This is a genomic window from Amycolatopsis anabasis (genome assembly GCF_009765355.1).
GTDB classification, from domain to species: Bacteria; Actinomycetota; Actinomycetes; order Mycobacteriales; family Pseudonocardiaceae; genus Amycolatopsis; species Amycolatopsis anabasis.
In genome coordinates, this window is the sequence record NZ_VTHK01000024.1 from 1 (window position 1) to 112419 (window position 112419).

A 112419-nucleotide genomic window follows, 5' to 3' on the forward strand; every position below is an offset into this window, starting at 1 on the left:
GAAATGGAAGTCCGCTCCCTCACCGGAGCCGGAGCCGAAAAAGCCACCACCCACTGACCGAGCCCTGGCTCACACGCGTCCCACGGCCGGACATGCGACGATGAAGGGGTGGTGAACCCCGCAGAACTCCCCACGGCGTCGGTCCGCGACCTGCCGCAGGACGCCGCCCTGACCCTGCTCGACGTCCGCGAGGACGACGAGTGGGCGGCCGGGCACGCGCCCGGCGCGGTGCACATCCCGCTCGGTGAGCTGCCCGCCCGGGTCGACGAACTGGCCGAACTGCCCGACGACCAGCCGATCTACGTGGTGTGCCGCACCGGCGGCCGGTCCGCCCGCGCCGCCGCGTGGCTGAACGCGAGCGGCTGGGACGCGGTCAACGTGGCCGGTGGCATGAAGTCCTGGCTCACCGAGGGGCGGCCCGTCGTCGGTGACCGGCCGGGCGCCGATCCGGAGATCCTCTAGCCGCATGCACCCGGGCCACTACCAGGCGCCGAGGCCGCCCGCGCCGGGACCGCGGGTGGCCGGGCCGCCGCGTGCCCGGCACCGGGTGCGCTGGGTGGCGAGCATTCCACCGGGGGTGAACCCGCCGCGCCGGGCGATCCCGGTCGAGCGCTACCTCGGGCCGCCGTCCTACCCGGTTCCGCCGCGCTGGGGTTTTCCGAACCTGACCTGGCGGTTCCCGACCGCGGTACCGGGCACCGCGTCCGACGAGCCGCGCGCGGTGCAACGCGTGCGGCTGCTCGCCCGCAACGCGGTCGCCGTGCTGTGGGTGCTGACCGCGCTCGCGGTGATCTCCGGGGGCGCGGAGGTCTGGCGGTACGCGCTGCTGGTGCGGAGCCGCACCTCGGCCCTGGACACCGACGTGGTCGGCGTCTCCGACGCGCTGGTGATCACCGCGTCGCTGCTGACCTGCGCGTTCGCGTTGATCGCGACGGCATCCGCGCTGTGGTGGCTGTTCGTCGCCCGGGCGGCGGCCGCCGACGAGGCGGGTCAGGTTCCGGCCCGGTCGAGCCGGCAGGTGCTGGTCGGCGTGCTGGTGCCCGGGCTCAACCTGGTGCTGAGCGGTTCGATCCTCGCCGAGCTGGAACACACGGTGCTGCGCCGCCCCGCCGACCGGCGGCCGCGGCCGTCCCGGCTGGTGCGCTGGTGGTGGGCGGCCTGGGTGGCCAACTGGGTGCTGCTGGTGGTGGCGATCTGGTGGCTGTTCCGCGACGGCACGCAGGCCCTGGCCGACGGCGTGGTGCTGCACGCGCTGACCGACTTCGCCGCGGCCGGGCTGGCCGCCGCGAGCGCGCTGGTGGTGCGGCGGCTGACCGAACTGCTCGCCCCGGTCGACCAGCAGCGGCTGCGGTCCTGGCGGGTCCTCAAGGTCACCGGCGCCCCGGACCCGGCCCTCCGCCCGGCCCGCCCCGCGGGGTCAGCCCGCTGAGCCGACCGGCAGGGTGCGCAGGCCGCGGATGACGAACTCGGGCCGCCGCTCCGGCGCGCCCGCCGCGGACAACCCGGGCAGCCGATCGGCCAGCGCGCCGAGCGCCGCCGCGACCTCGATCCGGGCCAGCGGCGCGCCGACGCAGTAGTGGATCCCGGCGCCGAACCCGAGGTGCTGGTTCGGCGCGCGCCCGATGTCGAGGGTGTCCGGTTCGGCGAACACCGCGGGATCCCGGGCCGCGGCGCCGAGCAGCGCGCCGATCTTCGTGCCCGCCGCGACCCGGTACCCGGCGATGTCCACGTCGGCGGTGGCCGTGCGTTCGAACAACTGCAGCGGCGAGTCGTACCGGATGAGCTCCTCGACGGCCGGTTCCAGCAACGCGCGGTCGCCGACCAGCCGCCGCCACTGCGCGGGCTGGCCGAGCAGCGCGTGCACCCCGTTGCCGAGCACGTTGACCGTCGCCTCGTGCCCGGCCATCAGCAGCAGCACCCCGGTGGCCACCACCTCGTCCGGCCCGAGCCCGGCGTCGGCGAGATCGGCGAGCAACCCCTCGCGCGTGTTCGCGGCCAGTTCCCGCAGGTAACCGGCGAACTCGGCGGCCGCTTGCTCGGCCGCGAGCTGCCCCTCCAGCGGGAGGCCGTACTCGTACATCTTGACGATCGCGTTCGACCAGGGGACCAGCGATGCCCGATCCGCCTCCGGCACCTCCAGCAGTTCCGCGATCACCGCCACCGGCAGCGGCTGCGCCAGGTGCTCGAGCAGATCCGCCGACCCGTCCGCGTCGATCCGCCCGGCCAGCTCGTCCACCAGGTCCCGGGCCAGTTCCGCCACCCGCGGCCGCAACCGCTCGACATGACCCCGCGCGAACGCCCCCGCGATCGACCGCCGCAGCCGGGTGTGCTCCGGAGGTTCGTTCTCCAGCAACGAGTTCCGGTGCAGCAGGTTGAACGAGGTGAACCGCTCGGCCGGGCTCGCGTCGGTCCAGATCCGCCCGAGGTCCCGGTGCCGCAACACCGCCGAAGCCGCCGCGTGCGACACGGCGACCGCCAGCCCCAGCCCCTCGTGCCAGTGCACCTCCCCGGTGGCCCGCAGCCGGGCGAACGCGGGATACGGATCGGCGAGGAACTCCGGATCACCAGGATCGAACACACCGCGAGCCTAGCCGCCCGGGGCACGCGAACACCGGCCGCGAATCCCGCCGCGGTGTTCGGTAGCGTCTGCGGCCGAGTACGACTGAGGAGGCCGACGTGGGCAAGGGTGCGCGGAAGAAGGGTCCCAAGAAGGACAAGGCGCCGAAGGTGCGCGACGTCTTCGTGGCCCAGCCGTTCGAAGGTCTGGCCGCGGAGCCCGAGCTGATCGCCCTGCGCGAGTTCGTGCCGTCCGCGACCGCGCAACTGTCCCTTGTGGACAGTCCGGAGAAGACGGTCACGCTGGGCACCGTGCTGCCGATGGCGGCGGCCGCGTTCGTGCGGACCGACGGGGAGGTGTTCGTCGGCATGCAGGTGCAGACGCGCTCCTCGGACATCAGCCGGGACCTCGGCCGATCGGTGTGCTGGGCGCTCGAGGCCAAACCCGGTGACGTGCTGTCCGCGCCGGACACCACCAGCCCGCCCGCCGAGGGGGAGCGGCTGCAGGACCTCCTGGTCGCCGGCGCCGAACTCGACGTGACCCTGCACGCCGACTTCTCCTGGTGGCTGCCCGAGGACACCGAGGCCAGCGGCGACGTGGCGATGTCCCTGGAACGCGCCAACGCGGCGATCATGCCGACCGAACGCCTCGGGCAGGGCGCCTACTGGGTCGACGCCGGGGAGAAGGCGCATCTGCGCTGGGTCCGCCGCGAACCGGAGAACCTGCTGCTCCAGGCGCTGGCCCGGTTGTCGGCCGCCGGTGAACTCGGGCTCGGCGAGGGGTCCCGCTACGCCGGGTCCTTCCGCGCGCACGGTCTGCTGGTGCCGGTCTGGGACCTCGACCCGGAGGCGCACGCGCGCGAATGGGAGGACCCCGCCAAGGAACTCGGCGCCCGGCTGGAGACCGCCCTCGCCTCGCTCGACTCCGAACCGCTGACCGCCGCCGAACGACGGTCCCGCGACGGCCTGATCGGCCGCCAGCTCACCCTGCGCTGACGCATGATCCTGCACATCTGCGCGGCCGCGGACTGGGCGGCGGTGCCCGCCGGCGGGGAGTACCGGGCGCCCTCGCTGGACGAGGCCGGGTTCATCCACTGCTCCGATCCGGGGACCGCGCACCTGCCCGCGAACGCGCTCTACGCCGGGCGCACCAACCTGGTCCTGCTGTGCGTCGACCCGGACCGCCTCATGGCCCCGCTGCGCTGGGAACCCGGGGTGCCCCCGCACCCCGCCGGGATCTGGTTCCCGCACGTGTACGGCCCGATCGCGCACGCCGCGGTCACCGCCGTGCACGCCTTCCCGCCCGGCCCCGACGGCGCCTTCACGCTCCCGGACGCCATCGCGAATCGGTAACCGCGGGCAACTGACCCCACCCCGAGGCGTCCTCCGAACGAGTTATCGGCGGGGGACAACCTGGGGGGCTGTTGATGCGTTCTGCACAGGGCGGTGCTGTGTCGTCGGGGAAGGGAGGCGTTACGGTGACCACAGTCGTGCCAGTCATTCCGGGGGGAGAGGACTGGATGGTCACTGCACGCCGAGGGAGGGAACAGGCGGTGCCCGGCGAACTCACGGACTTCGGTGAGTTCGTGGAGGCCAGCCTGCCGGGCCTGCTCCGCTACGGGCACGCCCTGACCGGCAACCCGCACGACGCCGCCGACCTGGTCCAGACCGTGCTGGAGAAGATCGGCTCGCGCTGGACCCACGTGCAGCGCAAGACCGGCGACCCGCTCGCCTACATCCGGCGGTCGATGGCGAACGCGCACATCAGCCGCTGGCGGCGGGTGCGCAAGGAGAACCTGGTCGCGGAGATCCCGGAGTCGCAGCCGGTCACGCCGCCGGACCCGTTCGAACACGAGCCGTTGTGGCAGGCGTTACGCGATCTGCCGCCGAGGCAACGAGCCGTGATCGTGCTGCGTTACTACGAAGGATTGTCCGAAGCCGAGATCGCGGAGGCCCTGGGCGTCAGCCAGGGCACCGTCAAGAGCCAGGCGAGCAAGGCCATCGCCTCGCTTCGGGTCAAGATGACCCCGGCTGTCGAGGAAGCCGGAGGGAGGGATGGGCTTGAGTTCCAGTGACGACGAGCTCGATGCCGAGCTGCGCAGGCTGTTCGACGACGAGCGGCTCGGCGTCCTGCCGCGTGCGGGCGCCGGGGACGCCATCGTCGCCGGCGCGCAGCGCCTCCGGCGGCGCCGGGCGATGCTGACCACGGCCGGTGGCGTGGCCACCGCGGTCGTCCTGGTCGCGGGCGGGGTGGTGTTCCACCAGCTGCGCGGCGGGGAGCCCGCGCTGCAACAGGCCGCCGACGCGAGCTCCACCACCGCCTCGGCCCCGTCGATCGCCGCGCCGCCGCCGTCGATCGTCGGCACCAGCCTGCCGCCGAGCGCGGCCAACAGCGGGAGCATCCCCCCGATGAACCCGGCCCCCGGTTCGTCGGGGACGAGCCAGCCGTCCCCGCCGACCTCGTCGCAGCGGGCCAACGGGGTGCCGCCGGTGCTCACCGGCCCGCAGCTCGGCCCGGACGGCTACGGCAAGCTGAAGCTGGCGATGACCGCCGACGAGGTCACCGCGCAGGGCATCACGTTGCGCGGCGACAGCTCCGGGGGCGAATGCCAGTCGTACAGCTTCAGCGGGGGGCCGGTGCCGAGCACCGGGCAGGTCGTCGTTTCGGCCAGCCTCGGCGTCGTCAGCATCATCCCGTCGGTCGCCGCGCACACCCCGGAGCGGATCGGCAAGGGCTCGTCCAAGGCCGATGTGTTTCAGGTCTATCCCGGGGCGAGCGAGGCCTCGGGCGCCGGGCTCACCGCTCCGGCGGGCTCGATCGGCAGCTATTACTTCGGCCTCGACGCGGGCCAGAAGGTCAGTTCCGTCGCGCTGCGGCAAGTCAACCAGGACTGCGTGGGATAACCCCGCAATACGCGAAGAACCCGGGCTGCTCCAGGGGGAGAGCCCGGGTTCTTCGGTCGCGCGAGTATTTACAGCGCGCCACCGGCGACCGGCGGCATCGTCGGGTCGTCCCCGCCGTCGCCGACCGTTTCGCGGTGCAGGAACTGCTCGACGTCGAACATGTTCCCCTTGGCGCGCTTGACCACGTTGAGCAGGGTGGACATCTGGGAAATCTCTTCCACCTGTTCCTTCAGGAACCACTGCATGAACTGCTCGGCCTGGTAGTCGTCCTCGGCGCGGGCGGCCTTGGCGAGCGTCTTGATGTCCGACGCGACCTCCTTCTCCTGCTCGAGCGCGAGCTCGACCAGCTGGGCCGGATCGGAGAAATCGTTGCGCACCTCGCCGGTGCCCGGGATTTCCACGTGGTGATCGGTGTCCATCAGGTACTGGACCAGGGCGAGCGCGTGGTTGCGCTCCTCGATCGACTGCTTGTAGAAGTGCTTCGCCAACTGAGGGAGGTCCTCGTTGTCGAACCACACCGCCAGCGCGATGTACTGCTGCGACGCGTTGAACTCGTTGTGCACCTGCGCCTGCAGCAGCTCGTAGAACTTCGAGCGGGGTTCTGATTTCTTCGTGACCATAAGCTAAAAGATACGCGTAATCGGGTGCATTTTTCTACTTCCGACCTGGTGATCTGTCACCTATTTGTGTAGCATTTCCTTGGCTAGGTAATGCTTATTTCGATGAGGCTTACCTAAGAATCGGAAAGGGATTAGGCAAGCCTTTCTTTGGTTCCCGTTTCTTTGTTAGGCAAGCCTTGCCAATTGGTGTCAGACCGAATCGCGCACGATCGGGCAGGACATGCAGCGCGGCCCGCCCCGGCCGGACCCGAGTTCCGAGCCCGCGATCGGCAGCACCTCGATCCCCGCCTCCTCGAGCCGGGCGTTCGTCTCCACGTTGCGCTCGTAGCCGACGACCACCCCGGGCGCGAGCGCCAGGGTGTTGTTGCCGTCGTCCCACTGCTCGCGTTCGGCGGTGACCGGATCCAGCCCGGTGTCGATCACCCGCAGCCGCTCGATGCCCATCGCCTCGGCCGCCGCGGCGAGGAAGGGCGCGGGCCCGTCCACCCGCACCGAGCCGTCGCCGTCGGGCCGCATCGTGTACGCGACCAGCGAATCCCGGGCCAGCGGGTACATCACCACCGCGTCCGAGCCGACCATGGTGCACACGGTGTCCAGGTGCATGGTGGCGCGGGTCTGCTCGATCGGCACGGCCAGCACGGTGTGCGCGATGTCGTCGGCGAACACCGAACGCGCCAGGGATTCCGCCCCGGCGGCGGTGGTCCGCTCGCCGACGCCGACCGCCAGCACCCCGGGCGCCAGCAGCATCACGTCACCGCCCTCGATCGGCGCCGAATGCGCGCCGTACGCGCGGGCGGCCTGCCGGAACCGCGGGTGGTAGGCGTAGATCAGGTCCAGCAGCGCGGTCTCCCGCCGCCGCGCGGGCATGGTGAGCGAGGAGATCGCCACCCGGTCCGCGATCCAGGCCGAGGAGTCCCGGGTGAACAGCAGGTTCGGCAGCGGATCGACGGCGAAATCGTGCGGGTGGTTCATCTTGCGCACCAGCGAGGCGCCCTCGGCGGCGGGCAGTTCCTCGAACGTCATCCCGGACATCAGCACCTCGGCGAGCCCGCCCGCGGCCACCCCGGACAGGTGGGACCGCAGCGAATCGGCGAGGTCCGTGCCGAGCCGCCGGTCGTCGACCGCCGCGTGCACCCCGGCCGCGTGCGCCCGCGGATCCTCCAGCGCGGTGCGCAGGACGTCGGCGAGCAGCAGCACCTCGACCCCGCGGCCGCGCAGGACCTCGGCGAACGCGTCGTGCTCCTCCTGCGCCCGGCCGACCCACGGGATCGAGTCGAAGAGCAGCTGGTCGTTGTTGCGCGGGGTGAGCCGCTTCAGCTCGGCGCCGGGGCGGTGCAGCAGCACCGCGCGCAGCGGTCCGACCTCGCTGTCCACCCTCGGGGTGGCGGATTCACTGATCACGGTGGTCGAGCGTAATGACTCGGTAAGCCCGTGGGTGCCCCCGAAATGAGTCGGCGTGGCGTTGGATCGGATGAGAACTCCGAACGGGCGGGAACGAACGAAAGGAACGGGCGATGCGCGGTCTGTTGCGCCGGAGGTGGGTGCAAGCGGTACTGGCGGTCGCGGCGGTGGTGGCCGTGGCGGCGCTGGTGCTGTTCGAACCGTGGCGGGCGTTCACCCGCAGCGCGGTCGACGAGGCCCTGCCCGCCGCGGCTCCGGCGGCGCCGAGCAGCAGCGCGAGCGTGGGCACGAGTGCGCCGCCCGCGGCTCCCCGGGAACTGGCGGGCGGGGCGTTCGTCAGCCAGGAACACGAAACCCGGGGCCGGGCGCGGGTGCTCGAACTCGGCGACGGATCGCGGGTGCTGCGGCTGGAGGACTTCGCCACCTCGGACGGTCCGGACGTGCACGTCTGGCTCACCGATCAGGCGGCGGGCGGTGGCTGGGGAACCTACGACGACGGCCGCGCGGTGAAACTCGGCAAGATCAAGGCCACCGACGGCAACCAGAACTACGCGATCCCGCCGGACGCGTCGCTGCCCGGCCTGCGCAGCGTGGTCATCTGGTGCGACCGGTTCAACGTGGCGTTCGGCTCCGCGGCGTTGACGCTGTGACCGGTCACGGCAGCCAGGCGACCCGGCCGCGGAGCAGGGCGTAGCCGACGAAGGCGACGACGTCGAGCAGGGTGTGCGCGACGATCAGCGGCCACAGCCGGGTGGTGCGCTGCCAGACGCGGCCGAACACCAGGCCCATCACCAGGTTCCCGACGAACCCGCCGAGCCCCTGGTACAGGTGGTAGGAACCGCGCAGCACGGCGGCCGCGAACAGCGACGCGTTCTCGCGGAAGCCGAGCTGCCGCAGCCGGGTGATCAGGTAGCCGACGACGAGGACCTCCTCGGCGAAGGCGTTGCCGAACGCGGACAGCGTCAGGCTGATCGGCCGCCACCAGGTGTCGTCCAAAGTGGACGGTTGGACGGCGAGGTTGAACCCGAGTTTCCAGCCGATGAAGTACAGTGCCAGCCCGGGGATGCCGATCAGCGCGGTCAGCCCGAGGCCCCAGCGCAGGTCCCGGCCGGGCCGGGTGCGGTCCAGGCCGATCGCCGCCAGGCGCATCCCGCCGCTGTAGAGCAGGTAGGCGCCGAGCGCGCCCCAGCCGACCAGCTGCACCGCGCCGAGCAGCTGCTTGAGCAGATCGATCAGATCGGCGGCGGCCTGCGGGACGTTGATCGCCACCTGCTGCTGGTTCAGCGGTTCGGGGCGCAGCAGCGAATCGATCAGGGACAGCAGGCTGCGCGCGCCGGACAGGCCGAGCGTGATCGCGAAGACGATGACCAGTTCGATCGTGATCCGGCGGCGCCGCGCCGGATCGCCGAGCATCTCGGGCGTGTCCGGGCGCGGCGGGTTCAGCCAGGTACGCGCGGGGGTGGGCACGTGCGCACGTTACCTTCGCGACCATGCCACGCAGCATCGCCACCAACGACCGGGTCGGCCGGTCCGAGCTCGTCGAGTTCCTCCGGCCCCGCCACCACGCGATCCTGATGGCCACCCGCGCGGACGGCGCCCCGCAGCTGTCCCCGGTGACCAGCGGGGTGGACGCCGAGGGCCGGATCGTGATCGCGACCTACCCCCGGCGCGCGAAGGTGCGCAACCTCCGCCGGGACGGCCGGGCGTCGGTCTGCGTGCTGTCGGACGAGTGGAACGGGCCCTGGGTCCAGGTGGACGGGTCGGCCGAGGTCCTCGACCTGCCCGGTGCCCTGGAGCCCCTGGTCGAGTACTTCCGCGCGATCTCCGGCGAGCACCCGGACTGGGACGAGTACCGCCAGGCCATGCGCGACCAGGGGAAGTGCCTGATCCGGGTGACGATCGAGCGCTGGGGCCCGATCGCCACCGGCGGGTTCCCACCCGAACTCGCCTAGGCGGTTTCGGCGAAGAACGGGCAGCCGACCAGTTTGCGCAGCTCCACGGCGAGCTGCGGCGGGTTCGCCACCGAGCGGGAGAACGCGAGCCGCACGTCGTGGTCGCCGCCGTCGGCCTCGACGCGGAGCCGGAGGCCGCAGCGGTCCAGCCCGAGCGGGCGAATGCGGCCCTCGCGCAGCTGCGGCGGGAGGTGCCGGGCGAGCCGCTCGACCACGTCCGCGTGGTCGGTTTCCAGGTGCCGCAGCCATTCGGCCTCGTAGTCGTGGAACGGGTCCGGGGTCGCCGCGCTGAACATGTGCGGCCGCAGCGAATGCGTGCCCTCGGCATCGGCGAGCACCAGGGAGGCGGGGGTCAGCCGCAGCACGGTCACCCCGTGGCCGACGTCCAGCAGCCGCGGATCGGGGCGGGCCTCGGCGATCGACACCGCCCGCGCCCGCGCGGATACCTCGTTGAGCGGGCGCAGCCAGCCGGTGATCCACAGCAGCCCGCGGATCGGTTCGCGCAACGCGACCGGCGCCTGATCGGTCAGCTCGAACATCACCGCCAGTTCGCCCCGGCCGGTATCCCGCGCCGAAGCGGCCAGCGGGTGCTCGTCCGGGAGCAGCACGCTCACGCTGCCGCTGGGGTGCACGTGGTGCAGCACCGGCACGACGCGTTCGGCCTCCCCGCGTGTGCGTTCGACGGCGGGCATCAACGTCGCGGGACCGCTCCGGGTGGCGATCGTCTTCGCGCGTTCGGCCGGGTTCGGCGCGGGCGGGCGGCGGGTGGATGTCTCGGTCACGGCTCACCTCCTAGTTAGGTGAGCCTAACCTGCCTTCGCGGGGGTTGGGAAGGATCGTCTCGGCGGCGTGGCAGCATCCCGCTCGCCCATGTCGTTTCCCGTGGTTAGCTGGGAGGCATGACGGCCTGGGGACAGCTTCTTCCGTTCGGTGGGGTGGTACTGCTCGGCGCGATGTCGCCCGGGCCGGATTTCGCCGTGGTGCTGCGGCATTCCGCGCTGTCCGGGCGGCAGGCCGGGATGGCCACCGCGCTCGGCATCACCGCCGGGATCTTCGTCTGGTCGGTGGTCGCCGCGTTCGGGCTGGCCGGACTGCTCGCCGCCTCGGCCACCGCGTTCCTGGTGGTGAAACTGGTCGGCGCCGCCTACCTGATCTTCCTCGGCGTCAGGGCGTTGCTGGCCGCCCGCCGGGGCGAGGCGCACGACCTCGCCCCGCTCGCCACCGAAACCGGCGCGTCGCGGGCGTTCCGCGAAGGGTTGCTGTGCAACGTGCTCAACCCCAAATGCGCGGTGTTCTTCGTGGCGCTGCTGCCGCAGTTCCTCCCGGCGGCCCCGACCGCCGGCGACACCGTGCTGATCTCCGCGGTGCCCGTGCTGTGCACCGCGCTGTGGTTCCTGTTCGTCGCGAACGTCGTGGGCGCGATGCGCCGGATCCTCAGCGTGCGCCGGGTCCGCCGGGCGATCGACGCCGCCACCGGCACGCTGCTGGTGGCCCTCGGCGTGCGGCTCGCGTGGGAGACCCGGCCCTGACTCAGCTGCCCGGGCCCCGGCCGGACCAGGTCCACGCGTACCCCGGGTCCTCCGCGGCGTCCGCGGCCTCGCCGAGGTCCAGCGGCGCGAAGGTGTCCACCATGACCGCGGTCTCGTCGAAGAACTCCGCGCCGATCGACGCCTCGGCCGCGCCCGGCTGCGGGCCGTGCGTGAAACCGGAGGGGTGCAGCGAGAGCGAGCCGATGCCGATACCGGAACCCTTGCGCGCCTCGTAGTTCCCGCGCACGTAGAACATCAGCTCGTCCGAGTCGACGTTGGCGTGGTTGTAGGGCACCGGGATGGAGTCCGGGTGGTAGTCGACCTTGCGCGGGCAGAACGAGCAGACCACGAAGTTCGGGCCCTCGAACGTCTGGTGTACCGGCGGCGGCTGGTGCACGCGCCCGGTGATCGGTTCGAAGTCGTCGATGTTGAACGCCCATGGGTACAGGCAGCCGTCCCAGCCGACCACGTCGAACGGGTGGTGGGCGTAGGTGTAGCGGGTCAGCCCGGCGCGGTGGCGCACCAGGACCTCGACGTCCTCGCCCTCGGCGAGCAGCGGTTCGGTCGGCCCGCGCTGGTCGCGTTCGCAGTACGGCGAGTGCTCCAGGAACTGGCCCTTGTCCGACAGGTACCGCTTCGGCGGCCCGATGTGCCCGCGCGCCTCCAGGATGTACAAGCGCATCTCGCCGTTCGGGACCACCCGGTACGTGCACGAGGTCGGGATGACCACGTAGTCGCCGTCGCCGACCTCGAGCGCGCCGTACACCGTCTCGACCATGCCGGTGCCGCCCTGCACGTAGAGCAGCTCGTCCCCGGCCGCGTTGCGGTACAGCGGGCTCGGCGTGGTGGCGACCGCGAACCCGATGGTCACGTCGGCGTTGCCGAACAGCCGCCGCCGGTCGGTCACCGCGTCCGCGTCGGGTGGGAACTTGAGGTCCTGGGTGCGGAAGTGCCGCGGTTTGAGCGGGTGGTTCGGCTGCAGCGGCCCGCGCTCGTCCGGCACGGCGACCGCGTCGACGATCGCCGTCGGGAGGTTGCGGTGGTAGAGCAGCGCGGAGTCCGCGGAGAAGCCCTCGACGCCCATCAGCTCCTCGGCGTAGAGACTGCCCTGCGGCGAGCGGAACTGGGTGTGCCGCTTGTGCGGGATCTCGCCTACCTGGCGGTAGTACGGCATTCGACCCTCCCTGCGATCGCGATTCCGGTGTCCGTTTAGCGGACAAGTTTGTCCTCATGTCGTACGCTACTAGCGTGTCAGTCGTGTCAAGCGCTGTGGAACTCACTCCCCCCGGCCCCCGAGGAATTCCTCCCCTGTTCGCGCGGCTCGTCGACGACTCGGCGCTCTTCCCGCCCGGCGACGCGACGATGCCCGAAGCGCTGCGGGCGCACTTCGAAACCCGGGGCGGTGACCACTCCGGTGTGCTGGGGGTCTTCCTCTGCCAGGCTTCGCGATTGCCGGAGCTGATCACCGAGTTGATCAAGATGAAGCCGAAGGAGCCGCTGCCGCTGTCACTGATCATCGACACCGGCCTCGGCGGGGTCCCGAAGGCCATCTCGATCGTCGAATCGCGCGACGAACTGCTCGCGCTGCGGATGGTGGAGATGCCCGCGCCCTCGGACGTGGACGAGGTGTGGCTGGAACGGGTCTCCGAGTTCGTGCCCGAGGACGTGGTGCGGGTCGTGGAGCCGCGCCGCGGGGTCGGCTGGCTCGACGGTGTGCGCAAGGTGATCGAGCACGGGAGCTGGCCGAAGATCCGCTGCGGCGGGCTGTCCAGCGAGAACTTCCCGAGCGTGGACGAGGTGGCCGATTTCCTGGCCGTGGTGAGCGGGTTCTCCGGGGCTTCCTTCAAGGCGACGAACAGCCTGCACCGCGCGGTCCGGCACACCGATCCGGAGTCCGGCTTCACCCACCACGGTTTCCTGAACCTGCTGGTGGCGGTCGCGCGCTGCCTGTCCGGGCGGGACGTGCGCGAGGCCCTGGAGTCGACCGACGGCGAGGCGCTCGCCCAGGAGGCGCGGGAACTGGGCGAACCGGCCGCGAAGGCGGTCCGGTCGTTGTTCGCGTCCTACGCGGTGGCCACGTTCTCCGAGCCGGTGAAGGATCTTGAGGAGCTGCGCCTCCTGTGACGAGCCGCGAAGGTTCGCTGACCCTGGACCGGGGCCTGGCCCTGTTGCAGGCGGTGGCCGACGCCGGGGGTGAGGCCGCGACGATCTCCGAGCTCGCGGCGAAGATCGGGGCCAGCCGCGCGGCGGTGTACCGGCTGCTGGTGCCGCTGTCCGAACGCGGGCTGGTGTGGCGCGACGGCAGCAAGGTCCGGCTCGGCGTCGGGGTGCTCCGGCTGGCCGGTCAGGTGCTGCCGCAGCTGCGCCAGGCGGCGCATCCGGTGCTGCGCGAGCTGGCGGAGCAGGTCGGGGCGACCGCGCACCTGTCGGTGGCGGAGGGCGATCACGCGCAGGCGGTCGCCGTGGTCGAGCCGTCCTGGACGAACTTCCACGTGGCCTACCGGGTCGGCACCCGGCATCCGCTTTCGCAAGGGGCGGCGGGCAAGGCGATGACCCTGCGCCAGGGCGGCCGGACCTGGGTGTCGACGCGGGGGGAACTGCAGGCGGGCGCGTCCGGGGTCGCCGCGCCGGTGCGCGGGGTGCCGGGACTGCGCGCGAGCGTCGGGGTGGTTTCGCTGGATCCGCTGAACCCGGAGGAGATCGGGCCGCGGGTGGTGGCCGCGGCCACCGCGCTCACCGAGGTGCTGCGCTGAGCAGTGGGCGCACCATGGACAGCAGGAGCGCCAGGTCGATGGCGAACAGCGCGCGTTCGAACAACCCGAGCGACACCTCCACCGGATGCGGTGCGGTGGCGAGGACCCAGCAGAAGCCGGTGAGCACCACGGCGAGCCCGGCGAGGCTGGCGACCGCGAGCACCCGGATCACCGTGCGCCGCGGCTGCCAGGGGCAGCGGGGGTTGGACTTGCGGGTGAGCAGCCACGCCGCGGCGGGCAGCGCGAGGAAGGCGGCGAGCGCCGAGTAGTTGTGCAGGTCGCCGCTCACCGAACGGGCGGCGCCGGGCGGGTCGACCGGGAACAGGGCGCACATCAGCAGGCCCGCCGACCACAGGCCGAGCAGGGCGAGCACCGGCAGCGAACCGCGCCGGGCCTTGGCGATCCCGGCGAGCAGCGCCACCGAACCGAGGGCGAGCGCCAGGCACATCGCGCCGAACAGCGGCGCCGCCGACTCGGCGGGGGCGAGGTGCCCGTAGACGTACTCGCTCAGCGTTTGCGTGATCGGGCTGATCTGGTCCGCGAGGCGCAGGTGCAGATCGGCGGAGATGGCCACGGCGACGACCATTCCGGCGATCGCGAGTCTGCCGTGGGCGGCGGCGGCCGGGCCGGGGCGCACGACGGTCGGCAAGGCGTTCAGCGCGAGCTCCTCTGCGGTTCCCCCGGACAGCGGATGAGGGCAAGGCAACCTCGGCGTCACCGCTGGTTCGCCTTGCCCTCATCTGGACGTCAGCCAGGATTGCCGATTACGCCCCGATAACGCAAACCGCCTTCACCCGGGCTTGACCTGCGGCTGATCGACTAGGCCAGCGCGCCCCAGAGCGCGAACAGGGTGAACCCGGCGAACACGAAACCGGCCACGCGCTGGATGATCTTCGGCCGGATCCGGCTGCGCACCTTCTGGCCGATGATCACCGCGATGCCCGCGACGCCGACCAGCGCGGTGAGGGCGCCGAGGCCGACGGCGAGCGGTTGCCCGTACCGCGCGGTCAGGCCCGCGGTGGCGAGCTGGGACGCGTCGCCCCATTCGGCGGCGAAAAGCACGCCGAACGAGGTCAGCGCCGAGCGCAGGAAAGACACCGGGGCCGGCCCGATCCGGGACGCGTCCTCGCCGCCGTCCGCGTCCGGGGAAAATCCCTCGCGCAGCAACATGAACGCGCCGATGCCGAACATCGCCGCGACCACCAGGGAAACCAGCGTCTCCGGCAACATGGTGAGCACGCTGCCGAACGCGACCGCGATCACGCATTGCACGACGAAGGCCGCGCACACCCCGGCGAAAACCGGCCAGCCGCGAAATCTGGTGGTCAGGACCAGGGTCGCGACCAGCGTCTTGTCCGGCAGTTCGACGGCCAGAATCAGCCCGAACGAGGCCGCGAACGCCCACAGCGCGGAAGACATCGGAATTTCTCCACCCCTTTCACCGCAACGGTAAAGGTGGCTATCGGAAAAGCCAAGGAGATGGGAAATGCGAATCGAGGGTTTTGGCCGAGGAGCGCATCAATTCGTGCGACGGCGTATATTTGTTTTCGGCGCGCCGAATTCCGATTTCCGGCGAGGCCCGCCGCGTGGTGTCAGCGGTCCGAGTTCAGGAACTCCTTGAGCTTCGCGCCGCCGGTGCGGTCCAGCCAGGTGCGGAAGTCCATCAGGTCCGGGTGCAGTTCCCGCAGCGCGGGAATGTCCGGCCGGGGCAACTCGGCCGAGTTCAGCAGTTCGTAACCGCGGGCGAACCGCTCGTTGTGCCGTCGGAGCACCTCGAGCGAGAGCCGGGAGTACTCGACGGTGTGCCCGGTGGCCGCGGAGATCGCCGCGGCGACCTCCGGCGGGGTGATCTCGTCGCCGGCCAGTTCCAGCGTGCGCCCGCGGTAGGCCTCGGGCCGTTCGAAGGCGAGCGCGGCGAAGGCGGCGATGTCGTCCAGGGCGATGTGCGTCTGGCGCACCTCGGGTCCGGCCGCGGTGGTGAGGCCGCCGCGGCTCAGCCCGAACAGCGGGTTCAGGTAGTTCTCCATGAAGGAGGCCGGGCGCAGGACGGTCGCGGAGATCCCGGCCCCGGCGAGGTACTGCTCGACGGCCCATTTCTCCTGCTGGAGCCCGAGCGCCGCGGTGCGGTCGGCGCCCGCGCCCGAGCTGTATACGAGGTGTGTGACTCCGTGCGCCAGGGCTGCGTCCACGACGTTCTTCCCGGCGAGAAACTCGTCCTGACCAGGCGTGAGCGGGCCGGGATGCACGCTGAACACTCCGTATGCGCCTTGTATACAAGGCTCGACCGAGGCGCGGTCTTCCAGGTTTCCGGCCACCACTTCGGCTCCCGCGTCGGTCAGGGCGCGGGCCTTCGCCGACGCGGGATCCCGGGTGAGCGCGCGCACCCGCCAGCCGTCGGCGAGCAGGCGTGCGGCGACCGCGCCGCCCTGCTGTCCGGTGGCGCCGGTGACCACGACGAGCTTGTCCATGTTGGTTACTCCTTATGGTGCTAAACGGAATGGTGGACCCGTTTAGGAACATACGGAACGCTCGCCCCGGTTGTCAAAGGTGTGATCAAGTCGCTCGTGCGGGCCGTTCAGGTCGCTCCGGGGGTGGTCGATACGGATCTTGGGATTCTTGGGACCAAGGTCCCGGCAAGATCAGGACCCCGGGACCTGATGGCCGGCGGCGCGGAGGAGAAGGGTGGACGGCGTGGAGGTCCTGGAGCTAGCGCGGTGGCAATTCGGAATCACCACCGTCTATCACTTCCTGATGGTCCCGCTGACCATCGGGCTTTCGGTGCTGGTGGCGGGGATGCAGACCGCCTGGGTGCGAACCGGCGACCAGCGCTACTACAAGATGACCAAGTTCTGGGGAAAGCTGCTCCTGGTCAACTTCGCGATGGGCGTGGTGACCGGGATCGTGCAGGAGTTCCAGTTCGGGATGAACTGGAACGCGTACTCGCGGTTCGTCGGGGACGTGTTCGGGGCGCCGCTGGCGATGGAGGGCCTGGTCGCGTTCTTCGTCGAGTCCACGTTCCTCGGCCTGTGGATCTTCGGCTGGGACCGGCTGCCGAAGAAGGTGCACCTGGCGTGCGCGTGGGCGTTCTCGCTGGCGACCGTCGCGTCGGCGTACTTCATCCTGGCCGCGAACTCGTGGATGCAGCACCCGGTCGGCGTGGAGCTGGTGGACGGGCGGCCCCGGATGATCTCGATCTGGGCGGTGCTCACGAACAACACCGCGCTGGCCGCGATCCCGCACACGATCGCCGGCGCGTTCTCGGTGGCCGCCGCGTTCCTGGTGGGGATCGCCGCGTGGCACCTGTGGCGCAAGCGGAAGGAAGCCGACGAGCACCGCGCGGTGTGGCGGTCCTCGCTGCGGCTGGGCGCGTGGACCGGGGTGGTGGCGTTCGCGGTACTGGCGATCACCGGTGACATGCAGGGCAAGCTGATGTTCGAGCAGCAGCCGATGAAGATGGCGTCGGCGGAGGCGTTGTGCCACACCGAGAAACCGGCGAGCTTCTCGATCATCGCGATCGGCGACGTGTCCGGGAAGAACTGCGAGGACGTGAAGACGTTCAACGTGCCCGCGCTGCTGTCCTTCTTGGCGCACAACGATTTCTCCACCGAGGTGAAGGGCGTGGAGCAGCTGATCGGCGAGTACCAGGCGAAGTACGGCACGCACTACCCGGACTATCCCGAACTGGGCGAGCTCGCCGGAAAGCCGATCGACTACCAGCCGATCCTGCCGGTGACCTACTGGGGATTCCGGATCATGATCGGGTTCGGCGCGCTGTCGGCGGGCGCCGGAGTGCTCGCGCTGTGGCTCACCCGGCGGGGGCGGATCCCGGACACGAAGTGGTTCCCGCGGATGGCGCTGCTCGGCATCGCGACGCCGTTCATCGCCAACAGCGCGGGCTGGATCTTCACCGAGATGGGGCGGCAGCCGTTCGTGGTCGCGCCGAATCCGTCCGGTGTGGACGGTGTCTGGATGTTCACCGCGCGGGCGGTGTCGAACCTGACGACCGGCGAGGTGTGGACGTCGCTGATCGCGCTGACCACGCTGTACGCGGCGCTCGGGGTGGTGGAGGTGTTCCTGTTGCGCAAGTACGTGCGCGGCGGTGTGGACGCGGTGCTCCCGCCGAAACCCGAGCCGGACGACGACTCCGACCGCGATTCCGGCGACACCCTGGCCTTCGCCTACTAGGAGCGCGACATGACCACCAAGACCAACCCGATCGCCCGCCGCGGCGATGACACCCCCGCCTACCTCACCCCACCCCCCACCGCTCCCGGGGGGCGACCCCTCGGTCAGCGTACCGCCGGGGGAGGCGGAATCCGGGGGGTGCGGGAAATCTGTGGACAGGCGGGGCCGATGTGGACAACTCGCCGGTCTCCGAGCAAGCGGGTCGCCGGGAGTCGGGGGTTTGTGCTATGAGCCTGGAAACCGTCTGGTTCTGCGTCGTCGCGTTGTTCTGGCTGGGTTACCTGTTTCTCGAGGGCTTCGATTTCGGGGTCGGCATGCTGCTGCCGATCCTCGGGCGGGACGACACCGAGCGCCGGGTCCTGGTCAACACGATCGGCCCGGTCTGGGACGGCAACGAGGTGTGGCTGATCGTCGCGGGCGGCGCGATGTTCGCCGCGTTCCCCGGCTGGTACGCCTCGCTGTTCTCCGGCGCGTACCTGCCGTTGCTGCTGGTGCTGCTCGCGCTGATCGGCCGCGGTGTCGCGTTCGAGTACCGCGGCAAGGTCGATTCGGTGCGCTGGCGCCGCACCTGGGACCGGGTGATCGTGATCGGCTCGTGGATCCCGCCGCTCGGCGTCGGGCTGGTCCTGGCGACCACCGTCCTCGGCCTGCCCCTCGACGCCGCGGGCAACCGCGTCGGCGGCCCGTTCGAGGCGGTCCGCTGGGAAACGCTGCTCGGTGCGGTCGCGGTCGCCGGGTTCTCGTTCGTGCACGGCGCCGCGTTCCTCGCGCTCAAGACCGAAGGCGAACTCTCCACGCGCGCCAAGGGCATCGCGGCCCGCGCGCTGCCGGTCGCGTTGTTGCCGCTGTTCGCCCTGCTGGTGCTCGTGCAGTGGCGCGAAGGCGTCGGCTGGACGCTGGTGCCGCTGTTCGCCGCCGTCGTCGCCGCGGTGACCGCCTGGACCCGCCTGGCCCGGGGCCGGGACGGGCAGGCGTTCGCCGCGCTCGGCGTCGTGATCGCCGGAGCCGCGATCACCCTGTTCGGCGCACTCTACCCGGACGTCCTTCCATCCACAGTGGACGCCGCGAATTCGCTCACGGTCGACGGCGTGGCGTCCAGCCCGTACACCCTGAAGGTGATGACCTGGGTCGCGCTGTTCGGCGCCCCGGCCGTGCTGATCTACCAGGGCTGGACCTACTGGGTGTTCCGCAAGCGCATCGGCACGCACCACATCCCGCCGGTGCACGCACCATGATCGGCTTTCCCGGGCGCGCGCCCCTTTCCGCCAAGGTGTCCACAGTGGACCCCGCGCGGCCGGGAAAGGGTCCGCTCGGCGCGCTGCCAAGCCTGTCGGCTTCGGCGCGCCGGGCGCTGGCCCTGGTCGGTGTGCTGGCCTTGCTCAACGCGGCGGCCCTGGTGGCGCAGGCCTTCCTGCTGGCGTCCGTACTGGCCTCGATCGTCGGAGACCACGCTGACGGGGGCCGCGCCGCCCAGCTGATCGCCCTGCTCGGTGTCGTCGCCGGGCGGGCGCTGATCGGCTGGGCGGTGCGGATGGTCGCCGCCCGCGCGGCGGCCGGGGCGAAGGAGGAACTGCGCGCGGCGGCGGTCGACCGGGCGTTGCGGCTCGGCCCGGAGTGGATCGCCGCCCGCGGCACCGGCGAGCTGACCGCGCTGACCACCCGCGGACTCGACGCGCTCGACGCGTACTTCACCGACTACCTGCCCGCCCTGGTCACCGCGGCGGTCGTGCCGCTCGGCGCGGGCGCGGCGATCCTGTTCGCCGACTGGCCGTCCGCGGTGATCATCGCGCTCACCGTCCCGCTGCTGCCGATGTTCGCGATCCTGGTCGGCAAGTACACCGCGGACCGGGTGGCCACCGCGACCGACGCCGTGCACCGCCTGTCCGGCCACCTGCTCGAACTGGTGCGCGCGCTGCCCGTGCTGGCCGCGTTCCGGCGGGCCGAGGCCCAGGCGGAAGCGGTGCGCCGGGTGTCCGACCGGCACCGCCGCGCCACGGTGTCCACGTTGCGCGTCGCGTTCTCCTCGGCGTTCGTGCTGGAACTCGTCGCCACCCTGTCCGTCGCCCTGGTGGCCGTGGTGATCGGCATGCGCCTGGTGTCCGGGGACCTTCCGCTGGCGATCGGGCTCGGCGTGCTCATCCTCGCCCCCGAGTGCTACCAGCCGCTGCGCGCGGTCGGGGCCGCGTTCCACGCGAGCGAGGACGGGGTCGAGGCGGTCCGCCGGGTGGCCGCGGTGCTCGCCGAACCCCTCGCCCCCGAAGGCGCGAAAACGCCCGCCTGCGGCGAGGTCCGGGTCGAGGGCCTGCGGGTCGCGCGGCGCGGCGGGTTCGCGCCCGATGGCGAGTCCTTCGCCGTGCGGCCCGGCGAAACGGTCTGGCTGCGCACCCCGAGCGGCGCCGGGAAATCGACCACCCTGGCCACCCTGCTCGGTTTCGTACGCCCGGCCGCGGGCACGGTCACGATCGGCGGCATCCCGCTCGAGGACGTCGACCTGCCGAACTGGCGCCGCCAGGTCGCCTGGGTCCCGCAGGCGCCCGCGTTCACCGGCGCCGCGGTCCGCACCGAACTGGAACTCGCCCTGGCCGACCGCCCGGAAGGACCCGAGCCCGGCGAAGTCGACGCGGTACTCGCGAGCCTGGACCTCGCCGATCTGGCGGCCGAACGGGTGACGGTGTTGTCGCCAGGGCAACGCCAGCGCGTCGCGATCGCCCGCGCACTGCTGCGGGCGCGGCACGGCGCGTGGCTGCTGCTGCTCGACGAACCCACCGCGCACCTCGACGCCGCGAACGCGGAACGCGTGCTCACGGCCGTGCGGGACGCCGAACGCGCGGGCGCCGCGGTGGTCATCGCCGCCCACGACCGTCCCGCCCTCGACGTTCCCCCGAAAGAGGCAGGTGTTGCCGACCTCGAAACACCGGAAGCACGCGCACTGCCGGGTCGCCGCGGGGCGCGCCTGCGCGGACTGGCCGATCGCCGGTTGCTCGCCGGGGCCGCCCTCGGCGCGTGCGCGCTGCTCGCCGGGATCGCGCTGACCGCGACCTCCGGCTGGCTGATCGCGAAGGCCTCGCAGCAACCGCCGATCCTGACGCTGACCGTCGCCGTGGTCGGAGTGCGCGCGTTCGGACTGGGCCGCGCCGCGCTGCGCTACGCCGAACGGCTGGTCACCCACGATGCCGCGTTCCGCGTCGCCACCCGCCTGCGCGTCGACCTCTGGCGGTCCCTGGTCCGCCTCGGCCCGGCCCGCACCCTCGCGCTGCGCCGGGGCGAAGGCCAGCGCCGCCTGGTCGCCGACACCGACACCGTTCGCGACCTGCTGCCCCGGGTGGTGACCCCGCCGATGATCGCCGCGCTCGCCCTGACCGGCGCGATCGCGGTGCAGGCGCTGATCCTGCCCGCCGCGGGCCTCGCGCTCCTGTTCGCCGTGGTGGTCGGCGTGCTCGCCGCCCCGGCTCTCGCCCTGCGCGTGGAACGCCGGGCGACCGCCGCCCTCGCCGAGGGCCGCCGGGACGTGAGCGCCCGGATCCTCGAGCTTTTCGAATCAGCGGCGGAACTCCTGGCCTTCGGCGGCCACCGCGACCGGCGCGCCGAACTCGCGGCGGCCGACGCCCGCCTGGCCGCCGCGGCCCGGCGGCAGGCCCTCGGCGCGGGCGCGGCCGACGCGCTGATCACGCTGGCCACCGGCCTCGCCGCGGTCGCGAGCACCTGGCTCGCCGCGAACGCCGTCGCCGACGGCCGCCTGGATCCCGTGCTGGCCCCGGTGCTCGCCCTGGTACCGCTCGCGCTCGCCGAGGCCCTCGCCCTGCTGCCCCCGGCCGCCCAGCACTGGGACCCCCTGCGTACCTCCGCCGCCCGCCTCGCCGATCTTTCGGGGGTCGTGAGTGTTCCGGCCGGTTCTAACCGGCCGGAACACTCACGACCCGTCAGCATGCGAGGAGCCGATTTCCGGTGGCCAGGCGCTCCCAAACCGACCCTCACCGGAGTCGACCTGGACATCCCCGAGGGCGCCTGGGTCGCCGTGATCGGGGAGTCCGGGGCCGGGAAGTCGACGCTGCTCGCCGCCCTGCTCGGGTTCCTCCCGCCCGAACGCGGCGAAGCGACCGTGCCCGAACGGGTCGCGTGGTCGCCGCAGGAGCCGCGGCTCGTGTCCACCACGGTCGCCGAGAACCTCCGCCTCGCCGATCCGCGAGCCGGGGACGACCGCCTCGCCGAGGCGCTGCGCCTGGCCTGCCTGCCGGAACTCGCACCGGACGTCGTGCTCGGCAGCGCGGGCGCGGGCCTGTCCGGCGGGCAGGCGCAGCGGCTGGCCCTGGCCCGGGCGCTGGTCGCCGCACCGCACGCGGACCTCGTGCTGCTCGACGAACCGACCGCGCACCTGGACGAGAGCACGGCACGGGAACTCCGGGCGAACCTGCGCGTCGCGCTCGCCGGGCGCACGGTCGTGCGGGTCACGCACAGCCCGGAAGAGGCCGCGGACGCCGATCTGGTGCTCCAGGTCGGGGACGGGCGGGTCCGCGCGCACCAGCGGGACGGGGTCCTACGCTGAATGCTGCTCATGGAACCGACCCTTGCCGCGCGGGCGCTGTCCGCCGCCACCGAGATCACCACCGCCGCGCTGTCCGGAGACGACCCGGGCGCGGTGCTGGGTTTCGTCGTGCAACGCGCCGCCGAACTCGCCGAGGCCGACCTGGGCCTGGTGATGGTGCGCGCCGACGACGGCCACGTGTCCGTGGAGGCCGCGCACGGGGACCCGGACAGCGGGTTGCTCGGGCTGGTGCTGCCCGCCGATTCGGCCGCCGGACGGGTCGCGCGCGGCGGGGAGACCGTGGTGACCGCCGACGTCACCACCGACCCGCGCACCGCGCCGTACGTACCGGACGAACTGCGCCGCTACGGCCCGTTCGCCGCCGCGCCCTTCGGTTCGGGCGGGCGGGTCCTCGGCGCGCTCACCGTGTACCGGGAGCAGGCCCGGGAGCCGTTCGCCGACGTGTCCGTCGACGTGCTCACCGCGTTCGCCGCGCAGGCCGGGGTGGTGCTCGCGCTCGCCGAAGGCGCCAACGCCCGGCACCGGGTCACCCTGTACCAGGAGCGCGAACGCATCGCCCGCGAACTGCACGACGTCATCGTGCAGCGGTTGTACGCCGCCGGAATGCAGCTCGAGCGGGTGCGCAAGCGGATGCGGAAACGGTTCGCGCAGGCCGACGGCGCCCGGCTCGGCGAGGCGATCGACCAGCTCGACCAGACCATCGAGGAGATCCGGGGAACCGTGCGCGCCCTGCGTTCCCCGGAACCGGAAAGCGAACCCGCGCCCGCCACCGATCTCGCCGAATCCGCCCGCGGCGAGGTCCGCATCGCCGGCGAACTCCTCGGCTACCCGCCCACCCTGGAACTTTCCGGCGAATTCGCCGACATCCCCGCCGAACGCGCCGACCACATCCGCGCCGCCCTCCGGGAAGCACTGTCCAATGTGGTCAGACACTCGGGAGCCAGCGAAACCCGGGTCACCCTGTCCCGCGACGCCGAAGGGGTGCACCTGCGCGTGCGCGACAACGGATCCGGTGTGCCGCAAGGGGTTGCCACCCGGGGCCTGCGCCACCTCGCCGAACGCGCCGAATCCGCGGGCGGCGAGTTCGCGGTGAACTCCTCGCCCAGCATGGGCACCATGGTCGCCTTCGACCTGCCGCTCTAGTCGCCGCGCTGCCCGCCGCGGCGGGCGACCCAGGCGGCGGCCTGGGTGCGGCGTTGCATGCCCAGCTTCGCCAGCACCGAGGTCACGTAGTTCTTCACGGTCTTCTCCGCCAGGAAGAGGCGCTCGGCGATTTCCCGGTTCGACAGCCCCTGCCCGATCAGATCGAGCACGCTGCGTTCCCGCTCGGTCAGCGCGCCCAGCTCGTCCTCCGGCGGATTGCGCAGCTTGTCCAGCACGCGCGCGGTGGTCACCGGATCCAGCAACGACCGGCCCGCCGCCACCTCGCGCACCGCGTTCACCACGTCCTGCCCGCGCACCTGCTTCAGCAGATACCCCGAGGCCCCCGCCATGATCGCGCCGACCATCGCCTCCTCGTCGTCGAAGGCGGTCAGCACCAGGCACTGCGGCGGCTCGGGTTTCGCCCGCAACTCGCGGCAGAGGTGCACCCCGTCCCCGTCGCCGAGCCGCACGTCCACCACCGCGACATCCGGCTCGACGTGCATCGCCACCGCCAGCGCCTCGTCCACGCTGCTCGCCTCGGCGACCACCTCGATATCCGGCTCGTCGGACAGCAACTCCCGCAGCCCGCGCCGCACCACCTCGTGATCGTCGACAAGCAGCACCTGGATCGGCATACCCCGAGATTACGGGGCCGGTCGCGGATCCGGCGCCGGGAAGCGGAGTTCGTTGCGGTCGATCTTCGCGTTCGCCGCGGCGAGCAGGTCGACGCCCAGCGCGTCGGCGAGTTGCAGCAGGTAGAGGGTGACGTCGGCGATCTCGTCCCGCACGTTGGCCGCCAGCTCGGGATCGTCCTGCCAGGCCGCCGACTCTTCCGGGGTCAGCCACTGGAAGAGCGCGGTCAGCTCGCCGACCTCCCCGGCCAGCGCCATCACCAGGTTCTTCGGCGTGTGGAACGGCTCCCACTCGCGCGCGGCGGCGAACTGGCGTAAGCGTTGCGTCAACTCGTCGAGTGTCATGATCTTGCAGTATGACCGTGACCGAGCCGGAAAGGTTACCCGGCGGTCGGTGCGGTATCACTAACCCTATGTCGCCGATACCGGAGTTCCAGCAACGACAGATCGAACGGTGGTGTGCTAAGCGCGTGCCGCCGGACCTGGCCGACGAGATCCGGATCGAATGCAAACGACGAGGTAGTGCGGTGACGATCCTCGAACGCCGGGCGCCGTGGTCGTCGGAGCTGGGCACCGAGTGGACCGAGCAGCGCGTGGCCCAGTTGCGGTACGACTCCGACGGCGGCGAATGGTCGGTGTACTGGGCGGACCGCAACGGGCGGTGGCTGCCGCATCCGGACGTGCCGCAGGCGAAAACCCCGGTGGCGCTGCTCGCCGAAATCGACCGCAACCCGGACGGAGTGTTCTGGGGCTGACCGGGCACCATAAGGTGGCATGAGCCCCGTCAGCCGCGGACGCAAGAGCAAGAAGAAGCCCAAGGGCGCGACCCCGCGGACCAAGTCCGTGTACGGCGAGGTGTTGCGCGACTTCGTGCCGCTGGTGTCCGAAACCGATCCGCTGCAGGTCGAGCTGCACACCTCGGATCTGGTCGGCAGCTGGTGGCTGCCCGGGGTCTCCGACGAGCCGGAACGCAGCGTCGGCCTCGATCTCATCCGGTACGCGGCGGGCAAGGCGACGCCCGCCGCGCTCGCGCTGCTGCGGGCGCTGGCGGTGCTCGGGGCGACCGAGGCGCAACGCGAGCAGGCCCGCGCGGGCGCCGAGCGGCTGGCCGCCCGCGGCCTGGCCGAACCGGTGTGGGCCGGGGCGCTCGAGGACGTCACGTTCACCGAAGCCTGGCACCTGGCCGACGTCTACGAGGAAGAAGCCACCCTGCTGCTCGTGTTCGCCCACGCCGGGCGGCCCCACGGGCTGATCGTCGACCTCGACCTCCCCAACGGCCCGGTCAGCCTCCTGTACCTGACCGACAACCCGGACGCGGCCCTCGACTCGATGCGCGACGAGGCGGAGGAGAGCGACGGAATCCAGGTGCTGGAACGGATTCCCGCGCCGCGCGCCCGGCGGTTCGTGGAAAGCGGCCTCGCCCTGGCCGAAGTGCTGCCGCCACCCGACCGGGACGGCGATTTCGCGGCGACCCGAGCGCTCGCGCTCGCCCGCTGCCGCATCCTGCCCCCGCCCGAACCGGCGCCGGAACCGCGCGAGTACACCGAAGCCGAACGCACCGCGCTCGTCGACGAGTTCTTCGCGGCCGGGGAGATCGGCGACGGCGAGACCGCGCGTTCGTGCGCGCGCCTGATCGTCCGCTACGGCTGCGACGAGGACCTCGGGCGCCCGCTGCGGATGTCGCCGGACAAGGCCATGGTCATGCTCCACGACTGGCTGGCCGAAGAACTGCCGCTCGACGCGCCGGAGCTGCCCGCCATGCGCGAGGCCCTGCCCGCCTGGACGCGCTGGGCGGCCCGCCGCTCGGACCTGCCCGAAGCCGCCGTCGAAGAGCTGGTCGAGGAAATCGGCGAACTCGTGCAGGACTACCCGGAGGACCTGATCGAGGCGCGGAACTTCCCGCTGGATTCCTATCTGGACGGTGACGAGTCGGGGGAGACGATCGAGCGGCGGCGGTTCGCCGTGCCGTTCGAAGCGGTGACCCTGGCCGGCGACGACGTCGACCCGGCCGACCCCGCGGACCGGCGCCGGGCCGTCATCGCCGAGCATCCCGAGTTCGGCGACGAACCGGACGAGCGCGCACGGCTGTTCCTCACCGTCAAGGAAGTCCTGGTCAACCAGCTCTGGACGGACGACCCGCCGGAGGCCTGGGACGCTGCCCAGCGCCTGCTCGACACGGGCAAGGACCGCGACGAGGTCCTGCACGAGCTGGCCCTCGTGCTCGCCGGGCATCTGGCCGGGAAAGACCACGACCTGGACGCCTACAAGACTGAGCTGCGCCAGCTGGGATAGCCACTCAGCGTATCGGTTTAGGCCGAAAAGAGTACGCAGGTGGCCGACGTTCCGAGACGGTCCGCTGCGGCAGTATTGACCGGGTGAGCCCGGACCTTCGCGCCTACCTGCGGTCGCTGGACGCGGCGACCCTGGCCGAGCTGCTGGCCGAGCAGGCCGAACGGGATCCGCGCCTGCGCCGCGAACTGGAACTGCGCGCGCTCGCCGACGCGGACGAGTACGCGCCGCCGGAGATCATCCCGCTCGATGAGACGGCCAAGGCGGCCCCGATTCTGGACACCCTGCGTCGCCTCCTCGACGCGGGGAGCCCGGCCGACCTCACCCCGCTCGCGCGGCGCACGGTCGACCGGATCGCCGCGGCGGCCGGGCCGCACGCCGACCCCGCGGTCGCCGCCGAGCTGCGGCGGGCCGTCGCGCTCTACGCGCGGGCCTGCGCCACGCACCCGCCGGACCCCGGGGAACTCGCGGACTGGTTCCTGCGCACCCGGTTCGAGCCCGGATGGCCGGAGATCGAGCTTGCCGACTTCGCGCAGGCCCTGGGCGACAAGGGAATCCGGAAGATCCGGTCCACAGTGGACGAAATGCTCGCGGACGGCGCGGAGGCCGCGCAGGCCCTGGCCGAAGAGGTCGCCGAGGTGACCGGGGACGTCGACGCGCTGCTGTCGCTCCTGGCCGCGAAACCGCCGGGCCTGGAGACCAGTCTGAAGATCGTGCGCGCGCTGCGGGCCGCCGGACGGCACACCGAGGCGATCGCGCACGCGGCGCAGGTGCTCGCGCACGAGAAAGGGCACGAACGGGACGCGGCGCTGGCGCTGCTGCGCGAACGGGCCGAACGGGATCCGGCCGCCGCCGACGAACTGGTGCGGGTCCTGCTCACCGAGAACCAGCCGGACGAGGCGTGGCGGATCGCCGAGCACTGCTCGCTGGACCTGCGCCTGGAACTCGCCGGGTACCGCGAGGCCGACCACCCCGTCGACGTCATCCCGGTGTACCGCATGCACGTCGAACGGCTGATCACGCAGAAGGACGCCTCGGGCTACCGGCAGGCCGCGCTGCACCTGCGCAAGCTGCGCACCCTGCACAAACGCGCGGACAAGGCGGAGGAGTTCAGCAGTTACCTGGCCGAGCTGATGGAAACGCACAAGCGCAAGACCCGGTTGCTCGCCGAGGTCCGCAACGCCCGCATCGCCCTGCCGAAAGCCGTCAACTGACGCCACGGCAGTATTTCCGCACCCGCCCGACGAACGCGAGGAGTGCGCATGCCCGGTTATGCCGTCGTCGACCTGGAGACCACCGGGCTCGACCCCGGCAGGCACCACCGGATCGTCGAGGTGGCCGTCGTGCACGTGTCGCCGGGCGGCGAGATCACCGGGAGCTGGGAGACGCTGGTCAACCCGGCGCGCGATCTGGGGCCGCAGCGGATCCACCGCGTGACGGCGGCCCAGACGCTGCGCGCGCCCACCTTCGGCGACATCGCCGGGCGGCTCGCCGGACTGCTCGCCGGGCGCGTGGTGGTCGCGCACAACCTGCGGTTCGACGGGCGGTTCCTGGCCGCCGAGTTCGCGCGCCACAACCACCCGGTGCCGCTCGGCCCGGACCACGGCCTGTGCACGATGCTGCTGGCCCGCGACTACCTGCCCGGCGCCGGGCGCAGCCTCGCCGACTGCTGCGCCGCGTTCGGGATCACGATCGAGGACGCGCACCGGGCCAGCGCCGACGCCCTCGCGGCGGCCCGGCTGCTCGCCGGATACCTGCGCCTGGACCCGGACGGTGAGCGCTGGACCGAATCCCTGAGCGCGGCCGGGGAACTGCCGTGGCCGTCGATCCCGTTCTCCGAAACCGGCTGGCTTCCGCGCGAACACGCCGCCGCGCGGGAGGAACACTTCCTCACCCGGCTCGTCGATTCGCTGCCTAGCGGGTGCGCGAGCGATCCGTGCCTGGCCTACCTCGCGCTGCTCGACCAGGCCCTGCTGGACCGGCACATCTCGGTGGCCGAAGCGGACGCGCTGGTGGCGTCCGCGACCGAACTCGGCATCGACCGCGCGGCCGCGCTCGAACTGCACACCACGTACCTGCACGAACTGGTCGCGGCCATCGATGGCGAGATCACCGCGACCGAACGCGCCGATCTGCACCAGGTCGCGGATTTGCTCGGGCTGGATTCCGGGCGGGTCGACGAGGCCCTGCGCGCGGACCGGCCGCGCCGGGCACTCGCCGTGCCGCGCTTCACCCTGGCCCCCGGCGACCGGGTCGCGTTCACCGGCGAGACCCGGCGCCCGCGGCCGGAATGGGAACGCGCGGCGGCCGAGGCGGGCCTGGTGGCGCATCCGGCCGTCACGAAGAAGGTCAAACTGCTGGTCGCCGCGGATCCCGACACCGTGTCCGGCAAGGCTCGCAAGGCCCGGGATTATGGCATTCCGGTGATCGCGGAAGACGCGTTCGCCGGGCTGCTGAACTCGGTCGGGCGACTCGCCGGGACTGATCGCGAGTCGGTGGAGCGACGGTGAAAGCATGTGCGCCATGAGCCAGGTCAGTCATGGGTCCAACAGTCAATTGTCCAGTGAGGACACGGAATTCTTCGATATTGGCGCGTTCGGCGAAGACGTCCTCGCCGACCTCGCCGACCTCGGTGACGAGCCCGATCCGCTGCAGGTCGAGTTGCTCGTGTCCGAGGTCATCGGCCGCTGGTGGGAGGCCGACGACGACCTCACCGCCGAGCTGATCGAGTTCGCCGCCGGCGACGAGGGCGCGGCGGCCACCGCGCTGCTCGCGGCGCTGCGCGAACTCGCCATCACTTCGGACCAGCGCGCGGCGGCCGCCGAGGCGCTCGCCGAGCGGGAGGAGCCGGAATGGGCGGCCTCGCTGGGCGAGGTCGCCGTCGGCGAGTGCTGGCGCACCACCGATGTCTACGGCGACGAATCGTCGCTGCTGATCGTGTTCGGTGCGGGCGAAGGTGTGCACGGCGTGCTCGCGCTGATCGACTTCAACGAGTTCGGCGGCTGGGCCAAGGACGTCGTGGTCGTCGAATCGCCGGAGGATGTGCTCGCCGAGCTGCGCGACCAGGACGCCGAGCTGGAAGTGGTGTCGCCCGGCGACGCGGGGCAGTTGCTGGAGAACGCGCTCGTCGGCACCGACCAGTTCGCCGACCCGGACGTCACCGAGGAGTTCGTCCGGTTCCGCGCGCTGGCGCTGGCGCGTGCGCGGGCGTTGCCGGACGGCGAGCCGCTGCCCGAGCCGGAGGTGCTGTCCCCGGCCGAGCGCGACGAGATCGTGGCGACCTTCCTGGGTGAGGCCGAGCTCGAGGACACCCCGGGCGCGCGGGCCTGCGCCCGCCTGCTGGTGGACTTCGGCTGCGAGCACGACCCGCGGCGGCCCCTGCGGGTCGGGCCGCAGAAGCTCGCGGTGTTCCTGGATTCCCTGCTGGAAAGCGAAGTCGAGGTCGACGAGGACGCGCAGGAAGCGCTGCCCTCGGTGCTGCTCGCCTGGGCGCGGTGGGCGGGGACGCGGGACGGCCTGCCCGAACCGGCGGTGACCGCGCTGCTCGAGGTCCTCGAGGAATGTCTCGAGGAGTTCACCACCGACGAGACGGTGATCGACGCGTACCTGGACGGCACCGAGGAGTTCGCCGACCCGGTCGAGCTGACCGAGCTGCTGGACCGCCGGATGTTCGCGGTCCCGTCGGTGCACACGGTCATCGGCGACGAGGAACTGGAACTGGAGCCGGCCGATCCGGAGCAGCGCAGGCTCCTGGTGATCGGTGATTTCCCCGAGTACCACGACGCGCTCGCCGACGACGACTTCGACGACGACGCCCGGACGCAGCTCGCGGTCCGGACGGCGTTGGTCGACCAGCTCTGGGACGACGAACCGCCCGAGGTGTGGCAGGCGGTCGGGCGGTTGCAGGAGAAGGGTTTGGAACGCGACGAGATCCTGGACGAACTGGGCCGGGTGCTCGAAGAGCGGTTACAACCCGCGACCGGCGACAGTCTGGAGTTCGATCTCGACGACTACTGCCGGTCGCTGAACGATCTCGGCTGAACCCCATCGGCGGTCCCGGCTCGCCTCCGGTCCCGGGAAAATGAGTACGGCAAGCGAAACCGTTTTCGGGGACCGGAGGCTTGTCATGACCGACTACGGCGTCGATGTTTCCCATCACAACGACGTGCAGGACTGGAATGCCGTACACGGCAATAACATCAGCTTTGTCTTACTGAAAGTCACCGAATCCGTGGACTTCGTCGACGCGAAGTCGGCAGCCTACGCGGACGGGGCACGCGGTGCGGGGATCGCGGCGGGCGGATACCACTTCGCCCGCCCGGTTGACGTCGCCGCGCAGGTCGCGCATTTCGCGGACAGACTCAAGGAGCGCGGGCTGCTCGCCACCGGGAGCGTGTGGCCCGCGCTCGACATGGAGGCCAACGGGTTCGCCGATCCGAACGCTTTCGTGAAGGACTTCATCGGCCAGTTCCGGCAGCGCACCGGTGTGCAGGGAATGCTGGTGTACGCGAATCTGAACTGGTGGAAGAACATTCTGAAGCCTGACGGCTGGGCGGACGACAATGTGTTGCTCTGGATCGCGCGCTACAACGGCGATCCCGGAAATCCGGGGTGGTCGCATCCGAAACTCGCGCTGCATCAGCACAGCAGTCAGGGTTCGGTGCCGGGTATCGCGGGCGCGGTGGACCGCAATGCCACGGTCGGTTCGTATGGTGCCGGCGTCTTCCGGATTCCGTGAGCGCCTTACTGAAGCGAGCCGTCGGTGACGTCCGCGTCCTTCCTGCCGCGGTCACCCAGCGCATCGTCGAATTCGAGGATGAACGCGCCGAATGCCATCGTCAGCAGGACCGCAATGCCGAGTAGGGCGCCGACCCAAGTCAGGATGATGGAGAACATTGACGTGCCTCCTCCCTGGTCGAGGTGCGTTTCTTCACTCCAGGGTCACCTTTGACGTGCCGGTTTCGGTATCGGCCAACCGGTTAGTGCTGGCGGAGCCGGGATCGGCCGGTTGGCCGAACCGGAACGCTCCGGTGGTCGCGCTGCGCTACTTCGCGCGGAAACCCGCCGCCTGCGGGAAAATCCCGGCGACTCTCCGTAACCAGGGCAGCACCACCCCGCGGAAGCCACCACCCCCGCAGAAACACCCACCCAAAGTCAAGAGCACCGCCCACCGTCAAGAGCACCGCCGCTCTCGCTCGTGAACGCCGCCCACAGCGGAGCACCGCTCGCAACCAAGAGCAGCGATCCCAGCCAAGAGCACTACCCACAATCGAGAGCAGCGCTCACAACCGAGAGCAATGCCTGACCTGAGACCGGCGCCCACGATCGAGAGCGGTGTCCACGTCCGAGAGCGGCGCCCACGACCGAGGGCAGCGCCCACGTGCGAGAGCGGTGCCTGCGACCGAGGGCAGCGCCCACGTGCGAGAGCGGTGCCCGCGATCGAGAGCAGCGCACATGGCTGAGAGCAGTGCCGTGGCCGAGAGTGGCGTTCACGGCCGACGCTGGCGCCCGTGACTAAGAGCAGCACTTGCGGACGAGAGCGGTGCTCGCAATCGAGAGCAATGATCACGGCTGAGCGCCGTGCCCGTGGCTGAGAGCAGTGTTCACGATGGAGACTGGTGTCCGCGATTGAGAGCAGTGCCTGTGGATGAGAGCGGCGCTCACGACGGAGATCAGTGCTCTCGCTTGTGACTAGTGCTCCGCAATGAGACACCCGCCCTGCGGCCACTGGGTAGTCTGCGGCAACTGGGTCAAGGGGCGAGGCTGGTGATCGTGGCGATGAGCTGCGGCCCGTTGAGGAGTACCGGATCGTTGTGGTCGGCTCCGGGTACCTCGACCGTGTGCGCCCCAGACCCCGCCGCCGCGGCTGCGGCCACCGCGCGGCTTTGATCGGGTGGGACCACTGAATCGGAAGCGCCGTACACAACCGAGAGCGGTGCTCTTATTCGTGACACGTGCTCCGAAACGAGATAGCTGTCCTGCAAGAGCCATCGCACCGGGAGGAAGGGGAAGTGGTGGCGGGCGATGGCGGCGAGGCTGGTGAACGGGGAGCGCAGTACGACCCCGGCGGGCGGGCGCTCGGCGGCGAGCGCGGCGGCGACGGCCGCGCCGAGGCTCTCGCCGAAGTACAGCAGGGGAAGGTCCGTTTCCCGGCGCAGGAAGTCCTGGGCGGCGCGCGCGTCGGCCGCGAGTCCGTCCTCGCTCGGTGAGCCGGGATTCCCGCCGTAGCCGCGGTAGTCGAGCAGCAGCACGGACAGCCCGCGCGCGGTCAGCGCCGCGGCCAGCGGCACGCGCAGTGACCGATCACCCGCGTTGCCCGGGGTCACCAGCACCGCGGCCTTCGTTTCCGTTGCCGCGGTGGGAAAGAACCACGCGCCCAGCGTCAGCCCGTCTTCGGTGTGCAGGGCGACGTCCCGCCCGCCGGTCAGGAAGCGCGCGGCGGCGGGCACCGGCCCGCGTGCGGGCAGGTAGAGCAGCCTGCGTTGGAGCGCGAACACCACGGCGCCGATGGTGACCGTCCCCGTCGTCGCGGGCAAGACCGGGATCCCCGCTACGGCTCGCCGGAATCGGTGTACTTCTTGGCGCGCAACAGGATTCGTGCCGATTGGGACACCGGGATTCCGGATTCGGGTGCTTGCCGCACGACGATCCAATTCCGGTCGTCGAGCAGCGGGCGGCCCTGCCCGGTCGCGTCCTCCTCGCTCAGGTACCGGAAACCCGCTGTCCGCAAGGTATCCTGCGCCTGCTGGTGGTTCATTCCCACCACGTTCGGCATCGTGGCGATTCCCGCCGGTTCCGGGGAAACAGTGGCTTCGGCGGCGGGCTCGGGCGGTGGGGCGTAGGGCCTTCCGGTGATCGACGGGGTCGCCGAACCCCCGCCGCAACCGGCCACCAGCACCGTCGAGACCAGAATGCCTGCTGTTCGGCGCATCGCGATCCTTGTCGCAGAAGGACGGCTGACGGCCTGTTAGTCGCGCCCCGCCGGAAACCGTTAGGGCGCACCGAGTCACAACTTGGAATCAGAGCTTGCGCAGGCGAACCCGGTTGATCGAGTGGTCGGAATCCTTGCGCAGCACCAGGGTCGCGCGCGGGCGGGTGGGCCGGATGTTCTCCACCAGGTTGGGTTCGTTGATGGTGCGCCACAGGTGCCGCGCCTCGGCGCGGGCTTCGTCGTCGGGCAGGCCCGCGAAGTGGTGGAAGTGCGAGGCCGGATCGGCGAACGCGGTGTGCCGCAGCTTGAGGAAGCGCTCGATGTACCAGTGCTCGATGTCCTCGGTGTGCGCGTCCACGTAGATCGAGAAGTCGAACAGGTCGGACACGGTGAGCCGGGGGCCGGGCTGCAGCACGTTCAGGCCCTCGATGATGAGGATGTCCGGGCGGCGCACGACCTGCGCCTCGCCGGGCAGGATGTCGTAGGCCAGGTGCGAGTACACTGGCGCGCTGACCTCGTCGGCGCCGGATTTCACGTCGGCGACGAACCGCAGCAGCGCGCGGCGGTCGTAGCTCTCCGGGAAACCCTTGCGGTGCATGATGCCCCGCCGCACCAGTTCGGCCCGCGGGTAGAGGAAGCCGTCCGTGGTGACCAGGTCGACGCGCGGGTGGTCGGGCCAGCGGGCGAGCAGCGTCCGCAGCAGGCGCGCGGTGGTCGACTTGCCGACCGCGACACTGCCCGCGATGCCGATCACGAAGGGCACCTTCGTTCCCCGGCAATCCTCGCCGAGGAAGGTCGTGGTGGCCTCGTACAGCCGCTGGCGCGCCGCGACCTGCAGGTTGATCAGCCGGGACAGCGGCAGATAGACGTCGGCGACCTCGGCGAGATCGACCTGTTCGCCGAGCCCGCGCAGGCGCAGCAGTTCCTCGGCGGTCAACGGCAGCGGGGTGGCGCGGCGGAGTTCTCTCCACTGCTCTCGATGCAGCTCGACGTAGGGGCTGAGTTCACGGACCCGCGACATTCGCACACTCCTTGCCCGTCGATGGGCCGGCGCCGACAACTGCGTAACGCGGTTCCAACGGTAGGGCTTACCGGCCGTGAACGGGCTGTGACTTAGTACACCTCGTTCGATCCGGATCACTCCGGTACCCGCGCACGCGTCCCTGACCTGCGTCTCAGCGGGTCCCGGCGAGCGCGTGGCAGCACTCACAAGCGGTCCTCGCGAATAAAAATTCGGTCACTATGCGCCATTGACTGACGGTTCGGTCGCCACGGAACAAGTGCGGAACGAGGGGCACTGGGGGCGCGTTGCCGGAACTTGGGACGGGCGCGCTGACCTGCGTGGGAACACTCGGCGAGGGGCGCGCGTTAGCACTCATGTAAGCCGAGTGCTAATTCGCTCGGTGTGGGATTACGCAGGGAGGGATGCCCCATGGCTATCGCTGTCCGGGGTTCCACATGGGACCCGTTCACTTCGCTGGTCCGTCAGCTGGACTCCGATTTCGACACGATCGTGCGGCGCGCCTTCGGGGGTGCGCAGCGTTCGAGCGCCGGGTTCGTGCCCGCCGCGAACGTGGTGAAGGACGGCACCGACGTGGTCGTCACGCTGGAGCTGCCCGGGATCGACGCGGAGAACCTCGACGTCGAGGTGGCCGACGGCCGGTTGCGCATCAGCGGCCGACGGGAGGAGGAGAGCCGCGGCGAGGACGGCGGCGTGCTGATCCGCGAGATCCGCGCCGGCGAGTTCCGCCGCGAGTTCGCGCTGCCCGAGCACGTGACCGGTGACTCGGTGGAGGCCGAGTACACCGACGGCCTGCTCCGGGTCCGGGTGCGGGACGTGACCAAGCCGGCGCCCAAGCCGCGCAAGATCGAGGTCCGCACCACGCCGAAGGCCCTCGACGCCTGAGCGGTCGGATCCGCGATAGCAAGGGACCTTTGCTCCGGTTTGACTGGAGTAAAGGTCCCTCGCTCCTGTTGAACCGGAGTAAAGGTCCCTTGCTGCCGCCGTGGCGGGGTCAGCGGGTGCCGAAGACTTCGTCCCAGGCGGCGGCGACCTGGCGGGCGCAGGTTTCCGGGGCGACACCGCCGATTCCGGTGCCCAGGCCGGGCATCGCGATGGTGTCCACCGCGCGCCGCACGTCGAGGCCTTCTTCGAGTTTGCCCTCGCGCCATTGCAGGAACACCGCCCGCGCCGCGAGGTAGGGGTGCACGGTGTCGGCGGGCAGGTGTTCGCCGGGTTCGCGCATGGTCGGCGCGCTGATCAGCCAGGCGGGTTCGAGTTCACCGGTGGGCACCACGACCGCCTCGCCGATCGGCAGCTCGCCGCCGTGGTAGGCGAGGATGGCGCTGCGAACGTTCTGTTCGACCTCGGGGAATGCCCGCGCGTATTCGGCGTCGACGCCGCCGCGCATCCAGCCGTAGGAATTCGCCGGGCTGACCACCGCCTGGGCGACCACGTCGAGCACGGATCCGCGGTGCACGCGGACAGGACCGTCGACCGCGTCCAGCACGGTGTGCCAGGCGCGGGCCAGCGGTTCGTCGAGGGCGCACAGCACCAGTTCCGGGGTACGAGCTGAAACTTGTTCGTCAACGCCCTTCCGGCCAGCGTGGGTGCCTGATTCGGCGGTCACATCTACAGCATTGCAAAAAATGCCACTCGTCGTAACCACGTTGCCTACCGGCTGTCCGAGTGAAAGTCCCCGCCCGCGCTTGCTTTCCCCGGCTGCGTAGCCTGGCCACGTGTCACGGATCGCCTACTTCGGGCCCCAGGGAACATTCACCGAGCAGGCCGCGCGCACGCTCGCCCCGGACGACGAGCTGGTTCCCGTCGAGACCACCCCGTCCGCGCTCGCCGCGGTGCGCGCGGGCGAGGCCGACGCGGCGTGCGTCCCGGTGGAGAACTCCGTGGAAGGCCCGGTGACCGCGACGCTGGACAGCCTCGCCGAGGACGAGCCGCTGGTCGCGGTGGCCGAGGCGCTGCTGCCGGTGCACTTCAGCGTGCTCGCCCGGGCCGAGGCCGGCGAGATCCGCACGGTGGCCAGCCATCCGCACGCGCTCGCCCAGGTCCGCCGGTGGGTCGAGGCGAATCTCCCGGGCGCGCGGCCGGTCGCCACCTCGTCGACCGCGGCCGCGGCGGTGGCGGTCCAGAACGGCGAGTTCGACGCCGCGGTGACCGCGCCGGTCGCCGTCGAGCACTACCCGCTGCGGGTGGTGGCCACCGGGGTCGCCGATGTCGCCGACGCCCGCACCCGGTTCCTGCTGGTCCGCCGCCCGGGCGCGCTGCCGGAGCCCACCGGCGCCGACCGCACGTCCATCGTGGCCGCCGCGCCGAACCGGATCGGCGCGCTGTCCGAACTGCTCACCGAGCTCGCGTTCCGGGGGATCAACCTCACCCGGCTGGACGCCCGGCCGATCAAGGAGAACTTCGGCCACTACCTGTTCTTCATCGACTTCGAGGGCCATGTCGCCGAACCGCGGATCGGGGACGCGCTCGCCGCGCTCCGCCGCCGGTGCAGCAATGTGCGCTTTCTCGGTTCGCATCCGCGTGCCGACGGCGTGCGGGCGACGATCGAGCCGAACGCGGGCAATCACGATTTCACCGACGCCGTCGACTGGGTCGCGGCCGTGCGCAAGGGGGAGCTGGCATGAAGCTGTACCTGATCCGGCATGCGGAGAGCACCGCCAACGTGCGCAAGGCGCTGGACACCGCGCTGCCCGGTCCGCCGCTCACCGACCTCGGGCAGCAGCAGGCCGCGGCGCTCGCGAACGACCTCTCCGGCGAACCGATCGTCGCCGTGTACGCCTCCCACGCGACCCGCGCCCGGCAGACCGCTGCGCCCCTCGCCGCGGCGCTCGCGACCGAGGTGCAGCTGGTCGAGGGTGTGCACGAGGTCGGCGTGGGCGATCTGGAAGGGCGTACCGACCGCGAGTCGATGATGGCCTACGTGAACGTGGTGCACCCGTGGACGCGGGGTGATCTGAGCGGGTCGATGCCGGGCGGCGAATCCGGCCTGCAGGTGCGCGACCGGTTCGTCACCGCGGTCGCCGAACTGCGGGCCAAGCACGAACCCGCCGATCCGGACGGGGTGGTGGCGCTGGTCAGCCACGGTGGCGTGATCCGGCTCGGCGCGGAATGGCTGGCCGACAACGTGCGCCCGGAGGTCGCGGACGAGGGCCTGATCCCGAACACCGGCATCGTCGTGCTGGAGACCACCCCGGACGGCTGGCACTGCGTGAGCTGGGTCGGCACACCCCTGTAGCCGAGTTGTCCACATCGGCTCCGCCCATCCACAGATTTCGTTCGCACCCCCTTCCACCGGGGACCCGGCGATACGATTGCCGTGGGGTCGCCCCCCTGGGAGCGGTGGGGGGTGGGGTTTGGCGGGGGAGTTCGAATTTCTTCAGCCGCGGAGGGGGGCGGTGGGCCAGGTCTCCAGGCGGTAGGCGCTGTCCCAGAAGAGCCATTCGTACTCGCTGGCCCGGGTGAACGCGGTCAGCATCCGCTCGCGGGTCGCCTCGTCGGCCGTCGCGGCGGCCCGGTCCACCGCCGCCCGGCAGGTGGCGACCGATTCGGCGAACTCCTCGTCCGCGTAGGTGTCGATCCACATCCGGTACGGGTTGCCCACCCCGTCCGCCTGCCGCCGCAGGATGTCGGTGCCCACGTGCTGGTACACCCAGAAACACGGCAGCAGCGCGGCGATCAGTTCCGGATAGCCCGCCGACTGCGCGGTCGCCAGCAGGAACGACGTGTAGCCGAGGCAGGTCGGCGAGGTCTCGATCGCGTCCAGGTCGGCTTCGCTCAGCCCGAACCGTTCGAAGTAGCCCTGGTGCAGCCCGCGTTCGACGACCACCGATTCCCGGGCCGCCCCGGCGAAGAAGGCGAGGTCCTCCGGCTCCGGCGCCCGCGCGGCGGCCACGGCCAGCGCGCGACCGAAACCGATCAGGTACCGCGCGTCCTGGGCGAGGTAGAACTGGAACCGCTCCCGCGACAGCGAGCCGTCCGCCAGTTCCGTGTTGAACGGGTGCTCGAGCACGGCCTGTTGTAATTTCACCGTGTGCTGCCACGCTTGGTCACAAAATCCCGTCATCAGGTGTTCTCCCTGCTCGGTGGGGTAACCCGACCGAAGGTACCGACGCAACCCGGGCTGCGGCCCACACGTCCACCGGGTAGTTAGTCACCCAGCACAGGGAGGCGAACGATCAATGGTCCGAACGAGGATTCCCCAGCTGGGGCTCGCGGTCACCGGCGCGGCGCTCGCGGTCGCGTTGACCGGATGCGGCAACGGGGGCACCCCCAACGCCCAGCCGTCCACGAGCTCGGCCCCGACGACATCGGCGAGCGAGACGCCGAGCTCTTCCAGCCCGCCCGCGTCCTCCACGCCGGGCCCGAGCCAGCAGCCGCCACCGGCGCAACCGGACAACGGGCTGTGCAAATCCGCGAACCTCCAGCTGTCCCTCGGCCAGGGCGACGGCGCGGCGGGCACCGTGTACCGGCCGCTGAAGTTCACCAACACCGGCGACCAGCCGTGCACCATCCAGGGCTTCCCCGGGGTGTCCTATGTGGCCGGTGACGACGGCCACCAGGTCGGCCCGGCGGCGTTCCGCGACGGCCAGAAGGGCGGCCCGGTGCTGCTCAAGAAGGGCGAAACGGCCTTCGCCGACGTCGGGTTCGTGACCGTCCAGAACTACGAGCCGGGCGTCTGCAAACCCCAGCCGGTCCGCGGCCTGCGCGTCTACCCGCCGCAGGAGACCGAGTCGAAGTTCGTCGAGTACAACGGCACCGGCTGCGCCGGCGACCAGATCCCCGGCAACCAGCTGACGGTGAAGTCGATCGTGAAGGGCGGCGGCGACTGAAACCTAGACGTGGCCGCACATCTCGGTCGCCCGCGTCAGGTGCCAGCGCCCGGCCGGATCCGCGAAGTTGAGGCTGACCACCATCCGGCTCACGCCGTCCAGGTGATTGGCCAGTTCGCGATAGGTCCCGCTGATCTCCGCGGCCGCCGCCGACAGCTCCCGCGCGGCGGCGATCCGGCGTAGCAGGCCCGGGCTGAGCCCGAGTTCGACGTCCGGCCGCGGTCCCGGGAGTTCCCCGGCCGCCCGCGCGAGCGCCGCGCAGGCCGCCCGCGCGTCCTCGGCCGGGCCGGTCGCTGACCCGGACGACGCCCACAGCAGACCGAAGACCGCGCTGCCCAGCGCGAACCCGGCGACCGCCGCGAGCACCAGCGGCCGCCGGGCCGGATGGGCCACTTCCGGCGGTTCCGCGGGGGAATCGTCGTTCGGCACGGTCGGACCTCCCTTGGTGCCGGGTGAGAATGCGTTATTCCAGCACCAAACGACGGCCGAATCAGCACGGCGATCAAATCGTTGCCGGGCTTCAGCCCGCGTTCTCCACTTCGCGCAGGTCACGGGCGGGCGCGGAATCCGGTTCCAGCGCGGCGCCGCGGAGGGCGCACCACGCGAACACCGCGAGTCCCAGCTGCAGCACGCCGGACACCCCGAACGTGCCGCGCGCACTGCCCAGCACATCGGTGAGCACGCCGCCGAGCAGGGCACCGAGCGGGATCGCGCCCCAGACGGCCGTCCGCCACACCCCCAGCACCCGGCCGAGCAGCGCCTCCGGCACCAGTGCGTGCCGGGCCGTGGCCAGCACCACGTTCCCCGCGACCACCCCGGCCGCGAACAGCCCGAACAGTGCCGCCGAGACCACCGGCTGGGTGCACACGCCCATCGCGGCGAAACCGATCCCGGCGGTCGCGATCCCGGCGGCGAGCACCGCGCGACGGCCGCAGGCGCCGATCAGCCGGGGTGCCACGGCCGCGCCCGCGAGCCCGCCGATGCCGCCGACCAGGGCGAACATGCCGAACGCCGCCTCGCTCAGGCGCAGGTCCTCCAGTGCGTACAGCACCAGCTGGGCCTGGGCGAGTTCGCTGGTCAGGCTGACCAGCGCGGCGACCGTGACCAGCCGGACCAGCACCGGATTGCGCCGCAGCCACCCGAAACCGTCGGCCAGTTCGGCGCGCAGGGTTCCGCGTGCGACGCCGTCCGCGGGCCCGGGCCGGGGGCGGTAGTTCCCGGTGAGCCCGACCAGCAGGGCCGCCGCGATCGCGAAACCGGCCGAGTTCAGCAGGAACGGGAAGACCGCGAAGACGGCGAAGGTCGCGCTGCCGACCGGCCCGCCGAGAAACGTCTGGCCGATGATCTCGCACGCCTGCAGCTTGCTGTTCGCGCCCGCCAGGCGATCCCGGGACACCACGCTCGGGATGAGCACGTTCGCCGCGCTGTCGGCGACCGTCTCCGCGGTGCCGATGAGCAGCGCGGCCAGGTAGACCAGCCAGATCGACACCGAACCGAGCGCCATCGCGAGCGCGAGCCCGCCGACCACCAGCGCCCGCGCGAGGTTCGCCACGATCACCGCCCGGCGGCGGTCGACCCGGTCCAGCAGGGCGCCGGCGACCACGGCGAACAGCAGCCACGGCACGAACTGGGTGGCGGACAGCCCGGCGATGAGCACCGGATCCCGGGTCAGGGTCGCGGCCAGCAGCGGGAAGGCGACCTTGCCGATCCCGTCGCCGAGGTTGGACATCGCGCTCGACGACAGCAGCCAGGCCAACCGGCCGTCCCCGCCGGGACTCATGGCTCCACTGTCTCACTCATAGTGCTTCCCCAGACACTCATGGCGATTGTCCCATGACAACACGTTCCCGGTCGCGAAATCGAGTAGCTCAACGTGTTCGTTACGTAGCATGACGTCAGAGGTAGACCGTTCCGGCAAATGGCGCCATTGCGCCGGGCAATGCCCCGAAACGCGGTCAGGGCAACCGAGCACGGAGGGGTGGAGGGTTGGGGCGGGCGGGCGGAGAAACCAACTCAGCCCCAGCCGAGTTCGTGCAGGCGGTCGTCGTCGATGCCGAAGTGGTGGGCCACCTCGTGGATCACGGTAATGAGAACCTCCTCCACCACCTCGTCCTCGGTGTCGCACATCGCCAGGATCGGCTCCCGGTAGATCGAGATCCGGTCCGGCAGCACCCCGCCGTAGTCCGAGGTCCGCTCGGTCAGCGCGATCCCGTGGTACAGCCCGAGGATGTCCGGGGCCTCGTCGTTGTACTCCTCCACGAGCACCACGACGTTGTCCATCGCCGCGGCGAACTTCGGCGGCACCTCGTCCAGCGCGTCGGCCACGAGCTCCTCGAACCGGGCCGCCGTCATCTCCACCGCCATCGGCTCACCCGCCGCCGGTGCTGCTCGGCGGCGGGGAGGGCGGCTCCGTGCCCGGCGGCGGGGTGGACTTCTTGATGCTGCCGGTCACCGGGGACAGCCCGGACCCGTCCGGCAGCTTCGCGCCGACCTTGCAGTTCACCTGGGTCGATCCGGCGTCCCAGCTCTCCTGCTCCCGCACGTCCCAGGTCAGGATCAGCTTCTGCGCGGAGAAGTCGTCTCCGCCGGTGTACTCCTGGACCGCCTTGAAACATTCGGTGTCCAGCCAGGCCTTCTGGTCGTCCTGCTTCGGATAACCGTTGGTGAACTTCGTCTTCAGGTCCAGCTCGCCGACGATCTCGTAGGCGTGCGGCTGGGTGCAGTCCACCGGATCGCCGACCGTCTTGCCGACCAGTGCCAGGCAGGTGCCGGGCTCCCAGATGTTGGCCTGCTTCTGGTCCTTCGCCGGTCCGGTCAGCGGTTGCAGCCCGCCGCCCGGCCCGGCCCACTGCAGCACGCAGCGCAGCTCGCGGGCCCCGTCGTTCCACTCCTCGTCGGCGGGACGCAGCGCGCTGACCGTCAGCTTGCCGTACGGGTCGAGCGGTTTGCCCAGGTACGTCTTCGCGCCGTCGGAGCACCGGGCCTGCGCGATCTCCCGCCACTTCGCCACGTCCGGGGACGGCGCCCCGGGCGGGAACTGGTCGGCGATGTCGACCACCCCGGTCACCTCGAACAGGTGCTTCTCCGCGCACGGCACGGTGCGGATATCGCTCGCGTCCGGCTGGGTCCAGGTCAGGCAGCTGCCCGGCGGGGAGTGGAACGCGGCCTGCGCCTGTTCGGACATCTCCGCCCGGCCGCCGCCCGCGCCGCCCTTGGCGTCGTTGCCCCAGGAGAACGTGACGCTCAGCGAGAGCGCGAGGATCGCGCCGACGAACACACCCACCATCACCAGGCGGGTGCGCAGCGTGTTCTTCGCGGACCGGAACCGATCGAGGTCGACAGGCATCGACACCATGATGCCTGCGCCGCCCCACCTGAACACCCCGTGGGTGGATAGTGTGAAGTATGGGGCCGGTGGCTCAGGTTCGTGGTTGCCAGTGGTTACGGAGCGCGCGATGACGGAAGACAACACCTCGGGGGAGCAGCAGCCTCCGGAGCAGCCCAGGCGCGGATCGATGCGTTTTCAGGACGCCGAGACGACCACGCCTCGCGAACCCACGCTCGCCGAACAGCGGGCGCGGCGCAAGGCCGAGGCCGAGGAACGCGACCGCGAGATCGCCGAGCAGCAGGCGCGGGCCGAGGCCGAGCGCAAGGCGTCCACCAAGCGCAAGGTGATGATCGGCAGTGGTGTCACCGTGGGCCTGGTCGGCCTGGTGGCCTCCTGGTACCTGGTGGGCATGCCCGAGGAGGTCCGGGCGGTCTGCACCGACGACAAGGGCACCGTGGCCCCGGACGAGAACTGCGACGAAGACTACTTGCGCAGTCACGGTGCCACCTACAACCCCACCACCGGGCTCTGGGTTCTCCCGCTCTTCATGGGCGGCGGCCAGTACCACTACAACTACGGCGGCACCGGCACGATCGGCAGCCGGGTTTCCGGCGGCACCTACGAGCGCCCGTCGAACGCCAACATCACCACCAACTCCGGCAAGACCGTGCAGCGCGGCGGCTTCGGCATCAGCGGCAAGAGCAGCACCGGCACCGGGAAGAGCGGAGGTTCCTAGGTGCATCGGGAAACCAGCACCCCCAGGCGGGACTGGCAGCGGATCGTCGAGGAGCAGGGGCTGGTGTTCGGCACCCCGGCCCGCTACGGCTCCGGCCAGGACCGGCCCTACTGGGACGAATCGGTGCACTACGTGCTGCCGATGGACGAGGTGCTCTCCGTAGAGGCGGACGTCGAGCTGCTGCATTCGATGTGCCTGGAAGCCGTCGACAACGTCGTGCTGACCGAGCGGTACGCCGCGTTCGGCATCCCGGAATGGGTGTGGCCGCACATCGCCGAGTCCTGGCGGCGGCGCGATCCGCACGTCTACGGGCGCTTCGACCTGCGCTACGACGGCAAGAGCCCGGCGAAGCTGCTGGAGTACAACGCCGACACCCCGACCTCGCTGCTCGAGGCGGCGGTGCTGCAGTGGCACTGGAAGACCGAGGTGTTCCCGGACGACGACCAGTGGAACTCCATCCACGAGAAGCTGGTCGAGCGCTGGGCCGAGGTCGGCGACCTGCTCCCGTCGAAGGAGCTGCACTTCAGCTGGTCCACCGCCGACCCGACCGGCGAGGACCACATCACCACGTCCTACCTGCAGGAGACCGCGGCCGAGGGGGGCCTGGACACGGTCGGCCTGGCGATCGAGGAGATCGGCTGGGATCCGCTGCTCAAGCGGTTCGTCGACCTCGAAGAGGCCCCGATGAACACGGTGGTGAAGCTGTACCCGTGGGAATGGGTGGTCGACGAGGAGTTCGGCCGGTACGCGGTCGAATCCCTGCCCAAGACGCTGTGGGTCGAGCCACTGTGGAAGATGCTGCTGTCCAACAAGGCGCTGCTGGCGATCCTGTGGGAGAACTACCCCGGCCACCCGAACCTGCTCCCCGCGTTCCTGGACGATCCGGGCCTGCTCACCGAATACGTCCGCAAGCCGAAGCTGGGGCGTGAGGGCGCGAACGTGCAGATCGTCGCGCCCGGCTACGAGACCCAGACCGGCGGCGTCTACGGCGCGGAAGGCTTCATCTACCAGGCGTTCGACCCGCTGCCCGAGTTCGACGGCTTCCGCCCCGCGCTGGGCGCCTGGGTCGTCGGCGACAACGCCGCCGGGCTCGGCATCCGGGAAACCGCCGGGCTGGTCACCGACGACGGCGCCGCGTTCGTCCCCCACCGCATCCCCGAGTCGTGATAGAAGGCGCGCAACCGGCAGAATTCGGGCGCGATCACACTCGACCTCTGGGAGCACTCCAATGACGACGACCCTCGCGTTGTCCGACACCTTCGGTTCCGACCTCGTCAAGGGGATCGGCGCGATCCTGCTCTACGGCGTCATCGGGCTGCTGCTGATGCTGCTCGGCTTCTACGCGATCGACTGGACCACCCCGGGCAAACTGTCCGATCTGGTCCGCCGGGGCCTGCCGAACGCGGTGATCGTGACCGCCTCCGGGCTGCTGTCGATGGCGTTCATCGTGGTCGTGGCGATCTTCAACTCGGCGAGCGACCTCACCGAGGGCCTGATCACCTCGCTGGTCTACGGCCTCCTCGGGATCGTGGTGCAGGTGCTGGCGGTGCGGCTGCTGGAGTGGGCGACCCGGATCGATGTGGGCTCCACCATCGAGAGCGAGAAGTTCGCTCCGGCCAGCGTCGTCGTCGCCGCGGCGCACCTCGCCCTCGGTCTGGTGGTCGCGGTCGGCATCTCCTGACCACTAGCCTTCAAGGTGTGCGCCTGCTCAGGACACCGGAGGACCGGTTCGCAGACCTGCCCGAGTTCGATTTCGACCAGCGCTACGCGGAAATCGACGATCCGCACGGCGGTGTGATCAGAATCGGCTACCTCGAGGCGGGCCCGGCGGACGGAAGACCGGTCCTGCTGCTGCACGGCGAGCCCACCTGGTCCTACCTCTACCGCGGCCTGCTGGCCCCGCTCGCCGCGGCCGGGCTGCGCGCCATCGCGCCGGACCTGGTCGGGTTCGGGCGCTCCGACAAACCCGCCGAGATCGCCGACCACACCTACGCGCGGCACGTGGAGTGGATGCGCTCGCTCGCGTTCGACGTGCTGGACCTGCGCGAGGTCACCCTGGTCGGCCAGGACTGGGGCGGGCTGATCGGACTGCGGCTGGTCGCCGAGCACCCGGACCGGTTCGCCCGGGTCGTGGCCGCCAACACCGGCCTGCCGACCGGCGACCAGGAAATGCCGAAGGTGTGGTGGGCCTTCCACGACACCGTGGAGAGCGTGCAGGTCATGGACATCGGCCGGTTCGTCCAGTCCGGCTGCCGGACCGAACTCGCGCCGGGGGTGCGGGCGGCCTACGACGCGCCGTTCCCGAACGAGATGTACAAGGCGGGCCCGCGGGCCATGCCGGGACTGGTGCCGACCAGCCCGGACGATCCGGCCACCCCGGCCAACCGGGCCGCGTGGCAGGCCCTGGGCAAGCTGGACATCCCGTTCCTCTGCGCGTTCTCCGACGGCGACCCGATCACCGGACCGATGGAACCGGTGCTGCGCGGCGCCATGCCCGGTGCGGCGGCGCTGACCCATCCGACCATCGCGAACGCGGGTCACTTCCTGCAGGAGGACGCGGGAGCCGAGCTCGCCCGGGTCGTCGCCGAGTTCGCTTCCCGGTAACTCCGAAACTGGTTCGAGGGCGGAACCGGGCGGCGACTACGCTCTGGGATCGTGATTGACCCCAGGACTCTGCGCGAAGACCCGGATGCCGTGCGCGCCTCGCAGCGCACCCGCGGCGAAGACGAGGGTGCGGTCGACAAGCTGCTCGCCCTCGACGCCCGGCGCAGGTCCGCGATTTCCACCGCCGACACCCTGCGCGCCGAGCAGAAGCAGCTCGGCAAGCAGATCGGCAAGGCTTCCGGCGACGAGCGCGAGGCCCTGCTCGCCCGTGGCAAGGAGCTGGCCGCGCAGGTCAAGGCGGCCGAGGCCGATCAGGCGCAGGCCGAGGAGGAGTTCACCGAACTGCACCGGCGGCTGCCGAACCTGGTCCACCCGGACGTCCCGCCCGGCGGGGAGGACGACTTCGCCGTGCTCAAGCACGTCGGCACGCCCCGCGAGTTCGACTTCACCCCCCGCGACCACCTCGAGCTGCTCGAGGGGCTCGGCGGGGTGGACATGGAACGCGGCGCGAAGGTGTCCGGCTCGCGATTCTACTTCCTCACCGGCGTGGGCGCGCAGCTGCAGCTCGCGCTGCTGAACATGGCCGCCGCGCAGGCCGCCGAGAACGGTTTCACGCTGATGATCACGCCGTCGCTGGTGCGGCCGGAGATCATGCAGGGCACCGGCTTCCTCGGCGCGCACTCGTCCGAGGTGTACCGCCTGGCCGACGACGACCTGTACCTGGTCGGCACCTCGGAGGTGCCGCTCGCCGGGTACCACGCCGACGAGATCCTCGACCTGAGCGGCGGCCCGAAGCGGTACGCGGGCTGGTCGTCGTGCTACCGGCGCGAGGCCGGGTCGTACGGCAAGGACACCCGCGGGATCATCCGCGTGCACCAGTTCGACAAGGTCGAGATGTTCACCTTCTGCCGCCCGGAGGAGGCCGAGGCCGAGCACGCCCGGCTGCTGGACTGGGAAGAGCAGATGCTGGCCAAGATCGACGTGCCGTACCGGGTGATCGACACCGCGGGCGGCGATCTGGGCACCTCCGCCGCGCGCAAGTTCGACTCGGAGGCGTGGGTCCCCACCCAGCAGGCCTACCGCGAACTCACCTCGACCTCGAACTGCACCACGTTCCAGGCCCGCCGCTTGGGCGTGCGGTACCGGGACGAGAACGGCAAACCGCAGATCGCGGCCACGCTGAACGGCACCCTCGCGACCACCCGCTGGATCGTGGCGATCGTGGAGAACCACCAGCTCGAAGACGGTTCGGTGCGGGTGCCCGAGGCGCTACGCCCCTATCTCGGTGGGCGCGAGGTCCTCGCCCGCGTCGAATAGGCGTTGCGCGGCGGCGCCGGTGACCCCGGCCAGGCGCAGAGCGGCCCACATGGTCACCTGGTTCGCGGTGATCACCGGGATGCCCAGCCGCGCCTCGAGCGGGCCGATCAGATCGTAGGTCGGCACGTTCGTGCAGCTCACGAACAGCGCGTCGGCGCCGGTGAGGTCCATTTCCGCGGCCGCGGCCACGACCTGCGCGTAGGTGGTCTTCCAGATCCCGCCCAACAGGCCCAGGCCCAGGCTCGAGCAGGTGCGGATGCCGTGCTCGGCGAGGAACCGCACCAGGCGATCGGTCACCTCGTCCACGTACGGGGTGATCACCGCGAGCCGCCGGACGCCGAGCGCGTCGCAGGCCCGCACCAGCGCGCCGGAGGTGGTCACCGCGGCGGGCGCGCCGGCGTCCAGCATGCCCGCGACCAGCGCGGCCTCCCCCGAGGAGCCGTCCACGAAACTGCCCGAGGTGCAGGCGTAGGCCACCACGCTGGGCTCGGGCACGAGCACGTCCCGGGTCGCGCGGCGCACGCCGTGCGGGTTGCCCAGGGCCGCGGCCAGCCGCACGGTGACCGGGTCCGGCAGGTAGGGCAGCCGGGTGGTGTGCAGCGTGACGTGGTGCGGGATCCAGCGCCAGAGTTCGCGGTCCAGCGCGAAGTCGAACGGCGCGACCACGCCGATGCCGGTCTGGTCGCCGGTGTCCGCCTGGAACAAGTTGTTGATCATCGCGCCGCTCCTCGCTGCCCGGTGGGCACCACCGGGTACCGGACACGCTAAGTTCGCAGGCGCTGAACTGCGAAGATGTGCCCGCAAGGCTTCACCGGCTCCTAACGCGACTTAACGCGCCGGAGAAGAACGGGCCGGGACGCGGGTGATTTCGGTAATCCGGCGGCAACAACGTGCCGGGGAGGGGAGAATCGGGCGGTGACCCGAGGCAAGTACCTAGTGGCCGTGGTGCTGGCCGCGGCGAGCCTGCTCGGCGGCTGCGCCAGCACGGTGGCCGGAAGCGCGCAGCCGATCCCGGGGCAGGGGCCGGTCAAACCACCGGTCGATCCGAACGACCCGTGCGGGCTGCTCACTCCGGAACAGGCGGCCCACCTCGATCTCAAGGAACAGGGCGAACCCCAGAAGGCGAACCCGAAGCAGCGGGTCCCGCCCGGCTGCCGCTGGCGGGCGAAGGACGAGGACGCCAAACCGTACGCCGGGGTGAGCCTCGTCTACAGCGTCGACCAGTCGCTCGAGGAGTACGAGGGCGGCAACGGGGCCGCGCCGATCGAGGAGGTGGAGATCGGCGGCCTCAAGTGGGCGCGCTATCCCGCGTTCCTCGGCGACGACTACTGCGACCTCGGAGTGAAGCTGTCGGACGTCTCGTTCGTCATGATCTCCAGCGAGAACGACGAGGACAAGGCGAAGGCCTGCGACGAGGCGAAGGCGGCCGCGCCGTTCGTGTCCTCCCACCTGCCCGGCGGGGCCCCGGCGCCGCGGATCACGCCCAAACCCACCCCGCCGCCGAGCCCGCTCGCCGGGGTCGAACCGTGCGCGCTGATGAAGCCGGACCAGCTCACCCAGCTCAAGTACCGGACCAACGGCGAGGCGACCGGGCAGGGCCGCAAGGGCGGCTCCGCCACCCCGCCGGGGTGCCAGTGGGAGGCGGCCGAAGGCAACGAGTTCCAGATGCTGTACGTCTCGGTCGCGACCGACAAATCGGCCGAGGACGTGGCCTACGGCGACACCCCGGACGAGCAGGTCCAGGCCGGGAACCGCAACTGGGGACTGTTCGCCGACGCCAACGGCATCAAGGGCAGCTGCATGGCGATCGCCGGCTTCGGCGAAGAGTCCTCGGTCAAGATCACCAACGGCAACATCAAGGACCCCGCCAAGGGCTGCGACGTGCTCCGGCAGGCGATCCCGATGGTCAACGGCAACCTGCCGCAGGGCTGAGCCCCGGTCAGACCGCGTCGGCCACGTGCTTCGCGATCTCCAGGGCGCTGGTCGCGGCCGGGGAGGGCGCGTTGAGCACGTGCACCTGGTTCGGCGCGGTCTCGATGAGGAAGTCGTCGACCAGCGAGCCGTCCGGGAGCAGCGCCTGCGCCCGCACGCCCGAGCCGTGGCGCACGATGTCCTCGGGCCGCACGGCCGGGACCAGCCGGGCCAGGCTCGCCGCGAACCGGCGCTTGGAGAACGAGCGCCGGACCTCGTCCAGGCCGGTCGGGAAGGCGTACTTGCGGGCGAGCCGCCACGCGCCGGAGAACCGCGCGACCTCGGCCAGATCGGCCGGGGAGACATCGGCCCACCGGTAGCCCTCGCGGCGCAGCGCGAGCACCGCGTTCGGTCCCGCGTGCACGCTGCCGTCGAGCATGCGGGTCAGGTGGACGCCGAGGAACGGCAGCGTCGGATCGGGCACCGGGTAGATCAGCCCGCGCACCAGGCCCCGCCGCTCGGGGCGCAGTTCGTAGTACTCGCCGCGGAACGGCACGATCCGGGCCCGCGGCGTCAGCCCGGCCAGCCGCGCGACCCGGTCGGAATGCAGCCCGGCGCAGTTGACCAGCGCGTCGAACCGGAGCACCTCGCTCCCGGTGGCGATTTCCACGCCACCGGCCGACCCGGCGCGAATGCCGAGCGCGGGCGTGTTGAGCCGCAGCTCGGCGCCCTTTGCTTCGAGCAGGCCGACCAGTGCCGCGCAGACCCCCGGGAAGTCGATGATCCCGGTGGACTCGACCCGCAGCGCCCGCACGCAGGCGACCTCGGGCTCGTACTCGAGCGCCTCTTCCCGGCTGATCAGCTTCGCCGGAACCCCGTTGGCCTCGGCCCGCTCGGCGAGCACGTTCAGCGCGGGCAGCTCGCTCTCGTCGGTGGCCACGACCAGCTTGCCGCAGACCTCGACCCCCACCCCGTGCTCCCGGGCGAAGTCCACAATGGACCGGTTACCGGCGACCGACATGCGGGCCTTGAACGAACCGGGCTTGTAGTACAGCCCGGCGTGCACCACGTTGGAGTTGTGCCCGGTCTGGTGGGCGGCCCAGTGGTCTTCCTTCTCCAGCACGGTGACCGCCGCGCCGCGCCTGGTCAGCTCCCAGGCCACCGCGAGCCCCACGATTCCGCCGCCGATCACCACAACTCTGCGCACGGACGATGAGCGTAGCCGCCCCACCACTGTGACTCCCGACGCGGCCGATCTCACCTCGCGAGTCCCCCGTTCCCGTCGCGCGAGTCCCCGTTCCGGCCCGCTCGCGCGAGTCACCCGCCCAGCAAGGTGTCGTGGATGTGGTCGTCCAGGTCAGCCAGGAAAGCTTCGGCGCGCCACGGTCGAAGTTCGCCGCGCACCTGCCGCAAGCGCTGAACCGGAACCCGGCCACCGGTGCGCGCCGCGATGTCGACCACCTCATGCAGCACTTCGGCACTCGCGTCCGGATCGCCAAGGCGCAGCCGAGCCAACGCGAGATCAGCGCTGACGATCGCGCGTTGGATGGCATCGCGCGGTTGCCGCAAAGTCGCGGCCGATCGCTCGAGGTGGCGGTGTGCCCGGTCGGCGTCTCCGAGGTGGAGTGCGCACACGCCTTCGAAACCGTGGAGCGGACCTGCGTTGAAGCCACGGGACGGGCTGCGCCGTTCGGCGGCTCGCCAGGCTTGGTCCAAACCGGACGAAGCCGATTCGGCTCGTCCTTCCCGCGCGCGGATCTCGGCGTGAACAGCGAAGGCGCGGGCCCGGACCGCGTAACTTCCGCAGCGGTTGGCGTCGCGGATGGCGGCCTCCGCGATAGTGCCCGAGGTGCTGAGGTCGCCGGTGGCATGCAGAGTGACCATCGCGCGGCTCGTACCGATTTCGGCCCGGCGCTGCGGGTCGCTCGATCTTCCGGCGATTTCCGTCGCTTCCGCGTAGAGGGACGCCGAAGTCGAGTCGTCCCGCGTTTCGAAAGCGAGGCGCGCACCCAAGGCGAGTGCGTCCGCGGCGATCGGCCGCAGCTCGGGCCATGACTGGTAACCGCCTTGCCTTCGGCAGCTCGACAGGACCGGCGCGAGTTGGAGCTGCAGTTGGACGACCGGCACGGCTCCGACTCGCGCGTTGATCCGCGTGACCGATTCGGCGACCTGGTCGATCGTCATTTCCCCGCCTTCCTCGGGGGCTTCCGCTGCCTTCCTGACGAGGTTGGCGAGATCGCGCACACGTTGAGCTGGTGTCCCGAAGCAACGAAGTGCGGTGAGCAGGGTGTCGAAGTCCGAACCCCGGTTGAGTTCGAGCGAACCCGTTTTCGTGCGGGCGTAGAGGTGTGCGAGAAGCAGCTGGTAGCGGTCGCCGGGAGCGGTTCGGTCCGCCGTGCTTTCCCAGCGCGCGACCGTGCGCTGAATGCTCGCCAGTTGGCGCTGCTCGAACGTCGGCACTGAAAGGCAGCGCGCGGTCTCCCGCAGTGCCCTCGCGAGGTCGGTCCAGGACCAGCCCCGGGATTCCCGCAGTTGTCTCAGCAGGACCGCGCCAGCGGCCCGGTCGATAGCCGTCACGGTAATCAGTAAATCACCCAGCGTGCCCTAGAGAGGAACGACGAGATGCGGTTTGCCCTGCTGGTTCGCGTAGCCGAGGGTGTACCGGGTGCCGCTGGCCGGGTCGTCGCCGTGCGGGAATCCGATGACGAACTCACTGTGGTCAACCATCCATCGGTTGCGCGAGTGATACGCGGATGATTCCAAGCGCGGTGCCGCCAACTCCACCACTTCGGCGATTCGGCCGCGATCGTTCCACCGGTTGATCGTTTCCCTTGCCGCGGTTGGTTGATCGGGCACGGTGCCGGGAACGACCACACTGATCCGCGTTGACGTGTGCTGAGCCAGCCACTCCAGGGCCAGAGTGTCCACTCCGATCGCCCCACCGACGTAGCAGCGCGTCTCCGGTGTGAGAAACGGCCGCAGGTAAGTGTCCAGCAGACCGCCGAACTCCGCGGCGGTTCGGGAATCGACTGACCGGGTCCCGGTGATGGTCACAGCCTGTACCACGCTCAACGGCTCCTCCCGGATGTCACCGATTGTCATCTTCCACCGGCCAGCCCCGGCACGGTGTCATGGATTCATCGGTTCGGCGAATTGGTTCGAGGGAGTCATCGTGCTGGGTTCGGTCTGGCGGCGATTGTGAATCTGGAAACGCGAGCGGTGGTCAACGCGCTGGAGGCGGTCAACGGCCGGGTGCCGGAGGTGGTTCGCGCGTTGCTGGACGATCGGTTGAGCGCGGACAAGGAACGTGAGTTCGCGGCCTTGCTGGTCGATCTGGGCGAGCTGCTGCACGAGGACGCCGATCAGCGCATGCCGACCCGGTGGGTGGTCGGGTCGTGAACAAGCTGGCGGAGCTGGGCTGGATCGGCTGGTACGCGCTGGCGGTGTTCTTCGGGCCGGTCGTCTGGGGTGTGGTGTGGGCGCTGCTGGATTCGCGGCGCGCTCGGCGGGAGCGGAAGCGGTGACTTGCCCGCCCTTCGATCGGGATCTCGGCGATGCGGTGGGAGCGGAATTGGCGCGCGCCCGGACCGAGCGAGGGCTTTCGCTCAGGGAACTTCGCGCTCGCCTCGGCGACGGGACTTCGGTGTCCACGCTCAGCAGGTGGGAGAACGGCAAGCAGGCGATCAGCCTCGAGCGGTTCGTGCACCTGTGCGTGGCGCTGCGCGTTTCGCCCGCCCTGGTGCTGCACGACGCCTGCACCAGGGCCTACCACCACACGCATCGGATCCCCGACGGTTACGTGCGGTTGGCGCCGGAGGCGCACCAGCCGATGATCGTGCGGGAGTGGTGACCGGGTCACCGGCCGCGGCGGCGGGTTCCGGCTCGGGTTCCGGCGGAGAAGGCGGCCGCGCCCGAGCGCCGCGGGGAGCCGCCGGTGGGGTTCCGGCGGCCGCGGTTCGAGCGGGTCTCCTGCTTCGGTTCGGTGCGGGTGGCGCCGCGTTGCTGGGTGGCTCGGCCCTTGCCGGATCCCCGGTTGCCGCGGCGAGGCTGGGCCGGGGCGGGGGCCTTTTCCGCGGGCGGGGTGAAGGTGCGTTCGCCCGGCGCGAGTTTGGCCAGCAGGAAGTGCCCGGGGCCGAGTTTCGTGGTGGTCGGCTTGATCCCGGCCTTGCGGGTCAGGTCCCGCACGTCGGCGACCTGGTCGTCGGTCATCAGGGTCACCACGGTGCCGCTCGCGCCCGCACGGGCGGTCCGGCCCGAGCGGTGCAGGTAGGCCTTGTGCTCGACGGGCGGATCGGCGTGGATCACCAGTGCCACGTCGTCGACGTGGATGCCGCGGGCGGCGATGTCGGTGGCCACCAGGGTGTTCGCGGTGCCGTCGCTGAACGCGCCGAGGTTGCGGGTGCGGGCGGTCTGCCCGAGGTTCCCGTGCAACTCGACCGCGGGCACGCCGGAGGCGACGAGTTGCCGGGTCAGCGCCTTCGCCCGGTGCTTGGTGCGGGCGAACACCACCGCGCGCCCGGGGGCCGCGGCGAGTTCGACGAGCACCGAAATCCGCTGGTCGGCGCGCACGTGCAGCACGTGGTGGGTCATCGCGGACACCGGGGACCGCGCCGAGTCGACGCTGTGCGTGACCGGATCCGTCAGGTACCGCTTCACCAGCACGTCGACCCCGGCGTCCAGGGTCGCCGAGAACAGCAGCCGCTGGGCGTCGCGCGGGGTGTGGTCGAGCAGCCGCCGGACGACCGGCAGGAAACCGAGGTCGGCCATGTGGTCGGCCTCGTCGAGCACGGTGATCTCGACGGCGTCGAAGTGGACGTGGCCGGAGCCGAGGTGGTCGGCGAGCCGCCCGGGGCACGCGACCACGATGTCGACGCCCGCGCGCAGGCCGGCGATCTGCGGGTTCGCGCTCACGCCGCCGAACACGGTCAGCGTGCGCAGCCCGAGCACCTCGGCCAGGGGCGCGATCGACGCGTCGATCTGGTTCGCGAGTTCCCGGGTGGGCGCCAGGATCAGCGCGCGCGGGCGGCCGGGGCGGCGCTTGCCGCGCGACGCGGCGAGCCGGGCGAGCACCGGGAGCGCGAACGCGTAGGTCTTGCCCGAGCCGGTGCGCCCGCGCCCGAGCACGTCGCGCCCGGCGAGCGAATGCGGCAGGGTCGCCGCCTGGATGGGGAAGGGCTCGACGACGCCTTGGGCGGCGAGCACTGTGGTCAGGGACTCGGGCACGCCGAGTTCGGTGAAAGTCAAGGGGCGGCTTGCCGCCATGGGATCTCCATACGCAGAAGGGTCGTCCTGCCCGGCGCAGACCCGTGTCGGTCGCGGCGCGTGGTGGTCGACGTGGAACGCGGCCCGAGGCAGAACTGAGCGGACCGCACCGCGAACCCTACGCGAAGCGATCACCGCTGTCCGGCGGTGGTGGGCGGGCGCACAGGAACCTGACACTCGTCAGGTTTGTCTGGTACCGTACCTAACCGATGTCAGGTAAGCGGTTGACCAGGGCGGAGCGGCGGGAGCGGATCCTGGCCGCGGCGGCGGAGGTGTTCGCCGCGAGCGGGTACGCCGGGGCCGGGATGCGCGAGGTCGCCACGCGCGCCGGGATCAGCACCCCGGTGCTCTACGACCACTTCGCGTCCAAAGCGGACCTGTACGCCACCCTGCTGGAGCGCCAGGTCGACGCGCTCATCGACGACTGGTCGATGCCGGAGACTCCGGTCAGCACCTACGAGCTGTTCCACGGCCGGGTCCGCGCGATCTACGCGTGGATCGAACGCAACGAGCTCGCCTGGCGGATGATCTTCGGCGAGCCGCCCGGGGACGAGGTCGTCGCGCGCGCCCACCACCGGGGCCAGGCCCGGGCGACCGCGCAGCTCGCGGGCCTGTTCGCCCTGGTGCCCCGGCTCGACCTGTCCGTCGAAATCGAGCGGCGCCGGGCCGACGAGGTGCTCGCCGAAGCCGCGAAGAGCGCGCTCAACGCCATCGCCACCTGGTGGTGGGGCAACCGGGACATTCCCGCCGACCACGTCGTCGCGCTGACCGCCGACCTGCTCTGGCGGGGCCTGCGCGAACTCACGAAAGGGGACGAGTCATGAGCACAGCCGAGGAGACCACCGAGCGGTACCGCCGTGCTGTCGAGACCGGGGACGTGGACCTGGCGCTGAGCACCTTCGCCGAGGACGCCGTGGTGCGTTCGCCGTTGACGCGGCGGATCCGCTTCACCGGGCACGCCGAGTTGCGCCCGCTGATCGAGGTCGCCTACCGCCACCTCGAAGACGTCCGCTGCCACACCGACACCGGCGACGACCGGACCCGGGTCGTGGTCTACACGGCCCGGATCCGCGGCGAGGAACTCGAGGAAACCGCCGTGCTCCGGCTGGACGACCGGGGCAAGATCGCCGAGGCCACCCTGTTCGTCCGCCCGTTGCCCGGTCTCGTCCGGCTGATGGCCGCCTTCGGCCCGGACATCGCCCGCGCCAACGGCCGGCCCGCCGCGGCCCGGTTCCTGGCCGCGGCGACCCGGCCGCTGCTGTCCCTGGTCAGGAGCGGGGACCGGTTCGGGGTTCCGCTGGCGGGGCCGAGGCGCTGACCTCGTCGATCACCTTCGGCACCCCGCGCAGGGTGAACAGCACGCTCACCCCGAGCCCGGCGAGCAGGGCCGCGCTGCCGTACATGGTCAGGTGCGCGGCGTCCAGGAACGCCGCCCTCGCCGAGTCCACGACCCGCACCCCCAGCGCGGGCGGCAGTTCGGCCGCCATGCCCACCGCGGTGCCGAGCGATTCGCGGATCGGCCCCGCGGCGGCCTCGGGCAAGTCCGGCGGCAGCACCAACTTGTCCCGGTACACCGCCCCGAGCACGCTGCCGAGCACCGCGATGCCCAGCGCCCCACCGAGTTCGTTCGCGGTTTCGGAGATCGCCGAAGCCGCCCCGGCCCGTTCCTTCGGCACGGTGGCGAGCACGGTGTCGGTGGAGACCGTCAACGTCATCGACAGCCCGGCCCCGAAAACCACCATGGCCACCACCAGGAACGGGTAGTCGACCTCCGTCCCGATCCGGGCGTACAGCAGGAAACCGAGTGCGGACAGGCCCATCCCCGCGGCGATCGTCCCGGCCCGGCCGAACCGCGCGATGAGCGGCGCGGTCAGCAGCGCCCCGGCGATCGCGGCCGCCGGTCCGGGCAGCCCGGCCAGGCCCGCCCGCAACGGTGACCAGCCCGCGACGAGCTGCAGGTACTGGGCCACCACCAGGGACATGGCGAGCATCGCGAACACGGCGATCAGCGTGGAGCCGACCGTCGCGGCGAACGCGCGCTGCCGGAACAACCGGACGTCGATGAGCGGTTCGGGCAACCGGAGCTGCCTGCTCGTGAACGCGGCCAGCCCGCCGATGCCCAGCACCACGGCGATCAGCACGTCCGCGTGCCCGAAGCCCTGGTGCGCGATTTCCTTGACCGCGTAGACGATCGCGATGACACCGACCACCGACAGCAGCACGCTGGCCGGATCCAGCCGTCCCGGCGCGGGATCGCGCGATTCGGGCACCAGCGCCGAGCCGAGCGCGATGATCACCACGACCACCGGCACGTTGAGCAGGAACACCGAACCCCACCAGAAATGGGTGAGCAGCGCGCCGCCGACCAGCGGGCCCGCCCCGAAGCCCACGATGCCGATCCCGCTCCACAGGCCGATCGCCGCGGTCCGCTCCTTCGGATCGGTGAACACGTTGCGGATCAACGAAAGCGTGGACGGCATCACGGTCGCGCCCGCGATCCCGAGCAGCGCGCGGGCGCCGATCAGCGCTTCGGCGTTCGGCGCGAACGCGGTGAGCACGGACGCGGCGCCGAACACGCCCGAACCGATCAGCAGCAGTTTCCGGCGGCCGATCCGGTCGCCGACGCCGCCCATGGTGACCAGGAATCCGGCCAGCGCGAACCCGTAGACATCGGCGATCCACAGGAACTGCTCGGTCGACGGGCGGATGTCCTCGACGAGTTTCGGCATCGCCAGGTGCAGCACGGTCAGGTCGACCGCGAGCAGCAGCATCGCCAGGCACGCCACCGCCAGCGTGCCCCATTTCCGGACCCCCGGCGAGATCACGGCCGCTTCGCCCCGAACACCAGTTCCTCGCTGCGGCGGGCCGTCCCGTCGGCGTTGTCGCCCAGGTAGAACCGGGTGGACATGGTCCGCGCCTCGAAGTCGAAGACGCTGCGCCACAGGGTGCGCCACGGCTCCTCCGGCTGGATCTTCGTCGCGACCTCGTCCAGCGACTCGCGCAGCGATTCGCCGGAGGCCGGGGCGCCGGACACGGATTTGGTGAGCGTGCGGGCCCGTTCGTAGGTGCCGAACGACTCGGCGGTGTCGGCGGGCAGCTCGTCCACGTCCGGGTAGCGGTGCAGCGGGTGGTTGGTCACGCACAGCGGCCCGTGCGGCGCCTCGATGATGTGCTCGGTGCCGTTCGCCCCGGGTTCCCAGACGAACGCGTTCCCCGCCGCGTCCGCGATCAGGTAGTGCAGCTGCGCGCCGTGGTAGTACTGCTTCGCGCCGAGCAGCGCCTGCTTGGCCTGCTCGGCGTTCTCGCAGGTGTCCAGCACGAACCGGGGCAGCTGGGCGCTGTCGATCCCGACCTGCGGCGCGTCGGTCTCGGCGGGCGGCTGGGCGGCCTGGACGTCGGCGATCAGCAGCGCGACCGCCAGCCCGGCCTCGTTGATCCCCTCCATCGCACTGTCCAAAGTAGACATGGTCAGGATGGTGGAAGCCAGGCCGTCGTCCGGGTAGGTCGTGATCACGTACGGCCGCGACGCCATCGGGAGGTCGTCGCCCGGCGTGATTTCCTCACCCGCCAACGCTGCCCCGAGCTGGCGCTCGCTCATCGTGAAGAAGTCGTAGTTGCGGCCCATCCGGCCCCGGCCGTCGGCCGATCCCGCGGCCGGGCAGTAGACGGCCGAACACCCCGAGCCGACCGGCAACCCGCTCAGGCCGTCCAGGCACAGGTCGTCGCGTTCCGGGTCGACGTCGAACGCGGCCGCGACCCCGGACATCCGGGCGTGCTGCTGCGGCCAGTTCCGCTCGAACCAGGTCCAGCGCGCCCGGTTCACCACCGGATCGATCCGGCGCGGCGCCCAGTTCGCCCGGGTCCGCGCCTCTTCGGCCAGCGCGTGCCCGATGGCGGAGTACGCCCCGGACAGGATCAAGTGCCGCACGGTCAGGAAGTCGTCGGGGCCACCGGCCACCACTGAGTTCTCGTTCATGCCCCCACGTTCGCCGCGGGCGCTGACCGGTCACGCACGAAGTGCTGACCATGCTCCCGCCCGGTCGTCAGCGCCCGCGCGGTAGGCCGCGTCGAACGCTTCGGCGCCCAGGGATTCCCGGGCGGCCGCGCCGGTGCGGGTGACGTCCGGATCGTGCGCGATGGCCGTGCCCCGGGCGGCGGCGCCCGCGCCGAGCAGCCGGGCGGCGCGTTCGGCGTCCCCCTCGCCCAGCGCGACCTCGGCGAGCGCTTCGGTGGCCTGCGCCGCCAGCACCGCGTTGCCGAGCACCCGCGCGGTTGCGGCCACCCGGTCCAGCAGCGCCTTCGCTTCGGTGCGGTCGCCCCGGCCGAGGTGGATCCTGGCGAGCGTGACCTGGGCCTGCGCCTGCACCTCGGACGGCCCGAACCCGGTCTTCGGGCACTCCTCGATCGCCCGGGCGCACCAGGCCAGGGCCTGCTCGTGATCGCCGTCCAGGCGGGCGAGTTCGGCCAGTCCGAGGTGGGCCGCCGCCAGCTTCACCAGCGACCCGACCCGGCCCGCCAGCTCCGCGGCGCGCTCCTGGTTGGCCCGCGCGGCGGCCGGATCGCCCATCAGCACCAGGCAGTCCGCCTGCTCGGTCAGCAGGTCCGCGATTTCCTCGGGCGAACCGAGTTCGCGGGTCAGTTCGATCGCCTCGTCGAAGAGCGCGAGCGCCCGGCGGTGCTCGCCGCGCCAGCTCGCGAGCTTGGCCAGCGTGGCCAGCGCCATCGAGGTGCCGAACCGCTCGCCCTCGCCGCGGAACCGCCGCAACGCGTCGCTCAGGTGCTTTTCGGCCGCCCCCGGATCACCCCGGATGAACGCGGTCATCCCGACCCCGACCGCGGTGAGCCCCCGGGCCCAGCCGTCGGATCCGATCACCCGCGCCGACTCCTCGGCCAGTGCCTCGGTGCCCATCGGCGGCGGGCCGGTGAATCCGGCGCTGAGCAGGTAGAGGATCGGATGCCGCGGCTCGGGCGACCACCGGACTATGCCCGGATCCGCGGCCTGGAACCGCCGCCGCAGCCCCTCGTCGTCGGCCGCCGCGTACAACGCGCTGAGCAGGCAGAGCCGGTACTCCTCGGACAGGTCCTCCGGCGGTTCGGGGCCGAGCCGGTCGGCCAGCTCCCGCGCGAGCACCGCGCCCTCGAACTGCCGCCCGCGCAGGGTCCAGTACGCGCACAACGCGCCGAGCAGCCGCAACGCCAGCCGGGGGTCCGCGCCGATGGCCCAGCGCAGCGCGGCGTGCAGGTTGTCGTGTTCGGCGTCCAGCCGCGCGAGCCACTCGAGCTGGTCGGCGGCCAGCAGCCATGGTTCGGCGGTTTCGGCCAGGGCGAGGAAGTGCTCGGCGTGGGCCCGCCGCGTCGCCTCGGGATCGTCGAGCCGTTCGGCGCAGAACGCGCGGACCGTCTCCAGCATCCGGTACCGGTCCCCGGACACCTCGACCAGGGATTTGTCGGCGAGGCCGGTCATCGGGCCGACGGCGTCGGCGAGCCCGCACACCCGGGCGGCCGCGTCCAGGGTGGCGCCCCCGGCGAACACGGTCAGCTTCGCCGCCAGGTCCCGTTCCGCGCCGGAGAGCAGGTCCCAGCTCCACTCCACGACCGCGCGCAGCGTCCGGTGCCGCGCCGCCGCGGTGCGGCTGCCCTGGGACAGCAGCGCGAACCGGTCGTGCAGGCGCGCGGCGATCTCGGCGACCGGCAGCGTGCGCACCCGCGCGGCGGCCAGTTCGATCGCGAGCGGCAGGCCGTCCAGGGCCGCGCAGATCCGCCGCACGTCGTCCAGGTTGTGCTCGTCGACGCGGAAATCGGCGCGCCCGGCGGCCGCCCGGTCGGCGAACAGCCGGACCGCCGGGGCGGCCACGGCCTCGGCCAGGCCCGTCCCGGCCGGGGGCAGGTCCAGCCGGGGCACCGGGTACAGCGCCTCGCCGGTGATCCCGAGCGGCTCCCGGCTGGTGGCCAGCACGCGCAGGCCGGGGCACGCGGCGAGCAGCGTCGCGGCCAGCCGGGCCACCGCGTCGACCAGGTGCTCGCAGTTGTCCAGCACGAGCAGCGCCGGACGTTCGGTGAGCGCGGCGACCAGCCGGTCCGCCGGGGGCGTCGAGGCCCGGCCGAGGGCGGTCTCGCGCAGGCCGAGCGCGGCGAGCACCGCCTGCGGGACGTCGGCGCCCGCGGCCAGCGGCGCGAGTTCGGTGAACGCGACCGGGCCACCCGCCCGGCCCGCCGCCTCCACCGCCAGGCGCGTTTTCCCGGCGCCGCCCGGGCCGGTGAGCGTGACCAGCCGGTGCCGGTCCAGCAGCTCCCCGAGCCGCCGCAGGTCCGGCGCCCGGCCGACGAAACTGGTGAGCTGGGCAGGCAGCGGCTTCGCGGCCGCCGCTCGTTCCCCGCGCAGCACGGTGAGATGCGTCCGCGCCAGCTCGGGTGACGGATCGGCGCCGAGCGCCTCGGCCAGCGTCCGGCGCGCGTCCTCGAAGACGGCCAGCGCCTCGGCCTGCCGGCCGCTGCCGTGCAGGGCCCGCATGAGCTGCCCGCGCAGGCGTTCGCGCAGCGGATGCGCGGCGATCAGCTCCCGCAGCCGGGGCACCAGGTCGCGGGCTTCGCCCCGGCCGAGCAGCGCGTCCAGGTGGTCCTCGGTGGCCGCGAGCCGCAGCTCGTCCAGCCGGGTCGCCTGCGCCTGGGCGTACGGCGCGTCGGCCAGCGCGTTCCCGCGCCACAGGGCCAGCGCCTCGCCGAGGAGCCGGTCCGCCGCGCCGAACTCGCCCGCGCCCAGCGCCTTGCGCCCCTCGGCGGCCAGCCGCTCGAACCGGAACGCGTCGACCTCGCCCGGATCGACCGCCAGCCGGTAGCCCGCGGCGCCGAATTCGACCAGCTCACCGTCGCCGAGCTGCTGGCGCAGCCGGGAGACCTGGGACTGCAGCGCGTTCGCGGCCCGGTCCGGCGGATCACCGCCGTAGACGCCCTCGAGCAGGCGTTCGGCGGAGACCATCCGCCCCGCGTCGGCGATCAGCAGGGTGGCCAGCGCGCGCACCCGCGGCCCGCCGAGCGCGGCCTGGCTCCCGTCGGAGCGCAGGGCCAGCACGGGGCCCAGGATGCCGAAACGCATGCCGCCATCCTTCCGCGTCACAGTGCCCGACAGGCAACCTTCGAGCGCGCTGGTGCGTCGGGGTATGGGCTGCGGGGAGAGATCGGCAGCTCTAATACACTGCGACACGATCTAGTGCAACGGGAGAGGTATGTCTGAGAGCCAGGACGTGATTGCCCTGGGCCAGCCCACCGTCGGAGAGGAAGAGCTCGCCGCGGTGGCCGAGGTCTTCAAATCCGGCTGGCTCGCCGGGGCAGGCCCCACCTGCCGCAAGTTCGAGGAGCGGTTCGCCTCGGTCGTCGGCACCAAGCACGCCTTGACCACCAGCAACTGCGGTTCCGCCCTGTACCTCGGGCTCCGCGTGCTCGGCGTCGAACCCGGCGACGAGGTGATCGTCGGCGACTACACCTTCCCGGCCACCGGGCACGCCGTGCTGCAGGCCGGCGCGACCCCGGTCTTCGCGGACGTGCGCCCGGACATCTGGAGCGCCGACCCGGCTCACGTCGAGTCGCTGATCACCGAGAAGACCGTCGGCATCCTGGCCGTCGACGTGGCCGGGCAGCCCGGCGACTTCGACGAGTACCGGGCCATCGCCGACTCCCGCGGGCTGTGGCTGTTCGAGGACGCCGCCTGCTCCGCGGGCGCGACCTACAAGACCAGGCCCGCGGGCAGCCTCGCCGATCTCGCCGCGTTCTCCTTCCACGGCCGCAAGGGCATCACCGCGGGCGAAGGTGGCGCGCTGGTCTCCGACCGCGAGGACCTGATCGCGCACGCGCGCAAACTGCACACCTACGGCATCGAGCCCGCGATCGCCCGCGAAGGCTCCGATGAACTGCCGATTCCCACGTTCCACGAGGCCGGGTTCAACTTCCGGCTCTCGGACGTGCAGGCCGCGATCATGAACGTGCAGCTGGACCGGCTGCCCGACCTGCTGGCCGCGCGCCGCTCGGTGGCCAAGCGCTACCACGACGCGTTCGACGGCCTGGACGGCGTCGAGGTGCCGGTCGCCCTGCCCGACCGCGAGCACCCCTGGCAGGCGTACATCCTGACCATCGCGCCGGAGATCAGCCGCGGCAAGGTCGCGCTGAAACTGCGGGAACGCGGCGTGCAGTGCAACTTCGGCACCTACGCCTCGCACGTCCAGCCGGTCTACGGGAAGCAGGCGCCGCTGCCGGTGTCCGCGGACATCTTCGCCCGGCACCTGGCCATCCCGATGCACTCCAACCTCACCGACGCCCAGGTCGAGCGGGTTGCCGACACCGTGCGCGAAGTCGTCACCGAACTGTCCTAACCAGACCCTTTCGCCTGATCAGCGCCACGAACGCCGACGAGGAGAGCAGTTAACATGTCCGACAAGAAGGTCTTCTTCACCGGGGGAGCCGGTTTCATCGCGGCGCACACCATCCCGATCCTGCTGGAGCGCGGGTACTCGGTGCGCATCTTCGACAACATGACCCGCGGTGACCGCGACCGCGTCAACGAGTTCGTGCAGACCGGCAAGGTCGAACTGGTGGAGAAGGACGTCCGCTACGGCGGCGGCGTCCGCGAGGCCATCCGCGGCTGCACGCACGCGATCCACTTCGCCACGGTGTCGATCAACAAGTCGATCGCGGACCCGCACGAGTCCATCGACATCAACATGACCGGCAACCACAACGTGTTCGCGGCCGCCGCGGACGAGGGCGTGGAACGCCTGGTGTTCGCCTCCTCGGCGTCGGTGTACGGCGACCCGCAGAAGCTGCCGATGCACGAGGACGACCAGCTCAACCCGCTGACCCCGTACTGCATCTCCAAGCGCGCGGGCGAGGACCTGCTGGGCTTCTACCAGCGCCAGAAGGGCCTGTCCTGGAACGCGCTGCGCTTCTTCAACGTGTACGGCCCCGGCCAGAAGATCGAGGCCTACTACACCTCGGTGATCAACCACTTCATCCAGCGCCTGCGCGCCGGCCAGCCGCCGATCATCGACGGCAAGGGCGAGCAGTCGATGGACTTCGTGCACGTCACCGACCTGGCCAAGGCCGTCGTCGCCGCGCTGGAGTCCGAGCAGGCGAACCTGCCGATCAACATCGGCACCGGCATCGACACCTCGATCGCCACCCTGGCCAAGATCCTGATCGACGCGGTGGGCGTCGACGTCGAGCCGCAGTTCAACCCGCGTGACGTGCTGGTCTCGCGCCGGGCGGCGGACATCACCCGGGCCCGCGAGGTGCTCGGCTGGGAACCGGAGATCTCGGTCCAGCAGGGGATGACCGAGCTGGTCAAGGCTTCCGCCTGATGAATCCCGCGGCGGGTCCTGCGAAAGGGCGGGCAATGCGAATAGTGGTGGTGAACAACTTCTTCCCGCCCCGGGTGGGGGGAAGTGCGCACATGTCGGCCTCGCTCGCCGAACAGTACGCGGCGAGCGGGCACGAGGTGCTCGCGATCACCGCCGCGTACGGGGACGCGCCCGCGGAGGAGGAGAAGGACGGCTACCGCGTCGTCCGGTTCCCGGCGATGAAGATGCCGCAGCTGGGGTTGTCGATCGACTTCGACATGACCTTCGCCGCGGTGCGGCCGGGGAACTGGCGGAAGCTGTTCAGGCTGCTGGACGAGTTCAAACCGGACGCGATCCACCTGCACGGCCAGTTCTTCGACCTGTCCTGGATGGCCGGGCTGTACGGGCGGCGGCGGGGCGTTCCGCTGCTGCTCACCATCCACACCCTGCTGATCAGCGAGAAGAAGCTGTACGGCGCGGTGTTCCGGATGCTCGACGCGCTGCTCGTGCGCCCGATCCTCGGGCTGCTCAAACCGCGGTACGTCATCCTGGACAAGCTCGGCGTCGACTACTGCGTCGACCGGTACAAGACCAGCGACGAGAACTCGGAGTACTTCCCGATCGCGGTCGACACCGAGCACTTCGAGAAGCCGCTGACCAAGGACGTCCGGGCGGAGAACGAGATCGGCGAAGCGCCGCTGATCGTTTCGCTCGGGCACGTGATCCCGCTGCGCAACCGGCTCCCGCTGGTCGAGGCGATGCCGGCCATCCTGGCGAAGCACCCGGACACCAAGGTGATCGTGGTCGGCCGGGTGTACCACGACGCGTTCCTCAAGCGCGCCGAGGAACTCGGCGTGCGGGACGCGTTCCTGGTCAAGGGCGCGGTGCCCAAGGACGACGTGCCCGCGTACTTCGCCGCGGCGGACATCGTCACGCACGACCTCAACGGCGGCTGCGGCACCGCGTCGCTGGAGGCCATGCTGTCCGGCACCGCGACCATCGCGTCGGTGACCGAGGACAACTACCCCGGCATCGAGCTGCACAACGGCGAGAACATCCTGCTGGTCCCGCCGGACGATCCGGCGGCGGTGGAGAGGACCGTGCTGGAGCTGCTCGACGATCCGGTGAAGCGCGCGGAGATCGCGAAGCGGCAGAGCGCCATGGTGCGCGACAACTTCGCGCTCGACGTGGTGGCCGGGGAGCACCTGCGCACCTTCGAGAAGATGGTGGCCGATCGTTGAGCCTGTTCTTTGACGACGAGCGCAGCAACCGGCTGCGCCCGCAGATCCTGACCGAGCTCGTCGGCGAGTACATGAACGACGTCGAGCGGGCGAAGCTGTACGGGCTGCCGGAGACCACCCGGATCCGGCAGCGCGCGAAGATCGTCAGCCCGGAGAACCTCAAGATCGGCGAGCACTGCTGGATCGGCGAGGGCGCGGTGCTGGACGCCAGCGGCGGCCTGGAGATCGGCGAGCACACCAGCATCGGGCTGAACACGCTGGTCTTCACGCATTCCAGCTGGCTGGCGAACATGACGCTGCAGAACCACTCCGGCAGCGACCTGATCGAGCGGAAGCCGGTGAAGATCGGCAAGGGCTGCTTCATCGGCGGGCTCGTGGTGATCATGGCCGGGGTGACGATCGGGGACTTCGCCACCGTGCAGCCGAACTCGGTCGTGGCCAAGGACGTGCCGCCGCGCTCGCTGGTCGCGGGTAACCCGGCGCGGGTGTTCCAGCGCTACGACGAGGAGTACATCGCCGGCGAGGTGGAGCGGGTGCGCGCGGAGAACGAGCGCCGCCGCGAGCTTTCCGCCGAACGCGGACAAGATTCGTCCGGATGGGGCGCTCCTTCGGGTGATTTCCGGCCGGAAGCGCCGCCGTCCGAGTGATGTCCGGGCGTTTTCCGGTCGCGGTTCAGTAGCATTGAGATAAACGTCGCCAACGGGGGCGAAATCCGCATCCGCAAGGGGTATTCGCATGCCGCGAACCAGCAGGAAACGGAGTGGGATCCACCGCAAGCGATTGTTCCACCGGGAATTCTTTCCGCGATAATTCTTACGCGCAGGCCAACGATGTGATCAGCTGACCCCTGCTGATCTCATCCGGGTAAGACCACGTCGGCCTGGTATCGCAGGCAGCCGGGCCGGCGTGGCTCCCCGGCCGGACACCCCATCGAGGGCATTCCGCACCCCCGCCCCGGACGGCAGACTTGTGGGACACTGTTCACGGCGCTGTCGCAGCAGGAAGGAGCCCCAGGTGAGCATATCCCCCTGGCCCGGGCACCTGCTGAGCCTCGACGACTGGATCGCCCTTCCCGAGGACACCGATCGGCGTTTTGAGCTGGCGGAAGGGGTACTCCAGGGGGCGCCGAGGCCGGCTTCACGGCATCAGCGCGCAATATGGCGGCTCGCGGCGCTTCTTGAGCCATCTCTGCCACCCGAATGGGGCGTGCTGACCGAGGCCGAGGTAGTGATTGAGCGCGGTCCCACCGCGACGGTACGAGTTCCTGATTTGTTGGTGGTTTCATCTGATGCCATCGATCGGAATCGACCTCGTTGGAACCCTGATGAGGTGGGTCTCGTCGTGGAGATCATCTCGCCGGGTACGGTGCGGACCGACCGGGTAACCAAATTCTCTGAATACGCCGAGGTTGGAATCGAGCACTACTGGATTGTCGACCTCAATGAACCGATCAGTCTCACTACTTTCCGCCTCGTCGGCGAGGACTACGAGGACTTCGGCGAGCACACCGGAAAGACGGTTTTGGATCTCTTCGGAGTCCCGATCACGATCGACCTCGGCGCCCTTGCCGCTAAGCGGGCGGCGGAGGCCTGAGCTGCGGAAACCGTTGCGATACGTCGACAACATCGTCGCCTACGGCAGGCTTTCCGGCGCGTACCGGTGAACCCCGGGGCGGTGGACTTCGTGTCTTCGGTTGCGTGCCCGTGACGGTCGGGTACGCGTGAGGAGTCCGCCATGGCACATCGGACCGTGGTATCCACGGTGATTTTCGGTTCCCTTTTCCTCGCCGCCTGCGGTTCGGGCGGCGACCCCGCCTCGCCGGACGCGGCCCCCGGCGGGTGGGCGATCCGGGACGTGCCCGGGGCCGGGAGCGTGCTGGCCGGCGTCGACGGCAGAACGGTCTACACCTCCGAGCAGGAGAGCGGCGGGAAGGTCGCCTGCACGAACTCGTGCCTGGACATCTGGCGCCCGGTCATCGCGGAGACGCCACCCGCCGCCCCCGCGGGCCTGCCCGGGAAGCTGGGCGTGCTCACCCGCCCGGACGGCGGCGGCAGCCAGGTGACCTACGACGAAATGCCGCTGTACACCTTCAAGTTCGACGAGGCGCCCGGAGAAGCGAAGGGCGACAACCTGGCCGACGAGTTCGCCGAGGGGTTCTTCACCTGGCACGCCGTGACCGCCCAGGGCCAGCCGGGCGGCGCGCCCGCGAAACCCACCGCCGACGGCGGCTACGGCTACTGACCCCGCGATTCCCGGTCAGGCCAAGGAGATCAGGCCCGCGTGCGTCGGCCGGAAGCCGCACGAGTCGAAGTAGAACCCGCGCAGGTGATCCTCGAAATCCACGTGCAGCCACGCGCATCCGGCCCGCCGGGCCTCCGCCGCCGCGTGCCGCACGAGTTCGGTCCCGATGCCCCGGCGCTGCTGGTCCGGCCGGACCTTCGGGTCGAGCAGGAAGGCGTGATCGGCCCCGTCCCACGCCACGTTCGCGAAGCCGATCAAGCCGCCGTCCGGCTCGCGGGCGGTCATCCAGCCCAGGCTGTGCGGCCGGATCCGGTCCCACCAGCCCGGTTCCGGGGTGCCGCCGTGCGAGCGGGTCAACGCGACCAGTTCGTCATCGCCCACTTCGGCTCGCCACCGGTAGTCGACGTTCATGCTGCCCGGAAAGCGCGCCGGTAGGCGGACGGGGACGTGTGCATGGCTTCGCCGAAGTGTTGGCGGAAGGTGACCGCGGTGTCGAAACCCACCGAGGTGGCGACCCGCTCGATCGGGGTCTCGGTGGTCTCCAGCAGCGGCAGGCTGGCCTGGATCCGGCGGGCGATCAGCCATTTGATCGGGCTGGTGCCCACGCACCGCGCGAAGTGCCGCAGGTAGGTGCGCGCGGACATGTTCGCCCGCGCGGCCAGGGTGTCCACCGAGATCGGTTCGGTCAGGTGTTCCAGCGCCCAGGAGATGCTGCGGGCGATCCGGTCGTCCTCGGGATCGGCGGCGACCGGGCTCTCGATGTACTGCGCCTGCCCGCCGTCGCGATGCGGCGGGATGACCAGCCGGCGCGCGATCGCGTTGGCCAGATCCGCGCCGAAGTCCTTGCGCACCAGGTGCAGGCACAGGTCGATCCCGGACGCGCAGCCCGCGCTGGTCAGCACCGACTCGTTGTCGACGTACAGCGGGTGCGGGTCCACCGAGACCCGCGGGTACCGCGTCCGCAGCAGATCCGCGTAGCGCCAGTGGGTGGTGGCGCGCAGGCCGTCGAGGAGACCGGCCGCCGCGAGCGCGAACACGCCGGAGCAGATCGACACCACGCGCGTCCCGCGGCGGTGCGCCAGCCGGAGCGCGGCGATCACCTCGGGGGAGGCCTCGGCGTGCACGTCACGCACGCTGGGCACGACGATCGTGCGCGCGGCGGCGAGGGTGTCCAGGCCGTGCCGGACGTGCAGTTCGGCCCCGCCGAGCACCGGGATCGGGCCCGGCCGCTCCGCGCAGAGCCGCACCTCGTACCAGTCGTCCGGCAGCGGCAGATCCGGCCAGCGCAGGGCGAAGACCTCGGTGACGATCCCGCTTTCGAACGACGTCATGCCCTCGTAGGCGAGTACGGCCACCTGATGCGACGCGGTGGAACCCATGGCGGGATCTTAGCGCACGCCGTCGTCAGCGCCACTGTTTTTGCGGCCTCCGTGCGGGCAGCCTGGTGGGCGAGCAGAAGGAGGAAATCATGGCAAAACTGTTGCGGGCATTGCGAAACCTGGCCGCGGACCTCGTCTACGGGGTGCACGCGGGCCACGCGATCCGGCACGGGCTGCCGGTGCCGCGACGGCGGGCGGGGTGCTGAGCCCGCCTCGCCGATCGGTCAGGTGCCGGCCTGGGCCAGGACGCTCGCGACGACCCGGTGCGAGGGCAGGATCGAGTCGCGTTCGGCCTTGGCGTCGACCTTGTCCTCCAGCAGGTCCACGAACCGGTCGAGCTGGGTGGCCAGCGGTTCGCGGGCGGTGACCAGTTCCGGGATCTCGATCACGGTCTGCTGCCGGTAGCCGAGCCCGTCCGGGGTCGCCGCGTCGTGCGAGACGTGCCGGTAGATGGTCACGTCCCGGCGCAGCAGGTCGATCTCGATCAGCCGGTCCAGTTCGGACACCACGAGCGAACGCACCTTGCGCTGCCCGAGCCGCGACGCCGACACCGTGGCCAGTCCGAACGGGAACGTCAGGACGGTTTCGATGGTGTCCTCCGCGCCGGTGACCGAGGACGGGTGGAAGTACCCGGCCCCCGAGGTCACCCGCGACGGGGTGGCGCCGCCGAAGAACTGGATCGCGATGTCCACGTCGTGCACCAGCAGGTCCCAGGACACCCCGGTCTTGATCCGCGGCGCGTACGGGCCGTGCCGCCGGGCCATCAGGTGCACCGGTTCGTTGACCAGTTGCAGCGCGGTCATCACCGCCGGGTTGTACCGCTCGAGCAGCCCGCACATCAGCGGGACGTCCTTCTCCGCGGCGAGCCCGACGATCTCCTCCGACGCGGGCAGGCTGTTCGAAACCGGCTTCTCCACCAGCAACGGCTTGCCCTGGCGCAGGATCTCCAGCGCGATCTCGTGGTGCACCTCGGTCGCCGCGGCCACCACCACGGCGTCCACATCGGACAGTGAGCCGAGTTCCGGGGACCACTGCGAACCGAACCGGTCGGCGACCGCGCGACCGGCCTCCTCCCGCGGATCGACGACGCGGGCCAGGGTGACCCGGTCGTTCTGGGAGAGCACGCGGGCGTGCAACGAGCCCATCGTGCCGGTGCCGACGAGGGCGATGCGGTGCGTCACGCGCCGAGAACCTCTCTCACGGTGGCGATCACGGTGTCGACTTGCTCGTCCGTGAGCGCGGGGTGAACGGGGAGCGAAAGTGCTTGTGCGGCAACGGAAGCGGCCACCGGGAAGTCCTCGACCGAGGCGCCGGGGATCAGCGGGTGGCCGCGGTAGCACTCGTAGTCGAAGACGATCTTCGGGTAGTAGATGCCGTTCCCGATGCCCTTTTCGGTCAGCGCGGCGGCGAGTTCGTCGCGCGAGAGCATCGCGTGCGGGCCGACCAGGACGGTGTACTGGTGCCACACGTGCTCGCGGCCCGGCTGCACGGCCGGGAGCTCCAGCCCGGGCGTCCCGGCGAGCCCCTCGGAAAGGCGCTTCGCGTTGCGCTGGCGGGCCGCGGTGAGCGAGTCGATCTTCTCCAGCTGCGGGACGCCGACCGCCGCGTGCAGATCGGTCATCCGGTAGTTGTGCCCGGCCATCTCGTACTGGTAGCGGGCGCGCATGCCCTGGTTGCGCAGCACGCGCAGCCGGTCGGCGAGGGTGTCGTCATCGCATGTGATCACGCCGCCCTCGGCGGTGGTGATGTTCTTGGTGGCGTACAGCGAGAAGCAGCCCAGCCCGTAGGACCCGGCGCGGCGGCCCTCGAAGGAGGCGCCGACCGCCTGCGCGGCGTCCTCGACGACGTGCAGGCCGTGCTCGGCGGCCAGCGGCGCGAGCTTGCCCATGTCCGCGGTCTGCCCGTACAGGTGCACCGGCATCAGGACCTTGGTGCGATCGGTGACCGCGGCCGCCACCCGGTCCGGGTCGATCGCGAAGTCGTCCCGCGAAATGTCGGCGAAACGCACGGTCGCGCCCGCCTCGAGGATCGCGTTCAGGGTCGCGACGAAGGTGAACGGCGAGGTGACCACCTCGTCGCCCGGCTTCAGGTCGAGCACCTGCAGCGAGGCGACCAGCGCGGTCGTGCCGTTGTTCACCGCCACCGCGTGCTTGGTGCCGGAGATCGCGGCGAACGCGTCTTCGAAGCGCTTGACCATCTTGCCCTGCGCGATGGCGCCGGATCGCAGCACCTCGAGCACAAGGTCTTCCGCGTCGCGGACATCGACCACGGTAATGGGGATCATCGGCAGTCTCTCGCTGTTGGCGGACGTTATGGGTGCGTCCGGTACAGTGGGCTCCCGGTTCGTACGGCCGGCCCGAGCCAAACGCGGGCCACACGTTACCGGGCGTACGCGCCCACCCATGAAACCAGGTTGTAACTCAGCCGCCTACGAACGGGAACTTGAGTGCCGAACCGCATCCATCCGACCGCTGTCCTCGGTGAGGGCGTCGAACTCGGTGACGACAACGTCATCGGCCCGTACACCGTCATCGTGGGCCCCGCCGTCATCGGCGACGGGAACTGGATCGGCCCGCATGTGACGATCGGCACCCCGGGCGAGGACCGGCACGGCCCGCACCCGGTGGCCTGGGAGGACGCGCCGACCGGCGACCCGGCCCAGGACGGGCACGGGGTGCGCGTCGGCAGCCGCAACCGCATCCGCGAGTACGTCAGCATCCAGCAGGGCACCTGGCGGGCCTCGACGCTCGGAAATGACAGCTACGTGCTGCGCGGCAGCCACATCGGGCACGACGTGGTGGTCGACGACGGCGTCACGCTGGCCTGCGACGTGCTGCTCGGCGGGCACACCCACGTCTGGTCCGGCGCCAACCTGGGCATGGGCACCGTGGTGCACCAGAAGGGCCGGATCGGGCCGGGCGCGATGGTCGGCATGGGTTCGGCGGTGCGCCGGGAAGTGGGCGCGTTCACGATCAGCGTCGGCAACCCGGCCCGGGTCACCGGCGTGAACGTGGTGGGCCTGCAGCGGCGTGGCCTGGACGAGGCCACCATCGAGGCCCTCGAGCCGTGGCTCAAGGGCAAGGGGGAGCTCCCGGCGGACGGGCTGGTCGACCGGCTGCCCGCGGACCTCTCTACCTTGGTGAAGGCGTGGGACGAGCGTCCGCGCGACTGACGAGCAAAGGAACGAAATGGCGGAGATCGCTGACAAGCTGCGCGAGGTGTTCGTCGAGGCCCTCGACCTCGACGGGGATGTCAACGTCGAGAACCTGAAGTACCGCGACATCGAGGCCTGGGACTCGGTCGGGCACATGGCGCTGGTCGCCGCCATCGAGGACGAGTTCGATGTGCAGTTCGACACCGACCAGGTGATCGACATGAGCAGCTTCAAGGTCGCCGTCGACATGGTGAAGGAGCTGCAAGCAACCAATGACTGATCTCACCGGGAAGGTCGCGCTGGTCACCGGCGGCACCCGGGGTATCGGTCTGGCCACGGTCCGCGCGCTGGCCGAGGCGGGGGCGACGGTGGTGCTCACCGGGCGCGACGAAGCCAAGGCGAAAGAGGCCGCGGGCTCGGTCGAAGGCCAGGTCTCCGGGCTCGCGCTGGACGTCACCGACGCCAAGGCCGTGTCGACCGTGGTCCGGGGCGTGGCCAAGGAGCACGGGCAGCTGGACATCGTGGTCGCCAACGCCGGGGTCCTCGAGGACGCGTTGCTCGGGATGATCAAGGAAGACCTGATCGACCGGATGCTGTCCACCAACGTGGCTGGGACCCTGCACACCGTGCAGGCCGCTTCGCGGGCGATGATGCGCAAGAAGACCGGCGCGATCGTGGTGCTCGCTTCGATCGTCGGCGAGAAGGGCAGCGCCGGGCAGACCGCGTACGCGGCGTCCAAGGCCGCCGTGGGCAACATCGCACGCTCGGCGTCGAAGGAACTCGGCCGCTACGGCATCCGGGTCAACGGCGTCGCGCCGGGCGTGATCGAGACGGCGATGACCGAGCACCTCGGCGAGGAGATCATCGCCGGGCGCATCGAGGACACCTCGCTGCGGCGGCTCGGCAAGGCCGAAGAGGTCGCGAAGGCCATCCGGTTCCTGGTCAGCGACGAGGCGTCGTTCGTGACCGGGCAGATTCTGGGCGTTGACGGAGGCTTGGTGCTGTGAAGTTGGTGGGCGACGGGGCCCGGCTGGTCGACGCGACCGGCGGCCGCACGCTGGCCGGAGAGGACCTCGCCGCCGCGGTCACCCGCGCGGGCGAGGAACTGGCCGCGCTGGGCCAGGGCGTGCTGTTCGCGCGCACCGCGGTCGACGTGGACAGCGTGCTGCGCTACCTCGGCGCGTTCGAGGCCGCCCGGCCGATCGCGCTGATCGATCCGGCCCTGGACGCCGACGTGCTGGCCGGGCTGGTCGAACGCTTCCGCCCGGCCGCCGTGCTGTCGGCCCCCGAGGGCACCGAAAGCACGGTGCCCGCCGGGTACACCGCGCGGGACGGGCACTGGGTGCGCACGGACCCGAACGGGGTCGTCCCGCATCCGGACCTGGCCGTGCTGCTGCCGACCAGCGGTTCGACCGGCAACCCGAAGCTGGTCCGGCTCTCCCGCACGGCGATCCTGGCCAACGCCGAGGCGATCGCCGAGGTGCTGGGCATCGACGCGGACGAGATCGCCCCGACCAGCCTGCCGCTGCACTACAGCTACGGGCTCTCGGTGCTGAACTCGCACCTGGTCCGCGGCGCGACCGTGGTCGTCGAGCCGTCCGGGGTGCTGGGCCGCGGGTTCTGGGACGCGGTCGCCGAGCACAAGGTGACCTCGCTGGCCGGGGTCCCGTACCACTACGAGATGCTCCGGCGCCTCAAGTTCGACCCGGAGAAGTACCCGAGCCTGCGCACGCTGACCCAGGCGGGCGGCAAACTCCGCACCGATCTGGTGGCCGAGTTCAACGACAAGATCCGCGGCGCGGGCGGGCAGATGTTCGTCATGTACGGCCAGACCGAGGCCGGGCCGCGGATGGCCACCGTGCCCGCCGAGCGGCTCGCCGAGAAGATCGGTTCGGCCGGCCCCGCGCTGCCCGGCGGCGCCTTCGCGATCCGCCGCGACGACGGTTCGGAGACCACCCAGCCCAAGATCACCGGCGAGGTCGTCTACCGCGGCCCGAACGTGATGATGGGGTACGCCGAGCACGAGGCCGAGCTGGCGCACGGCGACGAGGTCGGCGGCGTGCTCGCCACCGGCGACCTGGGTTACCTCGACGAGGACGGGTTCCTGTTCATCACCGGGCGGCTCAAGCGGATCGGCAAGGTCTTCGGCAACCGGGTCAGCCTGGATGATCTGGAGCAGGCCGTGCGTTCTGCTTCGGTGGGCATCGACGTCGTGGCCGCGGTACCCGCCGGGGACAAGGTGGTCCTCTTCGCCGAAGGCGTCGAGAAGGACACCTGCAAGGCCGCCGCTCGCGCGCTTTCCGAACGGCTCCACCTGCACACCAGCGGCTTCGACGTCCGGCCCATCGACACCGTGCCGCTGCTGGCCAGCGGCAAGATCGACTACCGGACCTTGGAGGCCCAGGTATGAGCGTCTTCAGCCTCTCGCAGGCGGAGCGCGAGGCGACGCTGCTGCCGCGGCTCGCCGAGCTGACCGCGCACCACCGGGAGAACTCGGTCGGCTACGACCGGATCCTGTCCTCGCTCGGCATCCCGCGCGACGCCCGGTTCGACAGCATCGCCGACCTGCCGTGGCTGCCGGTGCGCATGTTCAAGACGCACGACCTGAAGAGCGTGCCGGACGCCGAGGTCTTCAAGACGCTGACCTCCTCGGGCACCACCGGCGCCGGGGCGTCCCGGATCTACCTGGACAAGGCGGCCGCCGCGGCGCAGACCAAGCACCTCGGCGACACCCTGCAGACCGTGCTCGGCGGGCAGCGGCTGCCGATGCTGATGGTGGACACCATCGGGATCATCAAGAACCGGCGCTCGTTCTCCGCGCGCGGCGCGGGCGTGCTGGGCATGGCCAACTTCGGCCGCAAGCACGTGTACGTCCTGGACGAGAACGACAAACCGGACGTCGAGGCGGTCAAGGGCTTCCTGGAACGCCACGGGAGCGAACCGTTCCTGATCTTCGGCTTCACCTTCATGGTGTGGCAGTACCTGTACGAGGTCGCCCGCGACCACCGGCTGGACCTGTCCAACGGGATCCTGATCCACTCCGGCGGCTGGAAGAAGCTGATCGACCGGGCCGTGGACAACACCGAGTTCCGGCGGCGTTTCAAAGAGGACACCGGGCTCACCCGGATCCACAACTACTACGGGATGATCGAGCAGATCGGCACGGTCTTCCTGGAGGGCCCGTCCGGCAACTCGCTCTACTGCCCCGACTTCGCGGACGTGGTGATCCGGGACCCGGAGACCTGGGCGGAGCAACCCGTCGGCGAGCCGGGCGTCATTGAAGTAGTGAGCACACTGCCGCATTCGTACCCCGGTCACGTCCTGCTGACCGAGGACCTCGGCGTGTACCACGGCATCGACGACGGCGACTGGCCCGGTAAGCACTTCTCGGTGCTCGGCCGCCTGCCCAAGGCCGAGGCCCGCGGCTGCTCCGACACCTTCTCCGGGGGGCAGGCGGCATGAGTCTCACCCAGCGTTTCCCGCTCGGCGACGCGGTCGAGGTCGACGCGCTCGTCGAGGACCTGCGCGCCGAACCCGAGGGTGGCCGCCTGAAGGTCGGCGACGAACGGGTCGTCGAATTCCTCACCAAGTTCGCCCGGAAACTGCTCGCCCCGGCCACCGCGCGCCGGTTCCCGGAACTCGCGTCCCTGGGTTTCTTCCTGCGCAAGGGCGAAATCGCCAAGGCGTTGTCCCGTTTGGAGACTTCCGGAGACGCGTTGCGTTTCCCGCGCGGGCTGGTGTTCCACGTACCGCCCGCCAATGTGGACACGATCTTCGTCTACTCGTGGGCGTTGTCCGCGCTGGCCGGGAACCACAACGTGGTCCGGGTGTCGTCCCGTTCGGCCGGGGCCGCGGAAACCGTGCTCGAGGCGCTGAACGCCGCACTGTCCGATGTGGACTCCGCGACCGCGCGGGCGATCACCGCGACCCAGCGGATGGTCACCTACGACCGCAGCGACGCGATCAGCGGCGCCCTTTCCCAGGCCGCCGACCTGCGCGTCATCTGGGGCGGCGACGGCTCGGTGAACGCGCTGCGGAAGTACCCGCTCGCGCCGCACGCCCGCGACCTGACCTTCCCGGACCGCTCCTCCTTCGCGATCGCTTCGGTCCGCGGCTGGCAGGCGGCGTCCGAGGCCGAGCGCAAGGCCGCCGCCGAGGGCTTCTACAACGACTCGTACTGGTTCGACCAGGCCGCCTGCTCGTCCCCGCGCGCGATCTTCTGGGTCGGCGATCCCGAATCCGCCACCGCGGCGGGCGAGGAGTTCCAGACCCTGCTGGCCGGGGTGCTCGCCGAGAAGCAGCACGTCACCGAGCCCGCGATGGCCGTGCAGAAGCGCGTGTCCGCGTACGGGGCCGCGGTCGACGGGCTGATCACCCGCATCTCGTTCGCCGGGGCGGGCGCCGACACCAACGGCGTCGCGACGCTGCAGCTCGCCGAACCGGCCGCGCTGCCGCGCGAGTGGCTGGGGGCCGGGACGTTCGGCCACGGCTCGGTGCTTACCCTGGACGAACTCGTGCCGGTCGTGGTGCGCAAAGATCAAACCGTCAGCCAATTCGGGTTCACCCGCGAAGAATTGGTTGAGTTCGCAAGCAAATTGGCGGGCCGGGGCGTTGACCGAATTGTTCCGTTCGGTTCGGCGCTGACCTTCTCCGCGATCTGGGACGGCTACGACTTGCTCACCGAGTTCAGCCGCCTGGTCACTGTTACGAACTGATTAACCCCTATTGTGCCGGTGTGGCCCATGAGGAGACACGACATCAGATGACCACGGTCGAGCCCGAGGCGACCGCGGAGGAACTGGCCAAGCCGGTCTCCGCGCCGAAGTCCACCAAGGCCAAGCTGATCGACGTGGCCCGCTGGGTCGCGATCATCGTGGTCCTCGGGCTCGCCGGGTGGAAGCTGGCGAGCAACTGGGACGAGTTCTGGCTCAAGGTCAAGGACATCCCGTGGCAGTCGTCGGTGCTCAGCCAGTTCGCCCTGGTGGCGAGCATCGCGGCGGGGGTCTACGCCTGGCAGGTGATCGTCGACGACCTCGGCAAGCCGATCGGCTACGCGCGGGGTGCGCAGATCAACCTGGTGGGTGCGCTGGCGAAGTACCTGCCCGGCTCGGTGTGGCAGTACCTGCTCCAGATGGAACTCGGCAAGAAGGTCGGCCTGGCCAGGGCGCGAATCTTCACGAGTTCGCTGATCCAGCTCGGCGTCGGCATCGTGGCGGCGCTCGTGCTGTCGTTGTTCGCGATGCCCGCAGTGTTCGCGAACAGCCCGAACGCCTGGTGGCTGCTCGTACTGCTGCCGCTCGGGTTCACCGCGCTGCACCCGAAGATCCTCACCTGGGGTACCTCGCTGGTGCTGCGGATCCTGCGGCGCCCGCCGCTGGACCATCCGCTGACCTACCGCACGATCGGCAAGGTGTTCGGCGGCTGCACCGCCGCCTGGGCGCTGCAGGGCCTGCACCTGTGGCTGCTGGCCAACTCGATCGGCGCTCCCGGTTTCAGCGGGCTGATCATGTGCATCGGCGCCATGGCGATCTCCATGACCGCGGGCAACTTCGCGTTCATCCTGCCCGGTGGGGTCGGTGTCCGGGAGGCCGTCATCGTGGCGGTGCTGACCGCCAGCGGGATCGACACGGTGGCCGCCCTGGCCTGCGCGGTGGTGTCGCGGGTGATGTTCATCGTCGCGGACCTGATCACCGCGGGCGGCGCGGCCGTGGCCGCCTACATCCGGCGCTGAACGCCACCTACTCGCCGGTATCCAACTTCGCCCGGTCGTGGCATGCTTACTCACCGTCCTGACCTGTGACAGGAATGGCGGCGAAGATGCAACCGAGAGCCCGGCTGTGGTCCCTGTTCCTCGTCCTGATCACCGGCTTCGCGCTGGTCGCCGCGCCACCGGCGGCAGCGGCCACCGGATTCCCTCCGGTCGGCGGCCGCTGGGCGGAACCCGGGCCGTTCCCGGTGGCCGTGGAAGCGCTCGACGCGGACCACACGGTCTACCGGCCGGCCACGCTCGGCCAGAACGGCCTGCGCCATCCGGTGATCGTCTGGGGCAACGGCACCTTCGCGACCCCGCCGGTCTACGACGGGCTCCTGCGGCACTGGGCTTCGCACGGGTTCATCGTGGCGGCCGCCAACACCGCGTGGTCCGGTTCGGGTCAGGAGATGCTCGCCGGGGCGACCGCCCTCGCCTGGGAGAACGATCTCGAGGGCAGCCCGTACTTCCGCAAGGTCGACCTCGCGCACATCGGCGCGTCCGGTCATTCCCAGGGTGGCGGCGGCACCATCGCGGCCGGGGCCGATCCGCGGATCACCACCACGGTCCCGATCCAGCCCGGGCCGCAGGGGTCGGTCAAGGCGCTGCGCGGGCCGATGTTCATCCTCGCCGGGCAGCGCGACCTGATCGTCTTCCCACCCCTGCTGGTCATCCCGCGTTACCGCCAGGCGACCCAGATTCCGGCGATCTACGGTGAACTCGCCGGCGCGACCCATGGGACCCCGACCGGCGACGGCGGTGGTTACCGCGGCGCCACGACGGCCTGGTTCCGGTTCTGGCTGATGGGCGACCAGCAGGCCCGCGGCGAGTTCTTCGGCCCCGCCTGCCGCCTCTGCGACGACCCCGCCTGGTCGAGCTTCCAGCGCAACCCCCGCGCCGAAGCGATCCGCGCCCCGGCCCTGTCATGAGGGGACCCCTCCAGACGAAATTTGTCCGGAGGGGTCCCCTCATGAAATCGGCGACTAGGGCTGCCCCGGTTCGGGTTTGAGGCGGTACACCGAGGCGTCCGCGTTGCGGTAGACGAGTTCCAGGAACGGCAGCGTGTCCAGGCCGATCAGGCCCTCCTGGCGGGGGTGGTGCGCCGGGTAGCCGCCGCGGCCCACGATCACCCAGCGCACGTTCAGCCGCCGCACCGCGTCGCGCACCTTCGGGTTCGTGTCGTACTCGCGGAAGTGGTCGCCCAGCAGTAGCGCGTCCGACGGCGGCACGGCCTCGTCGAAATGCCCGGCCACGGTCCGGACCCCGCTGATCGCGTACGTCCACACGGTCCCGTCGAACCGGTCGTTCATCGCCCACTCGCCCGGTTTCGCGCGCTTGCCCAGCTCCAGCATGGCCTGCGCCTCGTCCGCGCTGACCGGCATGTCGTGCTTGTCGGGCCGGGTGTAACCGGGGGCGACCAGCGCGGTGTTCGATCGGGTGTACAGGCCTTTGCTCACGCCCGCGAAGCCGACCAGCACGACGGCCGCGAGCCCGGCGGCGAGCCACGGCGCGCCCTTGACCCGGGGCGGCAGCTTCGGCAGCGCCTCGATCCGGTCGCGCAGCCACGACTGCGTCTCGGCCAGCCCGTGCGCGGCGATCAGGCACAGCGGCACCGCGGCCATCGAGATGAACCGGAACGGGTCGTCCCACCACGGCCGGGACAGCGCCTTCACCAGCTCGGAATCCGTGGCGGAGGACACGGCGATGTAGAAGATCCCGACGACCAGCGCGGTGCCGCCGATCCAGCGCAAACCGTTCAGCCGCGCGAAGAACACCAGCCCCAGGAAGAGCGCGGCGGCGAGCCACACCTGCGGGTTCGCCTCGAAGTGCTGGAACAGCAACAGCGAACCGAGCGCCGTGCTCGCCTTCCCCTCCGGCGGCCAGCCCCAGTACGGCACGTTGCCGCTGGCCAGCCCGAGCGCGCCGAACAGCTGCAGCCACGCCACCAGCACGCTGGCCACCGCCATCGGCAGCAGTGCCAGCAGGTCCCGGCCGATCGTGCGGCGCTTCGGTGTCGCCGCGTTCAACCACCGCTGGATCAGCATCGGCAGCGCGAACAGGATGCCCGCGAACAGCGTCGACGAGTGCACGGTCAGCAGGCCCACCGCGGCGACCACGAACACGAACCCGGTGTCCGCGGCCGGACGGGTCAGGTACCGGTGCAGGGCCACCGCGCCGAGCGGGGTGAACGCGAGGCCGAGCAGGAACGGGAGCAGCGGGCCGCGGTCCATCGATTCGTACAGCGCCGTCGCGGGGGCCACCGCGACCAGGGCGGCCGCGCCGGCGAGCACCGCGCGGCCGCGGAACTCCCGCACCACGGCGACCAGCGACAGCGCGAGCAAACCGGGCAGCAGCACGGTGTTGGAGTTCAGGATCGACGGGATCGAGGCGTCGGTCAGCTGGTAGGCGATCGCGCCGATCAGGTGGTAGGCGTTGGGGTAGAAGACCCCGGCCGCGTCGCCGTACCAGTTCGTCTGGCCGGTGCCGAAGAGCGAGCCGTCGCCGGTGTCGGTGATGTAGCGGATGCCGTTCGCGTGGTAGACCGCGTCGAAGCCCTGCGCGATCGAGTTCAGCTTGCCCAGGCCGTGGAACACCGTGTACAGGCCCACCGCGGTCGCGAGCAGGAGGCAGGCCAGCACGGCGAGGTGGCCGTGGCGGGCCCACAGCGCCTCCACCACGGGTCTCGCGCCGTCGTGCTTGGCGCGGTACCGGCGGACCGTGAGCCACCGCAGCCCGAACGCCACACCGGTGAACAGGACCGTCGCGACGAGGAAGGTCCCGACGTTGAACGGCACGCCGATGGCCGCGTACCAGGGCCCGGCCAGCCCGCCGATCGCGTAGGTGAACAGCGGCGCCATCGCCGCGAGCACCCAGCCGCGCAGACCGACCGCGAGGCCGGTCGCCAGACCGGGAATCAGCAGAACCAGGACATAAACCGCGATCGTCACCGCGTCGAAGGCTGGGCTGGTACTCGTGGGCACGGCTCACCCTAACCAGACGTTGCGTGCAGGTAACTTCCGCATGTGGTTCACCCCTTGAGTTGAAACAGCACGGCATCCCGGTTCGAGTAAATCCGCTCGAGAAACGGCAATCCGTCGAGCGCGGTCAGTCCCGGCGGGCGTTCGGTGTCGCCGAAGATGCGCCCGGTGGTCACCAGCACCCAGCGCACGTTCCGCCGCTCGAGGGCGGCCCGCACCGCGGGATCCCGGTCGTAGAAGCGGAACCGCTCGAGCAGGAACCGGGTGTCCGCGGGCGCGCCGACGTTCTCGAAATGCCCGGCCATCGGCCGGACGCCGCCGATCGCGTAACTCCACGCCGTCCCGTCGAACCATTCGTTGAGGACCCATTCCCCGGGCCGGGCGCGCCTCCCGAGTTCCAGCATGGCCTGGACCTCCTGCGGGCTCACCACCATCCCCTCCGCGCGGGGGGTGGAATTCCCCCAGGTCAGCGCCACGTAGTCGGCGTTGGCCCGGAAGTACCCGCCCTGGGTGGCCAGCCCGAACGCGGCCAGCACCACGACCGCGGCGACCGCGCCCGCCGCGCGCCCGAGGGGCCGGGCGATCCGGCGCAGCCCGCGCTGCAGTTCGGCGAGGCCGTGCGCGGCGAGCACGCACATCGGGAGACCGGCGAGCGCGACCAGCCGGAACCGGTCGTCCCACCACGGCCGGGACAGCGTCATCACCCAGTCCGCGTCCGAAACGGCCACCGCGACGTAGAGGAAGCCGAACGCCACCGCGGCGCCGCCGAGCCAGCGCAGCGCCCCGAGCCGGAACGCGAAGACCACCCCGATCAGCAACGCGACCGCGAGCCAGAGTTGCGGTTCCCGGGAGTTGTGCGAGAACGCGAGCAACTCGCCCAGTGCCCTCGGCAGCGTGTAGTTGGCCTTCCAGCCGGTGTATTCGAAGTTCTCCGCGAGCTTGAGGGCGCCGAGCAGATGGGGCAGGGCGAGCAGCGCCCCCGCCGCGGCGACCGGCAGCAGGGCCAGGACGTCCCGGCCCGGCACCCGCCACGAACGCGCCGACCACCAGCGCTGCACCAGGACCGGCACCGCGAACACCACCGCGCCGAACAGCGCGCTCGAATGGATCGCGAGCAGGGCGACCACGGCCACGGCCAGCAGCAGACCGGTGTCCGGGGCCGGGCGGACCAGGTACCGGTGCCCGGCCACCGCGACCAGCGGGGTGAGCGCCAGCGCGAGCGTGAACGGCAGCAGTGGGCTGCTCCACGTGCCGTAGGTGACCATGGTGGCCGCGACCACGGTCAGCGCGGAGAAACCGGCGAGGACCGCGCGCCCGCGGAAATGCCGGACCAGGGTGACCGTCGACAGCGCGAGCAGGCCGACCACGAGCACGGTGTGCGCGTTGAGGATCGCCGGCACGCTCACCCCGCACAGCTGGTAGGCCAGCGCCGCGAGCAGGTGGTAGCCGTTGGGGTAGAACGAACCGCCGTCGAACCAGGTGACCGAACCCATGCCGAACAGCCCGCTGTCGCCGGTGTCCGCGAGGTACCGGATCCCGTTGGCGTGGAAGGGCGCGTCGAAACCCTGCGGGATGGCGCCCAGGTTTCCCATCCCGGTGAGCACGGCGTACCCGCTGGTCCCGGCGGCGAGCAGCAGGCAGCCGAGGACCGCGAGCTGCCCGGCGGGAGTCCATGCCTTGTCCGGGGTTTCCTCCGCGCGTCCGAACCGGACGGTCAGCCGGCGGGCCCCGGCGAACGCGGCGGCCAGCAGGGCCGTCGACATGCCGTAGGTCGCCCAGGTGAAGCCAAGCCCGAGCATCGGCAGCAGGGGACCGGAAATCCCGGCGACCGCGTAACTCAGCAGCGGCGCCATTCCGGCGAGCGTCCAGCCCCGCAGCCCGCCCGCGACGCCGATCAGCAGCCCCGGCCCCAGGAGCACGAGCAGGAAGCCCCCGACGACCGCGGCCGTGGACCAGGCAGGAACAAAGAGAGGCAACCGGGCATCCGTGAGGTTTCGGGGCCGTCGCGGGACGGCCGGGCCGGACTACTGATAACGAGCGTGCCGGAAACACGAGGGTGCCCGGGGTGGTACATCGCTTTTACGTTTCCGAACCCAGCGTGGTTGCCTCGGCGGGCAATTCGATGACCAGTGGCAATCGTCACTGGAACTGATGAGGCGAATGGTCCTCGGCACTGCGCCGAGCCGCGCAGCGTGGCCACATTTCACTCGAAAGTGGTGAATTGTCGACGACCGGTTATGCGCGCCCGGAAACCGATTCGCCGGCGAGTTCACCGGCTCGGGTGGTGTTGCCCGGAAACCCGGATCGTCACCCAATAGAAACGTTTGGCGGTGGTGGTCGATACTTGTGCATAGACATGCCAGGCGCGCTCGGGTGGGGGCGTCCCCCAGAGGGTGAGGGACAGTGGTGGTCGTCGTGGCGGGCGCGTGGCTGCTGCTGGCCGTCCTCGTGCTCGCCGGATGGCCGCGGCTGAACGCCGATCCGGGCTGGCGCGGCGGCGTCCTGCTGCTCGTCCTTTCCCTGTCAGTCGCTCACCAGCTCCTGTTCGCCACGATCACCGACGACGCGTTCGTCCCGTTCCGCTACGCGCAGCACATCGCCGACGGGAGCGGGGCCGTCTTCAACCAGGGCGAGCGGGTGGAGGGCTACTCGGACTTCGCCTGGGTGGTGCTCATCGCGTGGTCGAAGGCGTTGTTCGGCCTGGACATCCCGGCCTCGGCGGCGGTGCTCGGCGTGCTGTGCGCCCTCGGCTGCGTGCTGCTGGCGTACTTCCTGGTCAACCGGATCGTCGCCCGCGCGGCCGGTGACCCGGCCCGCGAACGGCCCGCGTTCGGCGTCCTCGCGGCGGTGCTGACCGCCGGGGCGAACGGCCTCGCCGCGTACGGGCCCTCCGGCAGCGCGACGCCGTTCTTCGTCTTCGGCGTGCTCGCCGTGCTGACCGCGCTCGCGGCGCGGCGCCCGGTCGTGGCCGGGGTGCTCGTCGCGCTCGCCATGATGACCCGGCCGGGCGGGCTGGTGCTCGCGCTACTCGCCGGGTTGTGGCTGGTCTTCGAGGCGGCCCGGAACCGGGCGAGCTGGTGGGCCCCGGCCGGGTTCGCCCTGGGCGCGCTGGTGCTGGTGGTGCCGTGGACGGCGTGGCGGGTGCTCTACTACGGGGAGCCGGTGCCCAACGCGGTGGTCGTGAAACTCGGCGGCCCGCTCGGCGAACGGCTGGCCGGCGGCTGGCGCTACCTCGCCGGTTTTTCCTTGGCACACCTGGCTTTCCTGGTGCTGGCCGGGGTCGCGCTCGTGCTGTTCGCCCGCCGGAGCCGGGGCTGGCGGGTGCACGAGGCGAACGCGCGCTCGCTGGTCTGGCTGATCTTCGTGGTCGCCCTCGGCCTCTCCGTCGCGGTCGTCTTCGCGGGCGGGGACGGCGAGCCCGGCTACCGGCTGCTGGCCGCGGTGCCACCGCTGCTCGCGGTCGGCGCGATCGCCGCCTGCGGTGTCCGGGGCGCGGCGCGGGGCCTGCCGTCCCCGCGCCCGCGGCGGCCGCTCACCGAACGCCGCTGGGTGCCCGCGGCCGGGCTCGCGGTCACCGGGCTGAGCCTGGCGGTGTCCGTCCACGGCGACCAGTTCCTCCCGGCGATCCGCGACGGCCGCGTGCGGACCGCCGAACTGGCCGAGATCGGCGCCTGGCTGGGCGATCGGCTGCCGTCCGGTTCGGTGGTGGCCACCTACGCCAACGGTCCGCTCGCGTACTGGGCGGGGCGGCAGCTGGTGGTGGTCGACGTGCTCGGCCTCACCGACGCGCACATCGCCCGCGACGGCGAGCGCGTGGTGACCGCCCGCGGCACGGTCGCGAACGACTACGACTACGTGGTCAACGTGCGGCGCCCGGCCCTGGCGGTCACCACCGCCGACGGGTATTCGGCCAAGCAGCGGTGCGCGGTGGACCCGGTGTACGCCGACCGCTACCAGGTCGCGACGTTCCGGCGGGAGGGGACGTCGAAGTGGATCGCGGTGTACCCGCGCAGCGAGCAGGCGGGGGCGCAGATCCAGGCGCTGGACGCCGATCCGAGGTTCGTCCACGTGCCCTGCCCGGCGTAGGTCACAAGGCTACGCGTGGGTAACCTACGGTCGCGTAGCCTGTCGGCATGGCTGAGCTCGTGTACCCGCCCGTCATCCTGGCGGCGAAGACCATGTTCCGCGTCCTCGACAACCGGCTGCGGGTGGAGGGCACCGAGCACATCCCGGCCACCGGCGGGGCGGTGATCGCCTGCAACCACGTCAGCTACCTGGACTTCATCTTCTGCGGGCTGGGGGCGCGCCCGGCGAAGCGGCTGGTGCGGTTCATGGCCAAGAAGGAGATCTTCGCCAACCGGATCGCCGGGCCGCTGATGCGCGGGATGCACCACATCTCGGTCGACCGGGCGGCCGGGCTGGAGTCCTACCGGGAGGCGGTCGAGCGGCTGCGGTCCGGGGAGGTCGTCGGCGTCTTCCCGGAGGCGACCATCAGCCGCTCGTTCACCGTCAAGGAGATCAAGTCCGGGGCGATGCGGATGGCCGCCGAGGCGGGCGTCCCGGTGGTGCCGATGGCCGTGTGGGGCACGCAGCGGCTGTGGACCAAGGGACGGCCGCGCACGCTGACCAGGCGGCACGTGCCGATCTCGATCCTGGCGGGCGAGCCGATGCGGCCGGGCCCGGACGAGGATCCGGAGGTGCTCACCAAGGAGCTGCGGGTGCGGATGGGCGGCCTGCTGGACCGGGTGCAGGCCGAGTACCCGGAGATCCCGAAGACCGAGGACGAGCGCTGGTGGCTGCCCGCCCACCTCGGCGGCACCGCCCCCACCCCGGAAGAAGCCGCCGACCTCGACCGCCGACGCGACTAGGCTCCGTGCTTTCGCTCAGCGACCGAGAGATCCCGCCACCTCCCTATCCGCTGGGCCGGGGGAGGAAGGGACCTTCGCTCCGGCAATTCGATAGCGAGGGACCTTTACTCCGGAAAAACGTGAGTAAAGGTCCCTCGCTATCGCGGGGGCCTGGGCAGGGGCGGATCGCCAGGTCAGAACCAGCGTTCGAGGACTTGGGCCACGCCGTCCTCGGAGTTCGGCGCGGTGATCTCGTCGGCGGTGGCCAGGACCTCGGGGTGGGCGTTGGCCATCGCCACGCCGTGTCCCGCCCAGCGCAGCATCTCCAGGTCGTTGGGCATGTCGCCGAACGCGATGGTCCGCTCGGCCGGGATGCCGAGCCGCTCGGCGACCTCGGCGAGCCCGGTCGCCTTGGTCACCCCGTGCGCGGCGACCTCGATCAGCCCGCCACCCGCGGAGAACGTGATGTCCACCGAGCCGTCCAGCACCTCGCGCGCCGCCTCGGCCATCGCGTCCGAGGTCATTTCGGTGTGGCTGACCAGCAGTTTCACCGCGTCGTGCCCGAGCACCTCGGCGAGCGGCACGGTGTGGCAGTCGGTGTCGCCCCACGGGTTGAAGTAGGACGGTTCGGCCACCAGGTTCTGGAAACCCGGGTCGAGCGCGCGCTCGCCGACCCGTTCCGCGGCGAACCGGCAGCCGGGGATCGCCGTGCGCAGTGCCACGCCGACGTCGTGCAGCAGCTCCGGGGTCAGCTTGCCGAGCACCTCGAGCACCCGGTCGGCCCCGGCGTCGTAGAGCACCGCGCCGTTCGCGCACACCGTGTACCCGGTGAGCCCGGCCGGTTTCGCGACCGACGGGATGTACCGCGGCGGGCGGCCGCTGGCCAGGACGAACGGGACCCCGTCGGCGAGCACCCGGCGCACCACGCCGCGGGTGCGTTCGCTGAGCTTCTCCAGCGGGGTGAGCAGGGTTCCGTCGACGTCCGAGGCGATCAGGCGGGGTTTCTCCACAAGGTCATTGTCCCCGAGAGTGCCCGTTGCCCGGAGTGTCGGTGGACACCACTAGCTTTGGGCACGTGCGCGTAGGCATCGTGATCCTTCCGGAAGATCGTTGGTGGGCCGCCGAGCCCAAGTGGCGGGCCGCCGAGGAGTACGGCTTCGACCACGCCTGGACCTATGACCACCTCGGCTGGAGATCCCTGGTCGACGGCCCGTGGTTCAGCGCGCTGCCCACGCTGACCGCGGCCGCGATGGTCACCTCGCGAATCCGGCTGGGCACCTTCGTCGCCTCGCCGGTGTTCCGGCATCCGGTGCCGTTCATGCGCGAGCTGATCACCCTGGACGACATCTCCGACGGCCGGTTCGTGCTCGGCGTCGGCGCCGGGGTCGGCCACCCGAGCTTCGACGCGACCGTGCTCGGCGAGCCCGAGCTGACCGCGAAGCAGCGCGCGGACCGGTTCATCGAGTTCGTCGAGGCGCTCGACGGGCTGCTCACCACGGACAAGTTCGACTACACCGGCGAGTTCTACCGGTCGCAGGGCGCGCGGAACCTGCCCGGTCCGGTGCAGCGGCCGCGGCTGCCGTTCCTGGTCGCGGCCAACGGGCCGCGCACGATGGGCCTGGCGGCCCGGTACGGCGGCGGCTGGGTCACCACCGGCCGCAAGGTCGACTCGCTCGACGAGTGGTGGACGGCGGTCGCCGAGCAGGCGGCGCGGTTCGACGAGAAGCTCGCGGCGGCGGGCCGGGAGCGCACCTCGGTGCAGCGCGTGCTCAGCCTGGACGCCGCCCCGGTGTACTCGCTGTCCAGCGTGGAGGCGTTCACCGACGCCGCGGGCCGGGCGGCCGAACTCGGGTTCACCGACATCGTCACGCACTGGCCGCGGTCCGGCGGACCGTACGAAGGACGCGAAGCCGTGCTCGAACGTGTAGCCGATGACGTCCTGCCGAAACTGCAAGCGACATAGGACTTACCCCGTTCGGGTGATCATGACTACGGTGGGAAACCGATTTCCCACGACGGTCGTCGTTTCAGGTAGTACGGGAGTACAAGAGCTCGCCCCGGGGGTGCTGGGGGAACCGCGGGCCCCCGTGCGCTACGGAAGGGGTGGCCGTACCGCACGGGGGCCCGGTCAATTCCGCGGGGAATCAGCGCAGCAACGTGTAGATGACCGCGTCCGGGTTGGCGTACTCGCGGCGCAGGAACGGCAGCCCGTCCAGATCCCGGATCCCCGGCGCGCGGATCATCTCCGGCTTGATCGAGCCGTGGCCGAGCAGCACGTGCCGCACGTTCAGCCGCTCGACCGCGGCCCGCACCTCGGGGTTCCGGTCGTACTCGCGGAAGTGGTTGGCCAGGTACGCGGCGTCCTTCGGCGGCACCCCCGGGTCGTAGCTCCCGGCGACCGGGCGGATGCCGGTGATCGCGTACAGCCACGCCGTGCCGTCCAGCCGGTCGTTGAGGACCTTCTCGCCCGGCACCGCGTACTTCTTCAGCTCCATCATCGCGGCGACCTCGTCCCGGGTCACCGGCACCTCGCGGTTCTCCGACCGGGGCCCGTTGTAGTAGGCGTAGGCCACGGCGGTCGCGTTCGCGGTGGTGTAGAAGCCGTTGGTGACCCCGCCCAGCGCGACCACGGTGAGCACCGCGGTGGCCAGGCCGAGGCGGGCCGAGGTACGCGGGTTCTCCTGGACCCAGGACCACTTGGACACCGCGCGCGCGAGCAGGCGCTGCATCTCGGCGAGCCCGTGCCCGGCGAGCAGGCACAGCGGGATCGCGGCCAGCGCCATCAGCCGGTACCGGTCGTTCCACCACGGCCGGGAGAACGCGATCACCCACGGGTTCGCGCCGTAGCAGGCGACCAGGACGAACAACCCGGACAGCCCGATCGCGGCCAGGCCGACCCAGCGCAGCGTGCCGAGCGTGCGCACCATGAAGATGCCGAACACCAGCAGCAGTGACAGCCACACCTGCGGGTGCTCCAGCACCTGGCGGAAGGTCAGCAGCTGGGCGACCGCGGAGGTCACCGGGATCTTCGACGCCCACGGCGTGTACGGGTAGCTGCCCGAGGTGAAGCCCAGCGCGCCGAGCAGGTGCGGTGCGGCGAGCAGCGCGGCGAGGACGCCGAACGGCAGTACCCGCAGGATGTCCTTCAGCGGTTTGCCCTCGCGCTGGAACCACCGCTGCAGCAGCTGCGGGACGCAGAACAGGATCGCGCCGAACAGCGCGCTGGAATGCGCGGCGAGCAGGCCGATCGCGGCCAGCGCCAGCACCGACCCGGTGTCCAGGCCCGGCCGGGTCAGGAACCGCTGCAGCGCGACCGCGCCCAGCGGGGTCAGCACGATGCCGAGGGCGAACGGCAGCAGCCCGCTCGACACCGATTCGTACGCGCCGGTGGTGGCCGCGCCCGCGACGATCGCCGAACTGCCCGCGAGCACCGCCCGCCCGCCGAACTGGCGGACCAGGGCGACCAGGGACAGCGCGAAGATCCCGGCGATCGGCACGGTGATGCCGTTCAGCGTGGCCGGGATGCTCGCCCCGGAGATCGAGTACACCAGCGCGCCGACCAGGTGGTAGGCGTTCGGGTAGAACTGCGCGCCGCCCGGCTCGTAGTAGTTGATCGTGCTCATGCCGAACAGCGAGCCGTCGCCCGTTTCGGCGATGTAGCGGATGCCGTTGGCGTGGAACACGGTGTCCCAGCGCTGGAAGACCGCGCTCGCGCCCCCGGAGGCGTTCAGCACGACGATGATCGAGAGCACGGTGGCCAGCGCGACGCACGCGCCGACCGCCAGATGTGCCCGCCCGGTCCACTCCGTCGGCGGCTGGTCCGGATCCTTCGAGTTCCATCCACGGGCCTGGCCCAGCCGGCGCAGGCCGTACGCGGCGGCGGCGAGCAGTGCCGTGCACGCGGCGGCGGTGGCCGGGTTGAACGGCAGCCCGATCAGCCCGAGCCACGGCCCGGCCAGGCCGATGGCCGTATAGGTGAGCAGCGGGGTCAGGCCGGCGAGCGCCCAGCCGCGCAGACCGGCGGCGACCCCGATGAGACCGCCGGGGACCACGAGCACGACCAGATAAACACTGATCGTGCTCAGGTAAGTCCAGAACGTGTCCGGTGTTGGCACGGCTACCTACAAGTCGTCAGTCGCGAAAACGAATGGGCGGTGCGGTCCGCGCGGGGCACGTGGGTACCCTGAGCGCCCGTGAGCGCGCACACGAACCCCCCAAAGATTACTGAAGACGATTTCGCCGGTTACGACCTGATCGTAGTTGGCTCCGGTTTCTTCGGTCTGACCGTGGCCGAACGGGCCGCCAGCCAGCTCGGAAAGCGGGTCCTCGTGCTGGAACGGCGGAGCCACCTCGGTGGCAACGCCTACTCCGAGGCCGAGCCGGAGACCGGGATCGAGGTGCACAGGTACGGGGCGCACCTGTTCCACACCTCCAACAAGCGCGTGTGGGACTACGTCACCCAGTTCACCGAGTTCACCGATTACCAGCACCGGGTGTTCGCCAAGTATCAAGGTCAGGTCTATCCGCTCCCGATGAACTTGGCGATGATCAACCAGTTCTTCGGTAAGTCGCACACTCCCGACGAGGCGCGCGCGCTGATCGCCGAACAGGCCAGCGAAATCGACACGAAGGACGCGCAGAACCTCGAGGAGAAGGCGATCTCACTGATCGGCCGACCGCTTTACGAAGCGTTCATTCGGGGTTACACCGCGAAACAATGGCAGACCGATCCGAAGGAACTGTCGCCTTCGATCATCACCCGGCTGCCGGTGCGCTACACCTTCAACAACCGGTACTTCAGCGACACCTACGAGGGCCTGCCGGTCGACGGGTACACCGCGTGGCTGGAGAAGATGGCCGACCACGAGAACATCGAGGTGCGGCTGAACGTCGACTACTTCGACGTGCGCGCCGCGATCCCGGCCGGGACGCCCACCGTGTACACCGGCCCGCTGGACCGGTACTTCGACTACTCGCAGGGCCGCCTGGGCTGGCGCACGCTCGACTTCGAGCAGGAGGTCGTGGCCACCGGTGACTACCAGGGCACCTCGGTGATGAACTACAGCGACCAGGAAGTGCCCTACACCCGGATCCACGAGTTCCGGCACTTCCACCCGGAGCGGGAGTACCCGACCGACAAGACGGTCATCGTGCGGGAGTACTCGCGGTCGGCCAAGGACGACGACGAGCCGTACTACCCGATCAACACCCCGGAGAACCGGGACAAGCTCGAGCGCTACCGCGAGCTGGCGAAGACCGAGGCGCGCGAGCGCAACGTGCTCTTCGGCGGCCGCCTGGGCACCTACAAGTACCTGGACATGCACATGGCGATCGGCTCGGCGCTGTCCGCGTTCGACAACAAGATCGCCCCGCACCTGACCGACGGCGCGCCCCTGGACGGATCCCTCGATGGCTGAGCCCTACCTCCTCGACGGGGTCGTGAGTGAAAAGGCTAGCCACTCACGACCCACCCCCACCGGCGAGGTCGCCCTGCTGGCCAAGGTCCAGGGCGCCATCGCCCGCCCGGTCACCGTCAAGGCGGCCCGCGGGCTGTCCCACTTCGGCGAGCACAGCGCGGGCTGGTTCGCCGCCGGGCTGCTCGGCGCGGCGCTGGACAAGCCCCGCCGCCGCGAGTGGGTCACCGCGGCCTTCGGAGTGGTCGGCGCGCACGCCGCCTCGATCGCGGTGAAACGGGTCGTGCGGCGCCCCCGGCCGGACGACCCGAGTGTCCAGGTCCTGGTCGGCACCCCGAGCCGACTGAGCTTCCCGTCCTCGCACGCCACCTCCACGACCGCGGCGGCGGTGGTGTACTCGGGATTGACCGGGCGTAACCTGGTGCCCGCCCTGGTCCCGCCGATGCTGGCCTCCCGGCTCGTGCTCGGCGTGCATTACCCGACCGACGTTCTCGCCGGAGCGGTGCTCGGCGGGGTGGTCGGCGGCGTGGTCCGACGACTGATGAAACGCGACAAGCGGAGCCGGTAGTGAGCGAAACCTCCAACAAGACCGCGACCAGTCCCACCGATTCGGCCGAACCGGACACTTCCGGCGCCCAGCCCGCGGAGGAACAACCGGCCGCGGCCGAGGTGGAGGCTCCCGCACCCCAGAGAGGCCCGGTCCGGACCGCGCTGGGCGTGCTGAAGACGGCCCGGCCCCGCCAGTGGGTGAAGAACGTCCTGGTCCTGGCCGCGCCCTTCACCGGTGGCCACATCGGCAACACCACGGTGCTGTTCGACGCCCTGGTCGCCTTCGTGGCCTTCTCGCTGGTCGCGTCCTCGATCTACCTGATCAACGACGCGATCGACGTCGAGGCGGACCGGGCGCACCCGACCAAGCGCAACCGGCCGATCGCGGCCGGGATCGTGCCCGTGCCGCTGGCCTACGGCGCCGCGGTGGCGTTCTTCCTCGGCGGGATGGCGATCGGTCTGCTGGCCAACTGGCAGCTGCTGATCGTGCTCGCGGTGTACGAGGTGGTGCAGCTCGGCTACTGCTTCGGCCTGAAGCACCAGCCGGTCATCGACCTGGCGATCGTCGGCTCGGGCTTCCTGATGCGCGCGATCGCCGGTGGCGCGGCGGCGGGGATCACGCTGTCCCAGTGGTTCCTGCTGATCACCGCGTTCGGCTCGCTGTTCCTGGTGGCCGGGAAGCGGTACGCGGAGATCATGCTGTTCGAGCGGACCGGGGCGAAGATCCGGTCGTCGCTCAAGAAGTACTCGGCGAGCTACCTGCGGTTCGTGTGGGCGACCTCGTCGGCGATCACGATCATGACCTACGGCCTGTGGGCGTTCGAACTGCGCGAGCGGACCGAGGGTTCGATCTGGCCGGTGATCTCGATGATCCCGTTCGTGATCGCGATCCTGCGGGTCGCGGTCGACGTGGACGGCGGCAAGGGCGGCGAACCGGAGGAGATCGTCCTCCGGGACCGCGTGCTCCAGCTGCTCGGCGTCCTCTGGCTCGCCACCCTGGTCGTCGCCTACTACACCCAGTAATCCCGGCTCTTCGTTTCCATGAGGGGACCCCTCCGGACAGATTCCGTCTGGAGGGGTCCCCTCATGACATCCGGAGCCCGGGCCACCGCGACGGCTCGGCAGGAAGGGACCTTCGCTCCGGCGAGACGTGAGCGAGGGACCTTTACTCCACTAGAACATGAGTAAAGGTCCCTTCCTCCCGGTTCCGTGCGGGTTGGCGGGGGCGCGGCCAGGGGCTAGCCGACGGGCGGGCCGCCCGCCAGGCTGCTGACCGGGCGGGTGGTGCGCGTGGTGCGGATGCCCCGCTCGGTCACCGTGTAGTCCAGCCGGAACACCGTCACCGGCTCCTGGAGCAGCTTGTCCCCGCGCAGGTAGGTCGGCACCTCGCGGGAGTTCGCCAGCTGCACCAGCGGCGCGTAGGGGCCGCCGGAGGCCGGGTCGTAGGCCATCCCGGCCAGTTCCCGGTCGGCGCCCGGCGCGAACCGGTACTTCACCTGCTGCACCTTCCCGTCCGCGAGCGACGCGGGCCGCCGGCACGGCAGCACGAACGCGTTCGGCCAGTCCACGGCGACGGGTTCGTCGATCGGCACCAGCCGGGTGGTCGGCACCAGCACCGGCAGCCGCGGCGCGCTCACCGCGACCCAGTTCCCGACGCCGTCGTAGTTCGCCACCACGCGCACCCGCTCCGCGCCGGGCGCCTGGGCCGGGTCGAGCCGGGCGTCTTCCCACGCGCCGTCGGTGCCCGCGTCGACGTCCTGGGCGCCCGCGGGGGAGCCGTCGGCGCGCGCGTACTCGATCCGCAGGCTGGTCGTACCGGAGCCCGCACGCGCCACGACCAGCGGCGGGGCGTCCGGCGCGCTCGCCCCGGGCGGCAGCGCGTACCAGGGCGAGGTGAGCGCCCCGGACACGCTCGGGACTTGGTAGCTGCCCCACACCGGGTGCGCCGCGTCCGAGCCGTAGGGTGCCGGGGGAGCGGACGGGAAGCCCGCGTTCGGGAGGAACCCGGCCAGCCGGGCGGGTTCGGCGGACACCGGCCGCAGCACCCCGGCGCCCCGGTCGGGTTCCGCGCCGAGCCAGTCCTCCAGCCCGCACGTGCGCCCGGTGAGCGAGGCCAGGTTCGCGCGGCCGATCGTGTAGGTGTCCCAGCGCTTGGCCACCGCCTGCACCATCGAACCGACCTCCAGCAGCACGGTGGCCACGGTGACCAGCACGAGCAGGCTCCCCGCGGACGGCAGCCACCGCACCGCGCGCTGGTCCGCCGGCCGGTCGCCCGCGTGCCGCCAGGTGCCGACCAGCCCACCGGCCACGGCGAGCAGCACGCCCCCGGCGAGCACCAGGTTGGCCACCGAGAACCCGGCGACCGACGGGTTGTCCCGCGTCCACAGCACGCCCAGGCCGGAGATGTACCACCAGCGGTCCGGGGCCGACAGGGCCAGCGCGACGACCGCGGCGAGCACGGCGACGGTGACCGAACGCGCCCACACCGCGCGCAGCGCGCCGCGGGCGATGGTGTGCACGACCACGGTGATGAGCAGCACGCCGAACCCGGCGAGCGCGCCGAAGTGGTGCGTCCACTTGGTCGGCGTGAACATCAGCGCCACCAGGTAAAGCGCGCTGCAGATGGCCAGCCGCCGGTTCGCCGCGGCGGCCAGGCCCGGGGTGCGCCGGTAGAGCAGCAGCGCGGCCAGGGCGACCAGGCAGAACAGCATGAGCAGGATCGGGACCCGCCGGTTCAGCGCACCCTCGACCACGGTCGGGTCGAGGAGCGTGGTGTACCGGGTGATCTCCTTCTGCCATTCGTACGACGGCCCGATCTGGGTGCGGATCCGGGTCGCTTCGAGCACGGTGCTCAGCGTCTGGTCGTAGAACATGAACAGCAGCGCGCTGCCGCCGGTCGCGAACAGCAGCCCGATCAGCGGCGGCCAGGTGAAGTCGCGGCGGCGGCGCAGCAGCCGCAGGACCCCGCCGATCGCGGCGACGAACGGCAGGAACGCGGCGACGCCGGTCGGGGTGACCGCGACCGTGGCGCCGGCGACCACGATCCCGATCGCGAGCGGGGCCACCGCGTTGGTCGCCAGCGCGCGTTCGACCAGCGCGAACACCACCAGCGAACCGAGCACGATCCACGGTTCCGGCCGGACGCCGATGTTCAGCGGCAGGTACCAGAGCAGGAAGACCGCGGCGCACACCCAGCGGGTCCACGCCGTCGGGCGGGCGATCAGCCGGGGCAGCAGGAGCCGGTCCAGCAGGATCCAGCACACCAGCCCGATCACCACCGAGGGCAGCCGCAGCCACACCTCGTGCGCGCTGATCCCGGCGAGCAGCCGGTAGACCTCGTAGAACCAGCCGAACGGCGCCTCCGGCGCGTTGAACCAGCGGAAGTAGTTGCCGACGAACCCGGCGTCCGCGCGGGACTTCAGCATGCTGACGATGTAGCCGTCGTCCACGGTCAGCGGCCCGATGACCGACCAGCCGAACAGGACCACGGTCACCACCAGATCCGCCGGGCGCGGCCGCCACCAGCGCCGCGGCAGCACCCGGGCGCGCCGGGTGAACCGGGCGTCCCAGCGGATCGTCAGGACCAGCAGCGCGAGCAGGCTCAGCGCGGCGAGGATCCCGAAGAAGATCTTGAGCACGCTCGCGTCGGTGTCGAACCGGGTGTCGGCGACCACGCTCACGTGCAGGGAGGGGTTCGGCGACTCGGTGAACAGGCCGCTCACGATCGGCCTTTGTGGATGGTGCGCGACCGGCTGACCGTCCACTTCGACCGTGGTGCCCCCGGCGTCCACGTGGACGCGCCAGGCGCACGCCCCGCCGAGCGGGCGCTTCGCCACTTCGGTGGAACCGACCTTCACCACCGCGGAACCGCTTTCCGCGCGCACGGTGAGTTCGGGCCCGCCGAGCTTTTCCCCGGTCTGCCCGGCCGGGGGCGTGCTGGCCAGGATCAGCCCGTCGCGCGGTTGCGGGCAGTCGAAGTTCGCGTCGAATCTCTCGGGCTGGTAAGGAAAAAGCGGGAGCGCGGTGCTCTGCGGTCCCGGTGCGGACGGCCATTCGTAGGTCGTCACGTGTTGTTCGGCCGGTGCGAGCACGAACAACACGGCGGCCACCGCGGAGAGCAGCCCGAGCCCGGCGCTGCCCCAGCGCCGGAGGCCGGTCATGCGGCTGGACGAGTCGGGGGAAACTGTGCGCACCGCATGCACCCTAGTTGAGGTCGATCTTGTCGCCCGACGCCCGGCGGCCCGGCAGTGGTACTGCTTACCCAAGTTTGACCGCCCGTTAACGTCCGTCGCCGGCACGAAAGGCGGTTCCCGCGAAGGTGTGTTTGGATATCACGCAAAGTAGGCAACTGAACAGGCAGTCGGGGAAGTGGGGACGCCGTGCGCTATCCCGCGTTCCGTCGGGGCACCTTCGCGCTGGTCGGCGGTGTTCTGCACGAAGCTTCGTACACCGGTGGCGACACCGTGCACCTGAACTCGCCGCAGGCGGAGAACCCGGATCCGGAGTTGTTCTCCTGGAACGACGAATACGCTCAGTGGTGCGGGCGGATCGCGGCGGACCGGTGCGTCCGGGTGTATTCCGTGGACGTTTACGCGCAGTACCGCGGGCACAGCGTGCTGATCGAGAACATCGGTGACACCGGGCTCGCGGGCGTCCGGTACGCGGAATGGGACCCGGCCTGGGCCACCGGAAACGGCTTCATCCAGCAGAACCGGTACGAGTTCCGCAAGAAGATCCCGATCACCGAGCTGAGCGGGTACTACGAGCGGCAACGGGATCTGCTGTTCGACCGCTGGGTGGAACGGCGGTTCGCGCGCCGGTCGCCCGCCCCCGCGCCGGACGACCGCCCGCGGTCGGGAATTCTCGCCACGGTTTCCGGAGCCGAGTACCCGGCCCGGTATCCGGTGGGCGGCCGGATCGTCCTTTCCGTTTCCGGCGCGGACAATCCCGACCCCGCCTTGTTTTCCCAGGGCCCGGACAGTCGCATGTGGACAGCCGAGGTCCCGGTCGGCCGCTGTGCGCGGCTCGCCGAGGTGACCACCCGCGCCGAGTACCGCGGACATCCCTGCCAGGTGGACGAAATCGACTCGGACGGCACGGTTTCCCTGCTGCACCTCGGCAAGGCGGAGAAGGCCGCCGAGGACGGGTTCACCCACGGCGCGGACGGCCGGTGGACGAAGTCCGTGCCCGTCTTCGATCTTGCCCGCTACCACGAGCACCACGTGGACCTGCTGTTCGACGATTGGGCGCGCGGAGCCGGTAAACTCTGACCCGACCACCGGGGGTTGGGGGACTATGCGGGCGTGGCGGCGGTACCTGCGCAACGAAATGCGGACGTTCGCGAGCCTGGGGTTGCTGCTGGGCCGCCGCCGGAATCTCGCGCCCGGGGCCACCGAGATCGGCTACGCCGGGGCGCAACGGCATCTGCTGCTGGTCACCGGCGTGCTGACCCTCGTCGAGGGATCGCTGTTCCTGCTGGTGCCGTTCGGCCCGGCGCTGCACGGGCTGCTGCTCGTGCTGGAGCTCTACAGCGTGCTGCTGGTGCTGGGCGTCTACGCGGCCACCGTGGTCCGCCCGCATGCGGTGTCCACAAAGGACTTACATATCCGGCTGGGCGCCTTCCTCGATCTCCGGGTGCCGGTGCGCCAGGTGTGCGCGGTGCACCGGAAACCCGAGAACCACCAGGGAAAGCGCATGATCACGCTCGCGGACGGCGAGTTCGTGCTCGCGCTCAACTGGGAGACGAACCTGGTGGTCGAGCTGAGCGAACCGGTCACGGTGACCCGTCCGCTCGGCCGGACCGGGACCGCCCGCGTGCTGAAGTTCTACGCCGACGATCCGGCCGCCGGCGCGGCCGCGATCCGGGACGCCCTGGCCGCTCAGGCCCGGTAGGCGAGCACCGTCAGCACCAGGTCCAGGTGCCGCCCGGTCATGCCCTTGGCGGTGGTGATGCCGAACTCGTACCGGTCGATCCGGGTCCGCGCGCGTGCCTCGAAGGTGCCCGTGTGCACCTCGACGCGGTCCAGGCCGAGGCTGACCCGCCGGGTCACTCCCCGCACGGTCAGATCGCCTTCCAGCAGCCACACCTCGGAAGCCTGGCGGACGCGCCCGCCGGTGAACCGGAACACCGGGTGGTGGGCCGTGTCCAGGTACTGCCGCGAGCGGACCACGTTGTCGCGCGCGGGGGTGCCGGTGGTGAAGCTGGCGGCGTCGACATCGGCCTCGGCGACCGACCGGGTCACCGGATCGGCGACCTGGATCCGGCCGCCGCCGAGCGCGAACGTGCCCCGGACCGTGCCCAGCCCGAACATGTGCTTGGTGGTGAAGGCGACGCTCGACTGCTCGGTGTCGATGACGTACTCACCGGCGGGCGGAATGGCGATCGAGGTGTTCACGGTTTGTTCCTCCCCAGTGGGGTGGGCGCTCCCAGGCGAGGCATCGTACCGCCCGGATGCGCCCTTTTCCCCCTCGTGACCTGCGGTAACGGACCTGGCATCCAGCGTGCTCGGCCGGGCCCGCGCGCGCATCGACCCGGAAGCGGGTCTTTCCGCACGACTGGTCGATTCCCGGCCTCCGCCGATCGGTGGAGCTGCCGGTACTACGGCCACCGCCGCGGTGGGTAATTCGGCCGTCCGCGTGGGTTCGCCGATGGGGGATGGTCTAGCCGGAGACGTTCACTGGAGGGAGTTGCCGTGGCCGGGACAAGCTACCGAGTCGAACCCGCGGCGGTCCGATCGATCAACGACACGGTCCGCGACCTCAACGCGGGCGCGCGATCGGTGACCCGCGACCTGGAGACGCTGGTCCTCGACGGGCTGGCGTTCGCGGCCATCGGGGGCAGCGTGGCCGGGGCGAACGCGGCGCTGCAACGGCAGCTCGTCGGCGGGCTGAGCAAGTTCATCCGGCTGATGAGCGACATCAGCTCGGGCGTCCAGGCCGTCGCCGACGGCTACGACGACGCGGACCAGGCGACCGCGCGCGGCTACGGCGGCGGTGGCCAGGAACGCGCCGCGAACCCGGGCGGGCTCGATCCGCGGGTCGTCGAGTCGATCATGCGGTCCGAGGGTGTGCGCGGGGAGCAGGGCGGGGTGCGGGAGGCGTACGGCTTCCGGGAGCACATGCACAACGGCTACGACGAGATCATGGCCGCCCGGCGGGAACACGGGGCAGGCAGCGCCGAGGAACGGGCCGTGGTGACCGAGCTGATGACGGCCCGGGCGCGGCAGGCGGGCGCGCTGCACTTCACCGACGCGGGCGTGCAGGCGGCGATCATGTCCGGCGCGCACATGCGCGGGGTCGGCGGCGTGCAGGCGATCCTGAACTCGATGGCTGGGGCCGAGATCGAGCGCAGCGCGACGCTGAGCCAGGAGGCGATCGACACGATCCGGGGCATGACCTCGGAGGAGTTCCAGCAGCAGTTCCGCGACGCCCGGATCGCCTACGACCGCGAGATCTACGGCCACACCACCACGCACCAGGGCGGGCAGACCCAGAACTGGTGGGACCGCTACGGCAACGGCCTGATCCGCCGTTACGACCGCGAACAGGCCGAATTCCTCAACCTCACCCGGTAGCCTGCCCGGTGAGGTGTCATGAGGGGACCCCTCCAGACGAGATCCGTCCGGAGGGGTCCCCTCATGGAACGACCGATCAGATGGGGAGTTTGCGGAAGATCGGGCGGGGCACGTGGCGCAGTGCCGACATCACCAGGCGGAACTGCGCGGGCGCCCACACCAGGCCCTTGCCGCGCCGCGCCGCGTCCACCGCGACCTCGGCGACCTGCTCGGCGGTCTGCTCCAGCGGCGCCTTGCCCATGCCCTCGGTCATCTTCGTCCGGACCTGACCCGGGCGGACCACGGTGACCTTGACCCCGAACGGCCGCAGCGCCTCGCCGAGGCCGAGGTAGAAGCCGTCGAAACCGGCCTTGCTCGAGCCGTACACGAAGTTCGAGCGGCGGACCCGTTCCCCGGCGACCGAGGACAGCGCGATCACCGCGCCGTGGCCCTGCTTCTTCAGCTTCTCCGAAAGCGCGACCCCGGCCGACACCGCGGCGGTGTAGTTCACCGTGGCCAGTTCGACCGCCTTGGCGTGGTCCTGCCACAGCTCTTCCGCGTCGCCGAGCAACCCGAACGCCACCACCGTGACGTCGATGTCGCCCCCGGCGAACGCCTCGTCCAGCACCGCCGGGTGCGACGCGGTGTCCTTCGCGTCGAAGTCCACTTCGGACACTTCGGCGCCCTTGGTGCGCAAGCGTTCCGCGGCTTCCTTGCGGCGCTGCGAAGGCCGTGCGGCGAGCACGACCCGCAGCGGGCGTTCGGCCAGGTACTTCTCCGCGATCGCCAGCGCGATGTCGGAGGTGCCGCCGAGCAGCAGCAGGGACTGGGGGTTGCCCACAGCGTCGATCACAGTTCCAACCTTCGGCTCATGTCTGAAGCGAAAACGCCATCGGGGTCCACCGAGTGGCGGACCTTGCGCCATTCGTCCAGGCGCGGGTACATCTGGGCGAACTGCTCGGGACCGGTCCGCGAGTCCTTGGCGGTGTACAGCCTTCCGCCAAACCCGAGCACGTCCTCGTCCAGCTCCTGGCAGAACCGGCTCAGCCCGTCCTTGATCGGGAAGTCCAGGCAGATCATCCAGCCCGGGTGCGGGAAGGACAGCGGCGCCCGGTTGCCCTCGCCCATCCGCTTGATCACGTTGAGGAACGACACGTGCCCGGACTCGGCGACCTTCCGCACGATCCGGCGCAGCTCGTCGTACGCGCCCGGCGGGGTGCTGAACTGGTACTGCAGGAAGCCCTTCGAGCCGTACGCCCGGTTCCACTCGCCGAACAGGTCCAGCGGGTGGTAGAACGCGGTCAGGTTCTGGATCTTGCCGCGCGCCGCCTTCGGGGTCTTGCGGTAGTACAGCTCGCCGATCGCGCCGAAGGTCAGCTTGTTCGCCAGGCCGTTCGGGAAGACGTCCGGCAGCGTCGCCAGCTGCGGCGCGTCGAACTTCAGCGGATCGGCCTTCAGCTTCGGCGGCAGATCCTCCAGCCGGGCCAGGGAACCGCGGCCGAACGCGGCGCGGCCGAGCTTCGCGCCGGTGGAGATCGTGTCGAACCACGCCGAGGAGTACGTGTAGTTGTCGTCCGAACCGTTGCTGAACAGCTCGATCGTCTCGTCCAGATCGGCGGTCCGGTCCAGGTCCGCGATGAAGTACGCGGTCTCGGTCTTGGTCATCCGGACCGTGGCGCGGGTGATGATGCCGGTCAGGCCGCAGCCCGCGACGGTCGCCCAGAACAGTTCGGCTTCCGGGCCGTCCGGGGTCAGCCGCCGCAGCTGCCCGTCCGCGGTGAGCAGGTCCATCGACACCACGTGGTTGCCGAAGCTGCCCGCGCTGTGGTGGTTCTTGCCGTGGATGTCGTTGGCGATCGCGCCGCCGATGGTGACCTGCCGGGTGCCCGGGAGCACCGGCACCCAGAGCCCGTGCGGCAGCGCGGCGCGCATCAGCTCGTCCAGGCTCACCCCGGCGTCCAGGTCGACCAGCCCGCTGTCCGGGTCGATCGAATGAATTCTGTTCAACGCGGTCATGTCGACGACCAGGCCGCCCGCGTTCTGCGCCGGATCGCCGTAGGAACGCCCCAGGCCGCGGGCGATCACGCCGCGTTCCCCGGCTCGGGTCACCGCGCGGGCGATCGTTTCGACGTCCGGCGTGGTCAGCACGTCGCACACGGTCGGCGCGGTGCGTGCCCAGCCGGTGAGGGTCCGCCGCTCGATGCCTGGTTCAGGGGTCCCTTGAGTCACGCGACCAGGGTAGCCACGCCGCTCCCGGGCCGATATGTAGCCCTCCGGTGACCGCTTCTACACTTTCCGGGTCCGTGAACCTCCAGTTGAGTGAGGTAGTGCAGTGGTGGCGACCGAACCGCAGGCCGGCGCGACAACGGCTTCCCCGGGCCTCTTCGCGCAGCTCATCCGTTTCGGGCTCATCGGCGGCTTCTGCGCGCTCGTCGATTTCGGCTCCTACCAGGCATTGCGCGCCCTCGGCATGGACGCGACGCCGTGGGTCGACATCGCCCGGGCGATCAGTTTCATCATCGGCACCACGACCGCGTACTTCCTGAATCGCAAGTTCACCTTCTCCGCCGGGCGCAAGTCCGGGATGGGACAGATCGGCGCCTTCATCCTGCTCTACGGCGTGACGTTCTTCGTCGCGGTCGGCGTGAACCGCTGGATGTTGCACCTGCTGCCGGAGTCCTCCTGGAAGGCCAGCCTGGCTTGGGTGATCTCGCAGGCAACCGCGACGTGCATCAATTTCGTGATGCTCAAGTGGGTCGTGTTTCGCGATACGCCGCGTACCGAACAAACCGCGTGACCGGCTGTGAAGCCTTCTCGGATCGAACCTGTACCTTGGCTTGTGCGTGATGATTGTCCCTTGGGAGGACTGAGTATTAATGCCCGGTAAAACAGCGACCGGATCGGCCGCGGTGGCCAAGGCAGCGCCCCAGACGAACGGCAGCCACGCGAGCGCCCGGACCGAGGAGCAGACCACGTTCTCCGAACGCACCCCGCAGGGCCGCCTGCTCGCCCAGCGCGGGCTGTACTCGGGCCCGTCCCCGAAGGTGACCAAGGACCTCTACGCCGAGGTGCTCTTCGGCGTGGTCACCCGCCGCCGGGACAGCATCACCCTCGAAGAGTCGGCGAGCGTGTCCGGCAACACCTACTTCGGCCGGTTCCCGGCCAGTTACTGGCAGCGCTGGACGACCGCCGGCTCGGTCACCGTGGAAGCCGTGGTCACCGGCTCCGGTCACCTCTCGGTCGGTGCGTCCGATGTGGAGGGTGAGCCGCGAGTCGTTGCGGCACAGGAGATCGCGGGCGCCGAGCAGGAACTGGTCACGCTCGAAGCCAAGATCGACAAGTTCTACGACGGCGGCGCGCTGTGGCTGGACTTCGAGACCGAGGCCGCGCAGACGCTGACCGTCGAGCGGGTGCGCTGGACCGTCGACGCGCCGGAGAAGATCCGGCCGACCGCGGTGACCATCTGCACGATGAACCGCGCCGACGACTGCCTGTCCAACCTGGAAGCCCTCGCCGGTGACCTGTCCTCGCTGGAGACCCTGGACGCGATCTACGTCGCCGACCAGGGCACCGACCGGGTCGACTCGCGCGCCGGGTTCGCCCAGGTGGCCGCCGACCTCGGCGACAAGCTGCGGTACATCACCCAGCCGAACCTCGGCGGCGCCGGCGGCTTCACCCGCGGCCTGTACGAGGTGGCCGGGCACACCGAGACCGAGCACGCGAACGTCCTGTTCATGGACGACGACGTGCTGCTGGAGCCGGACCTGGTGATCCGGCTGACCGCGTTCTCCAACAAGGCCGCGAACCCGATCATCGTCGGCGGCCAGATGCTCAACCTGCTGCACCCGCACCAGCTGCACGTGGGCGCCGAGTACGCGCGGCTGAACACGCTCGAGCCCGGTCAGCCGGTCGAGCACAGCCTGGAGACCGCCGATCTGCTCGGCATCGACGAGGAGACCCTCAAGCCGAACCGCCAGGAGCGCCGCCTCGACGCCGGGTACAACGGCTGGTGGTCGTGCCTGATCCCGTACGAGGTGGTCAAGGAGATCGGCTACCCGCTGCCGTTCTTCTTCCAGTGGGACGACGCCGAGTACAGCTACCGCGCGCGGGCGCACGGTTTCCCGACCGTGACGCTGCCCGGCGCCGGTGTCTGGCACGCGGACTTCCACTGGAAGGACTGGGACGAGTGGCACCGGTACTTCAACCTGCGCAACTCGATCATCACCGCGGCCCTGCACAGCCCGTTCAACCTGAACCTGCTGTCCCGGGTGCTGCTGGCCCAGGTCGTCCGGTACCTGCTCGGCATGCAGTACGGCCTGACGCACACCCTGATCAAGGCCGTCGAGGACTTCCTGGAGGGCCCGGAGATCCTGGCCGACGGCGGGGTCGCCGCGATGAAGGAGATCCGCGAGATCCGGGCGCGGTACCCGGAGACCAAGCGGCACCCGGCCACCGACGTGCCCGGTATCGCCTCCAACGACATCGGCATCATCAACGCCGCGCCGCGGCCCAGCATGCAGCGGGTCATCCTGCTCAAGCGGATCCTCGACCGGGTCCTCGGCCGGCACCGCTTCGCGCTCGGCGCGGTGCCGAACGACGAGGCGAGCTGGTGGCACGTCTCGCTGTTCGAGACCGCCGTGGTCACCGACGCCTCGCAGGAGGGCGTGCGGGTCCGCAAGTACGACCGGGAGCGCATGTTCAGCCTGGCCCGGCGCGCCGCCAAGGTGATCAACCGGCTGCGCAAGGAGGGCCACGCCGTCCAGGCGCAGTACAAGCGGGCCCTGCCCGAGCTGACCAGCCGTGAGAACTGGAAGCGCCTGTACCGCCTCTAACTGAAATCCGTTTTCAGTAAGCCGGAATTAGGGTAGCCTAACCGGCATGACCGACATGCTGGGGAAGGCGACCCGGATCGCCGACGAGGTTTTCTTTCCGGCCGCGGGCGAAGTGGACGAGCGGGGCGAGATCCCGCCCGGCCACTTCGACCTGCTGGCCGACGAGGGTTTCTACGGTTTGGCCGCGCCGCCGGAACACGGCGGCCCGGGGTTGGAGTTCGGCGAAATCGTCGCCGCGCTGGAGGCGTTCGCCGGGGGCTGCCTGGCCACGACGTTCACCTGGATCCAGCACCACGGCGTGGTGAACGGCCTGGTCGCGTCCGAGAACGCCGAACTGCGCGAACGGCACCTCGCCGACGCCGTGCGCGGCCGGTTGCGCGGCGGGGTGGCCTTCGCGGGCGCGATCCCGCATCCGCCCCGGCTGTGGGCCAAGCGCGCGGACGGCGGCTACCTGATCGACGGCGAGGCGCCGTTCGTCAGCGGCTGGGGCCTGGTCGACGTGCTGCAGATCTCGGCACGCGACGCGGCCACGGTCGACGCCGAGGGCCGGGGCGGGGTGATCGTCAGCGGCCTGATCGACGCGAACGCGGGCGAGTCGCTGACCGCCGAGCCGCTGCGCCTGGTCGCCGCGCAGGGCACGAACACCGTGCGCCTGCACTTCACCGGCTACTTCCTGCCCGACGACCGGATCACCACCCGGGTCACCCACGCGGACTTCGTCGCCACCAGCACGATCGGCTCCCGGCTCAACGGCTGCGTGGCGCTCGGCCTCGCCGGGCGGGCCGCCCGGCTGATCGCCGACGCCGGGAAACCCGAGGTCGCCGACCGGCTGCGGGCCGAACAGGACCAGGTGCGCGCCCGGCTGGACGCCGGGCTCGCCGATCCGGCGGCCCTGCCCGCCGCCCGGGCGGCCGCGTCCGAACTGGCGTTCCGGGCGACCGGTGCGCTGGTCACCACGGTCGGCAGCGGTGCGGTCCTCGGCGGGCACACCGCCGAGCGGCTCGTGCGCGAGGCGACCTTCACCCTGGTCGCGGCGAGCCGCCCGGAGGTCAAGGCGGGCCTGCTGGGGCTGCTCGCGCCCTAATGCAGGCCGAAGACCTTGCTCTTGCGTTGCAGATCGTCGACGTAGGCGACCGCCACCTGGGCGAAGTTCACGGTCACCTCGGCGCCCTCCTTGGTGCGGAAGGTTTCCACCGAACCGGCCTTGAGGAACTTGGCGAGCTTGCTTTCGAGATCGGTTTCCTCCTCGGTGGGCAGCGCGAACACCAGGGGTTCGCCACCGGCGGCTAGATGCAGGATGAGTGCGGGTTTCGTATCGGCCATGGCATCCAGAACAGCAGTGGCCGATCATGCGCGGCAAGCGCTTTCGCTGACGGCTGAGCAATAGCGCGCTCCGGCTGCGGTGGTCGCACGCGGTCGGCTAACGTGACCAGCCGACCGCTGCCGAGCACGCCCAGGGGGATAACCGGTCATGGCCTACTCGTTCTCGCTGTCGCTGGCGGCCGTGGACATGCTGCTGGAGCAGGCCGGGACCCCGCGTGCGCCGTTCCCGTTCCAGGTGCCGCACATCGGCACCACGCACGACCAGCGGGCCCAGGTGCGTGAGGCGGTCTTCGACGACCTCCGGACCCGGGGCCTGATGCGCGGGCAGCACCTCGAGGACGACGTCGACCTCGCGCTGCGGACGTTCGCCCGGTCCCCGATCGCGATCACCGCGGCGGCGCAGCTGGAGAGCGACGGGAAGCGGTTGTTCGCACGGGCGTGCTCGGACGGCCAGTACGCCGTGGTCGTGCGGCAGGACGAGAACCTGCTGGTGTTCGAGGAGGCCCGCCCGACCGGGATCGTCCCGGCGATCGTCGACCTGCTTCCGCTGACCCCGGCGGCGCCCGGCCAGTCGGTGACCATCGCGCAACCGGCCGCCCAGCCCGTCCGCGGGCCGCGTTCCGACGAGGGTTACGACCCGTTCGCCGGGGTCGCCGCGCCGCGGTCGCACGGCGGCGGTCAGCTGCGGATGGTGGAACGGATCTTCGAGAAGCCCAAGAAGCGGGTCGGCCAGTTCACCGTGTTCGTGCCGGGCGCGATGCTGGACCCGACGGCGTGGTTCGACACCGAGGACGGCCGGTACTTCATGACGCTGCGCGAAGCGCCGGACGGGCAGACCTGGATCACCTACGCCCCGGCGGACAACGCGCGGATCGCCCAGCACCTGTATGCCCAGCTCGAAGGCCATCTGTAAGCCGTCCATTCGCGAACGGAACCGTTCGCCGTCCGGGTGCGTCGCAGTGCTGGATGGCCGGGCGAAACGCGCCTTGTGCGCGGTGCCCGGCTAGTAGACTTCCCGGCAGCAGACGTATCGGCTAAGGATGTGGGGCTGCGATGGCAGATCCGGATGCCCAGGGCTCGGGGTTCATGGCTTCGGTGGGCGCGGCGGTCGGCGCCGCGGTGGGCGGCGTGCTGAGCAAGCAGGCCATCGAGGCCACCAAGACCGAGGCGCGCAAGCTCACCGACTCGGCCCGTTCGGGCGGGTTCGCGATCAGCGAGCAGGGCGCCGACGAGTACATCCGGGTGTTCCGCGAGTTCGAGGACGCCCTGGACTCGGTGAAGCGCAAGCTGGACACCGCCGGTCAGGAGCCCAAGCTCGGCGGCAGCAACTACGCGACGCTGATCTCCGACCGCACCCGGCTGATGGCCAGCGGCGACGAGCAGTCCTACGAGACGCAGCTGACCTCGCTCGGCGAGATCGTGCGGCAGGCCCGCGAGGCCTTCGAGCTGGCCAAGAAGCAGTATTCCCGGATCGACGGCGAAGGTGTGCAGACCTTCGGCGGAGTGCGGGCCTGAGGGGGAACGAGCCATGGGTAATCCTTACGAGAGCGACCGGCAGCCCGATGCGAGCTATGCGGCGCGGTACCGCCAGCCGGACAACCCGTACGCCGGTTCGAGCGGGCCGTACGTCTCCCGGGACGAGGCGCTCAAGCAGCAGCTGATCGCGGAGGGCTACGACCCGACCACGGACAGCTTCTGGGACCTGTTCAGCAACCTCAAGGCCCGCGCGGTCGGCACCGCCAAGGCCAATGAGCAGGCCGCCAAGGAGGCGCAGCAGCTCGGCAAGCACGCCGAATACCGCGACGGCCTGTCGCCGTCGAACGCCGACTACCAGGGCTACGACCACGCCAAGCTCAAGGAGATGGTCTCGACCATCAACACCGAGCAGGTCACCAGCGTGTCCAGCGCGTGGACCGATCTGGCCAACGCCATGGCGACCTTCGGCCAGAACCTCGGCCAGGCGGCCACCAAGTCCGGCGCCACCTGGAAGGGCGACGCGGCGGAGTCCGCGTACAACTTCGTTTCCGGGCTGAGCAAGTGGAGCGACGACAGCGGGAAGACCGCCCAGCTGGCGGCGGACCGCGTGTACAGCCAGTCGCAGGCCGCCCAGCAGGCGAAGAACGCCATGCCGGAGGAGGTCAAGTTCAACTGGGACGACGAGATGAAGAAGTGGGCCACCGCGGGCCCCTTCGACTTCGGCTCCTCGGTGAAGCAGTCCTTCGAGACCTACCAGGCGAGCAACAAGGCGCATGACGAGGCCGTCGGCGTGATGGCCGCCTACGACAAGGGCCTCTACGAGGCGTCGCACCAGCAGCCGGTGTTCAGCCCGCCGCCGAAGTTCGAGAGCGGCGGCGGCTCGCACCACATCAGCGGCCGGGTCGACGGCTCGATCGACCCGGGCAACGGCAACACCAACTCGTCCGGCTACACCGGCACCAACCTGGGCTCCGGCAACCCGGGCGGCGGCAGTCAGGGCGGCAGCCCGAATCTCGGGGGCGGCGGCGGCAGCTACCCGCCCACCCCGACGCCGGCCCCGCTGCCCCCGGTCGGCGGCGGCCCGCGGACCGGTTCGGGCAGCATCCCGATCGGCGCCGGTCGCACCGCGCCGACCGGCTACAAACCGTCGAACCTGCCCACGTCCTCGTCCAACCCGAACCACAACCCCGGCCTCACCGGGATGGGCCCGATGCCGATGGGCATGGCCGGTGGCTTCGGCGCCGGGCTCGACGGCAACGAGTACAACAGCAAGGTCGGCCGCGGCGGCGGTTTCGGCCCCGGTGGCAGCGGCGGTGGTTCCGCGGCCGCCGGTGGCGCGTCCGGCGCGGCCAAACCGGGCGGGGTCGGCGCGGCCGAGGCCGCGGCGGGCCGGGGCATCGGCGCCGCGGGCGCGGCCGGTAAGGGCGGCCCCGCCGGGATGGGCGGAATGGGTGCCGGGCGCGGCAAGGGCGAGGAGGACGCCGAGCACCAGCGGCCCTCGTTCCTGCTGGAAGGCGATCCGGACGAGGTGTTCGGCACCGACCAGCGCACCGCGCCGCCGGTCATCGGCGAGTAAGGACGAAACGAAGAACGCCCCGGCTTCGCGGCCGGGGCGTTTTCCGTTTCAGCACCGGAAGATCAGTAGCGGAAGAACTTCTCCCGGCGGCCCTGGCGGACCAGGCGCAGCCACTGCAGGAACGCCTTGGGGTCGCGTTTCACGCCGACGAAGTAGAGGCCGAACCGCAGCACCTCGAGCGCGCCGATCTTGCGCATACCCGGCTGGGAGAGCAGGTAACCGCGGTTGCGGTAGGTGTAGTAGCGCTTGACCTCGTTCTCCGGGTCCTGCGCGTGGAACCGGCCGCCGAGCATCGGCTTGAACTCGTCCGAACCGTCCGGGTGCAGGTAGGTGGCCTTGAGCGAGGTGCCGAACGGCAGACCGGACCGCACCAGCCTGCGGTGCACCTCGACCTCGTCGCCGCGGAAGAACAGCCGCAGATCCGGCACCCCGACAACGTCCAAAGTGGACGATCGGAACAGGGCGCCGTTGAACAGCGACGCGATGCCGGGCAGGAAGTCGACGCCGAGTTGGTCCGACGAGCGCTTCCAGGTGAGCCCGCGGCGCAGCGGGAACGCCAGCTTCGCCGGGGTGTCGATGTTCGCCACCACCGGGGAGATCTCCGCGAGGTCGCGTTTGACCGCCTCGTCCATCAGCACCGCGAGCACGGTCTCGTCGGCGGGGCGGCCGTCGTCGTCGGCGAGCCACACCCAGTCGGCGCCGAGCGACAACGCGTGCAGCATGCCGAGCGCGAACCCGCCCGCGCCGCCGAGGTTGCGGTGCGAGGGCAGGTAGGTGTGCGGCAGCGGGTACGACTCCACCACGTCCCGGGCCGACTGGTCGGGCCCGTTGTCCACCACCACGAGGTGGTCGACCGGATGGGTCTGCGCGGCGATGATCTTCAGCGAGTCCGCGAGCAGCTCACGCCGGTGCCGGGTGACCACCACGGCCACCACGGCACCCGCACGCAGTTCCCGCGTCTCCGCTGCCATCACTCGCCGCCTTTGACCGCCGGTGCCGCCGCGAGCCGTTCGGCCGCCTCGGGGGTGATGTTCTCGAACGGGTCGTAGCCCTTGTACGCGGTGAGCACCTCGCGGAGCCCGCCGCGCATCTTCATCCGCCCCTCGTCCATCCACACGGCCGAGGTGCACAGCTCCAACAGTAGGTCGTCCTGGTGCGAAGCGAAGACCAGCAGGCCGGACCGTTTCACCAGATCCACCAGCCGGTCGCGGGCCTTGTTCAGGAAGGCGGCGTCCACCGCGCCGATTCCCTCGTCCAGCAACAGGATCTCCGGGTCGATCGAGGTGACCACGCCGAGCGCCAGGCGGACCCGCATACCGGTGGAGTAGGTGCGCAGCGGCATCGACAGGTAGTCGCCGAGTTCGGTGAACTCCGCGATGTCGTCGACCCGCTTCTCCATCTGCTTGCGGGTCATGCCCAGGTACAGCCCGCGGATCAGGATGTTCTCGTAGCCGGAGATCTCCTGGTCCATGCCGACTCCGAGGTCGAACACCGGCGCCACGCGACCCTCGATCCGGGCCGCGCCCCGGGTCGGCTCGTAGATTCCCGAAAGCAGGCGCAGCAGGGTCGACTTCCCGGCGCCGTTGTGGCCGACCAGGCCGATCCGGTCGCCGTCGGAAACCGAGATGGTGATGTCGTGCAGGGCCTCGATGACCGGGACCTTGCTCTCGGTGCCGATCTTCCCGCCGACCTTGCCGAGGACCTTCTTCTTCAGCGAACGGCTCTTCGCGTCGAAGATCGGGAAGTCGACCGAAGCGTTCCAGACGTCAATGCGGACCATGTGTCACACCCAATACGAGACGCGGGATCGGTAGTTGCGCATGACCACGAGCGCGAGGGTCCAGCCGACGACGGCGAAACCGCCGACGACCACCCAGTGGTGCCAGCTCTGCTCGTTGCCGATCAACGGCGCGCGCACGATCTGGATGAAGTGGTACAGCGGGTTCAGCTCGGCGATGTACTCGCGCCAGGCGGCCGAGCTTTCGAACTTCTTCTTCAGGATGTCGGTCGACCACACGATCGGCGTCATGAAGAACAGCAGGTTGATCAGGCTGTTGATCACCTGCGGGATGTCCCGGAACCGGGTCGAGATGATGCCGAACAGCAGCACCACCCAGCCCGCGTTCAGCGCGATCAGCGCGAACCCGGGGATCGCCAGCAGCGCGCTCCAGTTCAGGCCCGGCTGCGGCACGCCACCCTCGGTGATCACGTAGCCGGACTTCGTGATCCCGCCCCAGAAGACCGCCAGCATGATGAAGTAGATGACCAGGTTGTGCGCGAACATGATCATCTGCCGCCACACCGTGCGCAGCACGTACACCGACAGCGGCGCGGGCAGGTGCTTGATCAGGCCCTCGTTCGCGATGAACGTCTCGGTGCCCTCGGTGATGCACCCGAGCATGAAGTTCCAGACGATGAAGCCCGTGGTGATGTAGGGCAGGAACGTCGAGATCGGCGAACCGAACAGCTGCGAGTAGAGCAGGCCCAGGCCCAGCGCCGTGATGCCCATGCTGAGGGTGATCCACAGCGGGCCGAGCACCGAACGCCGGTAACGCTGCTTGATGTCCTGCCAGCCGAGGTGCGTCCACAGCTCCCGCTGGGCGAAACCGCTGCGGAGATCGGCGAAGGCACGGGTGAAACTACGGCGGTCCGGCGGCGGTGCGGGAGGGGCCGCCGCGGCGGGGCTCGCGGCCTGAACGGTGCTGGGGGCGGTCACGGAGAACGAGGGTACCGACGCCTGCCCCACGGGTTCGTCCGGGCGTCGGCTAGCCAATGTCATGTTTCCAGGACGCGGACCACCACTTGTTCGTTGGCATAGGTGTAACCCTCGTAACTGAATTCGATCCCGGTCCGCTCGACGTACTCGTGCCAGGCGCGGGCCTCGTGTCCCTGCCACCCCGGGAAGTTGAAGAACTCGTCGAACAGGATGACGCTGCCCGGCCGCAGCCGGGGGCCCACCTGGTCCAGGACGGTTTTCGCGGAGCTGTAGAGATCGCCGTCGACGTGCAGGAAGTCGACCGGGCCGGGGTGGGCGGCGAGGAAGTCCGGCAGCGTCTCGTCGAACCAGCCGACGACCAGTTCCGCCCCCGGGACGTCCGGCAGCCCGTCGACCGAGAACGTCCCGGCCGGGAAGCCGTTGCGCCAGTTCTCCGGCAGGCCCTCGAACGAGTCGAACCCGTACACCCCGCCCTCGGGGCGCGCGGTCGCGATGACCTTCAGGGTGCCGCCGGTGTACACCCCGAATTCGAGGGCCATCCCGCCACCGGGGGCGAGGGAGAGCGCGTGTTCCAGGGTCGCCACCGGTTCCGCGAAATGCGGCGCGGTCGGCATGTGCTCGCGCACGAACCGGTTCGACTCCCGGGCGGCCTCGCGGTCGGCCGCGTAGACGATGTCGCGCCGCGAGCGGATCTCGAACTCGATGAGCCGGTCGAACACCCGCCGGGACTGGGCCTCGTGCTCGGTGCGCAGGTCGGCCACCACGCGTTCCAGCTGCTCGATCCGGCGGAGCTGCTCGTCGTGCATCGGCCGGAGGACTTCCTCGACCGCGTGCATGGTCTTGTCCCGCATGGCCTTCCGGAGGGCTTCCGCGCGAAGCAGATCGCGTAGCTTGGCGAGCATCGGCGCTCCTTTCGTGCTGGTCGGCACGGTCGGATGTCGGCCCAGCCTCCCCTCGAAGTGCCAGCACCGCGGATTGCGCGGAGCCTACGTCAGGTCCTTACTCATGGGCGGTCACCACACCCATGATTACACCCGGACGGGGGTCGCCGCGCGGTGCGGAACCTGCTAGCTCAGAGGTACTGCCCGGTCCCGGTGATGCCGTGGCCGTGGCCTTCCTGACCACCGGCGGACGCGCCCGGGGGCAGGCCGCGGCGCATTTGCTCCAGCTGCACGCGGGCCGCCATCTGCTGGGCGAACAGCGCGGTCTGGATGCCGTGGAAGAGGCCCTCCAGCCAGCCGACCAGCTGGGCCTGCGCGATCCGGAGCTCCGCGTCGGACGGGGTCGCGTCGTCGCGGAACGGCGCGACCAGGCGTTCCAGCTCGTCCTGCAGCTCGGGGGCCAGCGCCTGCTCGAGCTCCTTGATCGAGGTCTCGTGGATCTGGCGGACCCGGTCGCGGCTCGCGTCGTCCAGCGGCGCCGCGCGGACCTCCTCGAGCAACTGCTTGATCATGGTCCCGATGCGCATCACCTTGGCCGGCTCCTCGACCAGGTCGCCGACCGATTCGTCGGCGCCCTCGGCCTCGGTGTCCCCGGCGATGCGGGCCGTGCCGACGGGCGAGCCGTCCGGCCCGACGACGACCACGTGGTGAGCCGGTTCGGCCTCGGAGTTACCG

At 70.8% G+C, this 112419-nt stretch carries 112 protein-coding genes (1 of these 112 only partly in view); 65 read left to right on the plus strand and 47 right to left on the minus strand.

Annotated features, from left to right (window positions below; genetic code table 11):
• Positions 1 to 108 precede the first annotated feature (108 nt).
• Both FXO23_RS28045 and FXO23_RS28050 read left to right on the plus strand, forming a co-directional pair.
• A complete protein-coding gene (locus FXO23_RS28045) occupies positions 109 to 462 on the plus strand; it encodes a rhodanese-like domain-containing protein (RefSeq protein WP_158888465.1) in 354 nt (117 codons plus the stop codon).
• 4 nt (positions 463 to 466) lie between these two features.
• Complete coding sequence (locus tag FXO23_RS28050; protein WP_158888466.1) at positions 467 to 1429, plus strand: DUF4328 domain-containing protein; 963 nt, start codon at positions 467 to 469, stop codon at positions 1427 to 1429.
• Here the strand turns inward: FXO23_RS28050 and FXO23_RS28055 are convergent.
• Entirely contained in the window at positions 1418 to 2578 is a 1161-nt protein-coding gene (locus FXO23_RS28055; protein WP_158888467.1) for a cytochrome P450, read from the minus strand. The genes FXO23_RS28050 and FXO23_RS28055 overlap by 12 nt on opposite strands.
• Positions 2579 to 2676: 98 nt before the next feature.
• Here FXO23_RS28055 and FXO23_RS28060 point away from each other — a divergent pair, with 98 nt between their 5' ends.
• From FXO23_RS28060 to FXO23_RS28075, 4 genes are all read left to right on the plus strand, one after another.
• Positions 2677 to 3552 (plus strand): DUF5926 family protein, encoded by an 876-nt coding sequence (locus FXO23_RS28060; protein ID WP_158888468.1) that lies wholly within the window; start codon positions 2677 to 2679, stop codon positions 3550 to 3552.
• A 3-nt stretch (positions 3553 to 3555) separates the two neighbouring features.
• Positions 3556 to 3909, plus strand: a complete 354-nt coding sequence (locus FXO23_RS28065; RefSeq protein ID WP_158888469.1) for a DUF952 domain-containing protein — start codon at positions 3556 to 3558, stop codon at positions 3907 to 3909.
• 200 nt (positions 3910 to 4109) lie between these two features.
• Positions 4110 to 4631 carry a SigE family RNA polymerase sigma factor gene (locus tag FXO23_RS28070; protein ID WP_158888470.1) on the plus strand — a complete coding sequence of 174 codons (522 nt, stop codon included), beginning with the start codon at positions 4110 to 4112 and terminating at the stop codon, positions 4629 to 4631.
• Positions 4618 to 5460, plus strand: a complete 843-nt coding sequence (locus tag FXO23_RS28075; protein ID WP_158888471.1) for a hypothetical protein — start codon at positions 4618 to 4620, stop codon at positions 5458 to 5460. Before FXO23_RS28070 ends, FXO23_RS28075 begins: the two co-directional genes overlap by 14 nt.
• Before the next feature lie 68 nt (positions 5461 to 5528).
• On the opposite strand, the gene FXO23_RS28080 is transcribed toward FXO23_RS28075, so the two are convergent.
• Together FXO23_RS28080 and FXO23_RS28085 are read right to left on the minus strand one after the other, a co-directional pair.
• Positions 5529 to 6080, minus strand: a complete 552-nt coding sequence (locus tag FXO23_RS28080) for a ferritin (RefSeq protein ID WP_158888472.1) — start codon at positions 6078 to 6080, stop codon at positions 5529 to 5531.
• 189 nt (positions 6081 to 6269) lie between these two features.
• Positions 6270 to 7454, minus strand: coding sequence for an arginine deiminase (locus tag FXO23_RS28085; protein WP_179956900.1), 1185 nt, complete (start codon positions 7452 to 7454; stop codon positions 6270 to 6272).
• Between the two features lie 140 nt (positions 7455 to 7594).
• On the opposite strand from FXO23_RS28085, the gene FXO23_RS28090 reads away from it, so the two are divergent.
• The gene (locus FXO23_RS28090; RefSeq protein ID WP_179956896.1) at positions 7595 to 8131 is read left to right on the plus strand and encodes a DM13 domain-containing protein; all 537 of its coding nucleotides are present in this window, start codon (positions 7595 to 7597) and stop codon (positions 8129 to 8131) included.
• A 4-nt stretch (positions 8132 to 8135) separates the two neighbouring features.
• Here the strand turns inward: FXO23_RS28090 and FXO23_RS28095 are convergent, their stop codons facing one another.
• Complete coding sequence (locus tag FXO23_RS28095; RefSeq protein ID WP_158888584.1) at positions 8136 to 8894, minus strand: CPBP family intramembrane glutamic endopeptidase; 759 nt, start codon at positions 8892 to 8894, stop codon at positions 8136 to 8138.
• Between the two features lie 77 nt (positions 8895 to 8971).
• On the opposite strand from FXO23_RS28095, the gene FXO23_RS28100 reads away from it, so the two are divergent.
• Positions 8972 to 9433, plus strand: a complete 462-nt coding sequence (locus tag FXO23_RS28100; protein ID WP_158888474.1) for a PPOX class F420-dependent oxidoreductase — start codon at positions 8972 to 8974, stop codon at positions 9431 to 9433.
• Here FXO23_RS28100 and FXO23_RS28105 read toward each other — a convergent pair.
• Positions 9430 to 10215, minus strand: coding sequence for a DUF2470 domain-containing protein (locus tag FXO23_RS28105; protein ID WP_158888475.1), 786 nt, complete (start codon positions 10213 to 10215; stop codon positions 9430 to 9432). The two genes, FXO23_RS28100 and FXO23_RS28105, sit on opposite strands and share 4 nt — an antisense overlap.
• Positions 10216 to 10332: 117 nt before the next feature.
• On the opposite strand from FXO23_RS28105, the gene FXO23_RS28110 reads away from it, so the two are divergent.
• Complete coding sequence (locus tag FXO23_RS28110; RefSeq protein ID WP_158888476.1) at positions 10333 to 10962, plus strand: LysE family translocator; 630 nt, start codon at positions 10333 to 10335, stop codon at positions 10960 to 10962.
• A gap of 1 nt (position 10963) precedes the next feature.
• On the opposite strand, the gene FXO23_RS28115 is transcribed toward FXO23_RS28110, so the two are convergent.
• A complete protein-coding gene (locus tag FXO23_RS28115) occupies positions 10964 to 12136 on the minus strand; it encodes a homogentisate 1,2-dioxygenase (RefSeq protein WP_158888477.1) in 1173 nt (390 codons plus the stop codon).
• Positions 12137 to 12231: 95 nt separating this feature from the next.
• Here FXO23_RS28115 and FXO23_RS28120 point away from each other — a divergent pair, with 95 nt between their 5' ends.
• The gene (locus tag FXO23_RS28120; protein WP_281356617.1) at positions 12232 to 13086 is read left to right on the plus strand and encodes a hypothetical protein; all 855 of its coding nucleotides are present in this window, start codon (positions 12232 to 12234) and stop codon (positions 13084 to 13086) included.
• Positions 13083 to 13715, plus strand: coding sequence for an IclR family transcriptional regulator (locus tag FXO23_RS28125; protein ID WP_158888478.1), 633 nt, complete (start codon positions 13083 to 13085; stop codon positions 13713 to 13715). The genes FXO23_RS28120 and FXO23_RS28125 overlap by 4 nt, the downstream gene beginning before the upstream one ends.
• On the opposite strand, the gene FXO23_RS28130 is transcribed toward FXO23_RS28125, so the two are convergent.
• The 3 genes from FXO23_RS28130 to FXO23_RS28140 all read right to left on the minus strand — a co-directional run bounded on the left by FXO23_RS28130 (position 13696) and on the right by FXO23_RS28140 (position 16183).
• Positions 13696 to 14301, minus strand: coding sequence for a DUF998 domain-containing protein (locus FXO23_RS28130; RefSeq protein WP_158888586.1), 606 nt, complete (start codon positions 14299 to 14301; stop codon positions 13696 to 13698). The genes FXO23_RS28125 and FXO23_RS28130 overlap by 20 nt on opposite strands.
• A gap of 233 nt (positions 14302 to 14534) precedes the next feature.
• A complete protein-coding gene (locus FXO23_RS28135; protein WP_158888479.1) occupies positions 14535 to 15134 on the minus strand; it encodes a TMEM165/GDT1 family protein in 600 nt (199 codons plus the stop codon).
• A 173-nt stretch (positions 15135 to 15307) separates the two neighbouring features.
• Entirely contained in the window at positions 15308 to 16183 is an 876-nt protein-coding gene (locus FXO23_RS28140; RefSeq protein WP_158888480.1) for an NmrA/HSCARG family protein, read from the minus strand.
• A 223-nt stretch (positions 16184 to 16406) separates the two neighbouring features.
• On the opposite strand from FXO23_RS28140, the gene FXO23_RS28145 reads away from it, so the two are divergent.
• The 4 genes from FXO23_RS28145 (at position 16407) to FXO23_RS28160 (ending at position 23586) form a co-directional block, all read left to right on the plus strand.
• Positions 16407 to 17900 (plus strand): cytochrome ubiquinol oxidase subunit I, encoded by a 1494-nt coding sequence (locus FXO23_RS28145; RefSeq protein WP_158888587.1) that lies wholly within the window; start codon positions 16407 to 16409, stop codon positions 17898 to 17900.
• Positions 17901 to 18127: 227 nt separating this feature from the next.
• The gene (gene cydB / locus FXO23_RS28150; protein ID WP_158888481.1) at positions 18128 to 19135 is read left to right on the plus strand and encodes a cytochrome d ubiquinol oxidase subunit II; all 1008 of its coding nucleotides are present in this window, start codon (positions 18128 to 18130) and stop codon (positions 19133 to 19135) included.
• Entirely contained in the window at positions 19132 to 22443 is a 3312-nt protein-coding gene (gene cydD / locus FXO23_RS28155; RefSeq protein WP_158888482.1) for a thiol reductant ABC exporter subunit CydD, read from the plus strand. The genes cydB and cydD overlap by 4 nt, the downstream gene beginning before the upstream one ends.
• A 9-nt stretch (positions 22444 to 22452) precedes the next feature.
• Entirely contained in the window at positions 22453 to 23586 is a 1134-nt protein-coding gene (locus FXO23_RS28160; protein ID WP_158888483.1) for a GAF domain-containing sensor histidine kinase, read from the plus strand.
• Here the strand turns inward: FXO23_RS28160 and FXO23_RS28165 are convergent.
• Entirely contained in the window at positions 23583 to 24221 is a 639-nt protein-coding gene (locus FXO23_RS28165) for a response regulator (RefSeq protein ID WP_158888484.1), read from the minus strand. The two genes, FXO23_RS28160 and FXO23_RS28165, sit on opposite strands and share 4 nt — an antisense overlap.
• A 9-nt stretch (positions 24222 to 24230) precedes the next feature.
• Positions 24231 to 24563 (minus strand): nucleotide pyrophosphohydrolase, encoded by a 333-nt coding sequence (locus FXO23_RS28170; RefSeq protein ID WP_158888485.1) that lies wholly within the window; start codon positions 24561 to 24563, stop codon positions 24231 to 24233.
• 68 nt (positions 24564 to 24631) lie between these two features.
• Between FXO23_RS28170 and FXO23_RS28175 the strand changes: the two genes are divergently transcribed.
• The 6 genes from FXO23_RS28175 to FXO23_RS28200 all read left to right on the plus strand — a co-directional run bounded on the left by FXO23_RS28175 (position 24632) and on the right by FXO23_RS28200 (position 31245).
• Entirely contained in the window at positions 24632 to 24973 is a 342-nt protein-coding gene (locus FXO23_RS28175; protein WP_158888486.1) for a DUF3024 domain-containing protein, read from the plus strand.
• A gap of 19 nt (positions 24974 to 24992) precedes the next feature.
• Positions 24993 to 26510: a hypothetical protein gene (locus FXO23_RS28180; RefSeq protein WP_158888487.1), complete on the plus strand. Its 1518-nt coding sequence runs from the start codon at positions 24993 to 24995 to the stop codon at positions 26508 to 26510.
• An 83-nt stretch (positions 26511 to 26593) separates the two neighbouring features.
• A complete protein-coding gene (locus FXO23_RS28185) occupies positions 26594 to 27721 on the plus strand; it encodes a hypothetical protein (RefSeq protein ID WP_158888488.1) in 1128 nt (375 codons plus the stop codon).
• 48 nt (positions 27722 to 27769) lie between these two features.
• Positions 27770 to 29017, plus strand: coding sequence for an exonuclease domain-containing protein (locus tag FXO23_RS28190; protein WP_158888489.1), 1248 nt, complete (start codon positions 27770 to 27772; stop codon positions 29015 to 29017).
• 13 nt (positions 29018 to 29030) lie between these two features.
• Positions 29031 to 30548 carry a hypothetical protein gene (locus tag FXO23_RS28195; RefSeq protein WP_158888490.1) on the plus strand — a complete coding sequence of 506 codons (1518 nt, stop codon included), beginning with the start codon at positions 29031 to 29033 and terminating at the stop codon, positions 30546 to 30548.
• An 85-nt stretch (positions 30549 to 30633) separates the two neighbouring features.
• Complete coding sequence (locus FXO23_RS28200) at positions 30634 to 31245, plus strand: glycoside hydrolase family 25 protein (RefSeq protein WP_158888491.1); 612 nt, start codon at positions 30634 to 30636, stop codon at positions 31243 to 31245.
• 5 nt (positions 31246 to 31250) lie between these two features.
• On the opposite strand, the gene FXO23_RS50825 is transcribed toward FXO23_RS28200, so the two are convergent.
• The 4 genes from FXO23_RS50825 to coaA form a co-directional block, all read right to left on the minus strand.
• Positions 31251 to 31403: a hypothetical protein gene (locus FXO23_RS50825; protein ID WP_179956897.1), complete on the minus strand. Its 153-nt coding sequence runs from the start codon at positions 31401 to 31403 to the stop codon at positions 31251 to 31253.
• 854 nt (positions 31404 to 32257) lie between these two features.
• Positions 32258 to 33043: an alpha/beta hydrolase gene (locus FXO23_RS28205; RefSeq protein ID WP_246257944.1), complete on the minus strand. Its 786-nt coding sequence runs from the start codon at positions 33041 to 33043 to the stop codon at positions 32258 to 32260.
• Positions 33044 to 33057: 14 nt separating this feature from the next.
• The gene (locus FXO23_RS51780; RefSeq protein WP_246257952.1) at positions 33058 to 33438 is read right to left on the minus strand and encodes a PASTA domain-containing protein; all 381 of its coding nucleotides are present in this window, start codon (positions 33436 to 33438) and stop codon (positions 33058 to 33060) included.
• An 88-nt stretch (positions 33439 to 33526) separates the two neighbouring features.
• A complete protein-coding gene (coaA, locus tag FXO23_RS28215) occupies positions 33527 to 34459 on the minus strand; it encodes a type I pantothenate kinase (protein WP_158888492.1) in 933 nt (310 codons plus the stop codon).
• A gap of 411 nt (positions 34460 to 34870) precedes the next feature.
• Here coaA and FXO23_RS28220 point away from each other — a divergent pair, with 411 nt between their 5' ends.
• The gene (locus FXO23_RS28220) at positions 34871 to 35344 is read left to right on the plus strand and encodes an Hsp20/alpha crystallin family protein (protein ID WP_158888493.1); all 474 of its coding nucleotides are present in this window, start codon (positions 34871 to 34873) and stop codon (positions 35342 to 35344) included.
• 109 nt (positions 35345 to 35453) lie between these two features.
• On the opposite strand, the gene FXO23_RS28225 is transcribed toward FXO23_RS28220, so the two are convergent.
• Positions 35454 to 36068 (minus strand): macro domain-containing protein, encoded by a 615-nt coding sequence (locus FXO23_RS28225; RefSeq protein WP_158888494.1) that lies wholly within the window; start codon positions 36066 to 36068, stop codon positions 35454 to 35456.
• Between the two features lie 109 nt (positions 36069 to 36177).
• Here FXO23_RS28225 and pheA point away from each other — a divergent pair, with 109 nt between their 5' ends.
• Positions 36178 to 37086 (plus strand): prephenate dehydratase, encoded by a 909-nt coding sequence (pheA, locus tag FXO23_RS28230; RefSeq protein ID WP_158888495.1) that lies wholly within the window; start codon positions 36178 to 36180, stop codon positions 37084 to 37086.
• Positions 37083 to 37697 (plus strand): histidine phosphatase family protein, encoded by a 615-nt coding sequence (locus FXO23_RS28235; protein ID WP_158888496.1) that lies wholly within the window; start codon positions 37083 to 37085, stop codon positions 37695 to 37697. The genes pheA and FXO23_RS28235 overlap by 4 nt, the downstream gene beginning before the upstream one ends.
• 141 nt (positions 37698 to 37838) lie before the next feature.
• Here FXO23_RS28235 and tenA read toward each other — a convergent pair whose 3' ends face one another.
• Entirely contained in the window at positions 37839 to 38525 is a 687-nt protein-coding gene (tenA, locus tag FXO23_RS28240; protein ID WP_158888497.1) for a thiaminase II, read from the minus strand.
• 115 nt (positions 38526 to 38640) lie between these two features.
• Between tenA and FXO23_RS28245 the strand changes: the two genes are divergently transcribed.
• Entirely contained in the window at positions 38641 to 39291 is a 651-nt protein-coding gene (locus FXO23_RS28245) for a DUF4232 domain-containing protein (RefSeq protein WP_158888498.1), read from the plus strand.
• Positions 39292 to 39294: 3 nt separating this feature from the next.
• Here the strand turns inward: FXO23_RS28245 and FXO23_RS28250 are convergent, their stop codons facing one another.
• From FXO23_RS28250 to FXO23_RS28265, 4 genes are all read right to left on the minus strand, one after another.
• On the minus strand, positions 39295 to 39720 hold the full coding sequence (locus FXO23_RS28250; protein WP_158888499.1) for a hypothetical protein: 426 nt from the start codon (positions 39718 to 39720) through the stop codon (positions 39295 to 39297).
• Positions 39721 to 39811: 91 nt separating this feature from the next.
• The gene (locus tag FXO23_RS28255) at positions 39812 to 41071 is read right to left on the minus strand and encodes an MFS transporter (protein ID WP_158888500.1); all 1260 of its coding nucleotides are present in this window, start codon (positions 41069 to 41071) and stop codon (positions 39812 to 39814) included.
• A gap of 233 nt (positions 41072 to 41304) precedes the next feature.
• Positions 41305 to 41655 carry a metallopeptidase family protein gene (locus FXO23_RS28260; RefSeq protein ID WP_158888501.1) on the minus strand — a complete coding sequence of 117 codons (351 nt, stop codon included), beginning with the start codon at positions 41653 to 41655 and terminating at the stop codon, positions 41305 to 41307.
• Positions 41656 to 41659: 4 nt separating this feature from the next.
• Positions 41660 to 42637: a septum formation family protein gene (locus FXO23_RS28265; protein WP_158888502.1), complete on the minus strand. Its 978-nt coding sequence runs from the start codon at positions 42635 to 42637 to the stop codon at positions 41660 to 41662.
• A 109-nt stretch (positions 42638 to 42746) separates the two neighbouring features.
• Between FXO23_RS28265 and FXO23_RS28270 the strand changes: the two genes are divergently transcribed.
• The 5 genes from FXO23_RS28270 (at position 42747) to serS (ending at position 47276) form a co-directional block, all read left to right on the plus strand.
• Positions 42747 to 43355, plus strand: coding sequence for a cell envelope integrity TolA family protein (locus FXO23_RS28270; protein WP_179956898.1), 609 nt, complete (start codon positions 42747 to 42749; stop codon positions 43353 to 43355).
• The gene (locus FXO23_RS28275) at positions 43356 to 44522 is read left to right on the plus strand and encodes a glutathionylspermidine synthase family protein (RefSeq protein WP_158888503.1); all 1167 of its coding nucleotides are present in this window, start codon (positions 43356 to 43358) and stop codon (positions 44520 to 44522) included. It begins immediately after the preceding gene.
• A gap of 61 nt (positions 44523 to 44583) precedes the next feature.
• Positions 44584 to 45036: a DUF350 domain-containing protein gene (locus FXO23_RS28280; protein ID WP_158888504.1), complete on the plus strand. Its 453-nt coding sequence runs from the start codon at positions 44584 to 44586 to the stop codon at positions 45034 to 45036.
• Between the two features lie 17 nt (positions 45037 to 45053).
• On the plus strand, positions 45054 to 45959 hold the full coding sequence (locus FXO23_RS28285) for a haloalkane dehalogenase (RefSeq protein WP_158888505.1): 906 nt from the start codon (positions 45054 to 45056) through the stop codon (positions 45957 to 45959).
• 51 nt (positions 45960 to 46010) lie between these two features.
• Entirely contained in the window at positions 46011 to 47276 is a 1266-nt protein-coding gene (gene serS / locus FXO23_RS28290; RefSeq protein WP_158888506.1) for a serine--tRNA ligase, read from the plus strand.
• Here serS and FXO23_RS28295 read toward each other — a convergent pair.
• Complete coding sequence (locus FXO23_RS28295; RefSeq protein ID WP_158888507.1) at positions 47229 to 47993, minus strand: maleate cis-trans isomerase family protein; 765 nt, start codon at positions 47991 to 47993, stop codon at positions 47229 to 47231. The genes serS and FXO23_RS28295 overlap by 48 nt on opposite strands.
• A gap of 198 nt (positions 47994 to 48191) precedes the next feature.
• On the opposite strand from FXO23_RS28295, the gene FXO23_RS28300 reads away from it, so the two are divergent.
• Complete coding sequence (locus FXO23_RS28300; protein WP_158888508.1) at positions 48192 to 49208, plus strand: DUF3558 family protein; 1017 nt, start codon at positions 48192 to 48194, stop codon at positions 49206 to 49208.
• Between the two features lie 7 nt (positions 49209 to 49215).
• Here FXO23_RS28300 and lhgO read toward each other — a convergent pair whose 3' ends face one another.
• The 3 genes from lhgO to FXO23_RS28315 all read right to left on the minus strand — a co-directional run bounded on the left by lhgO (position 49216) and on the right by FXO23_RS28315 (position 52253).
• Positions 49216 to 50418, minus strand: a complete 1203-nt coding sequence (gene lhgO / locus FXO23_RS28305; protein ID WP_343034520.1) for an L-2-hydroxyglutarate oxidase — start codon at positions 50416 to 50418, stop codon at positions 49216 to 49218.
• A gap of 86 nt (positions 50419 to 50504) precedes the next feature.
• Positions 50505 to 51764: an NsdA family TPR-like regulatory protein gene (locus FXO23_RS28310; protein ID WP_484476996.1), complete on the minus strand. Its 1260-nt coding sequence runs from the start codon at positions 51762 to 51764 to the stop codon at positions 50505 to 50507.
• Between the two features lie 27 nt (positions 51765 to 51791).
• Positions 51792 to 52253 (minus strand): YpsA SLOG family protein, encoded by a 462-nt coding sequence (locus FXO23_RS28315; protein ID WP_218952178.1) that lies wholly within the window; start codon positions 52251 to 52253, stop codon positions 51792 to 51794.
• 132 nt (positions 52254 to 52385) lie between these two features.
• Here FXO23_RS28315 and FXO23_RS28320 point away from each other — a divergent pair, with 132 nt between their 5' ends.
• From FXO23_RS28320 to FXO23_RS28325, 3 genes are read left to right on the plus strand one after another with little or no spacing between them, the layout of a single operon-like run.
• A complete protein-coding gene (locus FXO23_RS28320) occupies positions 52386 to 52586 on the plus strand; it encodes a hypothetical protein (RefSeq protein WP_158888512.1) in 201 nt (66 codons plus the stop codon).
• The gene (locus tag FXO23_RS52315) at positions 52583 to 52711 is read left to right on the plus strand and encodes a hypothetical protein (RefSeq protein ID WP_281356615.1); all 129 of its coding nucleotides are present in this window, start codon (positions 52583 to 52585) and stop codon (positions 52709 to 52711) included. Before FXO23_RS28320 ends, FXO23_RS52315 begins: the two co-directional genes overlap by 4 nt.
• 47 nt (positions 52712 to 52758) lie before the next feature.
• Positions 52759 to 53037 (plus strand): helix-turn-helix domain-containing protein, encoded by a 279-nt coding sequence (locus FXO23_RS28325; RefSeq protein ID WP_158888513.1) that lies wholly within the window; start codon positions 52759 to 52761, stop codon positions 53035 to 53037.
• Between the two features lie 5 nt (positions 53038 to 53042).
• Here the strand turns inward: FXO23_RS28325 and FXO23_RS28330 are convergent, their stop codons facing one another.
• Entirely contained in the window at positions 53043 to 54449 is a 1407-nt protein-coding gene (locus FXO23_RS28330; RefSeq protein ID WP_158888514.1) for a DEAD/DEAH box helicase, read from the minus strand.
• A gap of 224 nt (positions 54450 to 54673) precedes the next feature.
• Between FXO23_RS28330 and FXO23_RS28335 the strand changes: the two genes are divergently transcribed.
• Positions 54674 to 55273, plus strand: coding sequence for a TetR/AcrR family transcriptional regulator (locus FXO23_RS28335; protein ID WP_246257954.1), 600 nt, complete (start codon positions 54674 to 54676; stop codon positions 55271 to 55273).
• Positions 55270 to 55767, plus strand: coding sequence for a nuclear transport factor 2 family protein (locus FXO23_RS28340; RefSeq protein ID WP_158888516.1), 498 nt, complete (start codon positions 55270 to 55272; stop codon positions 55765 to 55767). The genes FXO23_RS28335 and FXO23_RS28340 overlap by 4 nt, the downstream gene beginning before the upstream one ends.
• Here the strand turns inward: FXO23_RS28340 and FXO23_RS28345 are convergent.
• The 3 genes from FXO23_RS28345 to FXO23_RS28355 are packed head-to-tail and all read right to left on the minus strand — an operon-like array spanning position 55718 to position 61542.
• Positions 55718 to 57274: an MFS transporter gene (locus FXO23_RS28345; RefSeq protein WP_343034521.1), complete on the minus strand. Its 1557-nt coding sequence runs from the start codon at positions 57272 to 57274 to the stop codon at positions 55718 to 55720. The two genes, FXO23_RS28340 and FXO23_RS28345, sit on opposite strands and share 50 nt — an antisense overlap.
• Positions 57271 to 58425: a C45 family peptidase gene (locus tag FXO23_RS28350; RefSeq protein ID WP_158888517.1), complete on the minus strand. Its 1155-nt coding sequence runs from the start codon at positions 58423 to 58425 to the stop codon at positions 57271 to 57273. Before FXO23_RS28350 ends, FXO23_RS28345 begins: the two co-directional genes overlap by 4 nt.
• Before the next feature lie 30 nt (positions 58426 to 58455).
• On the minus strand, positions 58456 to 61542 hold the full coding sequence (locus FXO23_RS28355) for an AfsR/SARP family transcriptional regulator (RefSeq protein ID WP_158888518.1): 3087 nt from the start codon (positions 61540 to 61542) through the stop codon (positions 58456 to 58458).
• A 130-nt stretch (positions 61543 to 61672) separates the two neighbouring features.
• On the opposite strand from FXO23_RS28355, the gene FXO23_RS28360 reads away from it, so the two are divergent.
• The 6 genes from FXO23_RS28360 to FXO23_RS28385 all read left to right on the plus strand — a co-directional run bounded on the left by FXO23_RS28360 (position 61673) and on the right by FXO23_RS28385 (position 67257).
• Positions 61673 to 62812: a DegT/DnrJ/EryC1/StrS family aminotransferase gene (locus tag FXO23_RS28360; RefSeq protein WP_158888519.1), complete on the plus strand. Its 1140-nt coding sequence runs from the start codon at positions 61673 to 61675 to the stop codon at positions 62810 to 62812.
• A 54-nt stretch (positions 62813 to 62866) separates the two neighbouring features.
• Positions 62867 to 63796, plus strand: a complete 930-nt coding sequence (locus tag FXO23_RS28365) for an NAD-dependent epimerase/dehydratase family protein (RefSeq protein ID WP_158888520.1) — start codon at positions 62867 to 62869, stop codon at positions 63794 to 63796.
• 35 nt (positions 63797 to 63831) lie between these two features.
• Entirely contained in the window at positions 63832 to 65016 is a 1185-nt protein-coding gene (locus FXO23_RS28370) for a glycosyltransferase family 4 protein (RefSeq protein ID WP_158888521.1), read from the plus strand.
• Between the two features lie 2 nt (positions 65017 to 65018).
• On the plus strand, positions 65019 to 65663 hold the full coding sequence (locus FXO23_RS28375; protein WP_158888592.1) for an acyltransferase: 645 nt from the start codon (positions 65019 to 65021) through the stop codon (positions 65661 to 65663).
• A 367-nt stretch (positions 65664 to 66030) separates the two neighbouring features.
• A complete protein-coding gene (locus FXO23_RS28380; protein WP_158888522.1) occupies positions 66031 to 66609 on the plus strand; it encodes a Uma2 family endonuclease in 579 nt (192 codons plus the stop codon).
• A 141-nt stretch (positions 66610 to 66750) separates the two neighbouring features.
• On the plus strand, positions 66751 to 67257 hold the full coding sequence (locus FXO23_RS28385) for a COG4315 family predicted lipoprotein (RefSeq protein WP_158888523.1): 507 nt from the start codon (positions 66751 to 66753) through the stop codon (positions 67255 to 67257).
• 15 nt (positions 67258 to 67272) lie between these two features.
• Here the strand turns inward: FXO23_RS28385 and FXO23_RS28390 are convergent, their stop codons facing one another.
• The 4 genes from FXO23_RS28390 to FXO23_RS28405 all read right to left on the minus strand — a co-directional run bounded on the left by FXO23_RS28390 (position 67273) and on the right by FXO23_RS28405 (position 70920).
• Positions 67273 to 67668 (minus strand): GNAT family N-acetyltransferase, encoded by a 396-nt coding sequence (locus tag FXO23_RS28390; protein ID WP_158888524.1) that lies wholly within the window; start codon positions 67666 to 67668, stop codon positions 67273 to 67275.
• Positions 67665 to 68636, minus strand: coding sequence for a helix-turn-helix domain-containing protein (locus FXO23_RS28395; protein ID WP_158888525.1), 972 nt, complete (start codon positions 68634 to 68636; stop codon positions 67665 to 67667). The genes FXO23_RS28390 and FXO23_RS28395 overlap by 4 nt, the downstream gene beginning before the upstream one ends.
• A gap of 224 nt (positions 68637 to 68860) precedes the next feature.
• A complete protein-coding gene (locus FXO23_RS28400) occupies positions 68861 to 69817 on the minus strand; it encodes a Gfo/Idh/MocA family protein (RefSeq protein ID WP_158888526.1) in 957 nt (318 codons plus the stop codon).
• A complete protein-coding gene (locus tag FXO23_RS28405) occupies positions 69814 to 70920 on the minus strand; it encodes a DegT/DnrJ/EryC1/StrS family aminotransferase (protein ID WP_158888527.1) in 1107 nt (368 codons plus the stop codon). Before FXO23_RS28405 ends, FXO23_RS28400 begins: the two co-directional genes overlap by 4 nt.
• 162 nt (positions 70921 to 71082) lie before the next feature.
• On the opposite strand from FXO23_RS28405, the gene FXO23_RS28410 reads away from it, so the two are divergent.
• From FXO23_RS28410 to FXO23_RS28445, 8 genes are all read left to right on the plus strand, one after another.
• Entirely contained in the window at positions 71083 to 71808 is a 726-nt protein-coding gene (locus tag FXO23_RS28410) for an acyl-ACP--UDP-N-acetylglucosamine O-acyltransferase family protein (protein ID WP_158888528.1), read from the plus strand.
• 16 nt (positions 71809 to 71824) lie between these two features.
• On the plus strand, positions 71825 to 72070 hold the full coding sequence (locus FXO23_RS28415) for an acyl carrier protein (protein ID WP_158888529.1): 246 nt from the start codon (positions 71825 to 71827) through the stop codon (positions 72068 to 72070).
• A complete protein-coding gene (locus tag FXO23_RS28420; RefSeq protein ID WP_158888530.1) occupies positions 72063 to 72797 on the plus strand; it encodes an SDR family NAD(P)-dependent oxidoreductase in 735 nt (244 codons plus the stop codon). Before FXO23_RS28415 ends, FXO23_RS28420 begins: the two co-directional genes overlap by 8 nt.
• Complete coding sequence (locus FXO23_RS28425) at positions 72794 to 74200, plus strand: AMP-binding protein (protein WP_158888531.1); 1407 nt, start codon at positions 72794 to 72796, stop codon at positions 74198 to 74200. Before FXO23_RS28420 ends, FXO23_RS28425 begins: the two co-directional genes overlap by 4 nt.
• The gene (locus FXO23_RS28430) at positions 74197 to 75252 is read left to right on the plus strand and encodes a LuxE/PaaK family acyltransferase (protein WP_158888532.1); all 1056 of its coding nucleotides are present in this window, start codon (positions 74197 to 74199) and stop codon (positions 75250 to 75252) included. Before FXO23_RS28425 ends, FXO23_RS28430 begins: the two co-directional genes overlap by 4 nt.
• A complete protein-coding gene (locus FXO23_RS28435; protein WP_158888533.1) occupies positions 75249 to 76505 on the plus strand; it encodes an acyl-CoA reductase in 1257 nt (418 codons plus the stop codon). The genes FXO23_RS28430 and FXO23_RS28435 overlap by 4 nt, the downstream gene beginning before the upstream one ends.
• Before the next feature lie 47 nt (positions 76506 to 76552).
• Positions 76553 to 77521: a lysylphosphatidylglycerol synthase transmembrane domain-containing protein gene (locus FXO23_RS28440; protein WP_158888534.1), complete on the plus strand. Its 969-nt coding sequence runs from the start codon at positions 76553 to 76555 to the stop codon at positions 77519 to 77521.
• Between the two features lie 86 nt (positions 77522 to 77607).
• Positions 77608 to 78468 carry a poly(ethylene terephthalate) hydrolase family protein gene (locus FXO23_RS28445; RefSeq protein ID WP_158888535.1) on the plus strand — a complete coding sequence of 287 codons (861 nt, stop codon included), beginning with the start codon at positions 77608 to 77610 and terminating at the stop codon, positions 78466 to 78468.
• 54 nt (positions 78469 to 78522) lie between these two features.
• Here FXO23_RS28445 and FXO23_RS28450 read toward each other — a convergent pair whose 3' ends face one another.
• Entirely contained in the window at positions 78523 to 80520 is a 1998-nt protein-coding gene (locus tag FXO23_RS28450; RefSeq protein WP_158888536.1) for a DUF6541 family protein, read from the minus strand.
• Between the two features lie 47 nt (positions 80521 to 80567).
• Positions 80568 to 82493: a DUF6541 family protein gene (locus FXO23_RS28455; protein ID WP_246257956.1), complete on the minus strand. Its 1926-nt coding sequence runs from the start codon at positions 82491 to 82493 to the stop codon at positions 80568 to 80570.
• Positions 82494 to 82920: 427 nt separating this feature from the next.
• On the opposite strand from FXO23_RS28455, the gene FXO23_RS28460 reads away from it, so the two are divergent.
• Positions 82921 to 84603 carry a hypothetical protein gene (locus FXO23_RS28460; RefSeq protein WP_158888537.1) on the plus strand — a complete coding sequence of 561 codons (1683 nt, stop codon included), beginning with the start codon at positions 82921 to 82923 and terminating at the stop codon, positions 84601 to 84603.
• 47 nt (positions 84604 to 84650) lie between these two features.
• On the plus strand, positions 84651 to 85385 hold the full coding sequence (locus FXO23_RS28465) for a lysophospholipid acyltransferase family protein (RefSeq protein WP_158888538.1): 735 nt from the start codon (positions 84651 to 84653) through the stop codon (positions 85383 to 85385).
• A gap of 173 nt (positions 85386 to 85558) precedes the next feature.
• Here the strand turns inward: FXO23_RS28465 and FXO23_RS28470 are convergent, their stop codons facing one another.
• Entirely contained in the window at positions 85559 to 86374 is an 816-nt protein-coding gene (locus FXO23_RS28470) for an HAD family hydrolase (RefSeq protein ID WP_158888539.1), read from the minus strand.
• Positions 86375 to 86439: 65 nt separating this feature from the next.
• Between FXO23_RS28470 and FXO23_RS28475 the strand changes: the two genes are divergently transcribed.
• On the plus strand, positions 86440 to 87327 hold the full coding sequence (locus FXO23_RS28475; RefSeq protein ID WP_158888540.1) for an LLM class flavin-dependent oxidoreductase: 888 nt from the start codon (positions 86440 to 86442) through the stop codon (positions 87325 to 87327).
• Between the two features lie 181 nt (positions 87328 to 87508).
• Here FXO23_RS28475 and FXO23_RS28480 read toward each other — a convergent pair whose 3' ends face one another.
• Positions 87509 to 89479: a DUF6541 family protein gene (locus FXO23_RS28480; RefSeq protein ID WP_158888541.1), complete on the minus strand. Its 1971-nt coding sequence runs from the start codon at positions 89477 to 89479 to the stop codon at positions 87509 to 87511.
• Positions 89480 to 89557: 78 nt separating this feature from the next.
• Between FXO23_RS28480 and glf the strand changes: the two genes are divergently transcribed.
• The 3 genes from glf to FXO23_RS28495 are packed head-to-tail and all read left to right on the plus strand — an operon-like array spanning position 89558 to position 92350.
• Positions 89558 to 90781 (plus strand): UDP-galactopyranose mutase, encoded by a 1224-nt coding sequence (gene glf, locus FXO23_RS28485; protein WP_158888542.1) that lies wholly within the window; start codon positions 89558 to 89560, stop codon positions 90779 to 90781.
• Positions 90774 to 91346 carry a phosphatase PAP2 family protein gene (locus FXO23_RS28490; protein ID WP_158888543.1) on the plus strand — a complete coding sequence of 191 codons (573 nt, stop codon included), beginning with the start codon at positions 90774 to 90776 and terminating at the stop codon, positions 91344 to 91346. Before glf ends, FXO23_RS28490 begins: the two co-directional genes overlap by 8 nt.
• The gene (locus FXO23_RS28495; protein WP_158888544.1) at positions 91346 to 92350 is read left to right on the plus strand and encodes a decaprenyl-phosphate phosphoribosyltransferase; all 1005 of its coding nucleotides are present in this window, start codon (positions 91346 to 91348) and stop codon (positions 92348 to 92350) included. The genes FXO23_RS28490 and FXO23_RS28495 overlap by 1 nt, the downstream gene beginning before the upstream one ends.
• Before the next feature lie 215 nt (positions 92351 to 92565).
• Here the strand turns inward: FXO23_RS28495 and FXO23_RS28500 are convergent, their stop codons facing one another.
• A complete protein-coding gene (locus tag FXO23_RS28500; protein WP_246257958.1) occupies positions 92566 to 95520 on the minus strand; it encodes an arabinosyltransferase domain-containing protein in 2955 nt (984 codons plus the stop codon).
• A 186-nt stretch (positions 95521 to 95706) separates the two neighbouring features.
• On the opposite strand from FXO23_RS28500, the gene FXO23_RS28505 reads away from it, so the two are divergent.
• Both FXO23_RS28505 and FXO23_RS28510 read left to right on the plus strand, forming a co-directional pair.
• Positions 95707 to 96597 (plus strand): hypothetical protein, encoded by an 891-nt coding sequence (locus tag FXO23_RS28505; RefSeq protein ID WP_158888545.1) that lies wholly within the window; start codon positions 95707 to 95709, stop codon positions 96595 to 96597.
• A 25-nt stretch (positions 96598 to 96622) separates the two neighbouring features.
• On the plus strand, positions 96623 to 97219 hold the full coding sequence (locus tag FXO23_RS28510; protein ID WP_158888546.1) for a hypothetical protein: 597 nt from the start codon (positions 96623 to 96625) through the stop codon (positions 97217 to 97219).
• On the opposite strand, the gene FXO23_RS28515 is transcribed toward FXO23_RS28510, so the two are convergent.
• Positions 97207 to 97722, minus strand: coding sequence for a YceI family protein (locus tag FXO23_RS28515; RefSeq protein ID WP_246257959.1), 516 nt, complete (start codon positions 97720 to 97722; stop codon positions 97207 to 97209). The two genes, FXO23_RS28510 and FXO23_RS28515, sit on opposite strands and share 13 nt — an antisense overlap.
• Before the next feature lie 297 nt (positions 97723 to 98019).
• On the opposite strand from FXO23_RS28515, the gene FXO23_RS28520 reads away from it, so the two are divergent.
• On the plus strand, positions 98020 to 98901 hold the full coding sequence (locus tag FXO23_RS28520) for a WXG100 family type VII secretion target (protein WP_158888548.1): 882 nt from the start codon (positions 98020 to 98022) through the stop codon (positions 98899 to 98901).
• Between the two features lie 76 nt (positions 98902 to 98977).
• Here the strand turns inward: FXO23_RS28520 and dprE2 are convergent, their stop codons facing one another.
• Both dprE2 and dprE1 read right to left on the minus strand, forming a co-directional pair.
• Positions 98978 to 99733 carry a decaprenylphospho-beta-D-erythro-pentofuranosid-2-ulose 2-reductase gene (dprE2, locus tag FXO23_RS28525; protein WP_158888549.1) on the minus strand — a complete coding sequence of 252 codons (756 nt, stop codon included), beginning with the start codon at positions 99731 to 99733 and terminating at the stop codon, positions 98978 to 98980.
• Complete coding sequence (gene dprE1 / locus FXO23_RS28530; RefSeq protein ID WP_281356616.1) at positions 99730 to 101109, minus strand: decaprenylphosphoryl-beta-D-ribose oxidase; 1380 nt, start codon at positions 101107 to 101109, stop codon at positions 99730 to 99732. Before dprE1 ends, dprE2 begins: the two co-directional genes overlap by 4 nt.
• Before the next feature lie 103 nt (positions 101110 to 101212).
• On the opposite strand from dprE1, the gene FXO23_RS28535 reads away from it, so the two are divergent.
• From FXO23_RS28535 to FXO23_RS28545, 3 genes are all read left to right on the plus strand, one after another.
• Entirely contained in the window at positions 101213 to 101677 is a 465-nt protein-coding gene (locus tag FXO23_RS28535; RefSeq protein ID WP_158888550.1) for a GtrA family protein, read from the plus strand.
• Positions 101678 to 101756: 79 nt separating this feature from the next.
• Positions 101757 to 103712, plus strand: a complete 1956-nt coding sequence (locus tag FXO23_RS28540) for a glycosyltransferase (protein WP_158888551.1) — start codon at positions 101757 to 101759, stop codon at positions 103710 to 103712.
• Positions 103713 to 103758: 46 nt separating this feature from the next.
• Positions 103759 to 104796 (plus strand): acyl-CoA dehydrogenase family protein, encoded by a 1038-nt coding sequence (locus FXO23_RS28545; protein WP_158888552.1) that lies wholly within the window; start codon positions 103759 to 103761, stop codon positions 104794 to 104796.
• Here FXO23_RS28545 and FXO23_RS28550 read toward each other — a convergent pair.
• Complete coding sequence (locus FXO23_RS28550; RefSeq protein ID WP_158888553.1) at positions 104793 to 105035, minus strand: hypothetical protein; 243 nt, start codon at positions 105033 to 105035, stop codon at positions 104793 to 104795. The genes FXO23_RS28545 and FXO23_RS28550 overlap by 4 nt on opposite strands.
• A gap of 148 nt (positions 105036 to 105183) precedes the next feature.
• On the opposite strand from FXO23_RS28550, the gene FXO23_RS28555 reads away from it, so the two are divergent.
• The 3 genes from FXO23_RS28555 to FXO23_RS28565 all read left to right on the plus strand — a co-directional run bounded on the left by FXO23_RS28555 (position 105184) and on the right by FXO23_RS28565 (position 108087).
• Entirely contained in the window at positions 105184 to 105948 is a 765-nt protein-coding gene (locus FXO23_RS28555) for an ESX secretion-associated protein EspG (RefSeq protein ID WP_158888554.1), read from the plus strand.
• A 140-nt stretch (positions 105949 to 106088) separates the two neighbouring features.
• A complete protein-coding gene (locus tag FXO23_RS28560; protein WP_158888555.1) occupies positions 106089 to 106550 on the plus strand; it encodes a hypothetical protein in 462 nt (153 codons plus the stop codon).
• Between the two features lie 13 nt (positions 106551 to 106563).
• Entirely contained in the window at positions 106564 to 108087 is a 1524-nt protein-coding gene (locus tag FXO23_RS28565) for a hypothetical protein (RefSeq protein ID WP_158888556.1), read from the plus strand.
• 62 nt (positions 108088 to 108149) lie between these two features.
• Here FXO23_RS28565 and glfT1 read toward each other — a convergent pair whose 3' ends face one another.
• The 5 genes from glfT1 to FXO23_RS28590 all read right to left on the minus strand — a co-directional run.
• Positions 108150 to 109058, minus strand: coding sequence for a galactofuranosyltransferase GlfT1 (gene glfT1, locus FXO23_RS28570; RefSeq protein WP_158888557.1), 909 nt, complete (start codon positions 109056 to 109058; stop codon positions 108150 to 108152).
• Positions 109058 to 109867, minus strand: coding sequence for a galactan export ABC transporter ATP-binding subunit Wzt/RfbE (gene wzt, locus FXO23_RS28575; protein ID WP_158888558.1), 810 nt, complete (start codon positions 109865 to 109867; stop codon positions 109058 to 109060). The genes glfT1 and wzt overlap by 1 nt, the downstream gene beginning before the upstream one ends.
• Positions 109868 to 109870: 3 nt before the next feature.
• Positions 109871 to 110803: a galactan export ABC transporter permease subunit Wzm/RfbD gene (wzm, locus tag FXO23_RS28580; protein WP_246257961.1), complete on the minus strand. Its 933-nt coding sequence runs from the start codon at positions 110801 to 110803 to the stop codon at positions 109871 to 109873.
• Between the two features lie 59 nt (positions 110804 to 110862).
• Positions 110863 to 111705 (minus strand): class I SAM-dependent methyltransferase, encoded by an 843-nt coding sequence (locus FXO23_RS28585; RefSeq protein WP_158888560.1) that lies wholly within the window; start codon positions 111703 to 111705, stop codon positions 110863 to 110865.
• A gap of 170 nt (positions 111706 to 111875) precedes the next feature.
• Positions 111876 to 112419: the 3' portion of a bacterial proteasome activator family protein gene (locus tag FXO23_RS28590; protein WP_158888561.1), read on the minus strand. The gene runs 44 nt beyond the window's last position; the window shows 544 of its 588 coding nt (coding positions 45–588); its start codon lies beyond the right edge, outside the window; the stop codon is at positions 111876 to 111878.

What these genes read in the sequence shown, in the direction of transcription:
- FXO23_RS28190 (WP_158888489.1), top strand. Translation starts at nt 27,770, where the DNA reads ATGCCCGGTTATGCCGTCGTCGACCTGGAGACCACCGGGCTCGACCCC.
- FXO23_RS28545 (WP_158888552.1), top strand. Translation starts at nt 103,759, where the DNA reads ATGACCGACATGCTGGGGAAGGCGACCCGGATCGCCGACGAGGTTTTC.
- FXO23_RS28280 (WP_158888504.1), top strand. Translation starts at nt 44,584, where the DNA reads ATGACGACGACCCTCGCGTTGTCCGACACCTTCGGTTCCGACCTCGTC.
- FXO23_RS28365 (WP_158888520.1), top strand. Translation starts at nt 62,867, where the DNA reads ATGTCCGACAAGAAGGTCTTCTTCACCGGGGGAGCCGGTTTCATCGCG.
- coaA (WP_158888492.1), bottom strand. Translation starts at nt 34,459, where the DNA reads ATGTCGCGGGTCCGTGAACTCAGCCCCTACGTCGAGCTGCATCGAGAG.
- tenA (WP_158888497.1), bottom strand. Translation starts at nt 38,525, where the DNA reads ATGACGGGATTTTGTGACCAAGCGTGGCAGCACACGGTGAAATTACAA.
- FXO23_RS28415 (WP_158888529.1), top strand. Translation starts at nt 71,825, where the DNA reads ATGGCGGAGATCGCTGACAAGCTGCGCGAGGTGTTCGTCGAGGCCCTC.
- FXO23_RS28260 (WP_158888501.1), bottom strand. Translation starts at nt 41,655, where the DNA reads ATGGCGGTGGAGATGACGGCGGCCCGGTTCGAGGAGCTCGTGGCCGAC.
- FXO23_RS28095 (WP_158888584.1), bottom strand. Translation starts at nt 8,894, where the DNA reads ATGCTCGGCGATCCGGCGCGGCGCCGCCGGATCACGATCGAACTGGTC.
- FXO23_RS28065 (WP_158888469.1), top strand. Translation starts at nt 3,556, where the DNA reads ATGATCCTGCACATCTGCGCGGCCGCGGACTGGGCGGCGGTGCCCGCC.
- FXO23_RS28340 (WP_158888516.1), top strand. Translation starts at nt 55,270, where the DNA reads ATGAGCACAGCCGAGGAGACCACCGAGCGGTACCGCCGTGCTGTCGAG.
- FXO23_RS28560 (WP_158888555.1), top strand. Translation starts at nt 106,089, where the DNA reads ATGGCAGATCCGGATGCCCAGGGCTCGGGGTTCATGGCTTCGGTGGGC.
- FXO23_RS28270 (WP_179956898.1), top strand. Translation starts at nt 42,747, where the DNA reads ATGACGGAAGACAACACCTCGGGGGAGCAGCAGCCTCCGGAGCAGCCC.
- FXO23_RS28360 (WP_158888519.1), top strand. Translation starts at nt 61,673, where the DNA reads ATGTCTGAGAGCCAGGACGTGATTGCCCTGGGCCAGCCCACCGTCGGA.
- FXO23_RS28100 (WP_158888474.1), top strand. Translation starts at nt 8,972, where the DNA reads ATGCCACGCAGCATCGCCACCAACGACCGGGTCGGCCGGTCCGAGCTC.
- FXO23_RS28140 (WP_158888480.1), bottom strand. Translation starts at nt 16,183, where the DNA reads ATGGACAAGCTCGTCGTGGTCACCGGCGCCACCGGACAGCAGGGCGGC.
- FXO23_RS28200 (WP_158888491.1), top strand. Translation starts at nt 30,634, where the DNA reads ATGACCGACTACGGCGTCGATGTTTCCCATCACAACGACGTGCAGGAC.
- FXO23_RS28465 (WP_158888538.1), top strand. Translation starts at nt 84,651, where the DNA reads ATGGCTGAGCTCGTGTACCCGCCCGTCATCCTGGCGGCGAAGACCATG.
- FXO23_RS28195 (WP_158888490.1), top strand. Translation starts at nt 29,031, where the DNA reads ATGAGCCAGGTCAGTCATGGGTCCAACAGTCAATTGTCCAGTGAGGAC.
- FXO23_RS28180 (WP_158888487.1), top strand. Translation starts at nt 24,993, where the DNA reads ATGAGCCCCGTCAGCCGCGGACGCAAGAGCAAGAAGAAGCCCAAGGGC.
- FXO23_RS28220 (WP_158888493.1), top strand. Translation starts at nt 34,871, where the DNA reads ATGGCTATCGCTGTCCGGGGTTCCACATGGGACCCGTTCACTTCGCTG.
- FXO23_RS28395 (WP_158888525.1), bottom strand. Translation starts at nt 68,636, where the DNA reads ATGGGTTCCACCGCGTCGCATCAGGTGGCCGTACTCGCCTACGAGGGC.
- FXO23_RS28245 (WP_158888498.1), top strand. Translation starts at nt 38,641, where the DNA reads ATGGTCCGAACGAGGATTCCCCAGCTGGGGCTCGCGGTCACCGGCGCG.
- FXO23_RS28110 (WP_158888476.1), top strand. Translation starts at nt 10,333, where the DNA reads ATGACGGCCTGGGGACAGCTTCTTCCGTTCGGTGGGGTGGTACTGCTC.
- FXO23_RS50825 (WP_179956897.1), bottom strand. Translation starts at nt 31,403, where the DNA reads ATGTTCTCCATCATCCTGACTTGGGTCGGCGCCCTACTCGGCATTGCG.
- FXO23_RS28130 (WP_158888586.1), bottom strand. Translation starts at nt 14,301, where the DNA reads ATGGTCGTCGCCGTGGCCATCTCCGCCGATCTGCACCTGCGCCTCGCG.
- FXO23_RS28235 (WP_158888496.1), top strand. Translation starts at nt 37,083, where the DNA reads ATGAAGCTGTACCTGATCCGGCATGCGGAGAGCACCGCCAACGTGCGC.
- FXO23_RS28405 (WP_158888527.1), bottom strand. Translation starts at nt 70,920, where the DNA reads ATGATCCCCATTACCGTGGTCGATGTCCGCGACGCGGAAGACCTTGTG.
- FXO23_RS28490 (WP_158888543.1), top strand. Translation starts at nt 90,774, where the DNA reads ATGGCTGAGCCCTACCTCCTCGACGGGGTCGTGAGTGAAAAGGCTAGC.
- FXO23_RS28050 (WP_158888466.1), top strand. Translation starts at nt 467, where the DNA reads ATGCACCCGGGCCACTACCAGGCGCCGAGGCCGCCCGCGCCGGGACCG.
- FXO23_RS28175 (WP_158888486.1), top strand. Translation starts at nt 24,632, where the DNA reads ATGTCGCCGATACCGGAGTTCCAGCAACGACAGATCGAACGGTGGTGT.
- FXO23_RS28540 (WP_158888551.1), top strand. Translation starts at nt 101,757, where the DNA reads ATGCCCGGTAAAACAGCGACCGGATCGGCCGCGGTGGCCAAGGCAGCG.
- wzt (WP_158888558.1), bottom strand. Translation starts at nt 109,867, where the DNA reads ATGGTCCGCATTGACGTCTGGAACGCTTCGGTCGACTTCCCGATCTTC.
- cydD (WP_158888482.1), top strand. Translation starts at nt 19,132, where the DNA reads ATGATCGGCTTTCCCGGGCGCGCGCCCCTTTCCGCCAAGGTGTCCACA.
- FXO23_RS28385 (WP_158888523.1), top strand. Translation starts at nt 66,751, where the DNA reads ATGGCACATCGGACCGTGGTATCCACGGTGATTTTCGGTTCCCTTTTC.
- FXO23_RS28330 (WP_158888514.1), bottom strand. Translation starts at nt 54,449, where the DNA reads ATGGCGGCAAGCCGCCCCTTGACTTTCACCGAACTCGGCGTGCCCGAG.
- FXO23_RS28390 (WP_158888524.1), bottom strand. Translation starts at nt 67,668, where the DNA reads ATGAACGTCGACTACCGGTGGCGAGCCGAAGTGGGCGATGACGAACTG.
- FXO23_RS28170 (WP_158888485.1), bottom strand. Translation starts at nt 24,563, where the DNA reads ATGACACTCGACGAGTTGACGCAACGCTTACGCCAGTTCGCCGCCGCG.
- FXO23_RS28555 (WP_158888554.1), top strand. Translation starts at nt 105,184, where the DNA reads ATGGCCTACTCGTTCTCGCTGTCGCTGGCGGCCGTGGACATGCTGCTG.
- FXO23_RS28585 (WP_158888560.1), bottom strand. Translation starts at nt 111,705, where the DNA reads ATGCTCGCCAAGCTACGCGATCTGCTTCGCGCGGAAGCCCTCCGGAAG.
- FXO23_RS28430 (WP_158888532.1), top strand. Translation starts at nt 74,197, where the DNA reads ATGAGCGTCTTCAGCCTCTCGCAGGCGGAGCGCGAGGCGACGCTGCTG.
- FXO23_RS28115 (WP_158888477.1), bottom strand. Translation starts at nt 12,136, where the DNA reads ATGCCGTACTACCGCCAGGTAGGCGAGATCCCGCACAAGCGGCACACC.
- FXO23_RS28295 (WP_158888507.1), bottom strand. Translation starts at nt 47,993, where the DNA reads ATGATCAACAACTTGTTCCAGGCGGACACCGGCGACCAGACCGGCATC.
- cydB (WP_158888481.1), top strand. Translation starts at nt 18,128, where the DNA reads ATGAGCCTGGAAACCGTCTGGTTCTGCGTCGTCGCGTTGTTCTGGCTG.
- FXO23_RS28160 (WP_158888483.1), top strand. Translation starts at nt 22,453, where the DNA reads ATGGAACCGACCCTTGCCGCGCGGGCGCTGTCCGCCGCCACCGAGATC.
- FXO23_RS28090 (WP_179956896.1), top strand. Translation starts at nt 7,595, where the DNA reads ATGCGCGGTCTGTTGCGCCGGAGGTGGGTGCAAGCGGTACTGGCGGTC.
- FXO23_RS28080 (WP_158888472.1), bottom strand. Translation starts at nt 6,080, where the DNA reads ATGGTCACGAAGAAATCAGAACCCCGCTCGAAGTTCTACGAGCTGCTG.
- FXO23_RS28435 (WP_158888533.1), top strand. Translation starts at nt 75,249, where the DNA reads ATGAGTCTCACCCAGCGTTTCCCGCTCGGCGACGCGGTCGAGGTCGAC.
- FXO23_RS28370 (WP_158888521.1), top strand. Translation starts at nt 63,832, where the DNA reads ATGCGAATAGTGGTGGTGAACAACTTCTTCCCGCCCCGGGTGGGGGGA.
- FXO23_RS28550 (WP_158888553.1), bottom strand. Translation starts at nt 105,035, where the DNA reads ATGGCCGATACGAAACCCGCACTCATCCTGCATCTAGCCGCCGGTGGC.
- FXO23_RS28165 (WP_158888484.1), bottom strand. Translation starts at nt 24,221, where the DNA reads ATGCCGATCCAGGTGCTGCTTGTCGACGATCACGAGGTGGTGCGGCGC.
- FXO23_RS28265 (WP_158888502.1), bottom strand. Translation starts at nt 42,637, where the DNA reads ATGCCTGTCGACCTCGATCGGTTCCGGTCCGCGAAGAACACGCTGCGC.
- FXO23_RS28565 (WP_158888556.1), top strand. Translation starts at nt 106,564, where the DNA reads ATGGGTAATCCTTACGAGAGCGACCGGCAGCCCGATGCGAGCTATGCG.
- FXO23_RS51780 (WP_246257952.1), bottom strand. Translation starts at nt 33,438, where the DNA reads ATGCGCCGAACAGCAGGCATTCTGGTCTCGACGGTGCTGGTGGCCGGT.
- FXO23_RS28445 (WP_158888535.1), top strand. Translation starts at nt 77,608, where the DNA reads ATGCAACCGAGAGCCCGGCTGTGGTCCCTGTTCCTCGTCCTGATCACC.
- glfT1 (WP_158888557.1), bottom strand. Translation starts at nt 109,058, where the DNA reads ATGGCAGCGGAGACGCGGGAACTGCGTGCGGGTGCCGTGGTGGCCGTG.
- FXO23_RS28510 (WP_158888546.1), top strand. Translation starts at nt 96,623, where the DNA reads ATGCGGGCGTGGCGGCGGTACCTGCGCAACGAAATGCGGACGTTCGCG.
- FXO23_RS28420 (WP_158888530.1), top strand. Translation starts at nt 72,063, where the DNA reads ATGACTGATCTCACCGGGAAGGTCGCGCTGGTCACCGGCGGCACCCGG.
- FXO23_RS28440 (WP_158888534.1), top strand. Translation starts at nt 76,553, where the DNA reads ATGACCACGGTCGAGCCCGAGGCGACCGCGGAGGAACTGGCCAAGCCG.
- FXO23_RS28135 (WP_158888479.1), bottom strand. Translation starts at nt 15,134, where the DNA reads ATGTCTTCCGCGCTGTGGGCGTTCGCGGCCTCGTTCGGGCTGATTCTG.
- FXO23_RS28355 (WP_158888518.1), bottom strand. Translation starts at nt 61,542, where the DNA reads ATGCGTTTCGGCATCCTGGGCCCCGTGCTGGCCCTGCGCTCCGACGGG.
- FXO23_RS28255 (WP_158888500.1), bottom strand. Translation starts at nt 41,071, where the DNA reads ATGAGTCCCGGCGGGGACGGCCGGTTGGCCTGGCTGCTGTCGTCGAGC.
- FXO23_RS28350 (WP_158888517.1), bottom strand. Translation starts at nt 58,425, where the DNA reads ATGAACGAGAACTCAGTGGTGGCCGGTGGCCCCGACGACTTCCTGACC.